The following is a 100,918-nucleotide window of genomic DNA, read 5'->3' as shown; positions in this document are numbered from 1 at the left end:
CCCACGTGTTACTCACCCGTCCGCCGCTAACATCAGGGAGCAAGCTCCCATCTGTCCGCTCGACTTGCATGTATTAGGCACGCCGCCAGCGTTCGTCCTGAGCCAGGATCAAACTCTCCGATAAAGTAGTTTGACTGACTACGCACATGCTGTGCGATTTTATAATAAAACTTGAATTAACAGGTACGTTTTGTCTTGTTTAGTTTTCAAAGATCATTCAAGAAATAATGGAGCGGGTGATGAGAATCGAACTCACGACATCAGCTTGGAAGGCTGAGGTTTTACCACTAAACTACACCCGCGTGTATATTATATTGGCGCGCCCGAGAGGAGTCGAACCCCTAACCTTTTGATCCGTAGTCAAACGCTCTATCCAATTGAGCTACGGGCGCTTATCGAGCGACTTAACTATCATACTATTAATTGATGTTAAAGTCAAGAAGTTTTTTTGAATGTTTTTTCAAATCTTTTTGATTCGACTTTATCTATTATACACATTTCGGAGTGTTTGTAAACACCTTTGAAAAACTTTTTTGTTTTTCATTTTGTTCTGTGCTGTTCATCAGCGACGTTTAATAATATACCATGTGTTTTTTTATCGGTCAACACTTTTCTATATTTTTGTTTCATTTTTCTCATTTTCTTTTCAGCTGTTGGTTAGTCCGTATAGTTTATCTGATTGTACAGATGATATAGAAAACAAAATAAATAAGAAAAGAGGCGTGTTATGTTTTACTACAAAGAAGAACTAATCAATATCATTAAACCCGATAAGCCAGATCCGGCCGCAGCTAAAGTACTGCAGGAAATATTAGGCGGACATTACGGAGAAATGCGTACAATGATGCAATATTTCTTTCAAAGCTCCAATTTCAGAGGAAAGCAGAAACAATATCGTGATCTGCTGCGCGGCATCTTTTTAGAAGAAATTGCCCATGTAGAGCTTGTGCAAAATACAATCAATGCCTTGTTGGATGAATCAGGCGGTGCTGGAGTCGGCAGCCAGGGTATAGATCACGCCCCCCTCGATGAAGCAGTTAAACACGCTAACCCTCATCATTACATTATTGGCGCACAGAGTTCACTCCCGGTTGATGCTGGCGGCAATCCTTGGAACGCGTCGTGGGTGTATAATCACGGAAACTTAATCACTGACCTGTTGGATAACTTGTTGCTTGAGTCTACTGGTGTTCTCCAAAAAACAAGAATTTATGAAATGAGCTCTAATCAGACGTTCCGGGAAACACTCGCTTTTCTTATTGTTCGTGACAATGCTCATCAAAATGCTTTTGCTAAAGCGCTTGAGACATTGGGTGTTGACTGGGCTAAGCTTTTTCCAGTTCCGAATTACGACATTAATAAATATCCAGAGTGCAGAAAGTATGTTGAATTAGGATACCATAATGTACAGTTTAATTTCAGATTAGATGAAACAAGAATTGCAGAGATCTTTCAAGGGAAATCTCCAAGCAGGAATGGCGGCGAGCTGCAAGTAACTGAACCTCCGGCTGGATTTCCTGTTCCGGTTCTTCCGGAAATGCCGAATGAACATAGTCCCGGCTTAGGGGATATGAACGCCTGATGAGCAAAAGGTTCTCAAGGAAATCCTTGAGAACCTTTTCTTAATGTAAAACGTTTTTTATTCAACTATAGGTGTTAATGTATCACCGTTCCATACTTCTCCCTTATTTAATGTCCAGCTATCATTGTAGAGAGATGAAGCGCCTTTGTTCACAGCCGGGCTCCATTCATCATTCCAGGCCAGAAAATAAGTGGTTTTAGGATATTTTTGTTTTATCGCACTCATAAACAGGCTGTAATCAAAGCTGCCGTTTGCTGTTTGCGGACCAACTTCTGTGAAGGCAAATGGTTTATTAAGTGCTGTGAGCTGGTCATATCCGCTTATCGAATATGGATCTTGAAAGTATGCATCTAGCCCAACTATATCTACGTATGAAGCTCCAGGGTAAAAATCTGTTTTAAAATCTCGATTAGCGTCGGGAGAGTAAACCCACAATAAATGATCCAATCCTCGTTCGTCAGTCATATAATGATAGATTTTGATGTAGAGCTGTTTATATAAGTAGATTCTTTCATCATCCTTTTGATTATATGACGTAAGCCCCCACCAAAACCACTCGCCGTTCATCTCATGCAGCGGTCTGAACAGAACGGGCACGCCTTGGTTTTCCAGCTCTTGAAGTCCGTCAGCGATTTTGCTGAGCATGGCGTTCAGCCGCTCCCCCTCTGTTGTAGAGGAGTCTAACAGTTTTTTATACTGATCGTTGGTAATCGGTGTTTTATAGTGTCCTGACTGATAAGCAGGATTCGCTAGATGCAGACTGATCTGCGGAATCCCTCCGCTTTTCCAATACGAAATTAAATCACTGTTGCAGCTTACGTCTATAGAATCTTCAATGCTTGAGGTTTCAAGCCACCCCCTCGCGTAATCACAGCCGTAAATGGCAGGTGATTGTCCGGCTGAACTTCGGATTCTTTCTGCTTCGGCCATGGAGAATGTGTCATGACTGTAACCGCCAAACGCACCGGAAAGCACTCTGTTTTCAGAACGATTCGGCAGGTGGGCAAGCCAATTCATCACATCTTTTGTTGTCTGCTGTGCCTTAGGATTAACAGGTGACACAGTATGTGCTTGAATCGGCTCAGCCAAAACGGCAGACGCAAATAAAAATAAGATGAACAAACAGATGCTAGGTTTCTTTAACACAGAAATTCCTCCGTTCTTATTAAGGATGAGATATGATCAGCTCGCAAGTTCCTTCTATTGAAAACTCGCCAAAATGGGCAGGCAAAATAAAGTGTGAGCCTTTATTGCATTCATACTGCACACCGTTGTTTTCTATTATCCCTGAGCCTTCGACAACACTGCATAGCAAATAGGTTTGAGGAGAAGGAAAAACCGGCTTGCCGCTGACATTCCATTTGTAAACTGAGAAATAATCTGACTGAACATAAGACGTAATCACGGCATCCTTCATTTCTTTCACCGCCGGTATTGGTTCAGAATCCGCATGCGGTATGTTTACGACTTCCATCGCTTTTTCTATATGGAGATCCCTTTTTTGGCCATGGTCATTACAACGCTCATAATCGTATACTCGATATGTGGTATCAGAATTTTGCTGAATTTCAAGGACGAGGGTGCCCTCACACAATGCATGCAGCGTGCCGCTTGGAACATAAAAGAAATCTCCTGGCTTTATGTTGATGCGCCTAAGCAGTCCGTTCCAATCACCGCTTTCTATAAGCTGTTTGAATTCTTCCTTCGTGCTTGCGTGATGTCCCAAAATCAGTTCTGCGCCTTCTTTGCAATCAATAATATACCAGCACTCTGTTTTTCCGAGGTCTCCGCTTTCGTGCACCATGGCATAATGATCATCAGGATGCACTTGTACGGAGAGGTCCATGTTGGCATCAAGTACTTTCACCAGTAACGGAAACACGCTTCTTTGCGGAAAGCCGAAAAACTCCGGGCATTCTTGCCACACTTGATCCAGTGTTTTTCCTGCCAACCGGCCATTTTGAACAGTCGATGATCCATTGGCATGGGCCGAGACAGCCCAGCATTCGCCAGTTTTTTCTGAAGGGATGCTGTAGCCGAATCTATCACGAAGCGCTGTGCCGCCCCATATCCTTTCTTTAAAAATCGGCTCTAAAAATAAAGGATGCTTCATGATGGAACCTCTCCGGATGCTTCTTCTGCTTTTAATGCCTGATCGGCTAAAACAAATGTTCCGATGATTCCGGCATTTCTGCCTAAATGGGGAGCTACAATATACTCGTTTACACTTTCTGATAATTCAGAAAAATTAAAGTAGCTGTTCATTATTTTAGGTACATATTGATAGATATAAGGGAACAGCTGACTCTGATTCATGACGCCGCCGCCAAGAATAATTTTTTTTGGTGCCAAGATGAGGATATATTGTGCCAGCGCCTGCGCAATGTAATATCCTTCAAGTTCCCAGACCTCATTAACATGTGATAAATCTGCGGCCTTTTTTCCCCATCGTGACTCTATAGCAGGACCGGAAGCCAGACCCTCGAAGCAATCCTTATGATAAGGGCACTTTCCTTGATACGTGTCATCCGGATGGCGGCGAATATAGATATGGCCCATTTCAGGATGTGACAATCCTTGCAGAAGCCGCCCTTCTATAATCGCGCCTGCACCAATGCCAGTGCCGACCGTGATATATAAGCAGCTGTCGAAGTCTTTAGCTGCGCCGAAAAGAGATTCACCGAGCGCCGCAGCGTTCACATCCGTACTGAATCCAGCAGGAATATTCATTTCTTCTTTTATCGTTTTCAAAAGTGGATAGTGCCTCCAGCCTGGTTTAGGCGTGGCAGTAATGGTTCCATATGTTTTACTGTTTACATCTGTATCAACGGGACCAAAGGAGCCGATGCCGATTGCCTGTAGCGAGAATTGGTGAAAATATTGAATGACTTTCTCTATCGTTTCATCCGGCATCGCTGTTGGTATTTCTATTCTGTCAATGATCGTTCCATCTTCTGTTCCGACGGCACATACAAATTTTGTGCCGCCTGCTTCAATACCGCCAAGCATGCAGATGGCCTCCTTGTTATCTCCGCGATCAGCGCCTTACATTTACCGAAGTGACGACAAATTTGTCATGCCGATGACGTGAAAAGGAATATTCAAATGGAATTCCGTTATCTAAGAAGCCCACGTGCTCAACTTCAAGAATGGGATCATCCTGTTTACAGCCCAGATGCTGCTGATCCATCTCATCAGATTTACAGGCTCTGATTTTCCGGTGCGTTCCGGCAATTTTTAGCTGAAGCCCGTTTGTGATGTGATCATAAATAGAGTGGTGCAGCACCTCATCATTAATGCCGGGGATTAAGTGTGTCGGCATATATGTTTTTTCCAATACATATGGCTCGCCTTCCACAACCCGCAGCCGTACAACATAATAAACCGGCGTTTTCTGATCAATTGATAAATGGGCAGCCACTTCCTCAGTGGGAAATTGCACCTCGAACTGAATGACCTTGCTTTTGATTTTTTTGTCTTTTAACAAATTGGTCAGACCGAGGATTTCATTGCTGACGACATGGACATGATCATCCTGTATCGCAGATTGAATGATAAAGGTTCCGTGACCGCGTTTTCTGAATAACAGTCCTTCAGCAACTAAATTATCAAGAGCTCTTTTCATCGTCATGCGGCTTGAATTGAACTCTTTTGCAAGAGATACTTCATCGGGAATCGGCTGATCGATGGGATATACGTTATTTTTGATTCGTTTTCTCATTTCATTTGCAATGATTTCGTATTTATTCATTGGTATCCTCCGGCAGCTGTAAAAATTTTGATATCGAATAAGCTTCTTTACGGATATCATAAGTTCTTTTTCCTGTTTCATCAATGTTATGGCTATTTGTTGTCTCTGTTAGGAATCTTGACCGCCGGAAGACCTTTTTGCTATAGCAACCTAAAAACCATTTTTCTCAGCAACCTCTTTGAACCACTTTCCGCTCTTTTTGACAGTTCTTTCTCCGTTTTTCTCCAGATTGACTGAAACAAATCCGTATCGGTTTTTATAAGCGTTTGTCCATGACCAATTGTCCATAAACGTCCATAAGTGATAGCCTTTTGCGTTTGAGCCTTCCTGTATAGCGCGGTGAATCCATTTTAAGTGCTCTTTGATAAATTCAATTCGGTAGTCATCTTGAATCATCCCCTGCTCGTCTCTGAAACGCTCTTCCCCTTCAACCCCCATGCCGTTTTCAGAAATAAAGCACTCGATATTGCCGTAATTTTCTTTTAGATTGATCAGGATATCATAAACGCCTTTTTCGTAAATCTCCCAGCCCCGATGAGGATTCATTTTGCGGCCCGGCATGACGTAAGGATCGAAATACCTGTCAGGCAAAAACGGTGCATCCGGATTCGGCAGGTGCTCTTTTGCTTTTACACGTCGAGGCTGATAATAATTGACACCTAATAAGTCAACCGTATGCTGTTTAATGATCTCGAGATCCTCTTTCTCGTATTCAGGCATAAAGCCTTCAGTTTTTAAAATTTGTATGAGTTCCTTTGGAAACTCGCCTTTTACAGAAGGGTCTAAAAAAGATCGGTTAAAGAACGCATCTGCTATTTCTCCCGCTTTTACATCCGCCGGATGGCTGCTTCTCGGATAGGATGGTGTCAAATTTAAGATGATGCCGATTTTTCCATCCTGCTTCATCTCTCTGTAAGCCTGAATGGCGCGGGCGCTTGATAACAACGTGTGAAACCCGACTTGAACGGCTTCTTTAAAATCTACCTTGTTCGGATAATGAAAATCATATAAATATCCGCCTTCTACCGGCACGATCGGCTCGTTATGCGTGAACCATTTTTTCACCCGATCACCAAACAAACGGAAGCACGTTCTTGCATAGTTTTCATAAGCGTCCACCGTTTCTCTGTTTGCCCAGCCGCCGATGTTTTGAAGTTCCATCGGCATATCGAAATGAAACAAATTGACAAAAGGTTTTATTCCGTTAGCCGTGAACTCATCAATGACGCTGTTATAAAAGTCCGCGGCTTTAGGGTTGATCTCGCCTGTTCCGCCCGGTATTAACCGCGACCATGAAATCGACATACGGAACGAGTTGTGGCCAAGCTCCTTCATCAGCCTGATATCGTCTTTATAGTTATCGTAAAATTGCGATGTGGATGCAGGTCCTACATGATCAAAAAAGCGATGAGGCTCTTTTTCAAACCAGTAATCCCAAATATTCTTCCCTTTTCCGTCTCGATCGGAGGCACCCTCCGTTTGTGTCGCTGAAGCGGATGATCCCCACCAAAAATCTTTCGGAAAACGATACTGTTCTGTTTGAGTCAAGTTCTCTCTCTCTCCTTCTGTCACATTTTGATGCTGTTGTCATTTTGCTGTGCTGTTTCCTGAACAGCCTGTTCCTTTTCTTTTGCCAAATGTAATTTATCCATTGCTTTCAGGAACGGGAACCATATCACAAAGACAATCATCAGATTGACAAGCTGCATTACGCCGCCCATGATTGAGTTTGTCGCCATGATGCCATTAATAAATAGCGGGACCGTCCATGGGACCGTGACACCTGTTGGAGGCGGAACAAGTCCGGCGGACATAGCCAGATAGGTGACGAGTGTAACAACCATCGGCGCCAAAACCCAAGGCACAAGGATGATCGGATTCATCACAATTGGCAGTCCGAAGATAATCGGTTCGTTTACGTTAAAAATCCCTGGAGCAAGGCCGAGTTTTGATACTTGCTTCATCTGCCTGCTTTTCATGAATATAAGAATCGTAAATACAATCGCCAGCGTCATCCCGGTTCCGCCCATTCCCACTGTATAAATCTCCATAAACGGTTTTGAGATGATGTGCGGCACTTCTTTTCCCGCTGTGTAGGCTGCCAGGTTTTCCACCTGCAGTGTATTCCAAATCGGGTCCATCACAGAGTTGATAATGATTTGCCCATGCAATCCGAAAAACCAAAGAATTTGAATAAAAAATACAGCAATCAGCGTCGGAATGATACCGCTTCCAAGTCCGACAAGCGGAGCCTGAATCGCATGATAAATGACATCATGCATGTTGGTTTTGAAAAGCTGGGTGACCAGAACGTTAATCAGCAAAAACACAGTCAATGTGATAAAAGCCGGAATAAGTGCGGCAAATGATTTTGCTACAGCCGGCGGAACCCCGGCAGGCATTTTGATCGTCAGGTTTTTTTGAACGATTCTTCTGTAGATTTCACCAGAAAGAAATGCCGTGATCATACCCAGAAACATTCCTTTGGCACCGAGGCGGTCTACCGGAATGACTCCGGTTATGGCATCTCCTGTTTCCGGCTGAACGATAAAAGGCGTCAGCAGCAAAAAGGAAACCAAAGCGATCGCACCGCCAAACACAGCTTCGACCTGATAGCTTTTTGAGAGATAATAGCCTATACCAAACACGACGAAGACAGACATAATCCCCATGGTCGCCGTAGACGCAATGCCAAAATTGGACTGAAACGATGTGAGCATTGAAGCATTCATGATTTTATTTAAAAACGGCAGGTTCGTTAACACCACAAAAATGGATCCGAATATCGTAAGCGGGAAGGCCAGCATAAACGCATCGCGCAACACCTGCAAATAACGGTTATTATTTAACCTCCCTGCAATTGGAACAAGGAACTGGCTGATTTTCTCGAACACCCTATCCACCCCGATTTTTATATATTCTTTGTTTTAAAGATGCCAAGCAGCTCTTTTACCAATTCTTTCATGGTCAATGTTGACATCAGATGATCTTCCGCGTGCATAAGCAGCAATGAGAGATTGGCTGCCTCGCCGCTTGATTCTTTCTGTATCATTTGAAAGTGAATGTCATGGGCTGCAGATAGAGCATCCTCAGCCTGGGCAATAAGGGCATCTGCCTCCCCCCTGTTTCCTTCCTTGTAGGCGCGCAGTGATTGAATGATGCAGCTGCGGGCATTGCCGCTGTGGAGAATAAGCTGAAAGCAGATTTGTTCGTCTGTTAAATCGGTGATTTTTATCTGCTCCATCATTGTTGCCCCATTAATGACAAAGCCTGTTCATAAGCTTTTTTGCCATCAGCCATTCCGTAAGCCATCATGTCAATGACCTCAACCCGAATGTTGTATTGGGCGGCTTCTTTTTGCAGTTCGCTTTTCAGAAAGCTCATTTGCGGGCCGATTAAAACCGCATCTGCCTTTTGCATATCTTCTTTCGCTTTATCCTGGCCGACTGCCCAGATCTCCGCTTCCTCTCCGATGGATTGCGCGTATTCTTTCATTTTTGTCACCAACAAACTGGTGGACATTCCCGAACTGCACGCCAGTAAAATTTTCTTCAATGGATGACCCCCCTCTTTTATTTAAAACGCTTACAAAATTTATTATAGTCATTTAATTTTAATTGTCTATACTTTTATAAAAATAAATATATTCATATTTTTTCAGTTCAACTATTTATCAAATTTTTCTATGGAAGATTCGCTCACAATATGTTAAACTCATCCTCGGAAACTAAATCAATTAAATAGCTATTTTTACTTGTATAACCTCAATAATATGGATTGAGGGTGTCTACCAGGAACCGTAAAATCCTGATTACAAAAATTGTGTATCACTTTTTTTGTAATCAGGATTTTTTTATTTGTCAAAAAATTCATGTAAAGGAGTTTGTTATGAATTTTAAAGTTTTTCTGCTTGCAGCTTCTACGATTGCAGTCGGATTGGTTGAGTTAATTGTGGGTGGGATTCTTCCTCAAATCGCAAATGATTTACACATTTCCATTGTTTCGGCCGGACAGCTGATCAGTGTGTTTGCGCTGGGATATGCTGTTTCAGGGCCGCTGCTTTTGGCAATGACCGCGAAGGTTGAACGGAAGCGTTTATATTTAATTGCGTTATTTGTTTTCTTTTTAAGTAACCTTGTCGCCTATTTCAGCCCTAACTTTGCGATGCTGATGGTATCAAGGGTATTGGCGGCGATGAGCACGGGGCTGATTGTTGTGCTTTCCTTGACAATTGCGCCGAAAATTGTGGCGCCTGAATACAGGGCCCGTGCAATCGGCATCATTTTTATGGGATTCAGTTCTGCCATCGCATTAGGTGTGCCGCTTGGAATATTGATCAGCAATTCCTTCGGATGGCGCATTTTGTTCCTTGGCATCGGGCTTCTGGCGCTTGTCTCTATGCTGATTATTTCGATCTTTTTTGAGAAGATACCGACGGAGAAAATGATTCCATTCCGGGATCAAATCAAGACAATTGCCAATGCAAAAATCGCCAGCTCGCATCTTGTGACGATGTTTACATTAGCGGGGCACTACACTTTATATGCTTATTTTGCCCCGTTTTTAGAGACGACTCTCCATCTAAGCTCTTTCTGGGTCAGCATTTGCTATTTCCTTTTCGGAATATCTGCCGTGTGCGGAGGTCCTTTTGGAGGAGCGCTTTCTGACCGGCTCGGTTCCTTTAAGAGCATCTTGCTGGTGACCGGTTCCTTTGCCATCATTATGTTCTTATTGCCGCTGTCAACGTCGTCTATGATTTTCTTTTTGCCTGTTATGGTCATTTGGGGATTGCTGAGCTGGAGTCTGGCTCCCGCACAGCAAAGCTATTTAATTGAGATTGCACCGGACACGTCTGACATTCAGCAAAGCTTTAATACGTCTGCGCTGCAAATCGGGATTGCCCTTGGTTCAGCCATTGGCGGTGTTGTATTGGATCAGACGGGGACTGTTGTGTCAACAGCTTGGTGCGGAGGATCGATTGTTGTGATCGCCGTTCTGTTTGCTTTATTTTCTTTAACAAGACCTGTTCATACCGTAAAAAAATCCTCCTTGTAAAGGGAGGATTTTTTCTTTATTTAGCTGAAAGCTCGTCTTCAGTTACCCACTTATGATTTTTTACTTTTTCTCCGCTTGTTGTCGATGTATAGTCCACCATGTATACCGTTGTTTTTTCTGCAGAGTCGATTTCAGCAGTTGCTCCCTTCATGCCTTTCATGTGAGAGGCCTCTAAGATCACCTGATCTCCGGGGTTGAGGGGTTTATCTCCTGCATCTTTTATCTCTTCTTGGATCACCCATTTGTGATGATCAACTCGCTGTCCTCCGGTTGTCGGTGTATAAGAAACAACATATGCCGTTGTATCGTATGCGCCTGTAACTGTTGCTTCGGCGCCTTTCATACCTTTCATATGAGAAGCATTGATGATGACCTGGCTGCCTATTTTATATTTAGGATGTTTCGATTCCGTTAATCCCTCTGGAACTTCAGCAGATCCGGAATGATCCATTTCTTCGTGTGAGCCGGAGTCCGAATGACTTTCATGAGTGCTTTCTTTTTTGCTGTCGCTATTTCCGCATGCTGATAAAACAAAAATAAGTGACATCAATAAAATTCCAAGTGCCTTTTTCGAAATCTTCATGTTCATTCTCCTTTGCTTCATTTTTTGGTGTGAATTTAATCCGCAGAAACAGAATGGCCTTCACATCTGCCTGTTAAACATGATCTTTTCAATAATACTATACCCCCGGACGGTATGTAAATGCGCTGATATTCTCATAAAATATGCTGCTGTTTGTCCTATTCCCCGTGATCCGCAGAATAAAACGCGGTGGATAAAAGCCGCGGTTGCGCGGCTTCGGTTAGTTTTCGATTACTTTGACATACACGCCTTTTTTTGCTTTCTGATAAGCGGCCTCTCCCATTTTTCTGATGTTTTGAGATACTGATGAGGATGTGATCCATTCATTATGATGAAAAACAGAAGGGTCGATGAGACGCATTTTCTTTTTTCGATGAAAATCGTAATAGATGTCATCCTCTTTTACTTGTATGTGAGGATGTATTTTTTCAAGCAGTCTCAGTACTTCTTCATTTTCTGATGAATGCAGGATGTCTAACACCTCTTGGTCTGTTTTCAGCAAATCTTCGGCGGCGATGACATTGTGCTGCAGCGCAGCCTTCAGCGTTCGCGCTAAGTATTCATACCCATATACATTCACTGGGTTCATAAAGAAATTGATTACTTCCTTGTAATACACTCGCACGAACCATTCGGCTGTTCCGATACCATCTGGAAACACCCTTCCGTTTCTCACAATGAGGCGATCTAAAAAGATTTCCGCTTCGCGGAGCGTGATCTGTCCATATTGATACATGTCACGCAGCGTGTAGTCTATGCGATCAGCACACAGCTCCGGTGCGGGCTGTTCGAGCAGTGTCCATCTTGTATCATTTAATAAAAGAGCGTCGGCATCATAACCGTGTTTTTTTAGAATTCCAGGGATCTCGGATTGGTCAATGACTTGTTGAAAAATGTTTTCATGATAATCTTCCGCTTCATTTTCAAATACAAAATCGATTACATGAGAAAATGCTGTGTGCGACACATCGTGGAGAAGACCCGCGATCTGCTCTTCTATGGTTCCCCCCAGCCTTTTGATTAGAAGCATAACGCCAATGGAGTGCTCATACCGGGTCACATTCCACTTTGGATTGACTAAAAAGCTGGCGCCGCCTTGATAAACCCCTTTTAATCTTTGCACGGGTGCGCTTTTTATGAGTTCATCCAGTACTCCGTCTATTTGATGCCTGCCGTAAAGCACATCGTTTATTTCCATACTGTCACCTCAAAATCTATTTTCTTCTTTCTATTTTTTGTATATATTGTTAGTAAACAAAAGAAAGAGGTCAAGATGAAGATCATCCCAAAGTAAAGAGTTAGCCAAGCAGATAGGACTGATTTCTTTGCCGCGCATTGGGGTACGCCTAGATGAAAATGTCCAGCGATACATCTCAATATGATGCATTGGCCGGTTATGATGCTTTAGATGAGGATGGGGACATCATCGGTTGATTACATACATCACAGATGGAAAATACTGTAATATTTTTTCATTGGATAGTCTGATTGAAAAGAAAGGAATTGCACAGCATTGCTGAGAAAGGCTGAAGAAACAGCCAAGCAATGGCTGTGTAAACAGATAAAGCTCATCACAACAAATGATAACATACACGCGATGGCATTTTACCAAAAGCGAAGCTATTGATTCACCGCATTGTTTCAAAACGCAGTTGAAAAAGCCAGGCGTACCAAACCGGAAATTACCGAAAAAGCTGAAAATGGAATTTTGATTTGGGATGAAATTCTTTTTTCAAAGGAACTTGATTTAGGATAGGAGTTTTTTATGTCTCCTCATTATAAATACCCGCTCATTTTTACGGCTTCCATATTATGCGCTTTTGCGTGATATATTTTGCCTATCAATTCATTCATCAGGCCAGATTGGAATCCCCAAATTACATAGGAGAAAGCAAGGACAAACATTGGGAGGCTGTTTTTACTAAGAACGAAGATGCACCAAATGAATACAGCGGCAATCTTTATTGGATTAGTGATCAAGCTAAAGCAGACAACACATATTTGGAATCGCTCATTGTGAAAAAAGATGATGAGGTGCTGCTCCATTCTAATACAGAAACACCGATAAGTAATTATTCCGGCGGCAGTTTTCGTGACGGAAGCAGGGTAAGCAACATTTTGATACCGTTTTTTCGCTTGATGAAAAAACTTTATTTCATCATTAAAGATTCACAATCCGGAGTCCAGACCGAGCCATAATGGTTGCTGGATAGAAATAGCCAACAATATATTTAGGGCAAAGACAGTACCTGTGAAAATCGGTGAAGACAGTTGCACCGAGTACACTTTCAAACGTCTCATTGGCTGTCTCCCCTCCTCTTTCAAATACCAATAATAGGTATCCAGTTTTATTTTTCTGCAGAAAAGACTCCTTCCGTATAAAAACGATTTTCTCGTAATATCTTAATGTATACGAATCATTCCATACTTTTGCGAAACCGCGCTAATCGAAAACATCTGATTAATCCTCTCTGAATTAAAAACAGCTCACTCAAAATCAAGGGAAGAAGAAAGATAGAAAGAACCTGTCTGAAATTCCTTTTTGCTTTCCAATTGATAAACAATAATCAACTTCTTACAGTTCCCTTTTTCATCATAGTTAATCATCTTGTAAACTCAATCTTTAAAATCGATTAATACTAGCTTAACACTTTAAAAATATAATGGGTTTGTCATTGAGGATCATATTTTTAGGAGGTTATTCAGTTGAAAAAATTCCCGAAGAAGCTGCTGCCTATTGCGGTGTTATCATCTATTGCGCTCAGCAGCCTAGTCAGCGGCAGCGTACCTGAAGCCAGCGCCCAGGAAAAGAAAAAGGGGAATCAAAACGAAATTAAGAATGTCATCGTCCTGATCGGTGATGGGATGGGTGTGTCTTATACGTCCGCTCATCGTTACTTAAAGGATAATAAAAAAACAAAGGTTGTTGAGCCTACAGCTTTTGACCAGTACCTTGTCGGCCAGCAGACGACTTACCCTGAAGACCCTGAACAAAATGTAACGGATTCTGCTTCTGCCGCAACCGCTATGTCAGCTGGGGTTAAAACATATAATAATGCAATTGCAGTGGATAATGACGGTTCAGAGGTCAAAACAGTTCTTGAAGCGGCAAAAGAAAAAGGAAAATCGACCGGCCTTGTCGCCACTTCAGAGATTACTCACGCCACTCCGGCTTCTTTCGGCTCACATGATCACAGCCGGAAAAACATGAATTCTATTGCAGACGACTATTTTGATGAAATGGTGAACGGCAAGCACAAAATCGATGTCCTTCTAGGCGGAGGAAAAAGCAATTTTGACCGCAAGGACCGTAATTTGGTAAAGGAATTCAAAAAAGCGGGATACAGCTATGTGGATAACCGCAAAGACATGCTGAAAAACAAGGACAGCCAAGTTCTTGGCCTATTCGCTGACGGCGGCCTGCCTAAAAAGATCGACCGCACGAAGGATATTCCTTCATTAAAAGACATGACAAACACAGCTCTCAAAAAATTAAGCAAGGACAAAGACGGTTTCTTCCTCATGGTTGAAGGAAGCCAGATTGACTGGGCAGGGCATGACAATGATATTGTCGGCGCCATGAGTGAGATGGAAGACTTTGAACAAGCCTACAAGGCAGCGATTGATTTCGCCAAAAAAGACAAGCATACATTGGTTGTCGCAACGGCTGACCACTCAACCGGCGGGTACTCCATCGGTGCGGACGGCATTTACAACTGGTTCAGTGAGCCAATTAAAGCGGCAAAACGCACGCCTGACTTTATGGCAGAAAAAATCGCCGGCGGCGCAGATGTTGAAAAAACATTAAAAACGTATATTGATCAAAAGAAATTAGCTTTAACTGCATCTGAAATTCAATCTGTTGAAAAAGCGGCAAAAACGAAGGAAGTCCTTGATATCGATAATGCGATTGAGGAGATTTTCAATAAACGCTCTCACACAGGATGGACAACAGGCGGACATACCGGCGAGGATGTTCCTGTCTATGCGTACGGACCGTCCAGTGAGAAGTTTTACGGCCAAATCGATAATACTGAAATCGCCAAAAATGTTTTCGACGCTTTACAATATAACATTAAGATCAAAGATAAGTAAGAGAATACAAGGTGACCCGTTGCTTGTATAAGGAACGGGCTCTTTTCTTAATGGAGGACTCATGATGAAAAAGATTCTATCGATTTTATTTTTTATCGTCATGCTTGCGGGCTGTTCATCAAACGCAGATTCTGAAAAACAAAATACAGCCGGAGAGCAAACAGCAAAAGCCACACCGCAAAGCACTTTGTCTCCAAAAGACAGTATAGATGAGTATCAGCCTAATGCACAGGTAACAGATGACCGGTCATTGCTGAAGGCAAATCAAACGTTTTCTGATGACAAAGGTGAAGCCGTCTTAAAAGATATCAAACAAGTCAATCAAACTTATAAGATTGGAAACGTAGAGTTAACAGTAAAAGAAATGAAGCTGATCCACTTACGTCCGGATTACAGCATGATTGATTATTTTCATGTATTAACACACGATGAAGAGTTTGATTTCGTCAAAGTTTTCGTTGATATCAAAAACACATCTTCCGAGAAAGTGAATTTTGCCCCGATTGCATTGATGAGAACAAATACAGGTGAAACCTTTGATTGGAATAAAGATATGTACCTTGAAGAGTTGAATGGTGAATTAGAAGGCGGCGCCGAAAAATCCGGCAATCTCGGCTTTATTGTAAACGCAGCAAGCGGACATGCTCATGATGAACCATCAGCTGAGAAGAAGAAAAAAGAGATCAAATGGATTGAAATCACAACAAGTGACGTTTTTGACCAAAACCATAAGAAAATCACTGATTCTCAAAAGATCAAAATTGCATTTTAATCATTGCCTCCTGCACATCGTACTGGAGGTTTCGTCTACGGATAGATATGAAAAAAACCGCTATTCAACACAGCGGTTTTCTTTATACACTTTTTTCTATTTGGTTTTCTGATGAATCAGCTGATCAATTCGCTCCATCACTTCGTCCATGTCCATACACTCTTGAAAGCTTTGATTGATTTTTTTAATGCCCTTCAAATATTGATCGTTTTGTAAAACTTCCTCTATCCCCTGTTTCAATAACTGCGCATTTACTTCATCCTTAGAGATCGTATAGCCCGCTTGGAGTTCAGAGAGACGCTGCGCTACCATTGGCTGATCCTTGTCATGAGGCATTACAACCAAAGGCACGTTAAAATGAATGCCTTCATTGACGCTATTCATGCCGCCGTGTGTAATGAAAACGTCTGAGTGTTCCAGCACTTCCAGCTGAGGCACATACGGGGCAATGATGAAGTTTTCCGGTGCCTGTTTTAATTTTGTGAGATCTGCTTTTTCTCCCGCTGCAATAACGACTAATCCATCAAAATTAGAAAAAGCATCAATACAAAGGTTGAAGAATTCTTCTGTTTTGTCCAGTACCGTACCCATTGAAATATAGATGACCTTTTCATCTTTTAACTGTTCAACAGGAAAATCCGTTTTGGCTGCTCTTTTTGGAAAACTTGGTCCGATAAACAGGCATTCATCCCCAAAACGATCGCTTTCGGGCTGAAAATATCGGCTTGTGTATACGACATTCAGTTCGCCTTTATTGTTCATGAATTGAACCAAGTTTTTCGGGGATACGCCGTATGTTTCTTTCATCTCTGCCAGCAGATTTTCACACTCTTTATCCAATTGTAAAGGCACTTCTGAATCCGGATGCAGCGGCAATATCTTTAAATGCTCTTCATCGAATAAGAAGGAAGCAGATGAAGAGATGCCCGGGATGTTGAGATAATCTCTGACCAGCTCTCCCGCACCGAATTTATCATAATAAACAAAGTCAAACTGAATGCTTTTTGACAACTCTTTTACGACATGTAAAATGTCCAGTGAGGTTTTGATATGTATTTTCAAGAAATCAAGAATGCCATTTGGCGAAGCGACTTGAATAGGTGTTGTTCTCAGCAAATCCTGATGAAGGTGGACAGTCGCTCCCACCGCTTCTAATCTTTCTTTATATTTTTCAGTGGATATATAGTGAACATCATATCCCCGATCGGCAAAGGCTTTCGTAATGCCTAATGTAGGATTTACATGGCCTTCTGCTGGGAAATTCAGGATCAATACTTTTTTCATTCTGACAACTTCCTCTCACTCGTATTCCGTAAGCTTTCATAAGATGATATGCAATTTGTGCCTAATTAGACTGATGATAGTTCTCACTATCGATCATAATGGGGGAGACTGACGCCATGCAAGTGACAAATGATCGAATTATTCTGCCGCTTTAGGCTGATGCGGTTTTACGGCTATCAATCCGTTACGATAAAGGATATCACCAACGCTGCCAGCCAGTGAAATGACAATTTTCCGGGAACTCAGGGCTGCTCGAGGCACCGCAGTCAAAAAAATACGCCTATGTCCTCCTTTGTGTGAGAATGGCATTTATCTGCTTCTTATTTTCAACACCGTGAACGATTATCATCTGGTTTTAACGAAGCATCTTAGAGATAATGCCCGATGCGAGAAACAACGCAAGGCAGGCTGAGACGGTAAAGGCATTCAGCAGCCGCTTACAACATCACTAAAAAGACACCGTGCCCGGTGCCCTTAAACCTTTCTGATCGTAAAAAATTTCCGCAGAAGCCACGGTGCTGGTGTGAATCCGAGTGTTAACTGCCAGGCGCCTATTGCTTGTAATCCATATTCGCGGACGATCAGCATCTTTTGGCTCATGCTCCTGACATCTTCAAACCATACCTCATGCGTCCGTCCCTGCTCATCTCTGTAGCGAAAAAACGGCGATTGATATTCGTTTGAATATTGAATAGGGGCTTGGTACCTCATCGCTGTTTCAATTGATTTTTGATTTGAGATAGCTGAAGCCACTGTTCCCGGCTGGTAAGGGATAATCCAATTGTAGCCGTAGAGCGGGACTCCGATGATGATTTTTCTCCGCGGCACCTGGGCAATCGCAAATTCAATTGTTCTTCTTATTTCAGTAATCGGCGCAACAGGCCCCGGCTCGCTTCCCGCATGATGCCAGTCATACGCCATGATAAACATATAATTGACAACCGCTCCGATTCCTCCATAATCATAGCCCCTAAGCCACGGAATATCATCGCTTGTTTTTGCCGGAACCGCTATGGTCAGCACATACCCTCCCGGCTGCAGACGATCTCTCAGCTGACGCAGAAATCCTGTGAACAGATCCCGATCTGCGGCGCTCACTTGTTCAAAATCGATCGTCACGCCGCCATATCCCCTTGTGGATACCAAGTTATAAATATTGTTAACCAGATTGGTTCTTGCAGTAGGATTGTTTAACACTTGGTGTACGAGTTCCGTGCTGAAGCCTGCTGAGGTCAGATTTGTTATTGTTGCAAGCGGCGTCACCCGTCTTCTCCATGTGGTTTCAATAGCGGCTGTATCATTCAATTGATTTGCAATGTCGCCATTAGGCGCAATATGGTATTCGAAAATGGAAATCGAAGACGAATACGGGGCGTAATCATTGATTAAATCACGATCTAGATCCGGATTACGGAGCACGTAAAAGCTTAGCGTCCCCGCAATATAGTTTGAGATATTAGGAATCGTCAGTCTCATTCCTGCTTGCAAGGCATTTGGATTTATAGCGGGATTTGCGGCTCTTAGCCGTTCTGCCGGAACAAACGCTTTTGCTGCAATAGCTCCGAGCGTGTCTCCCGGCTGTACTGTATATACATAAAGAGGGATGAGCAGAGCCTGCCCCGGCACAATATTCGTTTCTTCTAAACCATTTACACCACGTATTTGATCAACAGAAGCACCGTATCTTCTGCCTATGGAAAACAAAGAATCACCCGGCCGGACGATATGGATAAACATGTCTAACCCCCATTATTCGTTAGTCAATCATCATAGAATCTTATTAATGGGCTTCCTTATATATGATTTACGATTTATTAAAGTGATGAGAGCAATAAAAAATACCAAGGACTCATCCTCGGTATAATGTACATGTCATTTAATTTTCTTTTCCTTCTTCAAGCACACGCTTCAAATGTTCTGAATCATGATTGAAATGAGCCATCATATGTTCTTTGGCTGCTTCTTTGTTTCTCTTTTTTACTTCTTCAAATATGCTGCGGTGTTCACGCAGGATCGTTTCAGGGCGGTTGTCCCCTTTATAATTAAGGATTCTGCAAAAGTGAATCAGATCGTTTACATGCTCAAGCAAGTTTTTTAAATGTCTGTTATGGCTAAAATCGACAAGCAGCTGATGAAACTTTTGGTTTAAGCTGATCATTTCAGTTTCTTCCGCTCCGTTACGAATAGCGTTTTCTGTTTCTTCAAGCTGTTTTTCAAGCGTTTGAAGCTCTTCGTCATTCGCTTCGTCTATGACCAATTCGACAGCAAGCAGTTCGAGAGGAATTCTGATTTTATAAATTTCATCTACATCTTTAGCGGTTAAAGAAGCGATTGAAAATCCATTCCGGTCATCTGCTCTTAACAAGCCGTCTTTCTCAAGCAGCCGCATAGCTTCCCGTATCGGAGAGCGGCTGACACCGAAACTTTTAGCCAGCTGTGTTTCATTGATCCGTTCCCCCGGCTTAAAAGTTCCGTTAAAAATCATTTTTTTCAGCTGGAAATAAAATTGCAGGTAATAAGGAGTCGGCTTGTCTAATTTAAAATCATCCATATAAATAATACCTCTTTTGAATAGATTCAGGGGCTGTTCTTCATCAAAATCATATAACAGATGATAAAGGGAAGCAACAAACTGCCTTGTCAAATTCCAAAATTTGCGGTACGATATTTTTGCTAAACGACGGTCGACGGACTACTGTAAACCAGTGAGATGATCCTCTCATCGGCTGCCGGACACTTCGCCTCAGCTACAATCACTCAGATTCATTACATTTACAGCTCAGAATACAATGGAGGAAAAAGTATGCTCATTATTCTTGTTATGTTTCTTCTCGGAATCATTTTAGGCTTTATTGGTGCCGGGGGAGCCGGCTTTGTTATTGCTCTTTTAACCCTTGTTTTCCATATTCCGATTCATACAGCTTTAGGCACTTCCCTCGCCGGTATGGCTTTCACCAGCTTATCAGGGGCCTACAGCCATTACCGGGAAGGCAACATCCAATTGAAAATCGGTTTAACGGTCGGATGCTTTGCTGCTGTCGGGTCATTTTTCGGGGCAAAGCTGACATCTTTTATTCCCGCCGATTTGCTTCATTATTTGACAGCGGGAATGTTATTTTTATCAGCGATTCTCATTTTAATCAGATTATTTATTTTAAAAGAAAAACCTCAAGGGAATCAGAGCAATGTTTCTATGTATACAAAAGCCGTGATTTTAGGAATCGTATCAGGCATACTTTCCGGCACATTTGGCATCGGTTCTGCTCCCTTTATCCAAATCGGTTTAATGATTATGCTGAACCTTTCCATCCGTCATTCTGTCGGAACGACGATGCTTGTCATTATCCCTCTTGCTGTAGGCGGAGGTATAGGGTATATCACGGAAGGATTTGTTGATTATGTGTTGCTGGTCAAAGTCTTGATCGGAACCATGTGCGGTGCGTATGTTGGCGCGAAATTCACCAATCTCATGCCAAAGGCCGTCTTGAAATCAGCAATCTTTTTGACTCCGGCCATCGCCGGCCTGCTTTTGCTATTTTAATAAGATCAAAAAAACCTGACATGCCGTCAGGTTTTTTTGATTAATTCTGCTTCACGCTCTCTTTAGTTAATCTAAAAAAGGCGAGCGAACCGATAACTGCTGTAACAAACATGATCGCTCCCATCGGAACAGCTGTCGTCTCATCAATGCCCACAAGCGGCGAAACGATGGAGCCAAGGAGCAGCGGGAGCATTCCCAGCAGCGCACTTGCACTTCCGGCGCGGTGCCCCTGTTTTTCCATGGCCAGCGTAAATGTGCTCGTCAGAACCATGCCGATCGTAATCATATAGACAAAAATAGAGATAACCAATGCAGCGAGAGGACCGTGAATCATCGTCATTGTTAAAAGCACGGCAGTCGCAATCATAGCTGTAATGACCGCCATGCGGAGCAGGCTTTTTTCATGAATGATTCCGCCAAAGCGCCCGATAATAAAGCTTCCCGTAATAATCGCCAGGCCGTTAATGCCGAATAAAATACTAAACACCTGCGGCGACACCCCGTAAATATCCTGGTACACAAAAGGCGTACCGGATACATAAGCAAAGCTTCCTCCGTGAACAAATCCGACAGTTAACGCGTAGCCCATAAAAGAACGATCCTTCAGCAGGCTCCCCATTGTTCTGACAGATGTTCCAATTGAGCTTGGAATCCGCTTTTCTGGCGGCAATGTTTCTTTTAGCCTCAGCGCAATAATCAGTACAAGTACAAATCCGATGATCGTTAAAAAGTGAAAAATCGTATGCCACGTTGCAAACGGCAGCAATAAAAGAGCACCGCCTGTCATTGGCGCAATCATTGGCGCGACTGCGGTAATCACCATTAACAGTGAGAAAAATTTAGAAAGCTCTCTTCCTGTGAACACATCCCGCACGATTGCCCGAGACAGCACAAGTCCTGCAGAGGCCGTAATGCCCTGTAAAAAACGGGCTGCCACTAGTGTTGTAATGTTTGGTGAAAGCGCACAGAACAGAGAAGATAACGCAAATAAGAAAATACAGATTAATAGCGGTTTCCGTCTTCCCTGCGCATCACTGACCGGCCCGACAATCACCTGGCCGATGGTAAGCCCGATCAGACAGGCTGTTAAACTTAACTGTACAAGCGAGGCACTGGCCGATAAATCATCGGCAATGTCAGGAAAACTAGGCAAATACATATCTATATTAAGCGGGCCCAATATAGCAAGCATGCCGAGCAGAAATGCCAATGCCAAACGCTCTTTTCCAGTTGGATTTTGCAGCATTCTATCAAAACCTTCCCTTCAATCTATTATTTATCTGAAACAGATGTCACTCCAACAATTGATTGAAGCTGTAAAACATTTGTATATTGTACCATAACTTTCAGTCAGTGAAAGCCGCTTAATGATTGAATCAGAGACACAAAAAATACCAGGGTTTGATTCCCCCTGATATCGTGAGTTTTGATGTAAGCAGCTGTTTTATACCCCTAAGCGCAAGCCGGCCATTAGAACAACACCGCTGATGACTGTCATAGACAAACTTTTTGTTTTCAGTGCAATCAATAGAGTAGGAATCAATACAACAGCTGCCTGCCAATTCAATTTCAGAGAATCATTGGATTGAATCATGCAATCCTTCACAACAAGTGCCGTCAATATACAAACCGGCACATAGGAGAGCCATTTCAGCACAGGCTCCGGCAAGGAAATATTCCGTACAACTAAAAATGGAATCACGCGGGGAATCATTGTGACCAGCGCGCAGCCGATAATCACCATCAGGATGTATGTATTTATGCTCATTTATCTGTCACCACCCCGATTGTCGCTACGATGATCGTTGACATGATCACAGCGAGATGTGATGGCATAAAGAAAGAGAAAACAATCATCGCAATCACCATATAAATAATGAGAGATACATAGTGTTTAATCTTTGCAGGCACAACATGTTCCATCTGCAAAATCAGCAGTGCTAAAAACATAGCCGTCACCGCAAAGTCGAGTCCGAACGTTTCCGGATTGGTAATCCATTTACCAAAGACCGCCCCTGCCACACAAGAGAGCACCCAGCACGCATATGCAGTGAGATTTAAACCGAACATCCATCGATCACTAATTGGTTCTTTTTTTACAATCTTATTTGAAGCAACACCGAATGATTCATCTGTCACCATCATGCCGATCCCCACATTTTTCACTAGCGAATACTTTGAAAAATGAGGAGCAAGCGCGGCACTTAATAGAAAATTTCGTAAATTCACGATAAACGTTGTCAGGATAATAGCGGACATCGGACTGTTCGCTGCTAACAAAGCACAGATAACGAACTGGGAGCCGCCGGCAAAAACCAAACCTGACAACAGCGTAATCTCAAGGACGCTTAAATGCGAGGCAATCCCCACGATTCCGGCAGCCAAACCTATACTGATGTAGCCGATCAGCGTTGGGACACAATCTTTAAACCCTTGTAAGAACGATGGCTCGCAAGTTGGGGCATGAGTGATTTCCTTCTCTGATATCATTCTGATTCTCCTCCTCGTCTAACATATTATACACATATATGTTATAGCTTACAACTGTATGTAATAGCTGATTTTAATATGTTATAATAAAGTGAATATGACGTAAGGAGATACATGTATGGATGATATCCAAGCCATTATCGCAAAGAATCTTGTCAAACTCAGAAAAAGCAGAAACCTGACTCTTGATCAAGTTTCTGAGTTAACGGGCGTCAGCAAAGCGATGCTCGGACAAATTGAGAAAGAAAAATCGACCCCGACTGTCACCACTCTCTGGAAGATCGCAAATGGGCTGCAAGTATCTTTTTCTGTTTTTCTGAAAGAAGACAAGCCGAAAGTAAGAAAAATTAACCTTAAAGATATTGAACCTGTTACAGATAATGAAGAAAACTACATTGTTTACCCCTTTTTTCCCTACAATCCTGAAACAAAGTTTGAAATTTATGTTGTCGATCTGAAACCGGGATGCATACATGAAGCAAAAACACATTTAGGAGAAGAATACATTTTAATCAAAGAAGGCGAGTTAACCGTCAATCTGCAGGATCAGGAGCATTCGCTGGTACCAGGAGACGCCATGCAGTTTACGGGATCCACGCCGCACAGCTACATCAATTCATCACAGAAAACGGCCAGCTTTTTTCTGCTGATGTTTTATCCTGAGCCGCAAGGATAACAAAAACCTCCCAACTTATATGTTGGGAGGTTTTTCAAATGTGCAAATGGCTTGCAAATTGAAATCAATCGTTGTATATTAATTGACGTGTCAATCATTGATATATCAATTATTTTTTTGACAAGAAAGAAGGGATGGGTTTTGGCATCATTTTGTTCTGAGGAAGCCGAGATTTTATATCAGCTGCAAGGCGTGAACAAAGTGATTGGCGTGAAGTTCGAGGCATGCACGGGCATCAGCCAATCTCGTTTGGAATTGCTGACATTGCTTTATCATGCGGATGAGATCAGTCAAAGCGACCTTCAAAAGAAAGTCAATATCGACAGCGCGGCCGTCACAAGACACCTAAAACAGCTTGAAGCCAAAGGCATGGTATCAAGACGGCGCAAGCCCGAAGACAACCGGATTACCCTTGTGCGGTTAACAGATCAAGGAAGAAAACGAATCGAGTCTTCTAAGAAAGAAAAGGAGCGTTTCATGAAGGAAATGCTCGCAAATGTAAGTGCTGAAGAGCGCCGCGTGCTTATTAATGTGCTTGGGCGCATGCGAAACAATATAGATAATATCGAAGCTTAAAAGGAGTGTATCAACATGATCAAAACAAACGATTTTATGGAAATTATGAAAGGACGCCGTTCCATTCGCAATTATGATCTGACAGTGAAAATCAGCAAAGAAGAGATGACAGAAATCCTAGAGGAAGCTACAACTGCGCCATCCTCTGTCAACGCGCAGCCATGGCGTTTTCTCGTCATCGACAGCCCGGAAGGAAAAGAGAAGCTCGCGCCGCTAGCAAGCTTTAACCAAACACAGGTCACAACTTCATCTGCCGTCATCGCTGTTTTTGCGGACATGAACAATGCAGACTACTTAGAAGAAATTTATTCAAAAGCCGTGGAGCTCGGTTACATGCCGCAGGAGGTAAAAGACAGACAAATCGCTGCCCTGACTGCTCATTTTGAAAAGCTTCCGGCTCAGGTGAACCGTGAAACGATCCTGATTGACGGCGGCCTTGTTTCTATGCAGCTTATGCTGACTGCACGCGCGCACGGCTATGACACAAACCCGATCGGCGGCTACGATAAAGAAAACATCGCGGAAGCCTTCGGATTAGACAAAGAGCGTTATGTGCCTGTTATGCTTCTTTCCATCGGAAAAGCTGCAGACGAAGGATACGCTTCCTACCGTCTGCCGATTGATACTATTGCAGAATGGAAATAAAACAAAGCTCCCAAGAATGACTCTTGGGAGCTTTTTCATTTTAAATAAATCCGCCGTTCACACAGATCGTCTGGTCTGTGATCCATTGGGATTGTTCGCTCGTTAAAAAATCAATCACATTTGCGATATCTTCCGGTACCGCATTAATGGTGATTTGTTTCACGGCTAATGCTTTGGCGAGCTGACGGGCCTTTTGTTCCCGCATATGCTGTATGTCGGAAACATTTGACCGACAACAGATGTAGAAAAGTTGATGATTCTTCCCTTTTCCTCCATTGCTTGCTGACAGGTGAAAAACGTACCTTTGACATTTACAAAAAAGAGTGATGAACAAATGAATTGTCACCACTCTTTTTTTCTATTCTTTATTTTTCTTTCTGCCAAACGGCCACCAGTTTCCTTCTCCAAATGTCACAATGATTGCCGGCATCAAGAGCGGAAGAATGACAAGGCCGTACAGCAGCAGCCCTATAATGACGACGCTTGCCACCTGCATCAGCGTATTAACGCCTGATGGCATCATCGCCGCGAATGTACCGGCTAAAATAATAGCCGCGGTGATGATGACAGAGCCCATTTTGCTCATTGACCTGATGACACCTTGATGAATGCCAAGCTGAACCTCTTCTTTAAAGCGGTCAAGCAAGAAGATCGAGTAATCTACCCCTAACGCGATCAATATGACAAAACTGAAGAACGGTACCGCCCAGCTGACTCCATCATTGCCCAAGATATTCACAAAAATCAATTCCGTCATTGATATTGAAGTGTAATACGTAAGCAGCAGTGAAGCGATCATATAAATCGGCATCACCATTGACCGGAACAAAACGGTCAAGACGATAAACAGCCCGAGAATCATGATGACCATCGTTCTGGAGAAATCCGTTGTAGACAGCTCTTTTAAATCGGCATTGACGCTTGTTACCCCGCCGTAAACAATTTGAGTGTCCTCCAGAGGCGTACCGCCGACTTCGCCGGCTACCGCTTTTTTGATCTGGTTTATGGTCGTAATCGCTTGTTCTGAATACGGGTTAGAATCCAGGACCACGCTTAATTGCACTCCCTTGCCGTCTGCAAAGGAATACCGATCAATTGATTTCTTAAAATCCTTATCTTTCATGACTTGATCAGGAATAAAAATCCCCGTATCCCGAACGGTTGAGCTTTTGCTCATGTCCTCTAACATATCACTGGATGCCGTAATCCCGTCGGTGATTTTTGTCAGTCCATTATTTGCGCTCTTCACACCTTCAGCAAGCTGATTCAGGCTTTCTGTCAGCGTTCCGGCTTGTTTCTGCTGGCCTGAAAGCTGCTCATTTGCTTGCTCAAGGCCGGTTTGAATTTGTCCAAGCTTTCCGCTGATTGCTGTGAGCTGCGGCACCGCCTGTGCGGTATTGCCGGTTTGAGAAAGCTGTTTGCTGACTAGCTGCAGCTGCTGATTGATTTTGCCCAAGCCGTCAGCCGCATCGCCAAGTGAACCGCCGGAGCCGCTATTTGAGGCTGAACCGGTTTGCCCTGCCATTTGATTCAGTCCGTTTTCTATATCCGTTAAACCGCTTTGGACATCGGCAATTCCTTTTACCGTCTTATCCAACCCGTCTGACACCGAGCCTAGCTGTTTATCAATATATAAATCTTTGATTTTTTCACCTGTCGGCTGGGTAATGGTCATAACGGAATCAACATGTTCGACTTTCTCAATGGCTTTGCTGATATTTCCGAGATAAGGGATCGTCTCAGCGGTAGTGAGATCCTTGTCTCCTTTTATCACCACATTCACCGGAAATGCTTTTCCTTCACCAAACCCATCCTTAATGGCTTCAAGACCTTTGATGGATTTGTAATCGCTGCTGATTTCCGCCGTTGAATCGAATGAAATCTGGTCATCATAGGTCAAAATGAACGGAAGCGTGATGATGACTGTTATGACGAGAAACAGAAACGGACGGGCAACAGAATGTCTGCCGAGAAACGCCCACAATTTATTGTCATTGTGCGACAGCACTTTCTTAGACGGCCAGAAGAGCTTTTCACCGAGCGTCACCATAAATAAAGGCAGCAGAGTGAAGAGGATGATCATTAAAATGCCAACCCCGACAGCAACTCCCACAGCTGATTGGAAAATGGCGAACTTCGCAAAACCCAGGGCAGAAAACCCGATCAATACCGCAAACCCGCTGATAAACAATGTTTTTCCGCCTGTACGGTAAGCAATAAGGGTTGCCTCTTTTTTGTCATGCCCGTTTGCCAGTTCTTCACGGAAACGAGTCAGAAGAAGAATACAGTAATCTGTTCCAATCCCAAACAGGATGGCAACTAAAAAGGTTTGGGTAAATGTCGAAATAGGAAAATCAACATTATAAACTAAAATGCCCAGTATAGATTGACTGATTACATACGAGAAACCGACAATCACAATCGGGATAAAAGGCGTCACAACAGAGCGGAACACGATCAGCAGCAAGCCGATAATCAAACAGACTGTGATCACTTCCGTTTTCTTAAGCCCATCCTCTGAGCTGTGCGCAAAATCCTGATTGATAAGAGACGCTCCCGTAATATATGCCGTCAAATCATCGGGAACGATTTGATAAATATCATCAGCAATACTTTCCGCTTTCTTATCAGATCCGGTGACCGTTACAGGAATAAGAATGGTTTTCTTATCCTTTGAAATCAATTGATCTTTGATTTCTTTTTCACCTGTCAGCGGAGATGTTACCTCTTCAACACCTTCAATCTTTTTGACGTTATCGATCATGCTGCGGAGCTGATCCTCTGTATCTTTATTTAGCGCACGATCTAATGGAAAGACAATGCTTATCGAATTATTGTTTTCTCCGGCTTTTTTCAGAATAGCATTTGCTTTTTCTGAAACGGAATCAGCCGGCAGCTGTGACTGCCCCTTTTGATTGGCCAGCTCCGTTAAGTTGGGAGAAAATAAACTCAATATAACAGTCAGCGCTAAGATAACCGCCGCAATGGCCCATTTGAATTTGACAATCGATTTCATTCTGGAAGATCCCCTCCTTTAAATTTGCTTTTTAGAATGGTAAATATGTCAATGAATGATTGTAAGTGCTCCTCATCTATATCGTGCATCAGCTCTTTGAGCGCGTTAAAGATAGCTGAATCCAATTCTTCGATAATGCTTTCACCGTTTTCTGAAATTTTGATTCGTTTCGTGCGTTTATCACTTTTTACCGGACAGTCATCCCACTCAACCAATCCCTTTTCCAGCAGCTTCTTCAATCGGTTAGAAATCGCGCTCTTATGCACGTTTTGATACATGGCCAGGCTGCCGGGAGAAGATGGACCCTTGACTTTTAAAATTTTTAACAGGTCGGCCTGTTCTCTGGAGATGTGTTTGAATACATCCTGATCGACTTCATGATGTACAAACTCTGTCCCTTCAAGTAAAACTTCTACGAAAAGATTTATCGCTTGGCATAGCTTCTGTTCATTCAACGTTTTTCCTCCTGCATTTTAGTTTACATCCCTAAACTTTCGATCGCCGCTACATAGTTTATCCCTCTAAACTATGTTCTGTCAATACATTTTATTCACAGAAAACTCCCTAAAGAATGTTTGTTCGTATACAATAGAAACAATAGACGCGAAAGGGGAAAATTCACATGTCTGATCTAGCATTACAATTGTATGAATATAACGTATGGGCTCATCAGCAAATGTTTAATCGATTAAAAGAGCTTCCACAGGAGGTTTATCGTCAGGAGATCCAAAGTGTGTTCCCGTCAATATCCCATGTATTGTCCCATGTTTATCTTTCTGATCTCGGCTGGGTGGAAGTGTTTTCCGGAAAAAGTATGAACCATGCTTTGGCATTAGCTGAACAGCTTAAAGACCAGACAGTGGCGAAGGAACTAGCGGAAATGGAAGCCCTGTTTCTAAAATTGTCCGAGCGATATACAGCTTTTTTCAAGCAAAAGGAACAGATCCATAAACCCCTTCAGATTGAAAATCCCGCCGGCGGAATCATGAAAACGACTGCTTCTGAACTGGTGCCGCATGTTGTAAATCACGGGACATATCACCGCGGCAACATAACAGCGATGCTGCGTCAGATAGGGTACGCATCTGCTCCGACTGATTATGGGTTTTATCTGTATATGAAAAAATCATAAAATGGCGTAAACAAAAGCGGCTCCCACGATTGAGCCGCTTTTTTCGTATCCTGTGATGAATCGATAAACCTTAAAATTTCCTTCCATATTTCCTGTATAGTAAAAAAGATAGAAATTTTAGTGTTATAATAGTATCTAAAAACATGTTTAAACAATTTTCAATGGAGGAACACACAAAGTGACAGACGACAAGACGCAAGATCCTAATATAAATCAGCAGAAACTGTCGAGAGGCCTGAAAAACAGGCACATCCAGCTTATTGCGATCGGCGGAGCCATTGGGACAGGCCTGTTTCTCGGCTCGGGAAAATCGATACACTTTGCAGGACCGTCAATTTTATTTGCTTACATGATCACAGGGATCATTTGCTTTTTAATTATGAGATCGCTTGGAGAACTGCTGTTGTCTAATCTGAACTATCACTCTTTTGTTGATTTTGTTCAAGATTATTTAGGCGATATGGCCGCATTTATCACAGGCTGGACCTACTGGTTCTGCTGGATTTCGATCGCGATGGCCGATTTAACTGCGGTCGGGCTATATACCCAGTATTGGCTTCCCGGTGTGCCGCAATGGGTTCCGGGCTTAATCGCTCTTATTATTTTACTGATTATGAACCTGGCTACCGTCAAGCTGTTTGGAGAATTGGAATTCTGGTTTGCATTAATTAAAGTCATTGCCATCTTGGCGCTGATTGTGATCGGTCTTTTTATGATTTTCAAAGGCTTTTCCACAAGTTCAGGTGTCTCCAGTTTCTCAAATCTCTGGAGCCACGGAGGCATGTTCCCGAATGGAATACACGGATTTATCCTCTCGTTCCAGATGGTTGTGTTTGCCTTTGTCGGCATTGAACTCGTCGGGCTTACAGCGGGTGAAACAGAAAACCCTGAAAAAGTCATCCCTAAGGCGATCAACAATATCCCTGTAAGGGTGCTGCTTTTCTATATTGGGGCGCTTCTTGTGATTATGAGCATCTATCCATGGGATGTCATCAATCCTAGCGAAAGCCCATTCGTACAGGTCTTTGTTGCAGTCGGCATCGTCGGGGCAGCAAGCATTATCAACTTTGTTGTATTAACGTCAGCTGCCTCAGCCTGCAACAGCGCTGTATTCAGTACAAGCCGCATGGTCTATTCACTGGCGAAAGACAAAAATGCGCCAGAATCAATGGCGAAACTGACACCGCGCAAGGTACCGAGAAATGCATTGTTCTTTTCAGCTATCGTGATTTTAATCGGTGTCACATTGAACTACATCATGCCGGAAGGCGTATTCACCTTGATCACAAGTATTTCCACCGTATGTTTTATCTATATTTGGGGAATTACTGTTATCTGCCATATGAAATACCGTAAAACAAGACCTGAATTGGCGAAAGCAAACAAATTTAAGCTGCCGCTTTATCCATTTACGAATTACTTAATTTTGGCGTTCCTGGCGTTTGTCCTTGTTGTACTGGCATTAGCACAGGATACTCGGGTTTCCTTATTTGTTACACCGGTTTGGTTTATTTTGCTGATTGTGATTTATAAAGTAAGAAAATTAAAGCAGCAATAACCCTTTTAAGCTCCTGCCTCAGAAATGAGAGCAGGAGCTTTTTTGATGAAAATGACCTTTGCTTTCGAATTGAAAAATATGCTATATTGTTTGTAATAAATTGAGAAGGGATGATGGGTGGACAATGATTAACTAATCTTATTTTTAACGTTTGAAATCGCATATTTCAAATCATAAAAAATAGGATTAGTCTGCCCATTTTCTAAATACGTACGCGCTATTTCTGAAGAATAGCTTATTTAATCATGGCAAAGGCACGGCTAATCCTTCCAAAACATTTGGGAGGATTTTTTTGTTCTCCCTTAAAGCGAGGGATATAGATGAAAGAACAATTAAAACTAATAAACGTCAGCTATGAAGTGAAGGATCTTACCGTTTTTAAAAACATAAATGCCAGCGTTCAGCAAGGCGATATCATTGGGATTATCGGCAAAAACGGAGCTGGAAAATCGACGCTGCTTCATCTCATCAACAAGGACTTAATTCCGTCACAGGGACAAATCCAATGGATGCAGCACGGCTTAAAAACGGTGCTGGTTGAACAGGAAACTGAATCGTATTCCTTTGAGAATCAGACACCTGCCGAAGTGAAACTGCTGGAGAAATGGAACGTGCCAGCCCGTGATTTCAGCCAGTTAAGCGGCGGAGAAAAACTGAAAGCACGGCTGGCAAAAGGGCTATCAGAGGATGCAGACCTTTTCCTGCTGGATGAACCGACAAACCATCTTGATGACATAAGCTTGCAATTTCTCATTCAGCAGCTGAAAAATGTTAGCGGCACTGTCATTCTCGTTTCACACGATCGGTATTTCTTAGATGAAGCTGCCACGAAAATATGGTCAATCGAGGACCACACACTGACTGAATACAAAGGGAATTACTCTGGTTACATGAAGTTCCGGAAAGAGAAAAGACTGACCCAGCAGCGCGAATATGAAAAGCAGCAGAAAATGATTGAACGGATTGAAGCACAAATGACAGAACTCACTTCATGGTCAAAAAAAGCTCACGCACAATCGACGAAAAAGGAAGGGTTTAAAGAATACCATCGTGTAAAAGCAAAGCGCACAGATGCCCAGATCAAATCGAAACAAAAGCGGCTTGAAAAAGAACTCGAAAAAACAAAGGCTGAGCCTGTCGATCCGGAATATACTGTTCGTTTTTCAATTGATACAACTCATAAAACAGGAAAACGGTTTTTGGAAGTTCAACACCTGACGAAGTCATTTGGCGAAAAGACACTGTTTCAAAACGCCCGCTTTACGATTCAGCACGGAGAAAAGGTTGCCATTACAGGCCCGAACGGCAGCGGAAAAACAACCTTATTGAAAGTCATTCTTGGACAGGAAACGGCTGAGGGAAAGGTGTGGATATCACCATCAGCAAAAATCGGTTATTTAACACAGGAAGTATTTGATTTGCCTTTAGAACAAACACCGGAGGAGTTATTTTATCAAGACACGTTCGAGGCGAGAGGAAATGTCCAGAATATCATGACGCGATTGGGATTTACCGCTTCTCAATGGACAGAACCAATTCAACATATGAGTATGGGCGAGCGTGTAAAGTGCAAGCTGATGGCTTATATCTTAGAGGAAAAAGACGTGCTGATATTAGATGAACCGACCAATCACCTCGACCTGCCGTCACGCGAACAGCTGGAAGAAACACTGTCACAATACAGCGGCACACTGATTGTGGTATCACACGACCGTTATTTTCTCGAGAAAACAACGAACAGCAAACTCGTTATTTCAAACAATGGTATCGAAAAGCAATTGAATGACGTTCCTTCAGAAAGAAATGACCGGGAGGAGCTTCGTTTAAAGCTTGAGACAGAAAGACAAGAAGTGCTGGGAAAGCTCAGTTTTATGACGCCAAATGATAAAGGGTACAAGGAGCTGGATCAGGCATTCAATGAGCTTACGAAACGGATGAAAGAGCTTGATCATCAAGATAAAAAAAGCTGAGCGGGAATGTTCAAGCGGCATTAAAAAGGACAACAGCCGTTGTCCTTTTTTCTTTATATTTTCAAGCCTTCCCATGACCTTAATGTCTCTAATGATGACTTATAATACCCTGCCACTACTTCCAAATAGGCATTTCCTTTCACCGGAGTAAACGGATCCGGTCCAGCCGCCACCATCTCCATAATTATCGGGCCTTTATAACCGATAAAATTAAGCGCTTCGATTTGCTCTTTGAGATTCGCATGGCCGTTGCCGATCGCCTGGCGATTTGAATCAGCCACGTGATAGACGCCGAGTTTCTGCCCTGCCAATTTAATGGCCTTTACAGGATCAGCTTCTTCTATATTCATATGATACGCATCGAGAAGTACTTCGAGATTGGGGCTGCTGACATCACGAATGAATTGTAAAGCTTCTTCACAAGTGACCACTTGGTGATTTTCGTATCGGTTCAGTACTTCAAATACCACCTGAATCTGTAATTCCTCCGCTTTAGCCATGATCCTTTTAGCGCTTTTGACTAGTAAACTCCAATCCCTTGTATCATCACCGCTCCCTCTCACTTTGCCGACATCGCCGTGAAGACAGATACGGGGGGCGCCTGCATCCGCAGCCCAATCCAGTAAATCCAAAAAATACTGTACAGCCTTTGACCGAACTTCTTCATTCACACTTGAAATATCCACATTCCTTGGCGTTACCGATAAAACCTTTACTTGATGAGCAGCCAATGTTTCGGCAATGTCTTTCGGATTCAGCGAAATATCCCCTTCGACCTCAACCCCATCTACTCCGATTTCTGCAGCCAGCCGGCATTTTTGTTCAAATGGAACGCTGCCGAAAGTCCATAAGCATAACCCATATTCTCTTCCCATATTGAAATCCCCCTTTTAGAAAGATGAAACTGTATTCTTTGACATAATTTCTCCTTCAATCTGTTCCAATGATTTGCCTTTTGTCTCCGGCACATATTGATAAACAAAGAGAAAGGCAAGTACACCAATGGCGCCGTACATGAGAAATAAAGCACCTGTACCTATCAGATCTAAAAGCAGCGGGAAGGACAGCGACACTGCAATATTTGCCAGCCACAGACAGGTACTGGAAATTCCCAGCGCCGTTCCCCTGACCTGCAACGGGAAAATTTCAGCCAGCACAACCCAAACGACCATTCCCCAGCTCGCTGAATACGCTACCATAAACAAGCATAAGCAGGATAACAGCAGCCAATCGGGTGCATGAAAGAACAGCGTACTGATGCCCAAAATACCAAGTGCCAAAGACATTCCGACATTGCCGATCAGCATGAGCTTTCTTCGCCCTATCATATCAATCAGCAGCAAGCCGATAATCGTAAATAAGACATTGATAATGCCGATGCCAATGGTTCCTGCAATGGCACTGGAAGCGCCGAACCCCGCATTTTCTAAGATGGTCGGTGTATAATAAATAATCGTATTCGTGCCTATTACTTGCTGAAAGATGGCGACCCCAATACCTATAAATAAGATCGGCCTGATTGTCGGGGATAATAATGTTGATATGGAAACACGTTCCTTCGTCTTAATCTCCTTCATACTGCGGATCTCAGCATCGATTGTTCTCGGATCTCTCGTCAGAAGCAAAATATGGCGTGCTTCATCCTCACTTCTTTTCTGCAGCACCCATCGCGGGCTTTCAGGCATAAAAAACATGCCGGCCATGAGAATGAAGGAGGGAATCACTGCTAATAGGAGCATCAGATCCCACCTGCCCGAAGATGAATAAACAAAGTTTACAATATACGCCATGAGAATCCCGAAAGAATTCATCAATGTATTCAATGAAGCGATTCTGCCTCTGATCGCGGCAGGCGCCATTTCTGACAGATACAAAGGAACAATTGCCGAAGCTCCTCCAACTGCTACACCTAATTCTATTCTGAATAGTAACAATATTCCGATATTATGAGCTAAGCCTGTTCCAATGGCTCCAATTGTAAAAAGCACACCGAGCCAGATGATTGTTTTTTTCCTGCCATAGCGGTCGGAAAATCTTCCGCAAAAGGCTGCCCCGGCTAAAGCGCCAATCAGTACTCCGCTGACAACCAATCCTTCTAAAAATGGAGTCAGCTCCATGTCTTCTCTAATAAACAGCAGCGCGCCGGATATTACACCCGTATCGTACCCGAACAGCAAACCTCCTAATGCCCCGAAAAAATAAATAAGACTGATATAGGCCTTTTTGGATGTCATCAAGACACCTCCGACTGATTGTATTTAACGTTTAAGTAGGGGAGATCCCTTCGTTTAAGAGAAAGATCCCCCAAAATACAGGGTCATAACAGTGACGCCGTTGAATCCCGCACGATTAATGAAGGAGACAGCATCACGCGCTGTATCACTTTCTTTTGTTTTGAATCGGCCATGCCGTCCATCAGCAGTTCAATTGCCTTTTCTCCCATTTCTTCAGTCGGCTGTGCGATAGTCGTCAATTGGGGATCACTGATCTTTGCAAGGATGCTGTTGTCAAACCCAATTAGAGAAAGGGATGAAGGAATAGAAATATGAAGCTGCCTTGCAGCCTGCAAAACGCCTAAAGCAAGCAGCTCAGTCGTCACAAAGACAGCCGTCGGCCTATGTTTTTGATTAAGCAGCTTTAAACTGATGTCTTTACTGGCTGACAAGTCATATGGACAGTCCAGAATAGCTGATTCATCGATTTGGATTCCTGAAACCTGCAGTCCTTCTTTAAAGCCGATGACACGATTTTTGATTGATGTATTGTTAATCTTTTCTGCTATGACAGCAATGTTTGTATGCCCTAAATGGGCTAAATGGACAGCTGCCTCGTATCCCCCTTTAAAATCATCCGCCACTACAGTGTCTACAGGCAGATGCGGTATATCTCTCGACAGCATGACAACCGGCATGTAGCTTTCAATCAGCTCGCGTATCGCCTGACTGTTTTTGAGACCTGTCGCCACAATAATGCCGTCTACATGCTTTTGCTTCAGCATGGTGATATATTCTTCTTCTCTCAGCGAATTATTGTCCGTACTGCATATGATGACACTGAAGTCCTTTTTACGGCCGCTGTCCTCCACGGCTCTGGCCAGTTCGGCCATAAACGGATTGGCGATGTCAGGAATAAGCAGCCCGATGGTCTTCATCATTTTTCTCGCTGAAGTCACAACACTTGGCTGATATTGAAGCTCCTCAATCACTTTCCAAATTCTATTTTTCGTTTTTTCACTTATATTCCCGGTGTTATTAAGAACCTTTGAAACCGTAGAGATTGAAACGTTTGCTTCCTTCGCAACATCATAAATGGTTGTTTTCATAAGAAGGCCACCTTTATAAAATAGATCCTCTCTAGTATAAACGAATGCTTACCAGAATTTCTTTTTAAAAAGGCGCTTCTTCTATCAGAAACTCAAACCGTTTGCGGCACTCCGTTTTTTAGTGTAACAGGCCGCTTCGTTTTACAAGATTCTATACAAGCTGCGGCAATGGCAAGTGCTGCACGCGCATCTTCGCCTGTAACTAAGGTTGGCTTATGATTTCGAACGGCATCCACAAATGATTGTAACTCATCAACATAAGCATCAAATAATAAGTCCTGATCGTAGCGAATCGTGTTGTAGCTGACTCCGTCTTTGTTATACCTTGTCATGTTTGTATGGCGGATATCTCCGATGGTCAGCATGCCTTCAGATCCGAACACTTCTCCGCGGACATCATATCCATAAACGGCTTGGAAATTCGCTTCCGCCGTTGCAATCGCTCCGTTATCAAATTTAACCGTGACAACTGCAGTATCCAAAAATCCTTTGTCTTTAAAATCAGGTCTGACAAGCGCATCAGCCGCGGCATAGACTTCAATTGGCTTTGCATTTGGATTGAGAAAGAGTAAGGTATCAAAATCATGAATCAGCGTCTCTAAAAATATCGTCCATTGAGGAATTGAAGTCGGATCGCCGAGTGCCGGATCTCGCGTGATGGAACGCATTAACTGTGGTGTGCCGATTTTTCCTGCACGGATTTCTTCATATGCACTGCGAAAGCCTTTAGCGAAACGTCTGTTAAAACCGACCTGGAGCGGAACAGATTCTTCATTTACTGCTCTGATGACCTCATCCGCTTCTTCCAGCGTAACAGCCATCGGTTTCTCGCAAAATACAGCTTTCCCCTTCTTTGCCGCTGCAATAATGTTTGCGGCATGCGTCTTTGCTGGCGACGCAATGATGACCGCATCAATATCCGGATGCTCCAGCATGTCTAACGGATCCGTAAACGCTTTAATATTTGAGCCGAGCTTTTTTGCAAATGCTTCTGCATTCCCCGGAACCGGATCTGCAACCGCATACAAATCTGCTCCTTTCACACGGAACGCAATACTTTCTCCGTGAAAAGCTCCCATCCGTCCCGCACCTAATAGCCCAACCTGTACATTTCCCATCAGTACCACTCCCATTCTGCGAAAATAAGGAAAGTCTTTCTCTTTAATATCATTATAGAATAAAAAATAACCCCTAAAAATATTTCTAAATACGTTTAAGATAGGGAAAGTCTTTCCTAATTGGTTTCAATTGTAACCCCTTACATTTTTGAGGTCAATCTTTTTTTCTGTGTTTAAGCAGACCTCTCCTTTAGCCTGTCGATCAAGCCTGCAATGACTAAGGGTTCAGGAGAAAAAAATACCAAGGGTGTGCGGCCCCTGATCGTTCAGATGGAAACTTCTCGTAAATACAACAAAGTGAGGATGGATCATATGACTGAAGACTTTTACTGTGATGACGGTATTTAGCGGCAAAACGAAGCAAATAAGGTATTAAGAGGCAGATAACGTATTGGCTTATTGTCTTACAAACCCTTTTTATCCAGTCCATATTGTGGCTGTCCCGAAGAAACATATCTCCTCATGATTACCCTGGATGAAAAAGGTGCATGCCGTGTGATCACCACCTTAGGATCTAACCAGGACTCTAAGCATCTGCATTGGCATATTGTGTTTGGGAAACCGCTTAAATAAGCTGCTATTATCAGCACAGCTGTTTCCGCATACGTATATTGGTCATGGCATATCCCATCTTCTGATAAAGATAGACGGCTGTCTCGTTATGCGCAAACACATGGAGAGCAAGTCTTTCCGCCCCAAGCTCTCTTGCCCTTTCATCCAGCGTTTGAAGCGCCAATTGAGCCAGCCCTTTACCGCGGAAGGCTTCATACAATCCAAAGGAATAGATAAACGCTTCCTTTTGCGGATGAAGCGGATCAGCATACAGCCAGAGCCAGCCCATCCTTTCCCCTTCTTCATTTGTGATGTTCCAAAAGAAATGATTGCTGCTGTTTCGTCCATTCGGAATCATTTTCTCATATGCCTGTTCCGATTTCTCAAGCGCCTCTTTTTCCGTCCAAGTTCCCGATTGTATGTTTTGTTTCGCATAATTTTGCACGGACATCCCTCGAAATGCTTCGAACTCCTCCACAGTCATGTCTTCCAAAGTTAACGCCATCCTGTATTCCTCCTTTATGAAAAAAAAGTCCAGCTGGTGCCGGACGAATAACGTACAAATGAAGATCTATTTCTATTATTCGATAAGAGAAGGAGGTCTCCTGCAAATTGGTTTGTTAAGTGAATAGCTTATGTGGACTCCCAAATGATTATAATGATAGAAACAATCAAACAGATTATTGCGGGTATCGTCATGAGAACCGATTGGCGCGCTCGAACAATGTGTGCATGAACCGCTCCCGCCATGAGAACGACAAACAGGACGCCTGCTCCAAATGCTGCATACCGATTCCAAATTCCCGCTGTCATAGCAAATGCCCCCGCTATTTCAAGAATACCAGTAACAGTAAGAAACCATAACGGATATTGATAATGCCGCCAATGCTCCACTTGAAAGGGCACACGGAACACCTTTATGATGCCTCCCGCGAGCATAAAAGCTGCCAAACTGGCTTTCATGATCATAGATATCATCTTGCGTCACTCCCTTTTGGAAGCATCCCGTATATTAAGAGATTGACAACCTGCTCGGCGAGACTTGCCGGATCTTTGATTCCGGTTAACAAATATGAATCGGTCAAATGTTCAATCATGCCAATCAAGCATTCCGCCACGGTTTCCATTTCCAATTCGGAACGAAAATAGCCAAGGCGTTGTTCTGCTTCTAAGTTGTCTTTCAAAACCATCGCCACATCTTGTTTCAATTGTTTCGCTTCTGGGTTGAGAAAAAAACCGATCCTTGTTAAATCCTTATCCTCCGCAAGAAACTGAAAAACAGCTTCCACAGCAGAGAGCACTCTGTTTGTTACATCGTTCCCATGTAATCCGGTTTCCAGGAGAAGTGATCCTGTCAGCTTTCTTAAGCGAGAGTGGAAATCGTTGATTAACTCCTCAAAGATGGCTTCTTTACTTTGAAAGTACAGATAAAAGGAAGGCTGCGTCAGTCCGGCTCTTTTCACTATGGCACTTACCTTCGTTTCATGAAATCCCCGAATCGAAAATTCATGTGCAGCAGCTTTGAGCAATCGTTTCCGGCTCTCCTCCCCTTTACGTCCTTTTCTGCTTTTCACATCGGATCAGCCTCCACAAAAAGATACTTTTTAGTAATATTACTCATGAGTATTATTTCATGCATTTGGATTTTATGTCAATGAATTTCATATTCAGCTGCTTCCTTCATAAAAACATAACGAACATGACTTGATGCCATGTTCGTTTAGCTGCACATTTTATTCCTCATATAATTGATAAACTCTTTTTAATTTCTGTTCCAGCTGTTCAAAATGCACGAAACGCGCTTCTCTCAGAAATTCAGTACCCTCAATAAATAAAAGAAGAACAGGTACGGTGAAGACCGAAAATCTGCCGGCAACCTCCTCCACCCTGTCAGCATTTACGTGTCCTAGTTTGATATGCGGAAACTGTTCCAGCAATTCTCTGAGCTGCGGCAAAACTGCATGGCATACTGTACAGCTTGATCTTGATATATAGATAAAACTTAACTGGTGACGGTTTATAAAATTCTCTATTGCATTCAGTGATAGTAATTCAGTAACCTCTTTCATCCCATTCCTCCTGCTGATTGGTATTTACCTGCCTGAAATATACTGGACCAGCCTTGAGAATGTCCATATATCTGCTTTATTTTTATACAACCTGTCCAAAATTGTAAGACAAATCTTTCACCTGCTCTAAGCCGCTTGGAACGCGAACCGCTGTAAGGCAACTTTATCGCTGTTTATTCTCATGCGGGCAGCTTGGCAACATACAAAGTCATTCATCATGCTGAATGAACAACCAGGCTTTCGGATATATTAACGTTCAAATGGTCAAAGACGCTCTGCAGTTAGCCTCCGGCGTTATAATCCTTTACATTACTGGTCAGGTGGTAGGATGAGTTTTACTTGGGAAGCATTTGTCCTCATAATATCTGGTGTGATTTTGCTTAGAATTTCAGGAAGAAAATCAATTGCGCAAATGACCTCGGCACAAACAGTTGTCATGATTTCGATCGGAACCATCATTGTTCAGCCGATCATCGAAAACAGCCTATTAAAAACACTAGTTGCAGCTGTCATTTTTACGCTCTCACTCCTTTTTATGGAATGGATTCAGCTAAAGTCTAATTTGATTGAAAAGCTGTTAACCGGGAAAGCGACAATTATCATTGAAGATGGCCAATTACATTTAGACAATTTAAAGAGAATGAGACTGACGTTAGATCAGCTGGAAATGCAATTGAGGCTGCACGGCGTTTCTACTTTACAGGATGTCAAAAAGGCGACGTTAGAAGCAAACGGCCTATTAGGCTTAGAATTAATTGATGAAGCCAAGCCTTTAACAGTCAGGGATTTAAAAAAGATCATTCACCCCGACTTTATCAAAGAAGATGTTCAGCCCTCCCATTCAAAGAACCGAAGTTTATTTGATGAAATCGATCATGAAAATGTAAATCCCAGTCCTAAAAAGCTGCATTAAAAAAAGACGCCTGTGATTGGACGTCTTTGTGTGCCTTTTTTCATCATTGTCGGCCATTCAGTTGAACAGCTGGTGCAGCGCCTTCCTGTTCCAAAGAACTCCACAGATCCAGATGATATTCGTAATTTGTTAATCACTAATTGGAATAAGGAATGGATTCCAATTGCGGATGATTCGCCACAGTCTGATTAAATGTCTTCATCACTTCAGTATCCTTCCGCCTTATAACAAAAACCAAAGGCTGACACCCTTGGTTTTTTAGCATTTATATATTCTTACTTATGCATTTTTATTGTTGTTGCATGTTATTAATAATAATAGACAATTTATAGTTTACATGCTGATTTAAGCCTACCAAAAATTCATCCAGCAATTCGTTAGAGGGAAATCTGCATTCCAGAAGATAACAGCCATCCCCGCTGATTTTATAATTATTGATGACGTATGTCTCTTGCGTTTTGATAAAGGAAAGATAAGGCTGATGGTGCGTGCTTTTTGTATAGATATTAATCAAGGCATGGATAGAATATCCCAATTTGTCTTGATTCACTTTAATGGTATAACCCTCAATCACTCCGTTATCTTCTAATTTGGCAACCCTGGATGCAGCGGCTTGGCCCGTCAAATGAACTTTCTCTCCTAATTCTTTCATTGTAATACGGCTGTTTTTAGATAATTCTTCTATGATTTGCATATCCGTGTGATCCAACATCATACCCTATCCTTTCAAAAACAAATGAAAACATCGTATGCGCTAAGGAAATTGGCACCTATGTCCGAGTTCCAAAAACACATTCACTTTTTTAAAACCCGCGTACTATTTTGGTTGTCTCCTGCATTCTCTTCAATCAGGATGCACTCTAGCCCGTTCGATGTTCATGTGTAATAGGTTCTTTCAACATTCAAGTAAAACGGCCAAAAGACTTGATTTCATCCATGTATTTGGCGATTGGTCATAGTATAAGCTATACATATATCAAAGAAAAGGGGTTTTAATATGAACATTCAACAAATTCGTAATGCCACACTTGTTGTCGAATATGCAGGCAAAACGTTTTTAATAGATCCAATGTTAGCAGAAAAGGGCACTTATCCGCCATTCCCAAATTCACCACGACAAGACCAAAAAAATCCTTTAGTCAGCTTGCCGACATCAGTGGATCATATCATCAACAATCTTGATGCAGTCATTGTCACTCATTTGCATTTAGATCACTTTGATGATGCAGCCAAAGACATGTTGCCAAAAGACATAAAAATGTTTGTACAAAATGAAGAAGATGCGAAAGAAGTCAGAAACGCCGGTTTTCAAAATGTCGAGATTCTCACAACCGACACAGACTTTGATGGTATTCAATTAATCAAAACCAAAGGCGAACACGGCAGAGGAGACATTTTAAAACTTGCCGGTCTTGTATGCGGTGTCGTGTTCAAACACCAAAGCGAGAAAACGTTATATGTAGCCGGAGATACGGTTTGGTATGATGCGATCCAAGAAGAGATCGATACACACCAGCCAGAAATCATTGTAGTGAACGGAGGAAACAATCAATTCTTTGAGGGCGGCTCTCTCGTCATGGGGAAAGAAGATATCCATGAAACGCATCAAGCTGCCCCTCATGCAAAAATAATCGTGAGCCACATGGAAGCTGTCAACCATTGGGCATTATCCAGAGAAGAATTAAAAGGCTTTATTCATGAAAAAGGCATGTCATCTCATGTACTAGTGCCGGATGATGGCGAATCATATTCATTTTAAATGGCGAAAAGAGTTCATGTGAATAAGTATGATATTCTCCGTCAGCTTGGTGCTCAAGAAAAGGCCCTTCCTTAGAAGGGTCTTTTTTAACCTGATTTTTTAAAAAAGATGGAGTATTTGGTTGATATCTCAAATCCTAGTTTTTTTGCTAAATGAATAGATGATTTGTTGCTGACATCACAATCCCAGCTAGGGCTGACGCCGTTTTCGAGACAATCATTTATAAACTTACTCCCAGCAATATAAGCGAACCCCATTCCTCTATATTCTTCGCGTGTATAGATATCCATTTCTGCACGATCGCCGCCTAGAAATATGGAAGTGCACTCACTGACAACATAATTGTCATACATAACAGCAAATCCAAATCCGTTTTTTAAAAAATTCGAGACTGAACCCCAATACTCCTCATAATAAGCTTTTTGAAATTCAGTGCTGCTTGAAATGATATCTTCATTTATTCTTTTTAATGTAAACCCCTTTGGAAGCTGAAAAGCCTTTTTGGCAGAAATTTGTTGAGAAAACGCATATCGCATCATTTGATTCAATTCATCATGCAGTACAGTTTTTACTACGCTGTCCCATGAGCGATTGGGAGAAAACAGAGTAAATCTTTTTTGGGATTTAGCTCTCTTTTTGTATAATTCAACGATAAATTCATTAACATTTTGATTCCTTTCATCCCCTGCAACATAATAAATTCCTGAGCTGGTTCCTATCAGAAACGATTGATCATCTGCATAAACCACTCCCGGAACTGTTTGTTCTAATATTGAATAAACAAATGTCGGGCAACTTGTTTCTTTATGATGTATCAATGTTTTGGCATCACTATATTGTTCTTTTTTTATCTCCTGCAAACTGTACCCTCCTATCACTTTCTCTCTTTTATTCTACCCGTAAAAGAATTCCCCTCTTTTAAGGACACTTCTGTTTTTTAGAACAGTCAGTATGATGAGGAGATCCCTACTCCTCTGCATATTCATCTTATAATTTCTAAGAACGTATAAAAATAAAAACATACCAACATTGTTTGGTATGTTTTTTGATAGATAGGTTCTCAACATTGAATGCATATTTATTTACTGGCCAGCTCCTTAATGATCAAACTTAATTCATAAATTCCCTTTTGAAGATCTTCAAGGGATGCATAAGCGTATGACAAGCGAATATAATTGCCTTTTTCCTGAGCATAAATACTGCCAAGATTGAGAAGAATCCCTTTTGTTAAGGCTTTTTTATAAAGTAATTTCATAGATATCGAAGGCAATATTTTTAACCAGATAAAGAATCCCCCTTTTGGAATAGTCCAAACAGCTGCATTCTTCATATTGGTTTCTAAAGCGCTCGTAACAAATTGCCTTCTTATCTTTAATTGATGTCTTACCCGTTCTAAATGCCGCTGATATTGGCCAGATGTGAACCATTCCGCCGCTACTCTTTGAGACAACGAACTCGATCCGTAATCTGTCTGCATTTTAATGTCAGATAAACGTTCAATCACTGGCTCTGGCCCGACGATCCATCCAATCCTTAAGCCCGGGCTTAGCGTTTTCGATAAACTTCCTACATATAGCACATGACCGTTTTTATCTATTGTTTTAATAGGATATGGCGGAATGTCATCTATCCACAGCTCACGATATATGTCATCTTCAATAATGGGAAGCTGCGTTTTTTCGCTTACGGCAAGAATTTCTTTCCGCCGCTCTTCTGACATTAAGATACCAGTCGGATTTTGAAAACAAGGGTTTGTATATAATATGGCTCTTCCCCGTTCCCCCTTTGTCATATGAATATGGTTTGGCAAAAGCCCCTCTTTATCCATAGGAAGTCCGGTCAGATTCATTCCGGCTGATTGAAATACATGTAATGAATAAAGATAAGATGGCTGATCAAGAAAAACAGTTGATCCTCTTTGCAAAAGCCCCATTGATATAAGCTGTAAGGCTTGCAGTGCTCCTGAAACAATAAGAATGGATGAAGGTGAAGCATGAATCCCGATTGTTTTTAAATAATCACTCAATGCCTCTCTTAAAGGCAAGTATCCTTTTGGTTCCTCATATCCGAACGCCTCTATGTTTTGAGATACCTTGCCCATAATCTCTTTCATAGCAGACAAAGGAAAAATCTCTTTTGAAAGTTCTCCTTTGCTTAGCTGTATAAGATCAGAATTTGATTCTGATTTATTGATCTCTTGAACAATTCTTCGGCTTGGCTGCTGGATTCCCGAAGTTACATATTTCTCCCAATTGGGTGCGGAATTCTTAGCCAACAGTGTCCAAGTATTGTTGATGACAACTGTCCCTTTTCCCATTCTGCCTTCAATCAACCCATCTGCTATCAATTCCTCTAACGCTGTGATAACCGTGCTTCGATTTACATGAAAGTCTTTTGCAAGCGTGCGCTGGCTTGGAATCTTACTTCCAATCGGCCACTCTCCATTACCTATTTTCTCTTTTATATAATCAATGATTTGTAAGTACTTAGGAAGCTTTCTAACCGTTTTTTCTTCTGTAAAGCTCATCAAAAGCAGTCTCCTTCAACTAAAGTGGTTGGGTCAAAAATTATGTAACTGGTTGAAGCCATTTTATCAAATCTCTATTAGTATAAAACACACTAAATAACTGGTTGGTTTTTGTAAAGAAGGAGTGAAAATCATGAAAAAGAAAACTGTTCAACTCATCATATCTTACAGTCTTATGATCGGTTTGTGGGCATCAGCTTTTCCGGGAATTCGTGTAGGTCTGGAATATTACACACCCGAACACCTTGCTTTATTTCGTTTGTTAATCGGATCTATGGCATTGTTGCTTTTTGCTGTGCTGACTAACATGCGCTTACCTGACATGAAAGATATCCCTGTCATCTTATTATTAGGGTTTTTAGGTTTTGCACTCTATCACATTTTGCTTAATATCGGTGAAAAAACAGTTAGTGCCGGGATTGCAAGCTTACTCGTAACCACAGCACCAATCTTTTCCGCGGTGTTGTCTCGACTGTTTTTTGGTGAACATTTTGGTTTTTCTAAATGGATTGGCTCTATCATTAGTTTATTGGGTGTATCATTTATTTCATTAGGGACAGGAGATCATACGCTTTCAATGAAAGGAATTCTGTTCATTCTGCTGGCAGCTTTTGCAGAGAGTATTTATTTTGTTTTTCAAGCCCGTTATATAAAAAAGTATGGTTTTATTCCATTTGTAACGTTCACGATTTGGGGTGCATCCTTACCAATGCTTGTTTTTCTTCCAGGCTTATGGGGGGAGTTTGTAAACGCCTCAATGAACTCCACATTGTCTATCGTTTACTTAGGCTTATTTCCGACGGTCATCCCATACTTTGCGCTTGCATATGTAACTTTAATCGTCGGTGCTGCTGAAGCAACGATTTCACTTTATGTAACACCGGCTTTGACGTTGGTGATTTCCTGGATGTGGATAGGCGAAATGCCTTCACTTATTTCACTGCTAGGCGGAATGGTGACTGTCAGCGGGGTATGTTTCACCTACATAAAAGGAAGCAAAATAAAGATGTTAAAGGAGATGAAAAAGTTCTAATTTCCTTTCTGTTTTGATGCACGGTATCGGTACCCTGCTTCATGTCATTACATGAATGAATAAAAAAACATACCAATCGTATTTGGTATGTTTTTTCTAAGATGAGCCCTAAACATTGTTAGTCCTAAAGAAAGCATATTTTAATTATACTCTCATCGTTTGATCAATTGGTGATCAAAAACCTTTACTATTACATTATTTATTGCTTAATCAATACTGATAACTCACCTTCGAATACTTTTTCTTCTTTATGATTATAAGTAAATAACAATACAGTAAGTATTCCCGTTCCACTTTTCTTTGGTTTTTTATCCACTACCTCAACGACTGTATGCAATTCATCATCTGGATACACGGGTTTTATGAATTTAATATGATTCATCTCTGTTCCAGCAATAATATCGTCGCCATAGAACCCCTCTTCAATCCAGAGCTTAAAAGAAATGGCTAACGTTTGTATGCCAGAAGCGATGATTCCATTAAATCTGCCTTTATTCGCTTTTTCCTCGTCTACATGCATATATTGAGGGTCGAATTCTTCCGCAAACCTCATTACATTTTCTTTTGTTACCCTAAAAGACTTTGTATGAAATACTTGTCCAATCGCAAATTCATCCAACTTCATAAATACACCTCTTATCAAAATATTCTTTCATCAACTTCACATTAAAAATACTTTATCATATTTCATGTAGATCATCCTTTACATTCTTACCTATAAAACTTGTCAGATCAAATGTTCAGTTTGGGGAAAGAAACATTTGCAATAGCCAACGTGACAGCCCAAAGATGATTTTGCCCACGAAATAAAAAAAACTGCGTTTATAATAGGATAGCTTGTTTTTTACAAACAAATCATTCAGAAACACATTTCGTTTTCTTCTCTTTTGGTCCATATAAAATTGAAGCAGCTTTTATAGGTTGTCTTAAGCAACGTGATTGTTGTCTACAGTTAATCTGCTGGACATCATACTCCCAATAGCAGATAAGATAAAAGAAACCATCGAAGGGGTGTCATAGTGAGTGAATATGAAAAAAGATACCAGCTGGTATCTTTTTATATTGAAACATTCAATTAGCTCAAAATGAGTCACTTTGGTTTCTCTATATCGACTTAAAACGTGAAACTGGTCATAAAGTTTTATTTTACAGATTAGATACGATACACTCCGCATCCCCCGCGAGTTTGAATTCCCCAAACCCGTAAGACAGAAACATATGATCTCCTTTTTTAAAGTCATATGTACGCTCGCCGGAGATTATCCGGCCTTCTCCTTCGATGACGCTGACAAGAAGGAATGATTTTTGCTGTTTTAAACTTGCCGATCCTGTTAACTCCCACTTTTCCACTGAAAAATAAGGGCACTCAATCAATACGGCTATGTGCAAATCATCTGTTTGTTTATATTGAACCGTTTGCTGCTCTGGCGCAAATGGTACGTCTATCACTTCTATGCTCTTTTCCAAATGGAGCTCGCGCAAATTGCCTTCTGTATCTTTCCGGCCATAATCATACAATCTGTAGGTTGTATCGGAATTCTGCTGCGTCTCTAAAATGAGAATGCCTGTCCCAATCGCATGAACGGTGCCGCTTGGCACATAGAAGAAATCCCCCGGTTTTACCTTTACGCGGCGCAGGAGCTTGTCCCATTTTCCACCTTCTATCATCGAGATCAGTTCTTCCTTTGTTTTTGCGTTGTGGCCATAAACGATTTCTGCATCTTCTTGGCAGTCTATGATATACCAGCATTCTGTTTTTCCGAGCTCTCCTTTTTCATGCGTTTTTGCATACTCATCTTTCGGATGCACCTGAACGGATAAGTCTTGATTGGCATCCAAAATTTTCGTGAGAAGAGGGAAGCGGTCCCCCTTCAGATGTCCGAATAAATGCTGGTGATGTTCCCATAATTCGCTGAGCGTGAGCCCCTTGTATATCCCGTTTTGAACAATGCTTTGCCCATTTTGATGTGCTGCAAAAGCCCAGCATTCCGCCGTCCGTTCTGACGGGATGTCATAGCCGAAAGCAGCCAAAGCGGTGCCGCCCCAAATCTTTTCTTTGAAAACAGGCTTGAAAAATAACGGTTCAGTCATCATGAAAATCCCCCGCTTTATATGATTTCATCCAGGAGTTTGTATGCTTCTTCTTTTGTCTGGACAGAGAGCAGCCTTTCCCTATAGCTGTCATCCATCAGTTTTCGAGATAGCATTTGCAGCAGTTTCAGATGCTGGTTCCCTCCGCTATCTTTCGGTACAGCGATCATAAAGATTAACTTTGCTTCTGATCCATCAAGACTGTTCCATTCAATGCCTGATCGTTTGATTCCAAACACTACACTAGGCTTCTTGACGGCATCAGACTTCCCGTGCGGAATCGCGATATTCATGCCAATCGCCGTTGTCCCCTCTTGTTCGCGATTCATGATCGCTTCTTTAAAACCGCTCTCTGAATGCAGCATACCTGTGCGGGACAATTTTTGAATCATTTCATCGATAATGTCATCTCTGGTTTCGCCTGATAATGTTGGTTCAATAAGATCTATACTCATAATGTCTGTCAGCTTGTTAATATCCGTCTTCTCCATCTGTCTGCTTTCCGCTTCATTGTGCTGTTGCGGAACGTCATTCGATGCTGCAGCTTCATTCAGCCCGGCGGGTGAAGAAACCAGAATATCTTTTTTTAGTACATTAACTAAAAGAGCGGTGGTAAGAGATCCGGCAATCACTGCAATAAAAAACATCAGCACATGATCAACGGCGCCTAGTACTGCCACTATAGGCCCGCCGTGTGCTACTCTGTCTCCGACATTGCCGATCATAGCGATCACAGAACCAATCATAGAACCTGCCATAATCCCCGGAATGACGCGAAGCGGATCTTGTGCGGCGAATGGGATGGCTCCTTCAGTGATGCCGAAGAGACCCATGGTAAATGATGCTTTTCCCATTTCTCTTTCCGACTCCTGAAATTTTCTTTTTCCAAAAAACGTTGCAATCCCTAGGCCGATCGGCGGTATACAAATGGCGACGGCAATCGGTCCCATAATTTCATAGTTTCCTTCTCCGATCATGGCCGATCCGAACAGGAATGCCACCTTGTTTACGGGACCTCCCATATCAAATGAAATCATTGCGCCTAAAATCAATGCCAGCAGGATGGAGCTCGAACCTTTCATACCCGCCAGCCATACCGTTAAAGATTCGAAAATTTGGGCTACAGGCGCACCAATCAAAAACACAAACGCCAAACCTACCATTAGTGAAGCGAACACTGGAATAATAATAATCGGCATAATCGGCTGAATCGCTTTTGGAACCTTTAATTTTTTGATCCAAAGGGCAGCATACCCCGCCAAAAAACCGGCGATGATGCCGCCGAGAAAACCGGCGCCGCTTGCACTGCCGTAAAAGCTCCCAGTCGCTGCAATATATCCGCCGATCATTCCTGGTACAAGCCCGGGTTTATCAGCGATGCTGTACGCGATATATCCGGCCAAAATCGGGATCATGAATGAGAATGAGGCACTTCCGATCTGTTCAATCGTTTTCCAAAAAGATTCATCCGGAATGACTAAGCCCTTCGGTGTTTTCTCACCTCCAAGCGTTAATGCAACCGCTATCAATAACCCGCCGACGACGATGAATGGAACCATAAAAGAAACACCGTTCATTAAATGACGATAAATCGGATTTTGTTTTTTCTCCTGTTGATTGCCGGCTTCCGAATTTGAAGCTGAACGGTAGACCGGCACATCGCCGCTAAGTGCTTTTTGAATTAATTCTTCCGGTTTGCGGATACCATCCTGAACCCCGACAGACAACAGTTTTTTTCCTATAAACCGGTCTTTGTTTACCGAGCGGTCTGCCGCAATAATAATCGCGTCTGCTTCACGAATCTCCTCACCGGTCAGCTCATTTTCCACTCCGATTCCGCCTTGGGTCTCGACTTTCATTTGGACGCCTAATCTGTCGGCAGCTTTTTGCAGGTTTTCAGCCGCCATATATGTATGGGCAATTCCATTCGGGCATGATGTAATCGCTAACAGTTTCATACGAGTCCTCCTTTAAAGTATGAATCATAAGGCTTGTAACAACTGTATATCAAAATCATGCTTGTAAAAGCGCTGTTTTTTACCGTTAATTCCGGAAAAACCGGCATTTTTCCATATACAAAAAAAGCAGGGCATCAAAGCCCCGCTTTTAATAATTCAAATAAGATAAAAATGTCATAACATTTGTTTCTTTCGTCAGCTTATGAATGAATGCCGGCTGCTCACTCAGATATGACAGTTCATGGAACAATTGCTTTGTCATGTTTTGATCCTCGTGTTTGACAGCCAGCATAAAGACGAGCGACACTTTTTCAGCCCCCCAATCAAGCGGCTCTTTTAATGTGGCAATCGCAATGGCTGATTGTTTAATAAATTTAGAGTTTGCATGAGGAATCGCAATGCCAGCCCCAATGTTTGTCGCCGACATTTTTTCTCTCAACACAGCATGAATGGCATATTCCTTTTCCACATAGCCTTTCTCGTATAAAACCATTGCCATTTGTTCAATCAGCTTATAGCGATGAACTGACTCTTGCTGCAAAAAAACTAAGAAAGGAGTCGTATTGTTCAGCATCTTAAACGTTTTTTGTGTTTGGCGTCGCGATTCGTCAACCTGATCCATAAATGCACTTAGTTTCTTCTCATCAGAAGGCTCCAACAGCGGTGATACAACAATATGAGGAATCGGCACATGTTCCAGCGCTACCGTGGCAATGACAAGATCTATGTCCCCATGCTTTGTTGTGTAATCTGCTAAATCAGCTTTTGCAATACAGGCCTTCACAGCGATTTGATGAAATTTCCGTTCAATTTTTGTCCGCAGCAATTGTGACATTCCAATGCCCATGTGGCAGACGATGATTGCCTTTTTACGCTTCTCGCTGCTGTGGTGCAAACGTTCGACCGCAGCTTGAAAATGCAATGTCAGATAAGCGGCCTCTTCCTCAGGAATAGAAAGAGCAAACGTTTGATTGATGTCTTCCAGAACGTCAATGATCATATGAAACAGATAGGGGTACATTTTTTTTATGTCATTTAGCATTGGATTTGATACAGAAAGATCGTAATTCAGCCGGTTTAGCACTGTGTTAAGATGGATGTTCAATCCGTTGATCAAATCCTGATCACTATGAAAATCAAGCAATTTCAGCTCTGACACACGATCGATTAAATGCCGCACAACCATGGGAAGCAAGGGATTTTCCAAAACCTTTTTTTCTTCTTCCCGAGACCGAAAACGAACTTTTCCGCCGAGTATATGGAGCGTTACATACACGGCTTCTTCTCTAGGGAAGCGGATGGCAAAAACCGCTTCCAGCCGTTTTAAACATGTCATTGCCCATTGATATTCTATCTTCTTTTCTACTGCTGCCATTTCTGTTGGCGAAATCGAGATGGGCTGCTTCATTTTGATTCGGCGTATCATCAGCAATGTATGCAATAATAGATTCTCGAACGTTTCATCTGTGAAATAGATAGAATGGTGCTTTTGCAATGTTTTGAATTCATTTGACACACATATCACTTCATGACTTAAGAACTTGCTTTTGATAAATTGACTTGTAAACTCTGGGTTATCAATCAAATCAGAGATTCTGGCTAAGGCTTTTCTTTTATTTCTTTCATTTCCTTCGATCTTTAAACCGAGCCGCTGCTTTGACACCAATTTGAGATCAAACCGCTTCAGCCATTCTTCAATTTCATGTAAATCCCTTTTGATGGAAGACTTATTCAAAAAATGCTGAGCGGCAATTTCTTTTGCTGAAACATGTTTTGTGTTCATTAATAATTGATAAGCGATTTGCAGAATTCTTTCTTCATCGGACTGGTGCTTTGAGCCAAAATGTTCAGTACCTAGTTGTTGAGTTAACCGGGCCCTTTCATGTTCTTCTATATTTAAATAGACACCTAATCCTGGTTTGCGAATGAGCTGAGCAGGAGAATGTTCATGCAGATAACCTTCGATCGTTTTCAGATCATTCCTGATCGTTTTTTCAGAACACTTTACCCTGTCGGCAAAATCTTGCACGACCAAATAGTCATCAGGTTCAGATAACAACAGATACAAAATGTCTTTTTGTCTAGTATTCATGTATCTCATCTGTTTTTCTATCCTTCCTGTGTTTCACTCAAATGATGTACTAATAGTATAAGTATACTACATGAGAAACCGCTTACATTATAAAGTAAAATAAAAGCGCTAAAAGTTTCGTTTTTTACCGAAACTTCCGGAAAAATTGGATTTATGCGCAGAAAATCTACTGTTCATTCATCAAAAAGAAGAAACTCACCATGAATGAGCACCTAGTGTATTGCAAGACCTCTCATACAGGTTTACAAAAAAAAGAGCAGCTCCTCAGCTGCCGCGACAAAAATATAAAATTACAAGAATTCTTCTACCGAAAAAGTGATGTTAGATGAGCTATCAGGGCTATGAAAAGTATTTAATTAAGGTTTTTGTGCAAATTGTAAAGTAAGGGGATTAACTGCAGAACTCATTGTTCCTTATAAGACTACATGATGTGGATGAAAGCGTAACAACGTTATGGATCTGAAAATCTTCTGTCCTTTTCAGAAAAAGAGAAAAAAGGAGAATGGCTATGAGTATTGAGATAAAGGCGGTAACTGAAGAGAATCGTGAATCTATTCTGTCTCTTCATGTTCACAAAAGCCAAATATCATATATAGAATCAACCAAGCAATGTCTAGAGGATGCATCAGAATGTCAGTATTATAAACCTGCTGGACTTTATTACGAAGGAGAGTTAGTCGGTTTTGCTATGTATGGATGGTTTCCTGAGTTTGATGAAGAAAATAAAAACGGCAGAGTGTGGCTTGACCGATTTTTCATTGACGAGCGTTTTCAAGGTCAAGGATTAGGGAGCATGATGCTTGAAGCTCTTATTTATCACCTTGCTGAGCTATATACATGTAACAGAATGTATTTAAGCATTTTTGAGAACAACATTCATGCTTTGCGCCTGTATCAAAAATTCGGCTTTACATTTAACGGTGAGCTCGATTTTAATGGCGAGAAGGTCATGGTAAAAGAGCTATAAATACTTAAGCTGTTGAAAAGCTACATTGACGAGACTTCAATTCATGTAACATTATGGCGTTTCACGCAAAAGTGAAAAAGCATACTATGTTCTGTTCTTGGTATGCTTTTTAAATACTTTCAGCACTTTCTCTTGATTTCAGTAAACGCAGCTTTCCGATTTTATTGCATTCTAATGCGAACCATACACTGCCTTCTTTGTCACAGCCAATTCCGTGAGGTTCGCCATTAGAGGTTTTGATTGTATATTCTTCAAAGGCTCTCTCTTTCGTCAATCTTCCTATTTTATTTGCTCCCCATTCAGTGAACCATAAATCCGATTCGACTCCCGCAGCAATAGCATGAGGCCGGGCATTTGGTGTAGGAATATCATATTCCGTTATTTCGCCGGACATCGTGATCCTTCCTATTTTATTTCCCATTATTTCTGTAAACCAAAGGGTACCATCATTTCCGTTGGCAAGACCTACTGGCGCTGCTCCCGGTGTTGGGATTGGGTATTCCGTTATTTCTCCTGAACGGGTTATCTTGCCGATCGCATTGTTTTGGTTTTCAGTGAACCAAAGTGAGTCATCGGGCCCCAACGTAATAAAAGAAGGATATGATTCTTTATTCGGCAGTTCGTATTCATGAATCACCCCTTCTGCTGTCAATCTCCCTATGCGATTTCCATTCATTTCAGTAAACCAAATATCACCGTTAAGACCTTCAGCAATTCCATATGGCGCTGAATTTGGATGAGGTAATGGGTACTCTGTAAATACGCCCGTTTCTGAAAGCCTTCCAATTTTATCAGTCCCATTTTCAGTAAACCAAATATCACCTATTGAAGATATGGTCAAACACAGCACTCGTGCATCAGGAGTTGGAACAATGAATTCTTTGATTGTTCCATTTTGATGAAGACAACTGATTTTATTTGCTTTATGTTGAGTAAACCATACATTTCCTTCACGAGAGACCGCTATCCCATAAGGACCAGAATCCGCCTGTAACATATCTATTTCTTGCAGCTCAATATTCAAATAAATCCCTCCATTTAAGCATACCCTTATACAAAAAAAGCCCCCTATTCTCATTATACGAGACAGGAGGCAATGGAATTCCAGTACAGACTTTAACATACTGACTTGCTTGTTACCTTATTTTCTGAGCGTGAAGACAAAAACAATTTAATATAAAAATTCTGAGGTATCTCGCTTTCGGGTTAGAAGTTGTGTTTTTCTCTAATGACTCGTATGTCTTCTAAAATTGCTGCCCTTCACTTCAGCTACGTCATATACGGTAACAAAGGCATTTTTATCAATTTCATTAATAATTTCCTTTAGTTTTGTTTCTTCAAGGCGGTTGATGACACATGTGATTTCTTTAAATTTCTCGTTGGAAAAACCGCCATAAGCTTCTTTATAGGTAGCGCTTCGACCTAACTGATCGCGTATTGTCTCTACCATTAATTCAGGCTGGGTTGAAATAATTTGAAAGGTTTTAGAACCGCTTAAGCCTTCCTCAACGATATGTATGACTTTGGACGCAATGTAGTAAGCAATGACTGACAGTAATGCCCCTTGTAAGCCAAATACAAGGGATACAAAAATAAACACAAAAAGGTTTAAGAATAAAATGAGATCGCTCGTTCCAAATGGCAATTTTCGAGACAGCAGCACAGCGAGCATATCAATTCCATCCAATGCGCCGCCGTTACGTAACGCTAACCCCATTCCCAATCCAAGGATAATCCCGCCAACAACGGTTATTAACAGGGTATCCCCCTCTATGATGGCTGGAGTGTGGTGGAAAAACATTGTGCCAGCGGCAAGTGATACGATTCCGATAATGGATAATAATGCAAAGTCTTTCCCGATTTGCTTATATCCTAACCAGACAAACGGGATGTTTAATGCTGCAATAAGGACCCCTAGCGGCAAATCAAATAGCTGTGAACCAACGATACTAAGGCCTGTCACCCCTCCATCAGATACACTGTTTGGAATGAGCACTGTTTCCAGTCCATATGCCGCTATAATTCCTCCAATAATAACCATTATGACTTGCAGAATCATTTTCGCTTTAAATTTTTTATGTTTTTTGACTGTATACATACCATTCCTCATTTCTCAAATATTTCGTTATATTTAACTATACCATAATAGATATTTTCAGCTAAAAACATCGTTTTTTTCAAATAAAGTAATTAACAGTAAGATTACCCTCTTTGACTTGGAACATTCAATTTGCCCGTGCCGTCTGTCGAACAAATCGCCCTTTCAGTTCAGATCGTGAACTAGGTCACAAATATCATTTGATGCAAGCTCTGACAGATTATGCTTCAACCCTGGCCAATAACTAGCAAGAGCCTTGGTTTCATGTTCGCAGCCGAGAGAACGTGAGCCGCCTCAGATTTACCCGCCAGGCCCTTTAAACTTCAACACCGAAATTCCTGATTTATTCTGTTATTATACTTTAAAAAGGAGGTTTGATTACAATGAATAGCCTGTGCCGCAGTAAACAAGCCCCATTTGAATACACCTTATCTCTTATAGGGGGAAAATGGAAAATGAGAATTCTCTATGAGTTAGGGTGTGAAAAAACGATGAGATACGGCGAGCTGAAAAGGGCTATGCCCTTCATCACCCATAAAATGTTAAGCGCACAGCTTAAGGAATTACAAATTGACGGCCTTATTCATCGGTCTGAGGTCTCTCAAGTCCCACTGAAAGTAGAGTATTCGTTATCTGACAGAGGGCGATCTTTGTATCCCCTCATAGAAGAAATGTGTAAGTGGGGAATGGCAGAAGGAATGCCTCATATGTAAAAGCTACTTACAAAAAAGTGCGTACTTGTTTCCCAATGAGAGGAATTTTATACTGAATGAAAATACTTCGTTTGGAGGAAAAAATGACAAAACAAGTCTATATCATTCATGGCTACAGAGCCTCCTCAACAAATCATTGGTTCCCTTGGCTGAAAAAACGTCTGCTCGCAGATGGGGTCCAAGCAGACATTTTAAACATGCCTCATCCGCTCGAGCCAAGACTTGAGGATTGGCTGGATACACTCTCTTTTTATCAACACACTTTAGATGAAAATACGTATTTGGTTGCGCACAGCCTAGGGTGCCCCGCCCTTTTAAGATTTTTGGAACATATTCAATTACGAAAACAGCTTGGCGGAATCATACTGGTTTCCGGCTTTGTCAAATCATTGCCCACTTTAAAGATGTTAGATGAATTTACACAGGGATCGTTTGATCATCAAAAAATCATCGAGACCGCGAAGCACCGCGCTGTCATTGCTTCTAAGAACGACCAAATTGTTCCATTTTCATGGAGCAAGGAGCTGGCACAACAAATTGACGCTGCGTTATACGAAGTCCAGCACGGGGGGCATTTTTTAGAAAATGAGGGTTTTACTTCTTTGCCTATTGTTTATGATGTGTTAACCTCTTATTTTTCAAAAGAAACTCGCTAAAGTCTTTCACACATCAGCTCATTCAATCGAGCCCGCTTTAGGAAAGCGGGCTTTCTAAAATCTCACTTAAAGCTTCATCAATTGCCTATCATCTGAAGTGTTTGATGCTGAAGAAGGTTCATATAGGAGTATCCATTCAAAAAGCATTCAAAAGTTATCAGGAGCGGGAGACTGAGGGCCACTTATATCTTCAGTATTGTCATTCATAGCTGGGGATATTTTAAAAGCCATCATCCCCTAATGACTCCAGACCTCTCATATCCTCCAGGCAGCTTTCAGTTTTTTGATGCCTTCTCGTATGTTGAATTCAGAAACTCCTGCAAACCCAAGTGAGACCCTTTTCGCAGGAGGATTGTTTTTATAAGAAAGTGAAACAGGGTAAATTTTCACCCCATGTTCCTTTGCCTTCTCAATCAACTCTTTTTCACTAAATGGCAAATAAACGTCAAGTAAGATACGAAGTCCAGAGTTTTCTCCGCGAATCCTGACATGCTTTCCTAGTTCTCTTTGTACAGCCTCTAATAAAGCGGCTCTTTTTTTCCGGTAAAGCTTTCTCATTCTGTTGATGTGTTTTTGCCACTCTCCGCTTTTTATAAAGTCAGCCAGCGTCAGCTGACTGTGGCAGGACACCGTTTGCTTATATAAGGACGTTATTTCATGGCCTTTTTTCAAAAGAGGCGAAGGAAGAATCATGTAACTGATACGCAGCGAGGGAAGAAGAGACTTAGAAAAAGTGCCCATATAAATGACACGGTTATGCTGGTCAAGCCCCTGCAAAGAAGGAACCGGCTGCCCTGTGTATCTAAATTCCCCATCATAATCATCCTCTATGATAAATGAATGACTTTCAGCCGCCCATTTGAGGAGCTGCATTCTTCTGTTAATCGTCATAATGGTTCCCAGCGTAAATTGATGGGAAGGCGTGACATATACAAGGTTCGGCTGCTGTTCTTTGATCTTCTTTATGCAGATTCCTTCATCATCGACCGGTATAGGAACGATATTCATACGATTGGCTTCAAAAATCTTCCGGGCTCTTGGATAACCGGGATCCTCATATCCTATGGAAATATTCGGTTCAAAAACCTGGCACAAGATTTGCAGAAGAAAAGGGTTTCCGGCACCTATGATGACTTGTTCAGGGACACAATGGACACCGCGTGATTGATACAGGTACTCCGCAATGAGTGTTCTCAGTGCAAACTCTCCTAAAGCATCTCCCGGCCGATAAAGCTCGTCGCCATATTGGTCTAAGCTATTGACCATGCTTCTTCGCCAAGCGGAAAAAGGAAAGTAAGAAGAATCTACATTTCCATAGTGAAAATCAATCCATTGTTTATTTTCTTGAACTTTTTCTTTAAAAGGTGATGCGCTCGGCATTTTACGGTAGGCAAAATCAGAATCATGATAATCAGCAAACCATCCGCTTCTTGGCTTGCTCACAATATAGCCTTCAGCAGCAAGCTGTTCATAGGCACGTTCTACAGTCGTTTGACTGATGGAAAGCTGACTCGCCAAAAGCCTCTTTGATGGCAGTTTCATTCCTTTTTGAATACGCCCCTGATGCATGTTTTCTTTGAAATACTGATAAAGCTGCTGATAAAGCGGAATTTCCAGATTTCTATTTAAAAAAGGCGTGATATCCATTTGCGCGTTTCCCCTAACTGGTATGCAATTTTTTATGAAAACTGGCTGTTTTTAAAAGGTCAATTACAGTTTATAGTCATTGTAATCCTTAAATACAGGTTTTGATAAGAAAAATTGATCTTTTAAGAAGAAACATATTATGGAGTGATTGTAAATGAACAAAGCAACAAATGGCTGGATGAATGGTTTTCTGGGGGTGCTCATTTTCAGCGGATCGCTGCCTGCGACCCGCTTGGCTGTGGCGGACTTCGATCCGTTGTTCCTCACCGTGTGCCGTGCTGCGATAGCCGGTGTATTGGCTGGATGTCTCCTACTCATCTTCCGGCAGCAGCATCCTGCCAAAAGAGACATCATTTCACTGTTGGTAGTAGCGCTCGGCGTGGTGATCGGTTTCCCGTTGCTGACAGCCTTAGCGCTTCAGTATGTCACATCCGCCCATGCGATAGTCTTCATTGGGCTTCTTCCGCTCGCGACAGCGATCTTCGGCGTACTGCGCGGAGGGGAACGCCCCCGGCCAGCTTTCTGGATTTTCTCAGCTGCAGGCAGCTTACTAGTAGCAGGATTCGCCCTCATCCAAGGCGGAGGATCTTCCCCGATCGGCGACGCGTACATGCTGGCTTCTATCGTCGTATGCGGGCTCGGTTATGCAGAAGGGGCCCGGCTCTCGCGGCGGCTGGGAAACTGGCAGGTGATCTCTTGGGCTCTCGTTCTGTCGCTTCCTCTTATGCTGCCATTGTCATTCTATTTTACGCCGGACTCATGGTCGGGCGTCGGCGTTCCTGCACTGCTCAGTCTTGCGTATGTATCCTTATTCAGCATGCTGATTGGCTTCGTGTTCTGGTATCGGGGTCTCGCACAAGGCGGTATTGCGGCGGTTGGACAGCTGCAGCTTCTTCAGCCCTTCTTTGGACTGCTGCTTGCCTCAGTGATTCTGCACGAGAAAGTGGGCTGGGCACTCGTAGCAGTGAATATCGCCGTTATATTGTGCGTGGCAGCTGCTCGGCGATTCGCAAAGTAAGATAGGCTATGCAAAAACGGGGAAAACCTTTGTTTATTCCAGTTTCACTTTAACGAGTGAAACAAAAAGAAAAAAACTGCAAAAGCTAAAGAGAACATTAAAAAATACCAGGGGTCTACAACCCTTGGTATCTTTGATGCGGCCGAGAGACTTGAACCTTCATGGTTTATTCACCTACTAGGCCCCTAAATCAAAGCTTATTTTCTTTACACTCCGTATATTCACTTTCCCATCATTTCTATATGTTTATATGAAATGTGATTTAAAAAATGGAGTCGGTAACGGGTATTTAATCAGTAAAATACGTTTACTGTTACGTCATTTATTGCTTCATCACCTCTTCTAAAGGCATATATTGAGGGTCAAATTCTATCGCAAACCGCGCATAGGTGGTGTTATGAGCATGTATGCCACGTAACAATAAAGGTGGAGAAACCTGAGTGTTTCAATCAGTTTCGGAATCAAATGCGTGCTGACGTTCCTCTGCTTTACTATTTAATATTCGGTAGCTGGACTTTCCAATATGAAGCGGAATATCCAACTTTTCTAAATTTGGCATTCCATTTCTTAAGAAAAGCTCTTTATCTTGATATCTCTGTAAAACTTCTCCCACAATCCACTCTTGATCGCCCAAAGTGGACATACTGTGTACTTTACACTCATAAGCAAAATACGCATCAGTTAAAATCGGTATCTCAGCTTTTAATCCTTCTTCGGATTGAATATTAAATTCTTCAAACTTATTGATATCTCTGCCACTATGGGTGCCTAATGCTTGAATTAATTCCGAACATCTCCCTGGAAGAAAATTCACACCGAAAACACCACTTTTCTCAATCATTTTGTACGTATATGTCTCTTTGTTTACTGATATCCCATACATTCCTGGAGAAGATCCGATATACGTATGCCACCCGGAAGCCATTGCGTTTTTTTCACCTTCATATTGAGCCGTAACTACAGCTACCATTCCAGGGTAGGCGTACCAAATTGGTTCATCTATCGGTGCTCTCATATTCATCGCTCCTTTTTTTATATTCATTTTTTATTAGGATTTGAGATACGATAAAACGTGTTTCAACGTAAAGCTAAAGCAGCACGTACAGCTCTAATATGATTCACTGCATTGTTATGAGGAATCTATCTTCCTTCACTATAGCCAGTAGCGATAATAATGAATCAACCTATACCAAAGCAGTATCTCCATCGTATGTTTCGTTTAAGGATTCAAAAGGAGCAAGTTCTGCACCGCAATCGCCGCAAGAACGTAATACGATATCAGGCCTGTGCTTTTGAATTGGCAGATCGAGCTTGCTTTAATAAAACACTCCTATCAACAATCCCCTTCTCTTTTTCAAGGCTAGGTACTTCTTCAAATGGACCTTTCGTTTTAAGATGCAAGCCAGTTTAATAAATGGGCTCCCAGTACATGACGATTGGTTTCCGCCTTGCCATTGCGTCACGAGTAACCGAAGCATCTTGCCATCTTATACATCCTCCCTTTCAAATATTCATAAGAAGATGCACAAATCATAAACCCTATAGCAACTATAGGGTCAAGGATTAGTTATTTTTTAGCACTCTTAATTCTGTAAGGAAGTTTTCTTCTCTTAATGAGTGAAAGTCGATTGGAAGAGAAACTTGATATACTTTTCCATCTGTTTGGATGCCATGAGATTCAATATATTGATAAAGCTTACGATAATATTCATCATAATTTTTTGCAGACCAATCAAATGCGATACATACATATTCACCGGACGGGATCGTGTCTAGCGTTATGTTTTTTTCTCCTATGTCTATCTCTTTTCCATTTCGAACAGTCGTATAAATACTGTTACAATAAATGTCACGAGAATCCTTATAGGGCTTGAAAGCATAAATGAATCCATAATAGTTATCTACTACATCTCCTATTTTTTCTACAACATCAGCCAGCTTTCTGTAATACAAATCTGATTGATGATGAGGATTAACTTGAGGCGTCTCCACTTTTATTATTGTTTGTTCATCTATATAACGAAAATAAACGAAACCTTCGTCTTTTTTATTGCATATGTCTACTTGTTCATTAAGCTGATTCCTTCTTCTATGAAGTAATTGCCGGGCACGTTCAAGTTTTTCCATTTCTTGCACAATCATGTTTTCTTGCTCCTCAAGAAAGTGTTGCATATGTTCAGGGGTACAAGTATTCGAGCTGAAACGCTTGATTTCTTCCAGAGGTGTTCTAATATATTTTAGATACTTGATAATATCTAAATAAAAGAACTGTTTCACATGGTAATATCGATAGCCATTATCCTGATCTGTATAATCAGGCTTGAAAACTCCGATTCTATCATAATAGCGCAATGTTTGAATTGAAATGTTATTGAGACGGGCTGTTTCTCCAATTGTAAAATATTCCTTCATCCATTATCATCCTTTCTATCTGTTAGCTCTTCAGAAATTCTTTCATTTACCTATTCACAAATACGGCTTAAATCCTAAACTCGAGTAAATAGAAATCCCTAAAATCTGCTGAAGACGAGTTTTATACCAAAATGAATACATGTATATCCGAAAGCCAATATTAGACTTTAGAAAAAAAGCTTAATCTCCCAAAAAGATTAAGCTTTTCCCCTTTACTATGCTTATACTCAGCCCTCAACATTGCTTTGTTTTATGAAAGCTTGTTTTCATTACAACATCACTTCTGAGTATTGTTAAAACATGTTTTTTATCGTCGAAAGTATATAAAACTCAGTTGAATGATTTCGCTCATCTCTCTATTGAATTCATTAATTCGTAGAAGTATTCAGGCTGATGAGTCTTATTGAGGTTATACCATGAATGTAATGTATCTGACGCAAATACATCTAATTTTTTCAATACTTCCATCGTAAATTCCAGAGGAGCTACTCCTGACGCAGTAATCAAATTCTCACCAGATACCGCAGGCCCCACCTCATAAAATGTTTCTCCTTTATAATGAGGACAGACCATTTTAAGATACTCTAAGTCATTGCTTGTATGCTTTCTGGAATCTAGGTATCCCATATTCGCGAGGCCCTCCGTTGCACCGCAAATTGCAGCAACAATAGTGCCCGCTCTAAAGCTTCGCCAACTTTTTTCAAGATAGGCTGATGAATTTCTTCTCCCCAAGTATTCGCTCCAGGTAAAATGAGAAGATCTTTACTCTCAAGAGTGCACTCACCAACGGAAATATCTGGTTTTATGCTCAGACCTCCCATTGTAGTAATCATTTCTTGACTAACTCCTACTGTTACTACTTTAAAAGGTGCTGCATCTTTTTTGAAATATCTTCCTGAGTTTAGTTCAGCGATTAAATATCCATATTCCCAATCTGACATTGTATTACATACATATAGATAAACTTTTTTCGTTTGCATCCAATCACACTCCAATCACAATTGATATAGCCTATTATATAACTTCCCTGACAGAAGTTATCGTACTTGATGACATTAATTCTGACAGAACATCAATAAGTCTTTTCTTTAAGGCTTATTCGCTAAAAATAGATTTACCGTATAAGTAAAAGTAAATAAGGTAAAAGGCCTTAGCAGAATCATTCTGCGATGAGAGTTCCTTTGGTGTGGTGTTCCGAGTAGAGATATTACCTCTAAATCTGTTATTTTATGAATTACCAGGAAGTCACAATTAATTATAAAACCCATAAGGTTTCATGTATAATCTATCTAGAACCAACTTTTTCGCAATATCAAAACTTTTAAAAAATTAATATAAATAGGGGGATTAACATGCTACTCTCAAATACAAATCTATACACTTGGAAGCCATTTTCTACTTCACCGCCACCGCCGTTTACTCCAGCTGTTGAATCAGCAGTGAATAAGCTTATATTTAAAACAGATTAAGAATCTGCGAAATATAAGCTGTTTCGCAGATTCGAAGGAGTAGACAATGAAATCTAAGATTCAGTTTATATTATCAATGATCATTTTCGGCACAATGGGTTTAGTTGTAAGATACATTGATTTATCTTCGAGTGAAACAGCTTTACTAAGCAGTTCAATTGGATGTCTATTTTTAATAGTCGTGTTTATGATGATGAAGAAAACCATTCCATGGAAATTAGTCAAAGTAAATGCTTACATCTTATTTCTTTCTGGTATTGCATTAGGAGGGAATTGGATCTTTCTTTATCAATCGTACGATCATACAACACTTACTAATGCAACACTAGGGTATTACTTTGCACCTGTGTTTGTCATGATTCTCTCACCATTTGTCCTTAAGGAACAATTATCTGTCAAAAAAATGGTTTGTATTGGTGTAGCGATCATAGGCATGTTATTGATTGTTGGAAATGGCATAAATGCATCTGGAACAGACGATCTGCTTGGGATCTTTTTTGGATTAGTTGCGGCTGCATTTTACGCTGCATTGATGTTACTAAATAAATTTATACACCGCATGGGCAGGCTGGAGATTACAATCATCCAACTTGGATTAACAGCATTGCTGCTCTTGCCATATGTGTTTTTCACCAAAGGATTCGGTATCTTTGGAGTATCTGGATCATCCGTTCCTTTTATCATCATTTTAGGGATTGTAAACACTGGAATTGGATTTTGGTTATTTTTCTCGGGGATGCAAAAATTAAAAGGACAAAGTATTGCTATGTTAAGCTATGTAGACCCATTTGTAGCTATATTAATTTCTGCCATTATCCTGCAAGAACAAATGACCATTGTTCAAATGCTAGGTGGTGCACTCCTTTTAGGCTCAACATTTGTTAGCGAGAATAAATCAATCACATTTTCCAAAACGATTAAAGAAAACATCAGCTAAGTAACGTACAAAACAGGGGGAAGCATTTGTTCCCCACTGTTTTGTTTCTTTTGTTTGCAACTTGACCCAAACTAGCCTGACGATTACTGCCATTACTAGTGTCACTTGTTTAACCTTTCGAAATATTAAAAGAAGCTGCTATGCGTAAAGTGCATAAAAAAATAATACCAAAGGCAGTTAAACCCTTGGTATCATTAGGATGCGGCCGAGATGACTTGAACCTTCACGGGTTATTCACTAACAAGCCCTCATTCTGAAAGCTTATTTTCATTACACTCCGTATATTCATTTTCCGTCATTTCTATAAGTTTTTATGAATTGTGATTAGAAAACCGAAAGAGCCACGCCAGAAGCCTCTGCTAAAAACAACAAGTGTTCCTTGAACTTTCACAAGAAGGCTCTGCAGCATCAAACATTTGAGCAGTACCACGCATTCATCCCAAGTTCGCTAATAAAAGCGGACTGATATTTAATCTTTTAATCGCTTTTCCATCAGTTCTGCCATTTGTTTCGAATTTGGATTTCCTTCATGTCGTAATTGATCAATGATATTCATATAATCCTTTTCATTTCGGTTCTGACTTAATTTATATGAAGCCTGAATCTCTCCCACCTTCATCTTAAATCCGACAATACCTTTCAGCTGACTTTCTAAGAGCTGAGGAGAAAGCTTATCCCATAAAACTGGATTCTTGCGGTGTTTTTCGTATTTTTGCAGTAACATTGTCAGGTCATGTTTTAACTCTTCTTCGTTCAAAATGCTGGCTGTACCGTATACATGTACGGCTTGATAGTTCCATGTTGGGACATTTTCCTTTTCATACCAAGAGGAAGAGATATAAGCGTGCGGTCCCTGAAACATAACAAGCACATCTTCACAGGTTTCAAATGTTCTCCACTGAGGATTCCCATAAGCAATATGCCCCGTTATATAGTAAGTATCTCCCTCTTTCATTAACTGCAATGGCAAATGAGTTGCAATTGGTTTCCCTTGTGCTGTTGTGACAATTGTGCCAAATGAGTTGTTTTGAACAAAGTCCCAAATGTCATCTACATTTGTCACCTTATAGTATTTTGGAATATACATATAAACCCGCCTTTCATAAAAAGTTATACGAGTGTTTTGATCATGATAAAGTCTATTTGTTCTTCATCACCCATATAAAAAGAGTGAGCTCCAGTTTGAACAAACCCCATTTTCTCATAAAAAGCAATAGCATTTTCATTTTTTTCCCATACGCCTAGCCAGATTTTCTTTTTATTAGATTCCAGCGCAATCTCCACAGCTTTATTGAACAGATATTTACCAAGGCCATGTTTTTGAAATTTGTTCTTGATATAAATCCTCTCGATTTCTAGTGATTCATCACCCATTTCTTCAGATTGAGCCTCATTGGTATTGACCTTTAAATATCCAGCGACTTCATGATTAAAATAAACAAAAAAGAATTGTGAAGAGATATTAGATAATTCCTTTTCCAACTGTTTAGAATGAAACGCACTTTCCAAATAAGCTTTCATATTTTCAGGTGAATTCTGGTCTTTGAATGTATCATTGAATGTTTCAATACTTATTTCTTGGAGTATTTTTAAATCTTCATGGCTGCACTTTTTTAGTTTTACACTCATTGTCATATATGCTCCTTTTAAAATTAATAATCTCTCTTGTTCCCTTTTTTTACATACTCCCAGTCAACTTCTACATTTTTTCTCATTCTTTGAAGAAGGTAAAAAATGGTTTCTGCTTCTTTTTCAGAAAATCCTGCTAATGCGACACTATTCGAATGATCATTTTCTCTTTTTATAACGGGAAACACATCTTTCCCTTTTTCTGTTGGAAAGAGTTTTTTTATCTTTTTGTTATGTTCATCATCCATCTTTTCAATAAAACCATTTATTTCGAGTTTTTTTATTGCACGAGCTGCGGTTGTTCGGTCTACTTTAATCATTTCAGCTAACTTTTCTTGAATGATTCCTGGGTTTTCACATATTCGGACAAGGTACAAATACTGCCCTTTTGTGAGGTTATATTCTTTAAATTCTATATTGCTTATCGAATCTAATGCCCTGGCAATCATTCCGATTTCGCGAAGAATTTCCTTCATCATGACCTCCTTAGTACATATCTTTGTTGCAAATACAACAAAAATGACCTATATTGAATATAACGTAGCTTTGTTGTATTTGCAATAAAAATAACGAAAAAGAGGTCGAGTAAAGTGAAATATACTTTTTATGTATTAGGAATTTTCATTTTAACTCTTGGTATTTCCTTCACTATCCAATCAGACCTTGGAACTTCACCCTTTGATGCAGTTGTGGTAGGACTGTCTAAAAATGTGGGGCTTACAGTGGGAAGCTGGGAAATCATAATAGCGTTCATATTGATATGCTGTAATTCAATTTTAAATAGACAAAGACCGGAAGTTTTGGGGATGTTAACAGCATTTATAACGGGGATTGGGATTGATATGTGGCTTTTTTTATTCCACAATTTGATAACACCTGACCTATGGTTCAGCAAAGTGATTTGTTTTGGAATCGGCTTAGTCGTTATAGGATTAGGAACTGCAACCTATTTGTACACCAATTTTGCACCGATTCCAGTTGACCGATTAACATTAATCATAAAAGACTTAACTAGAACAAATATACTTTTTTCGAGAACATTCATTTACCTCGTATTCTTGATAGTTGCAATGATTTTAAATGGACCAATTGGCGTCGGGACTTTGTTAACCGTTTGTTTAGGAGGAATAATCCTTAATTCCTTTATGCCATTTACTGAACAAATATTAGACCGCATATTCACACACTCTAGTACATCACCACATGATGACAAAGATAAAAAGCATTCAATATAGCCTGCTTCATGTAAAAGGAAGTGGTTTTTTATTTTCGCAGTGTCAAAACACAAATATGATAGGTGATTCCTCAATGACATCTACTCGTATATCGTGTGGCCACCATTTCAAAAAGCTGTCGAGATTTACTCGATTGAGCTAACATTCGTTACCACTCCTTAAACAATTTTTTCGAACTTTCATATCTATTCCATGGTAATATTTAGATATAACTAACTGAAAGGATTGGACAATGATGGTATTTGAAGCTAAGACTTTGTTTACTGAAGCTGAAAAAAGAAAAAAAGATGATAAAAAACTGAAAAATCAACTGATTAAGCTAAGAAAAGCATGTAAGGCTGTTGAGGGTGAGGAATGAAATAATGAAGAAACTGAGAAATATTTTTTATTGCAATGTTGTCCTGATGCTGCTCGTCTTATTGCTCGTTGGATGTATGGGCGGTAAGGAAGAAACATCAAATAATGATTCTGCATTACAATCTGAAAAAAATAATAATGAGACTGAAGATAGCAACCAAATAGCTAAGGACGAATCAGAGGCAACAACAGGATCAGAAGAATCCGTAACAAAGAATTCAAATGAAAATGCTTCAACAGAATCCTCAGCGGATGAATCAAAAGAAACCTCTTCAGAAGGACAAAAAAACGAGGCGAACAGCAAAAAAGACAATGTATTGGCGGAATATTCTTCTGAGAAAATCGAATATGCCAGAGTTTGGTTGCAGCTTGGAGCAAATCAAGAGATAGATGAACTGAATGTTCGGCATATTTCGGCTGGCGAACCACTCAATCCGAATGATGACACCAGTGCTGGCTATCCGGAAGATGTTATCCAGTTAGCAGGCTCTCGTTTAGTGGATGGATCTGTAACTTATAGCGGTAATGGCGATGGCACGATTAAAGTATACAATGTTCCTTTACGCTGGGATTCCTCTGATGATTTAAGTAAAGGCGTAATGCGGGAAGTGACTGAGAATATAATAAAAAATACAAAAACAGTGTACGTTGATACAGGAGACAATGAAAAAATCAAGCGCCTCATTGACATAATGGCTATTCATTAATCAGTAATCGTTTTCTTCAAACGAAAATGCAAATAAAATAAGGGACGGTTCTTTCATACATTGAACCGCCCCTCTGTATTTTATGCTGACACAAGAAATACCAAGGGACTCAAAATTCTTGGTATCACGGTTGCCTTCATCCTTCAATGCTTCTTGTATGACAGATTCATAGAAATCTCACTTAGCAAAATGCCTTCCTGGCGAATATCCTAATCCTTTAATCCCTTTCCATCGAGAATTTTCTTCATATATTTTTCAACCCTTGACTCTCGAGTTTTGGATTGTTTGGCCTGAGAAAAATAAAGAATGTATGCTCTTTGCCGTCCCGGGGTCAATGCTTCAAAAGCCGTTTTCAAGGCAGGGATTTCATCGAATTTATGCTGAAGTTCTTCTGGAATGATGTATTCCGTATTCTTTTTAACATTCACTTCCAAACCGGCTTTTTCAACTTCAATGGCTTCATCAATATAGGTTTTCAAGATGGGTTCCATTTCAGCTATTTCCTGAACATTGGTGAACCGAATCTGGCGCGCCGCCTGTACATTCTCCGTTTGTTGGATGAGAATCCCATGAGGATCCTGTAACAAGGCGCCTTTGTGAAACAGAAGCGCACAATATTCTTTAAATCCATGTATTAAAACGACGTTTTTTTTATGAAACGTATAACAAGGATGCATCCACTTAAATTCTTCAGTCAGCTCACAGTCAAGAACGATATTTCTCAACCGCTCATATTCTTCTTTCCACTTTTCAGCTTTACTTAAAAATTCATCAACCTTAGGATTCGTTCTGCTATTTGTCATCAGGACCCCCCTCTTTTCCAAACAGTTTGCTTTTTCATCACGTTAGCTTCACCGGTTTGATCGTACTTTCCTCTAACAATTTTTTAGGCTCTTCACTCATTTAGATATCACACTCTTGATTTTTTTTCATCCCCTTCCCCTTAATTGGTATTTTTGACATCACGGTATTTGTTTTATTCTCCTATCAGCAATTATATAGGTTCCGTCTTTATTATGCATTCATAGATTAAGCTTAATAAAGAAGCTTTTTATCACGATCATGTTGGTGTCACTGATAAATGGGAAGGCCTCTTTCCTCAACATTAGGGATAAAGCTTTTCAATAAAAGCAACTATTATATTAAGATTTAACCTCTTTATTCCTATCAATTAATAAGGTTACTACAACACTAATTATGCTGACTAACGTTCCTAAAACAGAAACAAGAATTGTCAAAAAGCCATTGGGAATAAGAAATCCAATTGGAATCATCCCCAGAAAAGTTAAAACGATAAAACATTGATATACTCCAGATATTATTCTTACAACCATGTTGCCAAAAAAGGACATGGCTAATGGAGGGATGAATAAAAATACAACTATCCCAATTGATATCATTAAGATCATAGGCTCATCAAATGAAATGACATTATCTCCAGGGGAATCTTTAGCAGCCACTAGTATAACAACTATAGACATCATCAGTGTAAGTAAAACCAGAAAAAACCTTTTTAACATCGTTATGACTCCTTTTTTTATAAATGTGCCTGTAAACGGGTATTCTGCCTTTTTCCATTTCATAACCATTTTATATTATTCAATGAAAAAATAGGCAGTCAAAACGCAGCTACCAATAATATTTATCACCACTTACTATTAATGCATAAATTTACATATTGGTAAATAACCACATTATATTCATATGTGACTTTGCAATGCTTTACGTTTTTCTTTGCAGCTTCCAAAGAATTCAAAAATTGTTCCTAGGCTCTTTCATAATTTAAAAAATCAATCAGGTTTCCTGCTACAATAAATGGACAACGTATAATTTGGACAGTTTCTTACACTCCAAAAATGTTGAGTGCACGATTTGCAAAATTTTTGGAGAAATACGTTTGTTTCATATAATATACATAAGACACTTTGAAAAAAGCCGGAACAGGACTTCTGACAAATGTGTGGGTTGTTTTGCTTGCAGCCAGTATCATGCGTCATAAATATCAAAGGAGGCAAAAACAGTATGAAAATCATTGTTACCAGTATATTCGTACAAGACCAAGACAAGGCACTGGAGTTTTATACAGAAAAGCTGGGGTTTGTAAAAAAGGAAGACGTTCCTATGGGGAAATTCAGGTGGATAACACTTGTTTCTCAAGATGATCAAGATGGAACCGAACTTTTACTCGAACCAAATGAACATCCTGCCGCTAAGGAGTATCAAAAGAAGATATTCGCCGAGGGCTTCCCAGCAACAATGTTTGGCGTTACAGATATTCAAAAAGAGTACACACAATTAATGGAAAAAGGCGTGAAGTTCACGATGGAGCCGACAAAAATGGGAGAAGTCACAATAGCTGTCTTCGACGATACATGCGGCAACCTCATTCAAATCATACAGAAGTAGCTACATGACGTTCTTATATTAACACCTAATAGTCAAAACGATTAAAACAGATTTTACTTTGATATATAATGATCTAGGAATCATTGGCTCATTTATCTATACTCATAAATTATAATGGCGGTGGCTTATTATGACTCTGAATGAAATAATGGATTACTGCCTGTCTTATCCAGACACCTATAAAGACTATCCTTTTGGTGAAGGATGGACTGTGATGCGTCACAAAGGTAATAAAAAGTTGTTTGCGCTTATCTTTCATCTAGATGGTCATCTATGCATCAATCTTAAATGCGAACCTGAGCGCGCCAATTTTCTGCGCAGCATCTATAAGGAAGTGAAACCCGGTTATCATATGAATAAAGACCACTGGAATACCATTATTTTAGATGGTGCCCTCTCGAAAGAAATTCTAGGTGATATGGTGCAACATAGTTTCGAATTGACAAAGCCGAAGAAGTCTCATAGCTAAAATGAAAAACTGATCTATGTTAATGAGTCGAGGTTTCAGGATATACACGGACCAATTGACCTTTCCTTTATTGGAAATCATACACGTTCCGTATTGTTTTTGCTTGATCTGATTTACTAAAAAAAGTTATTGACAACAAAAATATTATCATGTTATTATTAAATATTTTGATTATCCACCTCCATGTATGGTAAGCTTAAGAAGGTTACCATATACGGAGGTGGATGATATGTTTCAAATTGGCGATAACATTGTTTATCCAATGCACGGAGCAGGTATAATTGAAGCCATAGAAGAAAAAGAATTCTTAGAGGAAAAACAACAGTATTATGTCATAAAAATGTCAATCAGTAATATGAAAGTTATGATTCCAACGCGTAAAATATCGAGTTCAAGTATACGACCAGTTACTGATATACTTGCATTAAAACACATTATACACATTTTTCAGCATGGAGAATCAGATAGGTTACTGCCGTGGAAACAAAGGTATAAAGTAAACACGAACAAAATAAAAACGGGTGAAATACAAGACGGCGCTGAAGTTGTACGTGATTTAATGCGTATGAAGAAAGAAAAAGCACTTAATGCAAGCGAAAAAAAAATGTTGGATCATGCATATGAATTTTTGATCAGTGAACTGGAAGTAATTAAAGGAATTACTGAAAATCAAATAAAAAGTTTCTGTTAAGGTTAATATTACACCCTGAAAACATTCTGAATTTTTTGTTAGTATGACGATTAAAAGTAAATCCTTTCAAAGACGTTCAACTTTTTTAACTTACTTTTAGAACATTAACCTCTTTTGTTATTCCTACAATCGAATCCATTTTTATTATTTAAATTTCTTCAACGAACATTTGAAGTTTATCAAATAGTCACTTGATTTTAGTACCTGATTCACACTGGCACGGACAAGGAGCCGTAAGGATGAAAGAGAGGTAGGGCTTTCATTGTTTTAGGTATATCTAAGTGATTATTTCCAGAAAAAATCAATCAATCTCCCCTCTATCTTTAAGAATTTCTTATATCCACTGCGACAGCCAATAGGAATTGTTTATCTTCTTTTCATAAAAGAAATACACGAGTTGGTAACATCTAAATATATGGTCAACAATAAAAAATGATTTATAATTCATTTAACATAATAAGAGCCAACGTAAGAATTAAGTAACGAGTTAAAGAAGCCTGCTTCTAATAAGAATCAGTCTTATGAAAAAATTGAAGTTGGTGGAATTCTTGTAGATGAACCAGCTGTATTTTAATTAATCAACAATACATAAAAATTGTTGAATGAACGAAGAAAAGGAATGATCCTTTTTGTTTACTGCTGGTAATGAATTTAAAAAGGAGGGTGTAGGAATTATCATGGATTACTTTTAAAATAAAAATAACGCCAACTAGGAATCGGTACTGCGTTTAGTGTAACGCTTTTGGCGGATGGCATACGACACATTTATGTTGGCCATTTTTTGAATTTCGTAGATATTTTTTGTTTCCTCGCTACATAGTATTGGTCCCGAACTACGGCTGCCAAGCTTTTGGAACAGGAAAAGAAAAGATAAACTTTCAATCAAATGGTTCGCAGGACTTGAGATTGTGAACTCTTGTACTTAAATTAACGGGCAGGTTAGCCAAAAAGAAAGAATATAGTCGAAATAAAAAATAAATAATTTATATACATTCCGCATATTGTCAATCCAGTATGTTATACTGTAAACAAACCTTTGAAGCGTTAAATCTTTTGCTATTACCTTGTAACATCTCCCTACTCGAACGTTGAGTAGGGTTTTTTTATTGATTATTATAAGAGAACATAAAAAAACAGGCCCTATATAAAGAGCCTGTTTCTATAGAACGATTTAAGATTAAGAAGCTTTTTGAACGTTAGCAGCTTGAGCTCCACGAGCACCTTGCTCAACGTCAAACGTTACTTTTTGACCTTCGTCTAAAGATTTGAATCCGTCACCTTGGATTGCAGAGAAGTGTACGAATACGTCGTCTCCATTTTCACGTTCGATAAAGCCAAAACCTTTTTCTGCATTAAACCATTTAACTGTACCTTGTTCCATTTTTGTTGCCTCCTAGTGCGTTACCGCACATTGTATTACTATCCCTGCCCAAAGTATCATCAAGACGAAAAGTCAATATTCATACTATCCTTTACACCGAACAAAAATAATTCTTCTTAATCATAACACGAAACGGAAATAAATACAAATTAATATTATCATTTTATTCACGGCATTATTTGTTAAACATGTGGATGCCAGCGCAGAATAAAAATCCTATTCATCACTGTGGTTTGAAAACACCGTGAAAATGAATCACGAGTGTCTTCAAACCTTTTTCTTTGCTTAATCGTACTTCATTATTGATTGTTAAAGATCGATTTAAAACACTCAGCTGTTTCTTGTTCAAGCGCAAGATATTCTTTTAAAAGCTGGGCTGTTCACTGGGAAAGCTTTGTTTCTGCAGGTGTTTCCAAACGGTCACTCATGGTATATGCCCATTTGCCAAGATGTTCATAAAAATATAAAACTTGACCTCAAATCATCTTCCTTTTCTTCATTACCCCTTTCCAAAGGCTTTTTCATTAAGAAACTCGGAAATTCGAGCTCAATATTAATGGTCTTCTAGCTCTCCTTATTTTGACACTCAAAAATCAATCCATTTTTGCGGTAGTATTTCCTTACTTGTCATGTTTGTTCCTCAAACAATCAATGTTTACGGTCTAAATAAACCGATTCCCATAGGGAAGCAGGGAGAGCGTTTGGCCTTATAAAGAGCTGGGTATAATCTTCATACACCATTTGTATCCCGGCTGGCCCTGCTAATAAAGATTTAGTTGAGCTGGAAATCAGCTTCTCATTTCCAATAATTTAACATAGGGATGGGAATGATACTTATCATATATGGAGTATGACAGCTGAGACTTCAAAGGTCATAAAACGTTTTCTATACTTAAAATAAGAACATCAGGGAAGGGGAAACTTTAAAGAATGAAGGAACAAAACTTAAGGACTTTGAGAAAACTGGTTACACCTTATGAAAAGTCCGATTTACAAAAAAGTATTTGTCAAATCATTAACACATTGGCACCATTTTTCCTGTTATGGTGTTTGGCATATAAGAGCTTGTCGATTTCTTATTTCCTTACATTAGCGATTTCTGTCGTTGCGGCGGGTTTTTTAGTGAGAACCTTCATCATCTTTCATGATTGCTGCCACTATTCCTTTTTTAAGAACAGAAAGGCGAATCGAATCCTTGGAACAATAACAGGAATTCTGACTCTGCATCCTTTTGATCATTGGGCACACGACCATTCTGTCCATCATGCGACAAGCAGCAACCTGGACAAACGGGGTACAGGCGATATTTGGGTACTGACTGTTGAGGAATATAAGGAAGCCTCAACGAAGACGAAAATCATGTACCGTTTGTACAGAAATCCGTTTGTTATGTTTGTTATTGGGCCGATTTACGTCTTCGGGATTACCAATCGTTTTAATCGTAAAGGGGCAAAATACAAAGAACGGATGAATACGTATGTAACGAACCTGGGGATCGTCGCTTTGGCAGCACTTTTATGTTGGGCTATCGGCTGGCAAAACTTCCTGCTGGTTCAAGCGCCAATTTTTATGGTATCGGGATCCCTCGGAATTTGGATGTTTTATATTCAGCATACGTTTGAGGATTCTTATTTTGAAGAAGATAAGCATTGGGAATATGTAAAAGCAGCAGTGGAAGGAAGCTCTTTTTATAAGCTTCCCAAAATCATGCAATGGCTAACAGGCAATATCGGTTTCCATCATGTTCATCATTTAAGCCCGAGAGTCCCAAACTATAAGCTTGAAGAAGTACATAACAGCACTGAACCATTGCAAAACGTTCCGACCATCACACTGGCAACAAGTCTTAAGTCGTTAAAGTTCCGCCTATGGGATGAAGAAGGCAAAAAATTTGTTGGTTTTAGCCACTTAAAAAAAGCTTCTAAAAGCCAAGCATCAGTGCGGCTAAGAGCGGATTAAATAAACTCCCCATAATCGATGATAAGGGGCAGTGTATCTTGCAGAATAAAAGTGCAGACTCGCGCAAAGGTTTTGTGCAGAGGTCAGCACTTTTTTAATGCCAGATACACTTGCAGGCTCCACAATGCGGTACATTTGTTGCCGTATTTTTCGCAAAAAAATAATATCAAAGGTGATTAAATTTTCATGGTTTATTATGAATTCTGGGCATTAATCGGGCACCTTACTCAGACCACTGAACGCTACATTGAATATTATCACCCGCTTGTACCACTCTAACCGTTTTTTACGCACTGAATATCATAAAATGCATCACCAAAAACCATAAATTAACCAGATTGATATGTGAACCTGACGGAATCATGATTTTCGTCAGGTTCTTCTGCATTCTCCCTTGTTAAATCAAAGTAATCTAAGCAAACATAAAGTTATTTTATACTTTTGTATAAGTTCACTTTACTTTTGTTAAAAGTGATTTTATAATTTGATTCAAGAGGTGATGGTCATGAAGAAAGATTTTGGTGATTCGATATCAAATAAGGTTTATGAATATCGTGTACTTGCCCGAATGTCTCAGCAAGAATTAGCAGAGAAAGTCGGGGTTTCCAAACAAACCATCTTCGTAATGGAAAAAGGAAATTATGTTCCGACTCTGCTATTAGCTTTTCGAATTGCCGAATTTTTTAATGTTGATGTAAACGATATTTTTACTTATATGAAAGGAAATGATCAAAATGATAAGTAAGTTTTTCTCAGATTTCCAAAACGAAATTTTTTCCACTTTAAAGTCCTGGGCTGAACAATCTACGGGAAATTGGAATATTCTCATTGGCGTTGGTTTTTTACTGGTTATGGGTAGTGCGGTTTTTGTCTATGTATTTTATAAAAAGATTGGGCAAGACGACGAACGGACAAATAAAATCTATTTGAAAAGCAGTTCCTATATGCTGTTGGTAATTATTCTATGTGACATGATTTTTCCTAAAGATGATATGTGGACCATCTTTTTCTTGTACAAATATGCGCTGGCATTTTTAGCTGCTGGAATTCACCTAACCGTCCAATATAAAAAGGATTTTTCATAAGGAAAGGTCGAGGAACGAGGCTCAGCCATGGATGAAGGATTAGACAATAGTTTCTTACAGACTGATGATAATCAACCCCTTAAGCCTGAGATTGATAATTTCCACTTTAAGAAGCCACCAATCTCCGTGTTTGAATGATGATTGGTGGCTTTTTTATATACGGTGGTGCAACTTGTGATTCAGTGGTGCATTTCACGATATTGGATGGTGCAAAAGATGGTTAGAGTGGTGCAATCGGGTGATAATGTTCACTTGGTCAAATACCGCCCTAAATCGTTCCACTTCCGGTGCAATTCCCACCGTTTCATATTCGCCATCCCCGCGCGTTCTTAGTCAAGTGGGCAGTTCATGGGCAGTGGACAATTGCAAAAATTACCAAAGTAGTCAGAAACCATTGGTATCATTAATGCGGCCGAGAGGACTTGAACCTTCACGGGTTATTCACCACTACGCCCTCAACATAGTAAATCCATATCACTGGTTATGAAAGCTTATTATCATTACACTCCTTATATTCACTTGCTATCATTTCTATACGTTTATATCAATTATGGTTAAAAATTGGTGAGCCAAATCTGTCAGAGAAGAATTTAATTTAAAAGCGAAATAAAAAGCTGCATACTCAGGAAAAAGCTTTGGCGAAAAAAGAAAGAAGCAAACATATTTATGTAAATTTGTGGACATACATGATATACAAAAAGGTGCGCTCTAACTGAGTGCACCTCTTGATTTATGAATTGTATATTTCTCTGTTTAGATTCACAACATACTTGTGTGAAAATTCAACATCCTTTTTCTCTGCAAGTATTTCCATCACTTTGTCGCGTAGTAATGGTGCTTTTTCTTTATTCGCCTTTCTCAACGCTTTTGTGAGTTCATCTTTTGTTAGCTCTGTACAGTAAGCAGGAGTTCCTGGCTGCTGTCTCCAAGAGTCACTTAAAGAACCACTGTCTACTGCATCGAAGCCTAACTCGGATACTACATCAATGACTACTTGTTTTTGTGATGCGTCATTACCAGCAACCGCCATCGCAATTCGTTCACTAGAATTTGCGGATGTTCCTTCGTTTTCTAAAGTATAGGCTAATAAGTTGTTGAACGCTTTAATGACAGGTCTGCCTAATTGATTTGAAACCCAAACACTTTCAACTATCCCGTTCTCGATTTCTTCAATTTTGTCATCTCTAAAAGGATAGTAATTTGAAGTATCTACAATGATTACTTCCTCTCCGACTTGATCGATAATGTTCCGAATGCTTGGCATTGCTTTTGTAGGAAGAGATATTATAAGAACATCAATATTTTTAATTGCATCCTCTACGCGCATCGGTGTTCCAGCCAACTCTTTTCCTTCTAAATATTCAATTCCCCTTGCATCTGCAATTTTGACATCATGCCCATTCTTAACTAATTTTTTAGAAATAATTGAGCCAATTGATCCTGCACCTATAATTCCGAATTTCACTATTTTCCCTCCTGAAGAATTTGTATATAAAGGTATAATTTTGCTTAAAGTTAGACAATTGTATGTTTACCAAATCATAAGCATATAATCATTAGCTATAAAAAACGTGTGGAGTATTGAATATTTCTTTTACATATACTAGAATAAAACCATTTCTCATCTTTTTAAAGTAGGCAATAAAAATTGCCGTAGTACATTTTTTTGTACTTAACAGTAGAAAGCAGGTGAAAAGATGTCTAGAATATGTAAGGATGGATTTGACAAAGAGTATATAAAGGAACAAAGAGAAGTATATGGTATTGCCTATGCCCAAAATATGCTTTCAGGACGCTGGAAGTATATTATTCTTTGGTTTTTAAAAACAAAAGAACGTCGTTATAGCGAAATTAAAGCTTTTTTATGGGACATTTCACAAGGTTCTCTAACAAAACAGTTGAGAGAACTAGAAACAGATGGATTAATTAAGCGAGAGGTTTTTCCTGAGGTACCTCCACGTGTTGAATATTCATTAACAACTAAAGGGCGTGAATTTATCCCAATAATTGATTTGATGGAGAACTTCGGCAAAAAATTCGGGGAGAAACCTGAGTGAAATAATAAGTAGAAAGTAAATAACCTATTTATTCGAAAAAGGAATTATACCTATAGCCATAGGGATAATTCCTTTTTTATTAAGAGACCTTCTATGATTACAGCACTAAATCCTAAGCAGGAGACAACGTCAACTTATAACTTGTTTATTTTTTAATTTTATTTCTATTTTATCTTTCGTTTTTGTTACGAACCCAGCAAGTGAGGCTACAAAACAAGCAATACTAAATGTGAAAAGTGAGGAATTTATTGAATTCAAATCCAGTGTCAGACATTTAAGAACAATCCCTTCAGAAGCTGGAAGAAAAGCGTTCGAACTTAGAACATTAAGAGAGTAATGAAAAAGCCCAATTTCTCTATTTTAATACAGAGGAATCAGCTTTTTTATTGGAGATTTCTCAATGTTATAAATCTGCATTTTCCCGATGCTCCCTCACATACTTTGTGTTTTTCTTTTATGTTATTTTCTTTTAAAAAACCTTTACATAATTTAGAACTCTTTCCTATTAATAAGTACAAAAAAATGTACTACGGCAATTTAAATTGCCCTCTTCATAAATTAGAGTGATGATTTTATCATATTGTATACAAGTTACATTATTTTTTACAAATAACCTAATCAAACTTAATCAGCTTGAATCTAATATTTAAGAAAGGAAGAATGTCAATATGAATAATACAATTGAATTACTTTGTAATCATACTTCCATTCGGTCTTTTACAGATCAACCACTCACAAAGGAACAACGAGAAGCAATTTTTAAGGCAGCTAATCAAACTTCATCTTTCAGCCTTCTTCAGGCTGTTTCTATCATTAGAATTACAGATCTAGATCTTCGAAAAAAAGTGATGGAGCTTTCTGGGAATCAGCCTTATATTGAAGAGGCAGCAGAGTTTTGGATTTTTTGTGCAGATTTTAACCGAAATCATCAAATTGCTCCCAATGTAGACCTTGAGTATATTGAATACCTTTTAATAGGTACATTTGATGCTGGGCTAATGGCTCAAAATGCTTTGACTGCAGCCGAATCAATGGGACTCGGTGGTGTATATATCGGTGGAATAAGACTTAATATTACCGAACTAACTGAGGTATTACATTTATCAAAACATGTGATTCCTTTAGTGGGGCTATGCATAGGTCATCCTGCTGAAGAGAAACCTGGACTAAAACCACGTTTGCCTCAATCAATGGTCATGTTTGATAATCACTATCAATCGCTAGATAAGGAAAAATTAGCAACCTATGATAGCCAGATGCGTGATTATTACCAGAATCGTCCTATTAAAGCGCCTTTCACAGTGAAAAAAGTAAAGGGATGGAAAGATCATATTGAGGACCATCTCGAAAGAAGCAAACTCCCCTTCATGCTTGAGTATTTAAATAAACAGGGATTTGCTAAAAAATAAATTTTTTCAAAAGGAAATTTCGGTATTCCATCCAAATAAAAGAGGAAAAGTTTTGACGCTCTTCCTCTTTATGCACCAACTCGAGCTGCGGCAATTCTGAAACCACCATTAGAAGCACTGTCGGTATCTACAAAATGAGTAGATGTTAAGATGCTATTTAATACCATTACTGTCAATAGAATTCGGCTGATCTTTATTTTTCGTCTCGCCTCAATACTAATACGATAATACTCATTTGATAGCTTTAAATTTCCCCGATGATGAAAATAGTGCCCGATTTCGGTAGCAAAATTTTCAACGTCAGCAAACATTTTTCTGTCCGCAATGTTATTCACCATTCGAAAAATAAAGTCCTTCCAAAATTTTATATTTTGCTGTGTATTCCTTATCCCTATTCTTTTTAGCTATCTATTTACCCTGCAAATAATATTTCTGAGCAACATTAAAATTATTTCTTTTCGCCTCAACATGAGCCATAGCAAATAAAGCTTTCGTTAAAAAGCTGTGTTCACGTTTTTCAAAAATTTTAATCGATAAATCTAAATGAATAGCAGCATTATCTTAATTTTTTAATTCCTCATAACAAATTCCAATATTCATGTGAGACATACCAACCAAATGATCAACCTTTATATCCTCTGCAATACCTAAAGCTTTTAAAAATCGCTGTAAAGCCATTTCAAACTCCAAAGAATCAATCAAATTGCCTGCTACAATAAATTGACATCGCAACGACTGGACAGCATATTCATCATAATTTTAAATATTTTTAGTGATCGATCGGCATAATTCATTGAGAATAAGTCTGTGATAAGTTTTGGTGAGCAAGTCTTCTCTCATAGCTGTAATTTCTGTATAAAAAAATACCAAAGGTGTTTAAACCCTTGGTATTATTGGGATGCGGCCGAGAGGACTTGAACCTCCGCGGGTTATTCACCCACTAGGCCCTCAATAAAGTGAATCTGTGTTCTCTATTATAAAACCTTTATATATCAGTGTTTATTTATTTTGATTATGTTGTTTTACAATGATTTATTCATATTGTGGAGTAAAAATGGAGTAGTTTTTTTCATCATCAGAAAGTTACATGACATATCATTGGTGACATGTCTACTAAAATAACCACACAAAAAAACAAGCCGATTTATTCTTAATCGACTTGTTCAACAATTACTTTACGATCAGCACAGGACAGTTCACACGTTTAGCAACTTTATGGCTTACACTGCCCAACACCATCTCCTGTAATGAATTCAATCCCCTGCTTCCTACTATGAGCATATCAAAGTGATTTTCATTTGCATAAGAGACAATTGTGGGTCCTGGTTCTCCATGTTTCATGATTAAATCATGTTGTACACCAGCTTGATCAAATTTTTTTATAACCGGGTCTAACTTCTTACGTCTTTCCATTTCCAATTCTTCAGTACTTGAAGTATGGAGCACTTCACTTTTTGCTTTTGAAAAGTCCTTAACATAAATGATTTCCACTCTTGAATCAGGTACCAGTTTTGCTATACGGATTGCATGTTCTGCTGATCGAATAGAATGTTCTGATCCATCAGCTGCCAACAAGATATTTTTATACATACCCCTTCACCTTCCCCTTAGTGACCTGACGGCTGTGCGTTCGGATTTTTGTAAGTAGCAAGCTTTTCAATCAAATTGTGGCTTGACTCGTTTAAGCCAACCAATTTAACATCTGCATGATGTTCTTTGAACTTCAAGACAACTTTATCCACTGCGGCTACACCTGAATCATCCCAAATATGTGCCTCGGAAAAGTTCATCACGATACGCTCTTTTACATCTTCATATGAAAATGAATTCACAAAATCTTGAACAGAAGCAAAGAACACTTGACCCTTAATGTCATAAACAACTTCTTTATCTGAAACAGAAGAGATATCAACCCTTACTCTTGAAATTTTAGAAGCAAAGAATATGGCACTTAATATGACTCCTACTATTACACCAATGGATAAGTTATCTGTTGCTACAACTGTAATCACAGTAACAATCATGACAACTGTATCAGTAAGTGGGACTTTTCTGAGCGTTCGGAGCGAAGACCAATCGAATGTTCCAATTGAAACCATAATCATAACGCCAACCAGTGCAGGCATAGGAACTTGAACAACCCATTCACCTAAAACGAGTATTAAAAACATGAGGAACACACCAGCCGTAAAGGTTGAGAGACTGCCTCTTCCTCCAGATTTTACGTTGATAACAGATTGACCAATCATCGCACATCCAGCCATACCGCCGAAAAATCCAGCAACGATATTGGCAGTGCCTTGCCCTCGACTCTCTCTGTTTTTATTACTTTCTGTGTCTGTCATGTCATCTACAATTGAAGACGTCAACAGTGACTCAAGCAGACCAACAACAGCTAGAGCAATAGAAGTCGGGAAGATAATTGACAGCGTCTCAAAGTTTAATGGAACATCGGGAATCAAAAAGCTCGGCAAAGCCTGTTTGATTGTTCCTAAATCTCCAACTGTTTGAACATTAAAGTGACCCCAAATAGAAACAACCGTAAGAAATACAATCGCTATTAAAGGACTTGGAACAGCCTTTGTAATAAACGGGAACAAATAAATAATGACTAATGTTATGCCGACAAACACATATGTCATACCAGATATTCCAACAAAATGAGGAACTTGTGCCATGAAAATTAAAATGGCCAGCGCATTAACAAAACCTACCATAACCGAACGAGGTACAAATTTCATTAATCGCGCCACTTTCAGAACCCCAAATATGATTTGGATGATACCCGTCAGGATCGTAGCAGCAAACAGATACTGTAATCCATGATCCTTTACCAACGTTCCCATTAACAAAGCCATAGCCCCTGTAGCCGCAGAAATCATAGCAGGCCTGCCGCCCGCAAAAGAAATCACTACAGCAATACAAAATGAAGCATACAATCCTACCATAGGATCAACACCTGCAATAATGGAAAAACCAATGGCTTCAGGTATTAATGCTAAAGCAACGACAATACCAGCTAATAAGTCCCCTTTTATATTTGAGAACCACTCCATATTTAATTTTTTTAACATAAAATACAGTACACCTCTTTATGATTATTTTTTGTTGACTTCTAACTCTCATAGAAGTCAGGGCCGTTTGTAACTATTTAAAATGTAACAAACAAGAATTCAAATGTCTACGATTTTTTGTACCAAAATAGATCGTTTTTGGAACCACCAGTGTACTCTGCGCTAGCCATCTTATTTTGTTATAATAAAATATACAAAATTCATCAGGGGTTGATGATTTGATTTTTGGATATGCACGTCCGTTTAGTCAAGATCAGGATGTAACAAAACAGCTAGCCGCACTTAAAGAATTCAACTGCGCAAAGATATATATTGAACAAACAAATTCAGCAAAAAACAGACCAGAATTTGAGTTATTATGTAATAGTTTAAATCTCGGAGATACTGTGATTGTTTACAAGTTATACAGCATTGCGGATTCTACAAAAAACCTAATTGATATCATTCAATTCTTTAAAACAAAACAAATCGACTTTATTTCAGTTTTAGATAAAGTGGACACCTCCATAAAAGGTGGCTCCATTTTCTTTGATTTTTTAGAAAGAGTCAGCGAATTTCAATTTGATATTATTAGTGAAAATACAAAGATTGGAATTCAAGAGGCAAAATTAAAGGGGAAAAATACAGGGCGTCCGAGAAAACCTGACCATAATGTCCGCCGTGCTATGGAGATGTATCAAAGCAAACAATACACCATTCAGCAAATCACCAAAGAAACGGGCATCAGTAAAACAACATTATATCGTTACTTAGATAATTGGAATGATTTTGAGTAAGTTATTTCATTCCATTCTTGAGATGTAGTTGAAAAAAAATACCTTGTTGAGGCAGATCATTTAATTGTCTGTCTTTTCATTTTGCGAAGGCTCTAAGAGAACATAACATTCAGTGTGGTTAAGACCTGAAATTGGTGGCAAGTCATGAACTCTTAAAGGAGATTTAATTAATCTAAAGTAAAAAAGACACCAATATGATTTGGCATCTTCGTATAAATCGAGTCCCTCAACCTAGTAAAAACCTATCATGGGTTACAAAAGCTTTTAATCAAAGCATCTGTTTATTTTATTTACACCTATTTTCATCATTTTTTATGAATTCTGGGCACAAATTGGGCACCTATTAGAGACCAACGGAACTCTACATTTCATCAAGCAATATGTACTCATTGCCCTGCTGTAATTAATTTTAAGCCCTTGGCTCTATGCCCCCCTGCACTCAGTATTCGATGTAACTTTGAAATAAAGTTTGATTAAAATCTATCACAAACCCTTATTTTTACAACACATAATTTGTTTCAGCTTCCCTCGCGAATACCGGATCAATGCTCAGCTTTAAGATAGTCAACCAATTTCTCCGCACTGTTCTTAACATCTTCTTTTGAAAGGTGAAGTGTCCCATATTGTGTAAACGTAGGAAGAAAACGCATTCCTATATAGTTAGCAGTAACTTGAAACGGTCTGATAAGCTCGCTGATCGTGATATTATATTCTCCGCCTGCTTGATAATCAGATTCCTTTGCGCCTAAGGAGATAGCTAAGAGTAGTTCTTTTCCATGCAATTTAGTTCCTCCAGTTCCATAAGCCCAGCCATGTGTTAACACATCATCTTCCCATTGTTTGAGTAACGCGGGACTGCTGTACCAATACATTGGGAACTGAAAAACGATACGCTCATGATCTAACAGGAGCTGCTGCTCTTTTTCTACATCAATGATAAAATTAGGGTATTCACCGTACAGGTCATGAACCGTAATGTCATTCTCTTGCTTTAAACGATTCATCCAGGTTTTGTTGACAACAGACGTTTCCAAATTAGGGTGTATAACGATAACTAATGTTTTCATTTGACTGATTATCCTTTCTTCGCCGATTGGTTATTATTGCTTTTACGATAATGAATTGATTCCAATAGCAACTTTATTTACACTTATTTTATCATTTTTCATGAATTCAGGGCACTAATTGGGCACCGATTACATTTATAGCCCAAAAAAGGCTTAACCTTTTAAAAAAGATTAAGCCTTTTTAGTACCCTCATGCGCCTACCCTATCTGCAGCAACTTTGACTTCTGTACTATGATCACTTTGCAAATAAGTTATTGAAAATGCACTACTTAAAATCACTTCTGCCAATAGAATCCGGCTGATTTTCTTTAATAATCTCCCCTTTTTTTCATTTTTCGTCTTGCTTCAATGCTCATACGATAATATTCATTAGAGAGCATTAAATTTCCTTGTTCATGAAAATAAAGAATCGATCAGGGTTTCCTGCTACAATAAATTGACAAGTGTCTAATTAGGTTCTTTAAATGTATAGCAAGTTATATAAGCTTATGCTTTTTCCAGATTCCCTTTAAAATACCAAATAACTACTGGAATAAGTAACAATGATAAAACGGCTCCAGAAATTGATAGTATTGTATAACTAGAATGTGCAACAACCATTCCTGACAAGGCTCCACCCGCTGCTCCTGATAGTGCTACTAAGACATCGAATGTTCCTTGTGTTTTTGCACGTAGAGATGGATGCGTTGAATCTATAATGAGGGCAGTTCCCGTTAGTAAACCAAAGTTCCAACCTACCCCTAGTAATACTAGTGCTAGGATTAGCAATGATAATGAGTCTGCCGGTGCAATAGCTGCCACCAATCCAGCGGCAAGAAGTGTAGCACCTGAAGCAATAGCCATAGTAGTCCGACCAAACTTATCTACTAATAAACCAGTCAATGGTGAAGGAAGATACATCGCTGCAATATGGAGCCCTATAACTAATCCCACTTCGCTCAAACCATGACCGTGATGTCCCATGTGAACTGGTGTCATTGTCATAATAGCTGTCATGATTAGTTGAGCTAAAATCATAATTACAGCTCCTACCATTATTCCTTTTTTGTTTATAGCAGGATTTTTCAGACTTCCTCCTATCTGTACTTTATCGTCTTTTTTCTCAGCATTCGCAATAGCTGTTGATACAAACAGCGGATCTGGACGAAGAAAAATGAAGAGAATAAATCCAGCAATTATAAAAGCTGCTCCTGACATGATAAACGGACCAGCTAAATTGGGAACACCAATTGAATCTGCAAATTCCCCCATTGTATTAACTAAGTTAGGACCTACTACAGCTCCTAAAGTAGTAGAAACTAACGCCATACTTGCAGCAGTTGCCCGTTGTTTCTCATTTGCAAGGTCTGTCCCAGCATACCGAACTTGAAGATTAGAAGCCATCCCTGCTCCATAAATAAGAAGGGAAACAAATAATAGGGCAACGCTGTTGATTAAAGCCGCAATTATCACACCTATAGCACCTAATCCACCTATAAGGAAACCACCTGCAAGTCCGGCTCTTCGGCCAAAACGCTGTGAGGATGCTCCTATAAGTAAGGCAGCTACGGCAGATCCAAAAGTAAAGAGGGCAGTTGGAATTCCTGCTACATTTTCCGATCCTATCATATCTTGTGCAAGAAGCGCCCCAACTGTTATCCCAGCACCAAGTCCTGCTCCCCCAAAGATTTGTGAAAAAATCAAGATTTTTAATGTTTTTTTATAAAGTTGGTTTTGTTTTTCTGGTGAATCAATATAACTTTGTAACCAAACAGGCTGCTGTGTTGATATATTTGTATCTTTTTTTGTCATTACCATGAATTCTACCTCCTAACGACACATCTTTGTTGCTTTTCAAGTTTTTTTGTCATCATTGGAACATTCCATTTTTGTTATTACGTATATTTAGGATTTTCGATATATTTAAATTTAATATATTCATTATTAGAAGAAGCTCATGATTAGTTTTTATAATTATGAGCTTCTTCTATTTATTTGTCGGTGTTCATATTAAAATGTGTAAGACTCGCCATCTTCTGGTACTAAAATATTACTTGAGAATCCTTTTTCTTTACTAAAGTCTTTTAATTCTTCCCTAGATAGTGTCCAATGGTTAACAGCTTCCATATGAACAGATATAATCTTAGCATGAGGAGCAGCCTTGTGAACTTCATAGATGTCTTCTTTTCCCATAATGAGTGAACCTAATTTTAATATTTGATTGTCTCCACCATTAACCACAATGATTTCTGGTTGATGTGTATGAATTTCGTCTTCGATAGCATCATACCAAACTGTATCCCCAGCTACATATAAAACTTTTTCACTTGGGTGCTTGAATACTAATCCACAAACATCACCCATTAAGTTTAATAACTCTTCTCCTCTACCATGTTCACCATTTGTTTTTACTAATTGGATCCCTTCAAAAACAGTGTCTTGTTGTAGTACTTCTACATTTTTGAAACCACTTGATTTTACTTCTTTTGCATCTGCTTCATTTTGAACAAACATTTTGATGTTTTTTGGCAATACATTTTTTGCAACATCATCAAAGTGATCTAGGTGTAGATGAGTAACAATGACTGCATCTACGCCATCCAGAATGTTATCAATTGATGTTGGCAAACTCACCAAAGGATTATATAGATCTTGTCTGATCGTTTCAGGGAAAGTCGCGTACGTACCTTTCTCTGCTAACATAGGATCTATTAAAAATTTTTTATTTGCGTAATTTACAACAATTGTTGCATTTCGAATTTGTGTAATATTCATATTTACAACTCACTTTCTTTTTTATTTGTCTTACTTCGACAGAGTTAAGTGTATAATATCAGCAGTGTTCAAATACATAGATAAAAAAAAGTGTTTTAACTCTTTGACTTTATTTTCGAAAGGAATTAACGTTCAAATACAGATAAAAAATGATAGAGAAAGTATGTCATAATAGCCAAATTACAATGAAGATCTGGGAGAGAGTACATTTAACATAGCCAGCAGCTGCAGTTCCATATGTATAAAAAAAGCCCTAGCTTGGTAAATTTCATATCCAAACTAGGGCTTTTTTAGAGCAGATATATATCGTGTTATATGACCACACATCTCCGTTTTATAAAGTTAACTATTTACCAATAACAATCGACACTTTATAGTTTGCATGTTTGTTTAAGTCATTTAAAAATTGATCTAATACCTCGTTTGAGGGAAATTTACATTCAAGCAAATAGCAACCATCTCCACTAACTTTATAATTGTTTATGACATAGTTACCTTGTGTTTCTATAAAAGCTAAATAAGGCTGATGATGGATTTTTTCGATATAAATATTAAGAAAAGCATGTATAGAGAAGCCTAATTTCACTTGATTCACTTCAATACTACATCCTTTTATTATGCCATTGTCTAATAACTTTACTACTCTTGATGCGGTTGCTGGTGCAGTGAGATGTACTTTTTCCCCTAATTTTTTCATTGTAAGGCGACTATTTTTAGACAGCTCATCGAGTATTTTTTTATCTGTTTCATCAATCATTTTCTTGTATCCTTTCTGAAAAAATAAGATGTATTTTACATAGTTTGTTCGCTGTACAATTTTTTTATGTTTGCTTAAAACTTTAAAAATAAAGTGAAATGGTGAAATCACTTTACTTTCCCTATGTATTGATCGATTGAGAAAGTATATATTTATTTGCATACAAATCAAAAGAGGAATGTACATCATTTTATATGAGACATTTATTTAAAATGTTTTTCCATTGATGTTGTATAAGTTCATTATTTTTAGAGGTGAAATTATGAAAAAATTTGATATATCTGTTTTATCAGTTGCTCCATTAAGACAAGGAGAAACCATGAAACAAGGGATTGATTCTGCAGTGTCATTAGCTAAAGCTGTAGATCATATGGGCTATAAACGGATTTGGTTTGCAGAGCACCATAATCACGACGCTTATGCAAGTGCAGCAACCGTATCAATTGTACAACATATATTAGCAAATACAAAGGACATTCGCGTAGGTTCAGGGGGTATTATGTTGCCAAATCATTCCCCATTAGTCGTAGCGGAGCAATTTGGAACACTTGAAACATTATATCCAAATCGTGTAGATTTGGCATTAGGACGCGCACCTGGAACGGATCAAAAAACGGCCGATGTGATTCGTCGTTCCAACCATAATGGCGTGTTTTTCTTTGAAAGAGAAGTAAATGATATTTTGCGTTTTGTTGGGGATAAGAGTGTGCAGGGAGAGGTTCGCGCTTATCCGGGTATTGGAACGCATGTGCCTGTATTTGTATTAGGATCCTCAACGGATTCAGCGGAAATTGCTGCAAAGCTTGGTTTGCCCTATGCATTTGGCGCTCAATTTTCACCTCATGCGATGGAAGAAGCACTCGCTATCTATCGAGAAAATTTCCAACCGTCTTCTTATTTACAAGAGCCTTATGTGATCGCTTGTATTAATGTGATTGCAGCAGAATCTATGGAAGAGGCATCTTTTATTTCTGCAAGTCATTTGCAGGTGTATATTGATATTTACACAAATAATTTAAGTAAGCTTATTCCACCCACTGAAAACTTCCTAGAATCGTTATCACAGTTTGAATTAGAAATTCTCCATAGTCGACTGGGGTATACAATCATGGGTGATTCAGAAACAATTCGTCGCGAACTAATTGAATTCCAACAAATGTATCAAGCAGATGAATTAATTGTGTTGTCTAATATTTACGAACTGAGCAAGGAAATTCAGTCTTACGAGATTTTAAAACATGTTGTGGATGAGTTGTTTGAATAAAGAATGGAGCAACTTTAGAAGTCGAGTCAGTTGTATTAGCTTATGTTCTTTAACAATCGGGTGCGATTGTTGAACAAGAAAGAAATGGGTAATGCATATTAGTTATATATAATATGTGTCACCCTTTATTTTTTTGAACGATTAGGACATAGTTCCGTTTCTTTTACAATGAATACTTACGGACATCTTTTTCCTAATAAACAGGAGGAAACTGCCGACCGTTTGGATGATTACTTTAAGTAACTGGTGAGTTTTGGTGAGCAAGTCTTCTCCCATAGCCGTATTTTCCGCACAAAAAAATAATACCAAAGGTGGTTAAACCCTTGGTATTATTGGGATGCGGCCGAGAGGACTTGAACCTCCACGGGTTATTCACCCACTAGGCCCTCAACCTAGTAAAAACATATCATGGTTTACAAAAGCTTTTATTCAAAGCATCTGTTTATTTTATTTATACCTATTTTCATCATTTTTCACGAATTCTGGGCACAAAATGGGCAATATTTTTAGACTATAAACAACTAAATATTATACACATGCCACTAATGCCAATAACCACTATATCACTTTCAACATTCAAAAGTTTCCATCCAATTTAAAAAAGCTGGCGAGAGAAAGTTTATCCCACACTCTTTTTAGTATTGTTAATCCGTCTATGTTTTTCACCCCACAGTTTTCCAATATAACCTGTACCAAATAGAACACCAGCTACAATAAATACAAATCCGATTAATTGTGAAGTTGTAATTGTTTCATTTAAAAAAATAACGGAAAATACCAGACCAAAAAATGGAACAAAGTTGTTAAATATAGCTGTTTGACCTGCACCTATCCGCTGGATAGCTGCATTAAAAACAATATATCCAATTCCAGTTGCCACTAACCCAGATACGATAAATAAAAAGTAAGTAAATAAAGATGCAGAAGTCATTTCATTGACCCCGCCAGGTTCGGTTATAAAACTAATAATCAACAATCCAATTGAGCCAGCTAGGTACATTATTGTTGTTACCTGTTTTGAATCAAGTGTTTCTGTTGCCTTTTTTACGAAAATAAAACTAATGGCTTGGACAAACATAGCAATAATTATAATTAATTCTCCCTGAGATAATTGCATGTTACTAAATGACCCACCCTGAATAAAGAAGACGCCGGTTAATGCTAGAATAAAACCAAGCACTCGTAACTTTGTTAATTGTTCACCTAAAAAGAGAACAGCAAGTATTGCAGTTGTCAGTGGAACTAATGCAAGAATTAAAGAAGCATTCGAAGCATCAATCATTGTTAAGCCTACTGCTATTAGCAAATGGTGTAAGATGACACCAAATAACATTCCAAGTAATGTATAGATCCATTCCTTTTTCGATAAACGACGAAATGATTTCCCCAGAACGATTATGATTAATGCTGTAATCCCAGCCATCATAATTCGAAAAGCTGTCATTGTTTGAGGGGGTAAATCTTCCACCAATACTTTAATTATAACAAGATTAAGTCCCCAAATAGCAGTAACAAAAAACACTAAACCGTAAGTTAGTAATAAGGGTTTTTGATTCACAAGTTACTCCTCCATTTTCCAATTGTAATGCTATGTTCAACTACAAATGCCATATTACTTTAACATTTGTATAACACTCAACACATTTCTATAACACTTACCCTTTGTGTTTTCATCTGTGGAACTACTGTATGGAGACTTGCTTAATAGCATTTTATTCTTATGTATGAATAATTTTCATTCAAGGGTTAAAATAAATATATTAAAATCTGCTATATGAAATAAGTCTATAACACTAACCAAATGTATAACACTTAGGAGGATTTCTGGTGCGAATTGATATTCAAAGAAATAGAGGGGAATCACTATCTAAACAAATATATCAATCTATTGTTGACCGAATCCGTTCAGGACTTTTGGAAGAGGGATCGAAATTACCTTCTGTACGTAGTCTTTCCAAACAACTGGAAGTAAGTTTGGTTACAGCTGTCAAGGCGTACAAACAATTAGAACAAGATGGATTTGCTACTTCTATCCAAGGAAAAGGTACTTTTGTAAAAGCAAAAATAAGCGAGAAAAAGAAAGTAGAAGCAATACCTTCATACGATTGGCAATTATCACTTCAAGATTATCTACCAAGATCCCAGTTTGCTCGTTATCATATTGCTCCTCAAAAAGTTCATCTTTCATCGTCCATGATAGATCCTAAACTACTTCCAAACAGATATTTTGAGCATGAGGTACAACAGGTTCTTTCTGAGAATCCAGAGTTATTGTCTATGTACGGGAATATTCAAGGTGATAATCAACTAAGGAGTGAAATGTCTGCCTATTTAAAAAGGTCAGGGGTTACTTCTACACCAGAAAATATCTTAGTTACAAGTGGTCTTCAACAAAGTATAGATCTTGTTGCTCGTACATTTGTTGGACCTGGGGATGTGGTAGTAATGGAAGCACCGACATACCCGGGGGCAATTGATATTTTTCGGGGAAGAGGTGCTACCATACTTACGGTGCCTGTTGATAAAGATGGAATGCGAATAGATATACTCCAAAACGTATGTGAAAAACATAAACCCAAAGTTATCTTTACGATTCCTACATTTCATAATCCAACAGGTGTTGTTATGTCTCTAAAACGACGTAAGCAGTTACTTGATATAGCCGGGAGTATTCATAGTATTATTGTGGAGGACGATCCATGCAGTGAGATTTATTTTGAAAAGAAACCACCTGTCACCCTTAAAAGCATGGATCAGTTTGGTAATGTAATTTATTTAAGAGGATTGAGCAAAACGATTGCTCCGAGTTGTAGAATAGGAATATTAACAGCTTCTGGCTCTATTTTCAATCGTTTATTAGCTGCAAAAGCAAATGCTGATTTAGGAAGTCCTTTACTTACACAAAAGGCTATTCTTCCCTTGATTAACTCTAAAAGAATGATAGATCACTCAAAGAAGTTGAGGACGGCTCTAAAAATCCGAAGAGATTTAGCTCTTGATTTACTTACAAGTCTTTCTCCTGAGGGTGTATCTTGGACGATACCAGAAGGAGGATTAAATTTATGGATCAGTTTGCCTTCTTGGATTAATAGTCATCTTCTTTTATCAGAAGCAAAAAAACAACAGATAACATTTTTACCAGGATCAGCATGTTATCCAGTAGGGCAAGAAAATAATCATTTGCGTATTAGTTACTCATATATAAATGAGGAACTATTAACACATGGAATTACAACATTATGTAATATCTTTCATGCTGCAATTTCATCCCAAAAAACAAGTGAAAATAGGCCAAATTTTTAAAGTAATCATTGATAATATAAACTGAATTTTAGATCTCATCCTTCACTCCTAAGAATCTTCGAAACAGCTTATATTACGAAGATTCTTAATCCGTATTTAATATAAGTGACCACAAGTCCTCAATAATATTCAAATGTCTAGTGTTCATTAGACGAGTAGATAAAGTCTAATCTAGATAATTTAATAAGGAATAAACTAAACTCCATTATGGTAAAGTATAAATAACAAGCAATAGTTAAAATTGAAAGAAGATATCCCATGACAAATAAAAGTAAATCCCATAGATTAATCGTTGAGAAGTCTCCTTATTTACTTCAACATGCTCATAATCCTGTGAACTGGTTCCCTTGGAAGGAAGAAGCATGTGAAAAAGCGAAGTGCGAAAACAAGCCTGTTCTATCTATTGGGCATAGTTAGCCTTGGCTAATCTAAAGAAAATGCCATTGGTGGCAGGTCTGCTAAAGTAACCAAAAAATACATTCAGAGATCCAACTTGTTTACAATCACAAACAAATTTGATAGCTTTCAGAGAGATTTTTTTGGAATATTATGATAGTATTATTAAAAATAATAATAGGCGGTGCAAAAGTTGGGTTTATCTCTCTTAGGTTTTATGAGTATTATGTGTGCTTTACTTGTTAAGACTAATAAAGATAAATACATGTGGTTAGTTTCTAAGGCTGGATTTAAAAATAATTCAAAAATTGCTATTTCTTATTATTCAATTCTAGGAATATTTTTAATAATTGGTGATTTCGTTGATACCCCTTATGTTACATACTTCATATTACCTTTATTTGTTTTATTTCTCTCTTTACTAACAATTCTTGGGCTTAACTTAAAGAAGAATAATGAGGCTTTCTAAGACAAAAAAAGGACAACATATCGTTGTCTTTTTTCATTACAAATTTCTTTTATAATATGAGCGCTATTGATTCCAATATCTATACTGACCAGCCTCGGTTATCCTACTCGTCATTGATGGCAAAGTCATGAACTCCTAAAGGAGATTTAATAACACTAAAGCAAAAACAAAAAAGATACCAACAATATGATTTGATATCTTCATCTAAATCGAGTCCCTCAACCAGTAAAAAAACATACATTTATAAAAGCTTTTATTTAAAGCACCCGGTTATTTTATTTACACTGATTTTGATCAATTATCATTATCATGAAATTCTGGGCACCAATTGGGCACCTTAAGACATTGTTTTGTAAAAATCCGATATAACAGAATAATCCTCTGAATAATCCCAGTAGTATTCCCCATCTTTTGAGTTACCAATCGGAAGAGGTTTAAACAACTCATTTAATGTAGGTCTAATCCACTGAGCTCTCATTATCCAATTTGCATTTTTGTAATCCTCACCACTTTTCGCTATGTATATCCAGACAACATCTTGTGACTTTTGATAACCATTTATTATCGTTTTACAAAAGACTTTAATTTGTTCTATGTCCCCAGGCTTTTCCAACACTACCACCAGTAAAAGACGTTTTGCAGCACCCGTGGATAAGTCCTGAGTATTAACAATCGTATAAATATTTTCCTTAGCATAGTTTCTGTATTTGTATTTTTCTCTTAGATAATCCCCTACTGAGGGTAATTCAGGGTATATAAAAGCTTTATTTATCCCTATATTATCTAACTCTTGTTTAACTATTTTTTTATATTCATATGGGATTCGGATTTTAACCGTAATGTCACTTACTAAAGGCATAATATTTTGACCTAGCGTACCATTAGGAGACATTTCGTTACAACAAATAGCGAATGTACCTTTTTGATTTGTGATTCGAATATTTGTTTTATCTTCATTTTGACTATATTTTATAAACGCCGGTTTTGTTGAATATTGAGTTATTTCAGGAATGGTAATGATCTCGCCATAATGTTCTTCATATTTTTTCTGTATAAAAGAGAAGGTATAATCATTAATTTTAGCTAACAATGATAGTAGACGTACATGTTTACAATCTTTCATTTCACCATTTTTATTAAAAATATAAACGATACCATCATTTTTATCATCAACATTCTCTACTGCAAAAAATAAAGCTATAAGTGGATTTACAGTCATGTCAATTAAACGAGTAGGAATATTATAATGTTGCATTTTAGCCAAATAATCAATAGGTTCATGAATGTGTTCGAATTCGTTTGGCATTATCAAAACTGACTCGGTGAAAATTTTATCTTCATTTAATTCATGTCCCTTATCTCTCGAAATACTTGATTTAATATCAGTATAATGAGATAGTTGACCTCTATAATATGTTTCTCCAGTTGAATGTTTTTGTATCATCTCTTTAAATTGCGACAAATTATTTACCTGTTCCATGTCTATTGATTGACTCCTTTGGTTGATTACATTTATAGCCCAAAAAAGCTTAACCTTTTAATAAAGATTAAGCCTTTTTAGTACCCTTATGCCCCTACCCTATCTGCAGCCACTTTGACTTCTGTACTATGATCACTTTGCAAATAAGTTATTGAAAATACACTACTTAAAATCACTGCTGCCAATAGAATCCGGCTGATTTTCATTAATAATCTCCCCTTTTTTAATTTTTCGTCTTGCTTCAATACTCATACGATAATATTCATTAGAGAGCATTAAATTTCCTTGTTCATGAAAATAATCAGCGACTTCAATCGAAAAATTTTCAACATCAGCAAACATTTTTCTCGAAGCCAAGATATGAAAATGCATTCTTTATTAATTGAATATCACCATCAGAAAAAAATAACCCCTCTAATATTTTGAATTTCGCTGAGTACTCCTTATCATCACTTTTATCGGCAATAAATCGCCCTTTCCTAAAGTATATCAAAGCAACATCATAATTTTGTTGTTTTGCTTCAACATAGGTTAAAGTGAATAAAGTCTTTGTTAGGAAACTATGTTTTGATTTTTCAAAAATTTCTAACGCCAAGATTAAATGTTGTGAAGCCTTTTTATATTCCTTCAATTCATCATAACAAATTCCAATATTCATGTGTGACATTGCAAATAAATGATCTATGTTACTTTCCTTGGCAATTTCTAAAGAATTCAAAAATTGTTCCAAAGCTCTTTCATATTCTAAAGAATCGATCAGGTTTCCTGCTACAATAAATTGACAACGCACAGATTGGACGGCGTACTCTTCATACTCTCTAAATATTTTGAGTGCACGATTTGCATAATTCATGGAGAAATACGTTTGTTTCATATAATAATACACATAGGACCCTTTGAAAAAAAACTCTGCTTTTTCTATTTCGTCCTCAACTTCCGACAACTTTGATTCTGCTATTCGATAGGCGCTTATCGCCGTAGTCAATTCTTTACGCCTAAATTCATACATACCTTTAAAAAAATAATAATAGTATTCCAGCATTCCGGTTAATTGCCCTAGCTCTTCAATCTCTTTTATAGTCTCATAAGCACTGTTCAGATCATCTATTTCCTTTGATTCCATATAACTCAACATTATCTCGTGCCTAAATTCCAATAGCTGATAATATAACAATGCATCTTGGTTTTCTTCCATGTTTAGTAATTCTTTCTCTACTTCTGTTTTTATAATCTCTGCTTTTTCAGCTTGATCATTTTTTATTGATGTATACCATTCATTTAACTTTTTTGTAACTAGGTCGTACGGAATTTTATCTTTATCTAAGAAAACACTCCGCAAGAAAATTCCCCCATCCTTACATAAATTGCGCGAATATTTACATTAATTGTATTATGTCAGTACATCCTTTATTTTACAAAGATGAATTGTAAAAAGGTACATTATATCTACTCCTTTGCGGTTTTTTTGCGGTTATACCAATACTTTTGCGACTTAACGCTAAAACCCAATTAAATATACATAGGGGTGTTTACGGTTTAAAAACAAACATTGTATAATGAGAGACAATAATGAAATTGAGGTGAAAATGTATGTTTTTAGCTCCACTATTTGAAAATGATGTTCCAGTAGCACTTCTCCGCCCTTAATGGAGTAAAGTGACTACTTCTCTCCGTTAGGGCAATCATTGACCTAATTTTAAATACGGAGGGAACAAAAAAATGAAAAATACCCTATTAGGTTCTATATATTTAGCTTTAGCCGCTAGTATCTGGGGTGGCATGTATGTTGTGGTTAAGGTTGTTGTCGCAGTAATTCCACCTATTGAATTGGTTTGGATTAGGTATGTAATCGCCATCCTTACACTTCTTATCGTTGGTTTAATAAAGAGACAATCTTGGAAAATTAATAAACACCACCTTTTATTAATTGTCGTCATTGGATTAGTTGGCAACACAATTTCAATTGTCACGCAAGAATATGGAACGATGTTGTCTTCAGCACAAATGGGAGCAATTATTACGTCTTCCACACCAGCGTTTATGGTTATTTTTGCTCGTCTATTACTCAAAGAACCATTGAATATAAAAAAAGGAACTTCAATTTTTTTAGCCACCACAGGCGTATTATTTATTGTTGGAAACGGCCATATTGATACCTCTAATCAAATTGGCGGTATTTCTCTTCTTGTTGCAGCACTTACATGGGCACTTATGTCCGTCCTAATCAAACGCGTTCCGAGTAACTATTCATCAATACTTGTTACAACGTATTCGACTTTTGTTGCCATTGTGGCACTAACTCCTTTTACAAAACCTAGCACGATTTTTACGTCACAATTATTTGACGCTAAAATTCTAGGTGGTCTTTTGTATTTAGGAATTGTTTCAACAGCTTGTGCCTTTTTATTGTGGAACCGTGGACTACAATTATTAAATGCTTCAAGTGGAGGGCTCTTTTTCTTTTTTCAACCTCTAGTAGGGACCTTACTTGGATGGCTTCTGCTGGGAGAACAAATAGGCGGGACATTTTGGATAGGCTCATTTTTAATTCTTAGCGGTGTGTTATTAGTTATTAAAGAGAAAGAAAAAGAAGTAAATTCATAACTAAAAGAAAAGCAAACTATTTCATATAGTTTGCTTTTCAATTAACTTTAGTTTCTTTACTGTTTCTTCATAGTCTATTGTTTTCTTTGATAAACCTAGTCTATCATTCTCTCCGTTTCCAGGCATGCTACCCATTTCTTCATATTTATCACCTAGTTTTTCAAAGTAATCACTTTTTGACATAGTCTATAAATCCAGAACCAAAGTTGTATGCCTGTAAGGTTAAACGAACATCACCGCCAGCCTGTTTAAAAACCTTCTTAAAATGCTTAATACCAACTTCAATCGAACGTTCTGGGTCAGTTATGGAGTTGGGAGGTAAGCCGATACTTTCGGAACTTTGCATGATATCTAAAGAACGCCCACCACTTTCCTGCATGGTGAGCGCCATGATAATATTCACTTGATCAAAAACACCTTCCTGACGGGCGTACTTTTCAAATACAGCCCTAAATCGTTCGACTTCAGGTGCAATGCCAACCGTTTCATATTCGCCATCTCCGCCGCCTATGAAATCGTCTCCCACTTGATTTTCTCTTGAAATCGTCATAATCACTGCGATACATAAAACAAAAAAGAAGATAAAAGGAGCCGAGAACATCAAAGGAAAAACTACCTTTTTACTTATCATCTTGTTCTTTCATCCTTTCTCAGTCGATCTTCAACTTTTGACGAGGTGCGCCTTCCAATATCATTTAAAGACACTTGCTCAAATGTATTAACGCTTTGTTCAGTCCGTTTAATGGTTTGTGATGAAGGCTGTTTTTCTCTTGGTACAGCCTTACTTTTTACCAGCAGGAGCAACAGCCTGTTTTTCCTCAACACGAATACCATCTGAATGAACTTTTGCGGGTTCAGATGGTCTGATTTTACGTTCGTATTGGCAATAGGCTGATTCTCTACTTTTGCAGGGTGAGGGCTTTCAAATCCATACTGCGGTTCAGATTGATTTATCATGACTTTTAATAAAAACACAATACATGACAGCGGAAATAGAACTCCTGCAACCCAGTTGTCTCATGTGTTGGCGGAATAGATTAAATTTGAAATGCAGTTAGAACCCAATTAAATTCAAGACTATAACTTACTTTAGGGAAGTGGGCAGTTTGTGGGCAGTAGACAATTTAAAAACAAGCACAAAAAAATACCAAGGGCGTCAAAACCCTTGGTATTATTGGTATGCGGCCGAGAGGACTTGAACCTCCACGGGTTATTCACCCACTAGGCCCTCAACCTAGCGCGTCTGCCATTCCGCCACGACCGCGTGATCATTAAATTGTTTGTGCTGGTTTAGTAGGCTCTTAACCTAGTAAAACCAATTCGCGTGCACTTTGTAAATAAAGTGCGGGTGAAGGGACTCGAACCCCCACGTCGTAAGACACTAGATCCTAAGTCTAGCGCGTCTGCCAATTCCGCCACACCCGCAAAAAGACAAATGGTGAGCCATGAAGGACTCGAACCTTCGACCCTCTGATTAAAAGTCAGATGCTCTACCAACTGAGCTAATGGCTCTTACTATTTAATTTCATAAAATAAAAATGGCTGGGCTAGCTGGATTCGAACCAACGCATGACGGAGTCAAAGTCCGTTGCCTTACCGCTTGGCTATAGCCCAACGAAAATGGAATGACCCGTACGGGATTCGAACCCGTGTTACCGCCGTGAAAGGGCGGTGTCTTAACCGCTTGACCAACGGGCCGATGGTTGAGAACTTATATCGTAATCTTATGGCGGAGAAGGAGGGATTTGAACCCTCGCGCCGCTTACGCGACCTACACCCTTAGCAGGGGCGCCTCTTCAGCCACTTGAGTACTTCTCCAAATATGGCTCCACAGGCAGGATTCGAACCTGCGACCGATCGGTTAACAGCCGATAGCTCTACCACTGAGCTACTGTGGAATAATGAGACAAGATTCATTATATCAGGCTTGTCATTAAGAGTCAAGAGGTAAATGTTTTTTATTCATCTCTCGTGACGACTTTTATAATGTAACATAGGCTTGCCAGTTTCGTCAACCTTTTTTACGAAAAAATTCTTTTTATTTTCCCGCGGCATTTTCCGCATCTGTATCTGTCAGGATTCATGGCGCGTCTCTTTATATACTGTTGGCCGCATGCCGTACATATATACCTATATGTTTTGTTGCTTTCTGTTTTTTTCTTTAGTGGCGTACAGAAGCGGGGCGCATTGACTTGCTGGAGAAGCGCTCTGAAATCTTTGTCCCTGTGCATGTATCCTTTTCCTTCAAGGTGAAGATGATAATGGCAGAGCTCGTGCTTAATGATGCCGATCAGTTCCTCCCTGCCGTGTTCAATCAAATATTTTCTGTTCAATTCGATGTTATGGGAGGTTAACAGGTATCTTCCGCCGGTCGTTTTGAGCCTGTCGTTGAAAACAGCCTGATGGCGAAACGGCTTTTTGAAGTATGTGTTCGAAATATCCTCTGTAAGCTTTTGCAGCTCTTTGTTATCCATGGTGCACCTCACTAAAAAAACATTGAACGGGACAATTCACTGTTCGCATACAATAGGGTAATCACCGCCCTCTTATGATAAAAGCTGAGGAGGAATGAGCCTATGCCAAATTGGCTGAAAAAGCAGATGCAAAAAGCATTCCTTGAAAAAGATAATTACCAAATTAAACTGCTGAATCAATGCTGGTATTTCTATAGGAAAAAACACTGCTCGTAAGCAGTGCTTTTATTTTACCATAGACAGTGACACTCTGCCTTTTTGTACATCGACACCGTCAACCCAAACCGTCACGATGTCACCGACTGATACAACATCAAGCGGATGCTTGACGAATTGATTGCTGAGTTTTGAAATGTGCACAAGCCCGTCCTGTTTGACTCCGATATCAACAAACGCTCCGAAGTCCACTACATTGCGCACGGTGCCCTGCAGCTCCATTCCTTCTTTCAGATCCTCCAGTTGAAGGACGTCTGTTTTCAGCAGAGGCTTAGGAACCTCATCACGCGGATCACGTTCAGGTCTTGTCAGCTGTTCACAAATGTCTTTCAGCGTAATTTCACCGATTCCCAGTTCCTTTGCTGTTTCAGAAAGCTCAAGTTTGTTGATTTTATCCTTCAATTCCGCCGTACCGATCTGCTCTGTTGAAAGACCGAGCTTTTTCAAAAGCGTTTTTGTTTCTTTATAGCTTTCCGGGTGGATTCCTGTTCTGTCCAGAGGCTCTGTCCCTTCCTGCACTCTTAAAAAGCCGATACATTGTTCATAGGTTTTCGCGCCGAGCCTTGGAATATCCTTCAGTTCTTTTCGATTCGAAAACTTTCCGAGCTCTTCCCGCTTTTTAACGATGTTGCCCGCTACGGATTTCGATAATCCCGCTACATATTGAAGCAGCGCGGCGGAAGCTGTGTTGACATTTACTCCTACCTGGTTTACGACTGTCTCGACGACAAAGCGCAGGGATTCATTTAAGCGTTTTTGGCTGACGTCATGCTGATACTGCCCCACTCCTACAGATTTCGGGTCAATTTTGACGAGTTCCG

94 protein-coding genes, 9 tRNA genes, 1 rRNA gene, 16 pseudogenes and 1 riboswitch (1 of these 121 only partly in view) are annotated in these 100,918 nt (G+C 39.5%); of the genes and pseudogenes, 42 read left to right on the top strand and 78 right to left on the bottom strand.

Annotated elements, in window-relative coordinates; genetic code table 11:
* The 3 genes from UJ203_RS19515 to UJ203_RS19505 form a co-directional block, all read right to left on the bottom strand.
* Nucleotides 1-124: ribosomal RNA gene (locus UJ203_RS19515) — 16S ribosomal RNA — on the bottom strand; the annotation flags it as partial.
* A 104-nt stretch (nucleotides 125-228) separates the two neighbouring features.
* Nucleotides 229-302 (bottom strand) — tRNA-Gly (locus UJ203_RS19510).
* Nucleotides 303-315: 13 nt separating this feature from the next.
* Nucleotides 316-392: transfer RNA gene (locus tag UJ203_RS19505), tRNA-Arg, on the bottom strand.
* A gap of 335 nt (nucleotides 393-727) precedes the next feature.
* Between UJ203_RS19505 and UJ203_RS19500 the strand changes: the two genes are divergently transcribed.
* Nucleotides 728-1,582 (top strand): manganese catalase family protein, encoded by an 855-nt coding sequence (locus tag UJ203_RS19500; protein ID WP_024120402.1) that lies wholly within the window; start codon nucleotides 728-730, stop codon nucleotides 1,580-1,582.
* A 57-nt stretch (nucleotides 1,583-1,639) separates the two neighbouring features.
* Here the strand turns inward: UJ203_RS19500 and UJ203_RS19495 are convergent, their stop codons facing one another.
* The 8 genes from UJ203_RS19495 to UJ203_RS19460 all read right to left on the bottom strand — a co-directional run bounded on the left by UJ203_RS19495 (nucleotide 1,640) and on the right by UJ203_RS19460 (nucleotide 8,888).
* Complete coding sequence (locus UJ203_RS19495; protein ID WP_322013350.1) at nucleotides 1,640-2,728, bottom strand: glycoside hydrolase family 26 protein; 1,089 nt, start codon at nucleotides 2,726-2,728, stop codon at nucleotides 1,640-1,642.
* 19 nt (nucleotides 2,729-2,747) lie between these two features.
* Nucleotides 2,748-3,695 carry a mannose-6-phosphate isomerase, class I gene (manA, locus tag UJ203_RS19490; RefSeq protein ID WP_322013349.1) on the bottom strand — a complete coding sequence of 316 codons (948 nt, stop codon included), beginning with the start codon at nucleotides 3,693-3,695 and terminating at the stop codon, nucleotides 2,748-2,750.
* Entirely contained in the window at nucleotides 3,692-4,591 is a 900-nt protein-coding gene (locus tag UJ203_RS19485; protein WP_322013347.1) for an ROK family protein, read from the bottom strand. Before UJ203_RS19485 ends, manA (UJ203_RS19490) begins: the two co-directional genes overlap by 4 nt.
* A 28-nt stretch (nucleotides 4,592-4,619) precedes the next feature.
* Entirely contained in the window at nucleotides 4,620-5,333 is a 714-nt protein-coding gene (gene gmuR / locus UJ203_RS19480) for a transcriptional regulator GmuR (RefSeq protein ID WP_322013345.1), read from the bottom strand.
* 150 nt (nucleotides 5,334-5,483) lie between these two features.
* Nucleotides 5,484-6,881 (bottom strand): glycoside hydrolase family 1 protein, encoded by a 1,398-nt coding sequence (locus tag UJ203_RS19475; RefSeq protein WP_322013343.1) that lies wholly within the window; start codon nucleotides 6,879-6,881, stop codon nucleotides 5,484-5,486.
* A 20-nt stretch (nucleotides 6,882-6,901) separates the two neighbouring features.
* Nucleotides 6,902-8,227 (bottom strand): PTS cellobiose transporter subunit IIC, encoded by a 1,326-nt coding sequence (celB, locus tag UJ203_RS19470; RefSeq protein ID WP_202853879.1) that lies wholly within the window; start codon nucleotides 8,225-8,227, stop codon nucleotides 6,902-6,904.
* A 17-nt stretch (nucleotides 8,228-8,244) separates the two neighbouring features.
* The gene (locus tag UJ203_RS19465; RefSeq protein ID WP_322013340.1) at nucleotides 8,245-8,577 is read right to left on the bottom strand and encodes a PTS lactose/cellobiose transporter subunit IIA; all 333 of its coding nucleotides are present in this window, start codon (nucleotides 8,575-8,577) and stop codon (nucleotides 8,245-8,247) included.
* Nucleotides 8,577-8,888, bottom strand: coding sequence for a PTS sugar transporter subunit IIB (locus tag UJ203_RS19460; protein ID WP_322013338.1), 312 nt, complete (start codon nucleotides 8,886-8,888; stop codon nucleotides 8,577-8,579). Before UJ203_RS19460 ends, UJ203_RS19465 begins: the two co-directional genes overlap by 1 nt.
* A gap of 179 nt (nucleotides 8,889-9,067) precedes the next feature.
* A riboswitch (purine riboswitch) is annotated at nucleotides 9,068-9,167 on the top strand.
* A 54-nt stretch (nucleotides 9,168-9,221) separates the two neighbouring features.
* On the opposite strand from UJ203_RS19460, the gene pbuE reads away from it, so the two are divergent.
* Nucleotides 9,222-10,388, top strand: coding sequence for a purine transporter PbuE (pbuE, locus tag UJ203_RS19455; RefSeq protein WP_105955092.1), 1,167 nt, complete (start codon nucleotides 9,222-9,224; stop codon nucleotides 10,386-10,388).
* Nucleotides 10,389-10,404: 16 nt separating this feature from the next.
* On the opposite strand, the gene UJ203_RS19450 is transcribed toward pbuE, so the two are convergent.
* Together UJ203_RS19450 and UJ203_RS19445 are read right to left on the bottom strand one after the other, a co-directional pair.
* A complete protein-coding gene (locus tag UJ203_RS19450) occupies nucleotides 10,405-10,971 on the bottom strand; it encodes a YdhK family protein (protein WP_105991417.1) in 567 nt (188 codons plus the stop codon).
* Between the two features lie 220 nt (nucleotides 10,972-11,191).
* Nucleotides 11,192-12,169, bottom strand: a complete 978-nt coding sequence (locus UJ203_RS19445) for an HD domain-containing protein (protein ID WP_322013335.1) — start codon at nucleotides 12,167-12,169, stop codon at nucleotides 11,192-11,194.
* Between the two features lie 117 nt (nucleotides 12,170-12,286).
* Between UJ203_RS19445 and UJ203_RS19440 the strand changes: the two are divergent.
* From UJ203_RS19440 to UJ203_RS19425, 4 genes and pseudogenes are all read left to right on the top strand, one after another.
* Nucleotides 12,287-12,727, top strand: a pseudogene (locus UJ203_RS19440) (GNAT family N-acetyltransferase); the annotation flags it as partial.
* A 9-nt stretch (nucleotides 12,728-12,736) separates the two neighbouring features.
* Nucleotides 12,737-13,074 (top strand): annotated as a pseudogene (locus UJ203_RS19435) (DUF4944 domain-containing protein); the annotation flags it as partial.
* Nucleotides 13,075-13,677: 603 nt separating this feature from the next.
* A complete protein-coding gene (phoB, locus tag UJ203_RS19430) occupies nucleotides 13,678-15,066 on the top strand; it encodes an alkaline phosphatase PhoB (RefSeq protein WP_322013333.1) in 1,389 nt (462 codons plus the stop codon).
* 64 nt (nucleotides 15,067-15,130) lie between these two features.
* Nucleotides 15,131-15,838, top strand: a complete 708-nt coding sequence (locus UJ203_RS19425; RefSeq protein ID WP_322013331.1) for a membrane lipoprotein lipid attachment site-containing protein — start codon at nucleotides 15,131-15,133, stop codon at nucleotides 15,836-15,838.
* Between the two features lie 96 nt (nucleotides 15,839-15,934).
* On the opposite strand, the gene UJ203_RS19420 is transcribed toward UJ203_RS19425, so the two are convergent.
* The 3 genes from UJ203_RS19420 to UJ203_RS19410 form a co-directional block, all read right to left on the bottom strand.
* Nucleotides 15,935-17,122 (bottom strand): macrolide family glycosyltransferase, encoded by a 1,188-nt coding sequence (locus UJ203_RS19420; RefSeq protein WP_322013330.1) that lies wholly within the window; start codon nucleotides 17,120-17,122, stop codon nucleotides 15,935-15,937.
* Nucleotides 17,123-17,596: 474 nt separating this feature from the next.
* Nucleotides 17,597-18,859, bottom strand: a complete 1,263-nt coding sequence (locus UJ203_RS19415; protein ID WP_322013327.1) for a glycoside hydrolase family 18 protein — start codon at nucleotides 18,857-18,859, stop codon at nucleotides 17,597-17,599.
* Between the two features lie 139 nt (nucleotides 18,860-18,998).
* Nucleotides 18,999-19,673: a GntR family transcriptional regulator gene (locus UJ203_RS19410; RefSeq protein WP_059291861.1), complete on the bottom strand. Its 675-nt coding sequence runs from the start codon at nucleotides 19,671-19,673 to the stop codon at nucleotides 18,999-19,001.
* Nucleotides 19,674-19,925: 252 nt separating this feature from the next.
* Here UJ203_RS19410 and UJ203_RS19405 point away from each other — a divergent pair, with 252 nt between their 5' ends.
* Nucleotides 19,926-20,663, top strand: a complete 738-nt coding sequence (locus UJ203_RS19405) for a sulfite exporter TauE/SafE family protein (RefSeq protein ID WP_044161595.1) — start codon at nucleotides 19,926-19,928, stop codon at nucleotides 20,661-20,663.
* Between the two features lie 40 nt (nucleotides 20,664-20,703).
* On the opposite strand, the gene UJ203_RS19400 is transcribed toward UJ203_RS19405, so the two are convergent.
* The 3 genes from UJ203_RS19400 to UJ203_RS19390 form a co-directional block, all read right to left on the bottom strand.
* Nucleotides 20,704-21,909: a Bcr/CflA family efflux MFS transporter gene (locus tag UJ203_RS19400; RefSeq protein WP_024120381.1), complete on the bottom strand. Its 1,206-nt coding sequence runs from the start codon at nucleotides 21,907-21,909 to the stop codon at nucleotides 20,704-20,706.
* Between the two features lie 198 nt (nucleotides 21,910-22,107).
* The gene (locus UJ203_RS19395; protein ID WP_322013322.1) at nucleotides 22,108-22,431 is read right to left on the bottom strand and encodes an AzlD domain-containing protein; all 324 of its coding nucleotides are present in this window, start codon (nucleotides 22,429-22,431) and stop codon (nucleotides 22,108-22,110) included.
* Nucleotides 22,428-23,153 (bottom strand): AzlC family ABC transporter permease, encoded by a 726-nt coding sequence (locus UJ203_RS19390; RefSeq protein WP_322013320.1) that lies wholly within the window; start codon nucleotides 23,151-23,153, stop codon nucleotides 22,428-22,430. Before UJ203_RS19390 ends, UJ203_RS19395 begins: the two co-directional genes overlap by 4 nt.
* 118 nt (nucleotides 23,154-23,271) lie before the next feature.
* On the opposite strand from UJ203_RS19390, the gene UJ203_RS19385 reads away from it, so the two are divergent.
* The 3 genes and pseudogenes from UJ203_RS19385 to UJ203_RS19375 all read left to right on the top strand — a co-directional run bounded on the left by UJ203_RS19385 (nucleotide 23,272) and on the right by UJ203_RS19375 (nucleotide 25,050).
* Entirely contained in the window at nucleotides 23,272-23,829 is a 558-nt protein-coding gene (locus UJ203_RS19385) for a helix-turn-helix domain-containing protein (RefSeq protein ID WP_044161601.1), read from the top strand.
* A gap of 82 nt (nucleotides 23,830-23,911) precedes the next feature.
* Nucleotides 23,912-24,405, top strand: a pseudogene (locus UJ203_RS19380) (MarR family transcriptional regulator).
* Nucleotides 24,406-24,420: 15 nt separating this feature from the next.
* A complete protein-coding gene (locus UJ203_RS19375; RefSeq protein WP_322013317.1) occupies nucleotides 24,421-25,050 on the top strand; it encodes a nitroreductase family protein in 630 nt (209 codons plus the stop codon).
* A gap of 40 nt (nucleotides 25,051-25,090) precedes the next feature.
* Here the strand turns inward: UJ203_RS19375 and UJ203_RS19370 are convergent.
* The 3 genes and pseudogenes from UJ203_RS19370 to UJ203_RS19360 all read right to left on the bottom strand — a co-directional run.
* Nucleotides 25,091-25,371: pseudogene (locus tag UJ203_RS19370) on the bottom strand (SDR family oxidoreductase); the annotation flags it as partial.
* Nucleotides 25,372-25,408: 37 nt separating this feature from the next.
* Complete coding sequence (locus UJ203_RS19365) at nucleotides 25,409-28,066, bottom strand: MMPL family transporter (protein ID WP_322013315.1); 2,658 nt, start codon at nucleotides 28,064-28,066, stop codon at nucleotides 25,409-25,411.
* Complete coding sequence (locus UJ203_RS19360; RefSeq protein ID WP_024120373.1) at nucleotides 28,063-28,521, bottom strand: MarR family transcriptional regulator; 459 nt, start codon at nucleotides 28,519-28,521, stop codon at nucleotides 28,063-28,065. The genes UJ203_RS19365 and UJ203_RS19360 overlap by 4 nt, the downstream gene beginning before the upstream one ends.
* A 167-nt stretch (nucleotides 28,522-28,688) precedes the next feature.
* On the opposite strand from UJ203_RS19360, the gene UJ203_RS19355 reads away from it, so the two are divergent.
* The 3 genes from UJ203_RS19355 (at nucleotide 28,689) to abc-f (ending at nucleotide 32,726) form a co-directional block, all read left to right on the top strand.
* Entirely contained in the window at nucleotides 28,689-29,198 is a 510-nt protein-coding gene (locus UJ203_RS19355) for a DinB family protein (RefSeq protein ID WP_322013312.1), read from the top strand.
* A 178-nt stretch (nucleotides 29,199-29,376) separates the two neighbouring features.
* The gene (locus UJ203_RS19350; RefSeq protein WP_105955106.1) at nucleotides 29,377-30,756 is read left to right on the top strand and encodes an amino acid permease; all 1,380 of its coding nucleotides are present in this window, start codon (nucleotides 29,377-29,379) and stop codon (nucleotides 30,754-30,756) included.
* 320 nt (nucleotides 30,757-31,076) lie between these two features.
* Complete coding sequence (gene abc-f / locus UJ203_RS19345) at nucleotides 31,077-32,726, top strand: ribosomal protection-like ABC-F family protein (protein ID WP_322013310.1); 1,650 nt, start codon at nucleotides 31,077-31,079, stop codon at nucleotides 32,724-32,726.
* Nucleotides 32,727-32,779: 53 nt separating this feature from the next.
* Here abc-f and UJ203_RS19340 read toward each other — a convergent pair whose 3' ends face one another.
* The 4 genes from UJ203_RS19340 to UJ203_RS19325 all read right to left on the bottom strand — a co-directional run bounded on the left by UJ203_RS19340 (nucleotide 32,780) and on the right by UJ203_RS19325 (nucleotide 37,166).
* Nucleotides 32,780-33,601, bottom strand: a complete 822-nt coding sequence (locus tag UJ203_RS19340) for a sugar phosphate isomerase/epimerase family protein (RefSeq protein WP_322013308.1) — start codon at nucleotides 33,599-33,601, stop codon at nucleotides 32,780-32,782.
* Between the two features lie 15 nt (nucleotides 33,602-33,616).
* Nucleotides 33,617-34,960 carry a sugar porter family MFS transporter gene (locus UJ203_RS19335; RefSeq protein WP_322013305.1) on the bottom strand — a complete coding sequence of 448 codons (1,344 nt, stop codon included), beginning with the start codon at nucleotides 34,958-34,960 and terminating at the stop codon, nucleotides 33,617-33,619.
* A gap of 83 nt (nucleotides 34,961-35,043) precedes the next feature.
* Nucleotides 35,044-36,048 (bottom strand): LacI family DNA-binding transcriptional regulator, encoded by a 1,005-nt coding sequence (locus UJ203_RS19330; RefSeq protein ID WP_322013303.1) that lies wholly within the window; start codon nucleotides 36,046-36,048, stop codon nucleotides 35,044-35,046.
* A gap of 92 nt (nucleotides 36,049-36,140) precedes the next feature.
* Nucleotides 36,141-37,166, bottom strand: a complete 1,026-nt coding sequence (locus UJ203_RS19325; protein WP_322013301.1) for a Gfo/Idh/MocA family oxidoreductase — start codon at nucleotides 37,164-37,166, stop codon at nucleotides 36,141-36,143.
* Between the two features lie 312 nt (nucleotides 37,167-37,478).
* Between UJ203_RS19325 and UJ203_RS19320 the strand changes: the two are divergent.
* Nucleotides 37,479-37,739, top strand: a pseudogene (locus tag UJ203_RS19320) (HIT family hydrolase).
* A gap of 10 nt (nucleotides 37,740-37,749) precedes the next feature.
* Here UJ203_RS19320 and UJ203_RS19315 read toward each other — a convergent pair.
* The 4 genes from UJ203_RS19315 to UJ203_RS19300 all read right to left on the bottom strand — a co-directional run bounded on the left by UJ203_RS19315 (nucleotide 37,750) and on the right by UJ203_RS19300 (nucleotide 39,787).
* On the bottom strand, nucleotides 37,750-38,223 hold the full coding sequence (locus tag UJ203_RS19315) for a GNAT family N-acetyltransferase (protein WP_322013299.1): 474 nt from the start codon (nucleotides 38,221-38,223) through the stop codon (nucleotides 37,750-37,752).
* 128 nt (nucleotides 38,224-38,351) lie between these two features.
* Nucleotides 38,352-38,696 carry a DoxX family protein gene (locus UJ203_RS19310; RefSeq protein WP_322013297.1) on the bottom strand — a complete coding sequence of 115 codons (345 nt, stop codon included), beginning with the start codon at nucleotides 38,694-38,696 and terminating at the stop codon, nucleotides 38,352-38,354.
* Nucleotides 38,693-39,292, bottom strand: coding sequence for a TetR/AcrR family transcriptional regulator (locus tag UJ203_RS19305; RefSeq protein ID WP_322013295.1), 600 nt, complete (start codon nucleotides 39,290-39,292; stop codon nucleotides 38,693-38,695). Before UJ203_RS19305 ends, UJ203_RS19310 begins: the two co-directional genes overlap by 4 nt.
* 159 nt (nucleotides 39,293-39,451) lie before the next feature.
* Complete coding sequence (locus UJ203_RS19300) at nucleotides 39,452-39,787, bottom strand: thioredoxin family protein (protein WP_059291875.1); 336 nt, start codon at nucleotides 39,785-39,787, stop codon at nucleotides 39,452-39,454.
* A gap of 328 nt (nucleotides 39,788-40,115) precedes the next feature.
* Here UJ203_RS19300 and UJ203_RS19295 point away from each other — a divergent pair, with 328 nt between their 5' ends.
* Nucleotides 40,116-40,700 (top strand): DUF421 domain-containing protein, encoded by a 585-nt coding sequence (locus tag UJ203_RS19295; protein WP_322013292.1) that lies wholly within the window; start codon nucleotides 40,116-40,118, stop codon nucleotides 40,698-40,700.
* Nucleotides 40,701-40,730: 30 nt separating this feature from the next.
* Nucleotides 40,731-40,892, top strand: a complete 162-nt coding sequence (locus UJ203_RS19290; protein ID WP_322013290.1) for a hypothetical protein — start codon at nucleotides 40,731-40,733, stop codon at nucleotides 40,890-40,892.
* A 97-nt stretch (nucleotides 40,893-40,989) separates the two neighbouring features.
* Here UJ203_RS19290 and UJ203_RS19285 read toward each other — a convergent pair whose 3' ends face one another.
* The gene (locus UJ203_RS19285) at nucleotides 40,990-41,412 is read right to left on the bottom strand and encodes an Lrp/AsnC family transcriptional regulator (RefSeq protein WP_322013288.1); all 423 of its coding nucleotides are present in this window, start codon (nucleotides 41,410-41,412) and stop codon (nucleotides 40,990-40,992) included.
* A gap of 285 nt (nucleotides 41,413-41,697) precedes the next feature.
* Here UJ203_RS19285 and UJ203_RS19280 point away from each other — a divergent pair, with 285 nt between their 5' ends.
* Complete coding sequence (locus UJ203_RS19280) at nucleotides 41,698-42,459, top strand: MBL fold metallo-hydrolase (protein WP_059291877.1); 762 nt, start codon at nucleotides 41,698-41,700, stop codon at nucleotides 42,457-42,459.
* An 86-nt stretch (nucleotides 42,460-42,545) separates the two neighbouring features.
* On the opposite strand, the gene UJ203_RS19275 is transcribed toward UJ203_RS19280, so the two are convergent.
* Both UJ203_RS19275 and UJ203_RS19270 read right to left on the bottom strand, forming a co-directional pair.
* Nucleotides 42,546-43,319, bottom strand: a complete 774-nt coding sequence (locus UJ203_RS19275; RefSeq protein WP_322013284.1) for a GNAT family N-acetyltransferase — start codon at nucleotides 43,317-43,319, stop codon at nucleotides 42,546-42,548.
* Nucleotides 43,320-43,537: 218 nt separating this feature from the next.
* Nucleotides 43,538-44,986 (bottom strand): PLP-dependent aminotransferase family protein, encoded by a 1,449-nt coding sequence (locus UJ203_RS19270; protein WP_105991434.1) that lies wholly within the window; start codon nucleotides 44,984-44,986, stop codon nucleotides 43,538-43,540.
* A gap of 133 nt (nucleotides 44,987-45,119) precedes the next feature.
* Here UJ203_RS19270 and UJ203_RS19265 point away from each other — a divergent pair, with 133 nt between their 5' ends.
* Nucleotides 45,120-46,019, top strand: a complete 900-nt coding sequence (locus UJ203_RS19265) for a DMT family transporter (RefSeq protein ID WP_322013282.1) — start codon at nucleotides 45,120-45,122, stop codon at nucleotides 46,017-46,019.
* A 199-nt stretch (nucleotides 46,020-46,218) separates the two neighbouring features.
* On the opposite strand, the gene UJ203_RS19260 is transcribed toward UJ203_RS19265, so the two are convergent.
* The 4 genes from UJ203_RS19260 to UJ203_RS19245 form a co-directional block, all read right to left on the bottom strand.
* The gene (locus UJ203_RS19260) at nucleotides 46,219-46,644 is read right to left on the bottom strand and encodes a MaoC family dehydratase (protein WP_024120353.1); all 426 of its coding nucleotides are present in this window, start codon (nucleotides 46,642-46,644) and stop codon (nucleotides 46,219-46,221) included.
* Nucleotides 46,645-47,165: 521 nt separating this feature from the next.
* A complete protein-coding gene (gene manA / locus UJ203_RS19255; RefSeq protein WP_322013279.1) occupies nucleotides 47,166-48,113 on the bottom strand; it encodes a mannose-6-phosphate isomerase, class I in 948 nt (315 codons plus the stop codon).
* A gap of 14 nt (nucleotides 48,114-48,127) precedes the next feature.
* Nucleotides 48,128-50,068, bottom strand: a complete 1,941-nt coding sequence (locus UJ203_RS19250) for a PTS fructose transporter subunit IIABC (RefSeq protein WP_322013277.1) — start codon at nucleotides 50,066-50,068, stop codon at nucleotides 48,128-48,130.
* Nucleotides 50,069-50,216: 148 nt separating this feature from the next.
* On the bottom strand, nucleotides 50,217-52,169 hold the full coding sequence (locus UJ203_RS19245; RefSeq protein ID WP_322013275.1) for a BglG family transcription antiterminator: 1,953 nt from the start codon (nucleotides 52,167-52,169) through the stop codon (nucleotides 50,217-50,219).
* Between the two features lie 499 nt (nucleotides 52,170-52,668).
* On the opposite strand from UJ203_RS19245, the gene UJ203_RS19240 reads away from it, so the two are divergent.
* Nucleotides 52,669-53,127, top strand: a complete 459-nt coding sequence (locus UJ203_RS19240; protein ID WP_105955121.1) for a GNAT family N-acetyltransferase — start codon at nucleotides 52,669-52,671, stop codon at nucleotides 53,125-53,127.
* Nucleotides 53,128-53,236: 109 nt separating this feature from the next.
* Here UJ203_RS19240 and UJ203_RS19235 read toward each other — a convergent pair whose 3' ends face one another.
* Both UJ203_RS19235 and UJ203_RS19230 read right to left on the bottom strand, forming a co-directional pair.
* Complete coding sequence (locus tag UJ203_RS19235) at nucleotides 53,237-54,151, bottom strand: Virginiamycin B lyase (RefSeq protein WP_322013273.1); 915 nt, start codon at nucleotides 54,149-54,151, stop codon at nucleotides 53,237-53,239.
* 201 nt (nucleotides 54,152-54,352) lie between these two features.
* Nucleotides 54,353-55,225: a YitT family protein gene (locus UJ203_RS19230; protein ID WP_105955123.1), complete on the bottom strand. Its 873-nt coding sequence runs from the start codon at nucleotides 55,223-55,225 to the stop codon at nucleotides 54,353-54,355.
* Between the two features lie 383 nt (nucleotides 55,226-55,608).
* On the opposite strand from UJ203_RS19230, the gene UJ203_RS19225 reads away from it, so the two are divergent.
* Together UJ203_RS19225 and UJ203_RS19220 are read left to right on the top strand one after the other, a co-directional pair.
* Nucleotides 55,609-55,938, top strand: a complete 330-nt coding sequence (locus tag UJ203_RS19225) for a winged helix-turn-helix transcriptional regulator (protein WP_105955124.1) — start codon at nucleotides 55,609-55,611, stop codon at nucleotides 55,936-55,938.
* An 83-nt stretch (nucleotides 55,939-56,021) separates the two neighbouring features.
* Nucleotides 56,022-56,594, top strand: a complete 573-nt coding sequence (locus UJ203_RS19220; RefSeq protein WP_248339696.1) for an alpha/beta hydrolase — start codon at nucleotides 56,022-56,024, stop codon at nucleotides 56,592-56,594.
* A 255-nt stretch (nucleotides 56,595-56,849) separates the two neighbouring features.
* Here UJ203_RS19220 and UJ203_RS19215 read toward each other — a convergent pair whose 3' ends face one another.
* Complete coding sequence (locus tag UJ203_RS19215; RefSeq protein ID WP_322013269.1) at nucleotides 56,850-58,241, bottom strand: PLP-dependent aminotransferase family protein; 1,392 nt, start codon at nucleotides 58,239-58,241, stop codon at nucleotides 56,850-56,852.
* A 154-nt stretch (nucleotides 58,242-58,395) separates the two neighbouring features.
* On the opposite strand from UJ203_RS19215, the gene UJ203_RS19210 reads away from it, so the two are divergent.
* Nucleotides 58,396-59,259, top strand: coding sequence for a DMT family transporter (locus tag UJ203_RS19210; protein WP_227598939.1), 864 nt, complete (start codon nucleotides 58,396-58,398; stop codon nucleotides 59,257-59,259).
* Between the two features lie 445 nt (nucleotides 59,260-59,704).
* Here UJ203_RS19210 and UJ203_RS19205 read toward each other — a convergent pair whose 3' ends face one another.
* The 3 genes and pseudogenes from UJ203_RS19205 to UJ203_RS19195 all read right to left on the bottom strand — a co-directional run bounded on the left by UJ203_RS19205 (nucleotide 59,705) and on the right by UJ203_RS19195 (nucleotide 62,612).
* Nucleotides 59,705-60,274 carry a flavin reductase family protein gene (locus tag UJ203_RS19205; protein ID WP_305934861.1) on the bottom strand — a complete coding sequence of 190 codons (570 nt, stop codon included), beginning with the start codon at nucleotides 60,272-60,274 and terminating at the stop codon, nucleotides 59,705-59,707.
* A gap of 548 nt (nucleotides 60,275-60,822) precedes the next feature.
* The gene (locus UJ203_RS19200) at nucleotides 60,823-61,671 is read right to left on the bottom strand and encodes a MerR family transcriptional regulator (protein ID WP_202853811.1); all 849 of its coding nucleotides are present in this window, start codon (nucleotides 61,669-61,671) and stop codon (nucleotides 60,823-60,825) included.
* Between the two features lie 348 nt (nucleotides 61,672-62,019).
* Nucleotides 62,020-62,612: pseudogene (locus tag UJ203_RS19195) on the bottom strand (type 1 glutamine amidotransferase family protein).
* Between the two features lie 574 nt (nucleotides 62,613-63,186).
* On the opposite strand from UJ203_RS19195, the gene UJ203_RS19190 reads away from it, so the two are divergent.
* Nucleotides 63,187-64,077 (top strand): DMT family transporter, encoded by an 891-nt coding sequence (locus tag UJ203_RS19190; protein WP_322013267.1) that lies wholly within the window; start codon nucleotides 63,187-63,189, stop codon nucleotides 64,075-64,077.
* Nucleotides 64,078-64,546: 469 nt separating this feature from the next.
* On the opposite strand, the gene UJ203_RS19185 is transcribed toward UJ203_RS19190, so the two are convergent.
* From UJ203_RS19185 to UJ203_RS19175, 3 genes are read right to left on the bottom strand one after another with little or no spacing between them, the layout of a single operon-like run.
* Nucleotides 64,547-65,164 carry an FMN-binding negative transcriptional regulator gene (locus tag UJ203_RS19185; RefSeq protein ID WP_248339692.1) on the bottom strand — a complete coding sequence of 206 codons (618 nt, stop codon included), beginning with the start codon at nucleotides 65,162-65,164 and terminating at the stop codon, nucleotides 64,547-64,549.
* 23 nt (nucleotides 65,165-65,187) lie between these two features.
* Nucleotides 65,188-65,706 (bottom strand): GNAT family N-acetyltransferase, encoded by a 519-nt coding sequence (locus tag UJ203_RS19180; protein WP_105955134.1) that lies wholly within the window; start codon nucleotides 65,704-65,706, stop codon nucleotides 65,188-65,190.
* Nucleotides 65,707-65,729: 23 nt separating this feature from the next.
* The gene (locus UJ203_RS19175; protein ID WP_305934862.1) at nucleotides 65,730-66,182 is read right to left on the bottom strand and encodes a MarR family winged helix-turn-helix transcriptional regulator; all 453 of its coding nucleotides are present in this window, start codon (nucleotides 66,180-66,182) and stop codon (nucleotides 65,730-65,732) included.
* 114 nt (nucleotides 66,183-66,296) lie between these two features.
* On the opposite strand from UJ203_RS19175, the gene UJ203_RS19170 reads away from it, so the two are divergent.
* The 3 genes and pseudogenes from UJ203_RS19170 (at nucleotide 66,297) to UJ203_RS19160 (ending at nucleotide 68,005) form a co-directional block, all read left to right on the top strand.
* Nucleotides 66,297-66,941, top strand: coding sequence for a YczE/YyaS/YitT family protein (locus UJ203_RS19170; protein WP_305934863.1), 645 nt, complete (start codon nucleotides 66,297-66,299; stop codon nucleotides 66,939-66,941).
* A 232-nt stretch (nucleotides 66,942-67,173) separates the two neighbouring features.
* A pseudogene (locus UJ203_RS19165) lies at nucleotides 67,174-67,284 on the top strand (hypothetical protein); the annotation flags it as partial.
* Nucleotides 67,285-67,303: 19 nt separating this feature from the next.
* Complete coding sequence (locus UJ203_RS19160; RefSeq protein ID WP_322013264.1) at nucleotides 67,304-68,005, top strand: hypothetical protein; 702 nt, start codon at nucleotides 67,304-67,306, stop codon at nucleotides 68,003-68,005.
* 209 nt (nucleotides 68,006-68,214) lie between these two features.
* Here the strand turns inward: UJ203_RS19160 and UJ203_RS19155 are convergent, their stop codons facing one another.
* From UJ203_RS19155 to UJ203_RS19145, 3 genes and pseudogenes are all read right to left on the bottom strand, one after another.
* On the bottom strand, nucleotides 68,215-68,808 hold the full coding sequence (locus UJ203_RS19155) for a YdeI/OmpD-associated family protein (RefSeq protein WP_248339689.1): 594 nt from the start codon (nucleotides 68,806-68,808) through the stop codon (nucleotides 68,215-68,217).
* 339 nt (nucleotides 68,809-69,147) lie between these two features.
* Entirely contained in the window at nucleotides 69,148-69,525 is a 378-nt protein-coding gene (locus UJ203_RS19150; protein WP_105955138.1) for a hypothetical protein, read from the bottom strand.
* Nucleotides 69,526-69,689: 164 nt separating this feature from the next.
* Nucleotides 69,690-69,938 (bottom strand): annotated as a pseudogene (locus tag UJ203_RS19145) (tetratricopeptide repeat protein); the annotation flags it as partial.
* An 89-nt stretch (nucleotides 69,939-70,027) separates the two neighbouring features.
* On the opposite strand from UJ203_RS19145, the gene UJ203_RS19140 reads away from it, so the two are divergent.
* From UJ203_RS19140 to UJ203_RS19130, 3 genes are all read left to right on the top strand, one after another.
* On the top strand, nucleotides 70,028-70,411 hold the full coding sequence (locus tag UJ203_RS19140) for a VOC family protein (protein WP_105955139.1): 384 nt from the start codon (nucleotides 70,028-70,030) through the stop codon (nucleotides 70,409-70,411).
* 130 nt (nucleotides 70,412-70,541) lie between these two features.
* A complete protein-coding gene (locus UJ203_RS19135; protein ID WP_322013260.1) occupies nucleotides 70,542-70,880 on the top strand; it encodes an MmcQ/YjbR family DNA-binding protein in 339 nt (112 codons plus the stop codon).
* A gap of 229 nt (nucleotides 70,881-71,109) precedes the next feature.
* The gene (locus tag UJ203_RS19130; RefSeq protein WP_105991449.1) at nucleotides 71,110-71,571 is read left to right on the top strand and encodes a CarD family transcriptional regulator; all 462 of its coding nucleotides are present in this window, start codon (nucleotides 71,110-71,112) and stop codon (nucleotides 71,569-71,571) included.
* Between the two features lie 1,177 nt (nucleotides 71,572-72,748).
* Here the strand turns inward: UJ203_RS19130 and cspC are convergent.
* Nucleotides 72,749-72,952, bottom strand: coding sequence for a cold shock protein CspC (gene cspC / locus UJ203_RS19125; RefSeq protein WP_010333137.1), 204 nt, complete (start codon nucleotides 72,950-72,952; stop codon nucleotides 72,749-72,751).
* Between the two features lie 648 nt (nucleotides 72,953-73,600).
* Nucleotides 73,601-73,699 carry a molecular chaperone TorD family protein gene (locus UJ203_RS20970; RefSeq protein WP_415859198.1) on the bottom strand — a complete coding sequence of 33 codons (99 nt, stop codon included), beginning with the start codon at nucleotides 73,697-73,699 and terminating at the stop codon, nucleotides 73,601-73,603.
* A gap of 183 nt (nucleotides 73,700-73,882) precedes the next feature.
* Between UJ203_RS20970 and UJ203_RS19120 the strand changes: the two genes are divergently transcribed.
* From UJ203_RS19120 to UJ203_RS19110, 3 genes are all read left to right on the top strand, one after another.
* A complete protein-coding gene (locus UJ203_RS19120) occupies nucleotides 73,883-74,911 on the top strand; it encodes a fatty acid desaturase (RefSeq protein ID WP_322013256.1) in 1,029 nt (342 codons plus the stop codon).
* A 505-nt stretch (nucleotides 74,912-75,416) separates the two neighbouring features.
* Nucleotides 75,417-75,656 carry a helix-turn-helix transcriptional regulator gene (locus tag UJ203_RS19115; protein ID WP_305934867.1) on the top strand — a complete coding sequence of 80 codons (240 nt, stop codon included), beginning with the start codon at nucleotides 75,417-75,419 and terminating at the stop codon, nucleotides 75,654-75,656.
* The gene (locus tag UJ203_RS19110) at nucleotides 75,646-75,996 is read left to right on the top strand and encodes a DUF2178 domain-containing protein (protein ID WP_322013253.1); all 351 of its coding nucleotides are present in this window, start codon (nucleotides 75,646-75,648) and stop codon (nucleotides 75,994-75,996) included. Before UJ203_RS19115 ends, UJ203_RS19110 begins: the two co-directional genes overlap by 11 nt.
* A 231-nt stretch (nucleotides 75,997-76,227) precedes the next feature.
* On the opposite strand, the pseudogene UJ203_RS20965 reads toward UJ203_RS19110, so the two are convergent.
* Nucleotides 76,228-76,317, bottom strand: a pseudogene (locus UJ203_RS20965) (hypothetical protein); the annotation flags it as partial.
* A 409-nt stretch (nucleotides 76,318-76,726) separates the two neighbouring features.
* Nucleotides 76,727-77,461, bottom strand: a complete 735-nt coding sequence (locus tag UJ203_RS19105; protein ID WP_322013251.1) for an NADPH-dependent F420 reductase — start codon at nucleotides 77,459-77,461, stop codon at nucleotides 76,727-76,729.
* Between the two features lie 232 nt (nucleotides 77,462-77,693).
* Here UJ203_RS19105 and UJ203_RS19100 point away from each other — a divergent pair, with 232 nt between their 5' ends.
* Nucleotides 77,694-78,053, top strand: coding sequence for a winged helix-turn-helix transcriptional regulator (locus tag UJ203_RS19100; RefSeq protein ID WP_305934870.1), 360 nt, complete (start codon nucleotides 77,694-77,696; stop codon nucleotides 78,051-78,053).
* A gap of 668 nt (nucleotides 78,054-78,721) precedes the next feature.
* Nucleotides 78,722-79,462 carry an oxygen-insensitive NADPH nitroreductase gene (gene nfsA, locus UJ203_RS19095; protein ID WP_305934871.1) on the top strand — a complete coding sequence of 247 codons (741 nt, stop codon included), beginning with the start codon at nucleotides 78,722-78,724 and terminating at the stop codon, nucleotides 79,460-79,462.
* A 68-nt stretch (nucleotides 79,463-79,530) separates the two neighbouring features.
* Here nfsA and UJ203_RS19090 read toward each other — a convergent pair whose 3' ends face one another.
* The 3 genes from UJ203_RS19090 to UJ203_RS19080 form a co-directional block, all read right to left on the bottom strand.
* Nucleotides 79,531-79,800 carry a hypothetical protein gene (locus UJ203_RS19090; RefSeq protein WP_305934872.1) on the bottom strand — a complete coding sequence of 90 codons (270 nt, stop codon included), beginning with the start codon at nucleotides 79,798-79,800 and terminating at the stop codon, nucleotides 79,531-79,533.
* Nucleotides 79,801-80,632: 832 nt separating this feature from the next.
* The gene (locus tag UJ203_RS19085) at nucleotides 80,633-81,052 is read right to left on the bottom strand and encodes a universal stress protein (protein ID WP_202853918.1); all 420 of its coding nucleotides are present in this window, start codon (nucleotides 81,050-81,052) and stop codon (nucleotides 80,633-80,635) included.
* A gap of 17 nt (nucleotides 81,053-81,069) precedes the next feature.
* A complete protein-coding gene (locus tag UJ203_RS19080; protein WP_322013244.1) occupies nucleotides 81,070-82,536 on the bottom strand; it encodes a SulP family inorganic anion transporter in 1,467 nt (488 codons plus the stop codon).
* A gap of 218 nt (nucleotides 82,537-82,754) precedes the next feature.
* Here UJ203_RS19080 and UJ203_RS19075 point away from each other — a divergent pair, with 218 nt between their 5' ends.
* Nucleotides 82,755-83,312 carry a recombinase family protein gene (locus UJ203_RS19075; protein ID WP_305934873.1) on the top strand — a complete coding sequence of 186 codons (558 nt, stop codon included), beginning with the start codon at nucleotides 82,755-82,757 and terminating at the stop codon, nucleotides 83,310-83,312.
* A 542-nt stretch (nucleotides 83,313-83,854) separates the two neighbouring features.
* On the opposite strand, the gene UJ203_RS19070 is transcribed toward UJ203_RS19075, so the two are convergent.
* From UJ203_RS19070 to lrpA, 6 genes and pseudogenes are all read right to left on the bottom strand, one after another.
* Nucleotides 83,855-84,379: an NAD(P)H-dependent oxidoreductase gene (locus tag UJ203_RS19070; protein WP_305934874.1), complete on the bottom strand. Its 525-nt coding sequence runs from the start codon at nucleotides 84,377-84,379 to the stop codon at nucleotides 83,855-83,857.
* Between the two features lie 190 nt (nucleotides 84,380-84,569).
* Nucleotides 84,570-84,683 (bottom strand): phosphatase, encoded by a 114-nt coding sequence (locus UJ203_RS19065; RefSeq protein ID WP_305934902.1) that lies wholly within the window; start codon nucleotides 84,681-84,683, stop codon nucleotides 84,570-84,572.
* A pseudogene (locus UJ203_RS20960) lies at nucleotides 84,646-84,784 on the bottom strand (tetratricopeptide repeat protein); the annotation flags it as partial. The pseudogene UJ203_RS20960 and the gene UJ203_RS19065, both read right to left, overlap by 38 nt.
* Before the next feature lie 82 nt (nucleotides 84,785-84,866).
* A complete protein-coding gene (locus tag UJ203_RS19060) occupies nucleotides 84,867-86,177 on the bottom strand; it encodes an MFS transporter (RefSeq protein ID WP_305934875.1) in 1,311 nt (436 codons plus the stop codon).
* A 192-nt stretch (nucleotides 86,178-86,369) separates the two neighbouring features.
* Nucleotides 86,370-87,134, bottom strand: coding sequence for an MBL fold metallo-hydrolase (locus tag UJ203_RS19055; RefSeq protein ID WP_305934876.1), 765 nt, complete (start codon nucleotides 87,132-87,134; stop codon nucleotides 86,370-86,372).
* A 346-nt stretch (nucleotides 87,135-87,480) separates the two neighbouring features.
* Nucleotides 87,481-87,891 (bottom strand): transcriptional regulator LrpA, encoded by a 411-nt coding sequence (gene lrpA, locus UJ203_RS19050; RefSeq protein ID WP_041521128.1) that lies wholly within the window; start codon nucleotides 87,889-87,891, stop codon nucleotides 87,481-87,483.
* Nucleotides 87,892-88,153: 262 nt separating this feature from the next.
* Here lrpA and UJ203_RS19045 point away from each other — a divergent pair, with 262 nt between their 5' ends.
* Nucleotides 88,154-89,155 (top strand): LLM class flavin-dependent oxidoreductase, encoded by a 1,002-nt coding sequence (locus UJ203_RS19045; protein WP_305934877.1) that lies wholly within the window; start codon nucleotides 88,154-88,156, stop codon nucleotides 89,153-89,155.
* 135 nt (nucleotides 89,156-89,290) lie between these two features.
* Nucleotides 89,291-89,398: pseudogene (locus tag UJ203_RS19040) on the top strand (hypothetical protein); the annotation flags it as partial.
* A 376-nt stretch (nucleotides 89,399-89,774) separates the two neighbouring features.
* On the opposite strand, the gene UJ203_RS19035 reads toward UJ203_RS19040, so the two are convergent.
* Entirely contained in the window at nucleotides 89,775-90,713 is a 939-nt protein-coding gene (locus tag UJ203_RS19035; protein WP_322013238.1) for a DMT family transporter, read from the bottom strand.
* A 269-nt stretch (nucleotides 90,714-90,982) separates the two neighbouring features.
* Between UJ203_RS19035 and UJ203_RS19030 the strand changes: the two genes are divergently transcribed.
* From UJ203_RS19030 to UJ203_RS19020, 3 genes and pseudogenes are all read left to right on the top strand, one after another.
* Nucleotides 90,983-92,458 (top strand): PLP-dependent aminotransferase family protein, encoded by a 1,476-nt coding sequence (locus tag UJ203_RS19030; protein WP_322013236.1) that lies wholly within the window; start codon nucleotides 90,983-90,985, stop codon nucleotides 92,456-92,458.
* Nucleotides 92,459-92,716: 258 nt separating this feature from the next.
* Nucleotides 92,717-92,872 (top strand): annotated as a pseudogene (locus UJ203_RS19025) (DUF255 domain-containing protein); the annotation flags it as partial.
* Between the two features lie 175 nt (nucleotides 92,873-93,047).
* Nucleotides 93,048-93,323 carry a hypothetical protein gene (locus UJ203_RS19020; protein ID WP_322013234.1) on the top strand — a complete coding sequence of 92 codons (276 nt, stop codon included), beginning with the start codon at nucleotides 93,048-93,050 and terminating at the stop codon, nucleotides 93,321-93,323.
* 337 nt (nucleotides 93,324-93,660) lie between these two features.
* Here UJ203_RS19020 and UJ203_RS19015 read toward each other — a convergent pair whose 3' ends face one another.
* The 3 genes and pseudogenes from UJ203_RS19015 to rapI form a co-directional block, all read right to left on the bottom strand.
* Nucleotides 93,661-94,803, bottom strand: coding sequence for an FRG domain-containing protein (locus UJ203_RS19015; RefSeq protein WP_322013232.1), 1,143 nt, complete (start codon nucleotides 94,801-94,803; stop codon nucleotides 93,661-93,663).
* Nucleotides 94,804-94,889: 86 nt separating this feature from the next.
* Nucleotides 94,890-95,009: a phosphatase RapI inhibitor PhrI gene (gene phrI / locus UJ203_RS19010; protein ID WP_076983188.1), complete on the bottom strand. Its 120-nt coding sequence runs from the start codon at nucleotides 95,007-95,009 to the stop codon at nucleotides 94,890-94,892.
* Nucleotides 94,966-96,142: pseudogene (rapI, locus tag UJ203_RS19005) on the bottom strand (response regulator aspartate phosphatase RapI). Before rapI ends, phrI begins: the two are co-directional and overlap by 44 nt.
* Nucleotides 96,143-96,522: 380 nt before the next feature.
* On the opposite strand from rapI, the gene UJ203_RS19000 reads away from it, so the two are divergent.
* The gene (locus UJ203_RS19000; RefSeq protein ID WP_322013228.1) at nucleotides 96,523-97,407 is read left to right on the top strand and encodes a DMT family transporter; all 885 of its coding nucleotides are present in this window, start codon (nucleotides 96,523-96,525) and stop codon (nucleotides 97,405-97,407) included.
* 21 nt (nucleotides 97,408-97,428) lie between these two features.
* On the opposite strand, the pseudogene UJ203_RS18995 reads toward UJ203_RS19000, so the two are convergent.
* The 11 genes and pseudogenes from UJ203_RS18995 to UJ203_RS18945 form a co-directional block, all read right to left on the bottom strand.
* A pseudogene (locus UJ203_RS18995) lies at nucleotides 97,429-97,575 on the bottom strand (lipoprotein); the annotation flags it as partial.
* Between the two features lie 4 nt (nucleotides 97,576-97,579).
* Nucleotides 97,580-98,038: pseudogene (locus UJ203_RS18990) on the bottom strand (lysozyme family protein); the annotation flags it as partial.
* Nucleotides 98,035-98,370 (bottom strand): annotated as a pseudogene (locus UJ203_RS18985) (hypothetical protein); the annotation flags it as partial. The pseudogenes UJ203_RS18985 and UJ203_RS18990, both read right to left, overlap by 4 nt.
* Nucleotides 98,371-98,587: 217 nt before the next feature.
* Nucleotides 98,588-98,671: transfer RNA gene (locus tag UJ203_RS18980), tRNA-Leu, on the bottom strand.
* Between the two features lie 79 nt (nucleotides 98,672-98,750).
* Nucleotides 98,751-98,832: transfer RNA gene (locus tag UJ203_RS18975), tRNA-Leu, on the bottom strand.
* 11 nt (nucleotides 98,833-98,843) lie between these two features.
* Nucleotides 98,844-98,919: transfer RNA gene (locus UJ203_RS18970), tRNA-Lys, on the bottom strand.
* Between the two features lie 27 nt (nucleotides 98,920-98,946).
* Nucleotides 98,947-99,021, bottom strand: a tRNA-Gln gene (locus UJ203_RS18965).
* Nucleotides 99,022-99,033: 12 nt separating this feature from the next.
* Nucleotides 99,034-99,105: transfer RNA gene (locus UJ203_RS18960), tRNA-Glu, on the bottom strand.
* A 29-nt stretch (nucleotides 99,106-99,134) separates the two neighbouring features.
* A tRNA-Ser gene (locus tag UJ203_RS18955) sits at nucleotides 99,135-99,225 on the bottom strand.
* Between the two features lie 5 nt (nucleotides 99,226-99,230).
* A tRNA-Asn gene (locus UJ203_RS18950) sits at nucleotides 99,231-99,305 on the bottom strand.
* Nucleotides 99,306-99,428: 123 nt separating this feature from the next.
* Entirely contained in the window at nucleotides 99,429-99,881 is a 453-nt protein-coding gene (locus UJ203_RS18945; RefSeq protein ID WP_305934883.1) for a SprT family protein, read from the bottom strand.
* 102 nt (nucleotides 99,882-99,983) lie between these two features.
* Between UJ203_RS18945 and cmpA the strand changes: the two genes are divergently transcribed.
* Nucleotides 99,984-100,097, top strand: coding sequence for a cortex morphogenetic protein CmpA (cmpA, locus tag UJ203_RS18940; protein WP_003225207.1), 114 nt, complete (start codon nucleotides 99,984-99,986; stop codon nucleotides 100,095-100,097).
* Nucleotides 100,098-100,106: 9 nt separating this feature from the next.
* Here cmpA and UJ203_RS18935 read toward each other — a convergent pair whose 3' ends face one another.
* Nucleotides 100,107-100,918, bottom strand: partial view of a Tex family protein gene (locus UJ203_RS18935; protein ID WP_305934884.1) — the end only. It continues 1,348 nt past the right edge of the window; only the last 812 of its 2,160 coding nucleotides appear in the window; its start codon lies beyond the right edge, outside the window; it ends in the stop codon at nucleotides 100,107-100,109.

It is taken from the genome of Bacillus sp. V26 (assembly GCF_034296245.1).
Classification (GTDB): Bacteria; Bacillota; Bacilli; order Bacillales; family Bacillaceae; genus Bacillus; species Bacillus halotolerans.
This window is presented reverse-complemented; position numbering and strand designations above follow the sequence as displayed.

What these genes read in the sequence shown, in the direction of transcription:
- UJ203_RS19500 (WP_024120402.1), top strand. Translation starts at nt 728, where the DNA reads ATGTTTTACTACAAAGAAGAACTAATCAATATCATTAAACCCGATAAG.
- manA (WP_322013349.1), bottom strand. Translation starts at nt 3,695, where the DNA reads ATGAAGCATCCTTTATTTTTAGAGCCGATTTTTAAAGAAAGGATATGG.
- UJ203_RS19485 (WP_322013347.1), bottom strand. Translation starts at nt 4,591, where the DNA reads ATGCTTGGCGGTATTGAAGCAGGCGGCACAAAATTTGTATGTGCCGTC.
- gmuR (WP_322013345.1), bottom strand. Translation starts at nt 5,333, where the DNA reads ATGAATAAATACGAAATCATTGCAAATGAAATGAGAAAACGAATCAAA.
- UJ203_RS19465 (WP_322013340.1), bottom strand. Translation starts at nt 8,577, where the DNA reads ATGGAGCAGATAAAAATCACCGATTTAACAGACGAACAAATCTGCTTT.
- pbuE (WP_105955092.1), top strand. Translation starts at nt 9,222, where the DNA reads ATGAATTTTAAAGTTTTTCTGCTTGCAGCTTCTACGATTGCAGTCGGA.
- UJ203_RS19450 (WP_105991417.1), bottom strand. Translation starts at nt 10,971, where the DNA reads ATGAAGATTTCGAAAAAGGCACTTGGAATTTTATTGATGTCACTTATT.
- UJ203_RS19445 (WP_322013335.1), bottom strand. Translation starts at nt 12,169, where the DNA reads ATGGAAATAAACGATGTGCTTTACGGCAGGCATCAAATAGACGGAGTA.
- UJ203_RS19425 (WP_322013331.1), top strand. Translation starts at nt 15,131, where the DNA reads ATGAAAAAGATTCTATCGATTTTATTTTTTATCGTCATGCTTGCGGGC.
- UJ203_RS19420 (WP_322013330.1), bottom strand. Translation starts at nt 17,122, where the DNA reads ATGAAAAAAGTATTGATCCTGAATTTCCCAGCAGAAGGCCATGTAAAT.
- UJ203_RS19415 (WP_322013327.1), bottom strand. Translation starts at nt 18,859, where the DNA reads ATGTTTATCCATATCGTCCGGCCGGGTGATTCTTTGTTTTCCATAGGC.
- UJ203_RS19410 (WP_059291861.1), bottom strand. Translation starts at nt 19,673, where the DNA reads ATGGATGATTTTAAATTAGACAAGCCGACTCCTTATTACCTGCAATTT.
- UJ203_RS19405 (WP_044161595.1), top strand. Translation starts at nt 19,926, where the DNA reads ATGCTCATTATTCTTGTTATGTTTCTTCTCGGAATCATTTTAGGCTTT.
- UJ203_RS19400 (WP_024120381.1), bottom strand. Translation starts at nt 21,909, where the DNA reads ATGCTGCAAAATCCAACTGGAAAAGAGCGTTTGGCATTGGCATTTCTG.
- UJ203_RS19395 (WP_322013322.1), bottom strand. Translation starts at nt 22,431, where the DNA reads ATGAGCATAAATACATACATCCTGATGGTGATTATCGGCTGCGCGCTG.
- UJ203_RS19390 (WP_322013320.1), bottom strand. Translation starts at nt 23,153, where the DNA reads ATGATATCAGAGAAGGAAATCACTCATGCCCCAACTTGCGAGCCATCG.
- UJ203_RS19385 (WP_044161601.1), top strand. Translation starts at nt 23,272, where the DNA reads ATGGATGATATCCAAGCCATTATCGCAAAGAATCTTGTCAAACTCAGA.
- UJ203_RS19375 (WP_322013317.1), top strand. Translation starts at nt 24,421, where the DNA reads ATGATCAAAACAAACGATTTTATGGAAATTATGAAAGGACGCCGTTCC.
- UJ203_RS19365 (WP_322013315.1), bottom strand. Translation starts at nt 28,066, where the DNA reads ATGAAATCGATTGTCAAATTCAAATGGGCCATTGCGGCGGTTATCTTA.
- UJ203_RS19355 (WP_322013312.1), top strand. Translation starts at nt 28,689, where the DNA reads ATGTCTGATCTAGCATTACAATTGTATGAATATAACGTATGGGCTCAT.
- abc-f (WP_322013310.1), top strand. Translation starts at nt 31,077, where the DNA reads ATGAAAGAACAATTAAAACTAATAAACGTCAGCTATGAAGTGAAGGAT.
- UJ203_RS19340 (WP_322013308.1), bottom strand. Translation starts at nt 33,601, where the DNA reads ATGGGAAGAGAATATGGGTTATGCTTATGGACTTTCGGCAGCGTTCCA.
- UJ203_RS19335 (WP_322013305.1), bottom strand. Translation starts at nt 34,960, where the DNA reads ATGACATCCAAAAAGGCCTATATCAGTCTTATTTATTTTTTCGGGGCA.
- UJ203_RS19330 (WP_322013303.1), bottom strand. Translation starts at nt 36,048, where the DNA reads ATGAAAACAACCATTTATGATGTTGCGAAGGAAGCAAACGTTTCAATC.
- UJ203_RS19325 (WP_322013301.1), bottom strand. Translation starts at nt 37,166, where the DNA reads ATGGGAAATGTACAGGTTGGGCTATTAGGTGCGGGACGGATGGGAGCT.
- UJ203_RS19315 (WP_322013299.1), bottom strand. Translation starts at nt 38,223, where the DNA reads ATGGCGTTAACTTTGGAAGACATGACTGTGGAGGAGTTCGAAGCATTT.
- UJ203_RS19310 (WP_322013297.1), bottom strand. Translation starts at nt 38,696, where the DNA reads ATGATATCTATGATCATGAAAGCCAGTTTGGCAGCTTTTATGCTCGCG.
- UJ203_RS19300 (WP_059291875.1), bottom strand. Translation starts at nt 39,787, where the DNA reads ATGAAAGAGGTTACTGAATTACTATCACTGAATGCAATAGAGAATTTT.
- UJ203_RS19295 (WP_322013292.1), top strand. Translation starts at nt 40,116, where the DNA reads ATGAGTTTTACTTGGGAAGCATTTGTCCTCATAATATCTGGTGTGATT.
- UJ203_RS19285 (WP_322013288.1), bottom strand. Translation starts at nt 41,412, where the DNA reads ATGTTGGATCACACGGATATGCAAATCATAGAAGAATTATCTAAAAAC.
- UJ203_RS19280 (WP_059291877.1), top strand. Translation starts at nt 41,698, where the DNA reads ATGAACATTCAACAAATTCGTAATGCCACACTTGTTGTCGAATATGCA.
- UJ203_RS19270 (WP_105991434.1), bottom strand. Translation starts at nt 44,986, where the DNA reads ATGAGCTTTACAGAAGAAAAAACGGTTAGAAAGCTTCCTAAGTACTTA.
- UJ203_RS19265 (WP_322013282.1), top strand. Translation starts at nt 45,120, where the DNA reads ATGAAAAAGAAAACTGTTCAACTCATCATATCTTACAGTCTTATGATC.
- UJ203_RS19260 (WP_024120353.1), bottom strand. Translation starts at nt 46,644, where the DNA reads ATGAAGTTGGATGAATTTGCGATTGGACAAGTATTTCATACAAAGTCT.
- manA (WP_322013279.1), bottom strand. Translation starts at nt 48,113, where the DNA reads ATGATGACTGAACCGTTATTTTTCAAGCCTGTTTTCAAAGAAAAGATT.
- UJ203_RS19250 (WP_322013277.1), bottom strand. Translation starts at nt 50,068, where the DNA reads ATGAAACTGTTAGCGATTACATCATGCCCGAATGGAATTGCCCATACA.
- UJ203_RS19245 (WP_322013275.1), bottom strand. Translation starts at nt 52,169, where the DNA reads ATGAGATACATGAATACTAGACAAAAAGACATTTTGTATCTGTTGTTA.
- UJ203_RS19240 (WP_105955121.1), top strand. Translation starts at nt 52,669, where the DNA reads ATGAGTATTGAGATAAAGGCGGTAACTGAAGAGAATCGTGAATCTATT.
- UJ203_RS19230 (WP_105955123.1), bottom strand. Translation starts at nt 55,225, where the DNA reads ATGTATACAGTCAAAAAACATAAAAAATTTAAAGCGAAAATGATTCTG.
- UJ203_RS19225 (WP_105955124.1), top strand. Translation starts at nt 55,609, where the DNA reads ATGAATAGCCTGTGCCGCAGTAAACAAGCCCCATTTGAATACACCTTA.
- UJ203_RS19220 (WP_248339696.1), top strand. Translation starts at nt 56,022, where the DNA reads ATGACAAAACAAGTCTATATCATTCATGGCTACAGAGCCTCCTCAACA.
- UJ203_RS19215 (WP_322013269.1), bottom strand. Translation starts at nt 58,241, where the DNA reads ATGGATATCACGCCTTTTTTAAATAGAAATCTGGAAATTCCGCTTTAT.
- UJ203_RS19210 (WP_227598939.1), top strand. Translation starts at nt 58,396, where the DNA reads ATGAACAAAGCAACAAATGGCTGGATGAATGGTTTTCTGGGGGTGCTC.
- UJ203_RS19205 (WP_305934861.1), bottom strand. Translation starts at nt 60,274, where the DNA reads ATGAGAGCACCGATAGATGAACCAATTTGGTACGCCTACCCTGGAATG.
- UJ203_RS19200 (WP_202853811.1), bottom strand. Translation starts at nt 61,671, where the DNA reads ATGAAGGAATATTTTACAATTGGAGAAACAGCCCGTCTCAATAACATT.
- UJ203_RS19190 (WP_322013267.1), top strand. Translation starts at nt 63,187, where the DNA reads ATGAAATCTAAGATTCAGTTTATATTATCAATGATCATTTTCGGCACA.
- UJ203_RS19185 (WP_248339692.1), bottom strand. Translation starts at nt 65,164, where the DNA reads ATGTATATTCCAAAATACTATAAGGTGACAAATGTAGATGACATTTGG.
- UJ203_RS19180 (WP_105955134.1), bottom strand. Translation starts at nt 65,706, where the DNA reads ATGAGTGTAAAACTAAAAAAGTGCAGCCATGAAGATTTAAAAATACTC.
- UJ203_RS19175 (WP_305934862.1), bottom strand. Translation starts at nt 66,182, where the DNA reads ATGAAGGAAATTCTTCGCGAAATCGGAATGATTGCCAGGGCATTAGAT.
- UJ203_RS19160 (WP_322013264.1), top strand. Translation starts at nt 67,304, where the DNA reads ATGAAGAAACTGAGAAATATTTTTTATTGCAATGTTGTCCTGATGCTG.
- UJ203_RS19155 (WP_248339689.1), bottom strand. Translation starts at nt 68,808, where the DNA reads ATGACAAATAGCAGAACGAATCCTAAGGTTGATGAATTTTTAAGTAAA.
- UJ203_RS19150 (WP_105955138.1), bottom strand. Translation starts at nt 69,525, where the DNA reads ATGTTAAAAAGGTTTTTTCTGGTTTTACTTACACTGATGATGTCTATA.
- UJ203_RS19140 (WP_105955139.1), top strand. Translation starts at nt 70,028, where the DNA reads ATGAAAATCATTGTTACCAGTATATTCGTACAAGACCAAGACAAGGCA.
- UJ203_RS19135 (WP_322013260.1), top strand. Translation starts at nt 70,542, where the DNA reads ATGACTCTGAATGAAATAATGGATTACTGCCTGTCTTATCCAGACACC.
- UJ203_RS19130 (WP_105991449.1), top strand. Translation starts at nt 71,110, where the DNA reads ATGTTTCAAATTGGCGATAACATTGTTTATCCAATGCACGGAGCAGGT.
- cspC (WP_010333137.1), bottom strand. Translation starts at nt 72,952, where the DNA reads ATGGAACAAGGTACAGTTAAATGGTTTAATGCAGAAAAAGGTTTTGGC.
- UJ203_RS19120 (WP_322013256.1), top strand. Translation starts at nt 73,883, where the DNA reads ATGAAGGAACAAAACTTAAGGACTTTGAGAAAACTGGTTACACCTTAT.
- UJ203_RS19115 (WP_305934867.1), top strand. Translation starts at nt 75,417, where the DNA reads ATGAAGAAAGATTTTGGTGATTCGATATCAAATAAGGTTTATGAATAT.
- UJ203_RS19110 (WP_322013253.1), top strand. Translation starts at nt 75,646, where the DNA reads ATGATAAGTAAGTTTTTCTCAGATTTCCAAAACGAAATTTTTTCCACT.
- UJ203_RS19100 (WP_305934870.1), top strand. Translation starts at nt 77,694, where the DNA reads ATGTCTAGAATATGTAAGGATGGATTTGACAAAGAGTATATAAAGGAA.
- nfsA (WP_305934871.1), top strand. Translation starts at nt 78,722, where the DNA reads ATGAATAATACAATTGAATTACTTTGTAATCATACTTCCATTCGGTCT.
- UJ203_RS19090 (WP_305934872.1), bottom strand. Translation starts at nt 79,800, where the DNA reads ATGGTGAATAACATTGCGGACAGAAAAATGTTTGCTGACGTTGAAAAT.
- UJ203_RS19085 (WP_202853918.1), bottom strand. Translation starts at nt 81,052, where the DNA reads ATGTATAAAAATATCTTGTTGGCAGCTGATGGATCAGAACATTCTATT.
- UJ203_RS19080 (WP_322013244.1), bottom strand. Translation starts at nt 82,536, where the DNA reads ATGTTAAAAAAATTAAATATGGAGTGGTTCTCAAATATAAAAGGGGAC.
- UJ203_RS19070 (WP_305934874.1), bottom strand. Translation starts at nt 84,379, where the DNA reads ATGAAAACATTAGTTATCGTTATACACCCTAATTTGGAAACGTCTGTT.
- UJ203_RS19060 (WP_305934875.1), bottom strand. Translation starts at nt 86,177, where the DNA reads ATGGTAATGACAAAAAAAGATACAAATATATCAACACAGCAGCCTGTT.
- UJ203_RS19055 (WP_305934876.1), bottom strand. Translation starts at nt 87,134, where the DNA reads ATGAATATTACACAAATTCGAAATGCAACAATTGTTGTAAATTACGCA.
- lrpA (WP_041521128.1), bottom strand. Translation starts at nt 87,891, where the DNA reads ATGATTGATGAAACAGATAAAAAAATACTCGATGAGCTGTCTAAAAAT.
- UJ203_RS19045 (WP_305934877.1), top strand. Translation starts at nt 88,154, where the DNA reads ATGAAAAAATTTGATATATCTGTTTTATCAGTTGCTCCATTAAGACAA.
- UJ203_RS19015 (WP_322013232.1), bottom strand. Translation starts at nt 94,803, where the DNA reads ATGGAACAGGTAAATAATTTGTCGCAATTTAAAGAGATGATACAAAAA.
- phrI (WP_076983188.1), bottom strand. Translation starts at nt 95,009, where the DNA reads ATGAAAATCAGCCGGATTCTATTGGCAGCAGTGATTTTAAGTAGTGTA.
- UJ203_RS19000 (WP_322013228.1), top strand. Translation starts at nt 96,523, where the DNA reads ATGAAAAATACCCTATTAGGTTCTATATATTTAGCTTTAGCCGCTAGT.
- UJ203_RS18945 (WP_305934883.1), bottom strand. Translation starts at nt 99,881, where the DNA reads ATGGATAACAAAGAGCTGCAAAAGCTTACAGAGGATATTTCGAACACA.
- cmpA (WP_003225207.1), top strand. Translation starts at nt 99,984, where the DNA reads ATGCCAAATTGGCTGAAAAAGCAGATGCAAAAAGCATTCCTTGAAAAA.